Source organism: Monoglobus pectinilyticus (assembly GCF_002874775.1).
GTDB lineage: Bacteria > Bacillota > Clostridia > Monoglobales > Monoglobaceae > Monoglobus > Monoglobus pectinilyticus.
This window is the reverse complement of the sequence record NZ_CP020991.1, coordinates 519,044-634,386: the sequence shown is the minus strand read 5'-3', so window position 1 is coordinate 634,386 and position 115,343 is coordinate 519,044. Positions and strand designations below refer to the sequence as shown.

121 protein-coding genes and 6 pseudogenes (2 of these 127 running past the window's edge) are annotated in these 115,343 nt (G+C 39.8%); 104 read left to right on the top strand and 23 right to left on the bottom strand.

Features of this window, described 5'->3' with window-relative positions; all coding sequences use genetic code 11:
• The 3 genes in view from B9O19_RS02935 to B9O19_RS02925 are tightly spaced (at most 14 nt apart) and all read left to right on the top strand, a layout consistent with a single transcriptional unit that may run on beyond the window.
• A protein-coding gene (locus tag B9O19_RS02935) for a replication initiator protein A (protein WP_006356266.1) crosses the window boundary here: on the top strand, window positions 1-312 show its end. Its footprint begins 483 nt before the window's first position; 312 of the gene's 795 nt are visible here — the last part of the coding sequence; the start codon falls outside the window, past its left edge; the stop codon is at window positions 310-312.
• On the top strand, window positions 309-1,151 hold the full coding sequence (locus tag B9O19_RS02930) for an ATP-binding protein (RefSeq protein WP_002596233.1): 843 nt from the start codon (window positions 309-311) through the stop codon (window positions 1,149-1,151). The genes B9O19_RS02935 and B9O19_RS02930 overlap by 4 nt, the downstream gene beginning before the upstream one ends.
• 14 nt (window positions 1,152-1,165) lie before the next feature.
• Window positions 1,166-1,360, top strand: coding sequence for a transposon-encoded TnpW family protein (locus tag B9O19_RS02925; protein ID WP_002596234.1), 195 nt, complete (start codon window positions 1,166-1,168; stop codon window positions 1,358-1,360).
• A gap of 64 nt (window positions 1,361-1,424) precedes the next feature.
• On the opposite strand, the gene B9O19_RS02920 is transcribed toward B9O19_RS02925, so the two are convergent.
• Window positions 1,425-1,625 (bottom strand): hypothetical protein, encoded by a 201-nt coding sequence (locus tag B9O19_RS02920; protein ID WP_002596235.1) that lies wholly within the window; start codon window positions 1,623-1,625, stop codon window positions 1,425-1,427.
• 225 nt (window positions 1,626-1,850) lie between these two features.
• On the opposite strand from B9O19_RS02920, the gene B9O19_RS02915 reads away from it, so the two are divergent.
• The 5 genes and pseudogenes from B9O19_RS02915 to B9O19_RS02900 all read left to right on the top strand — a co-directional run bounded on the left by B9O19_RS02915 (window position 1,851) and on the right by B9O19_RS02900 (window position 5,350).
• Window positions 1,851-3,467 (top strand): recombinase family protein, encoded by a 1,617-nt coding sequence (locus B9O19_RS02915; RefSeq protein ID WP_002596236.1) that lies wholly within the window; start codon window positions 1,851-1,853, stop codon window positions 3,465-3,467.
• A 21-nt stretch (window positions 3,468-3,488) separates the two neighbouring features.
• Window positions 3,489-3,551, top strand: a pseudogene (locus B9O19_RS12340) (Maff2 family mobile element protein); the annotation flags it as partial.
• Window positions 3,552-3,658: 107 nt separating this feature from the next.
• Window positions 3,659-4,021, top strand: coding sequence for a helix-turn-helix domain-containing protein (locus B9O19_RS02910; protein ID WP_005335920.1), 363 nt, complete (start codon window positions 3,659-3,661; stop codon window positions 4,019-4,021).
• Entirely contained in the window at window positions 3,981-4,358 is a 378-nt protein-coding gene (locus B9O19_RS02905; protein ID WP_005335912.1) for a TnpV protein, read from the top strand. Before B9O19_RS02910 ends, B9O19_RS02905 begins: the two co-directional genes overlap by 41 nt.
• A gap of 29 nt (window positions 4,359-4,387) precedes the next feature.
• The gene (locus tag B9O19_RS02900; RefSeq protein ID WP_005335911.1) at window positions 4,388-5,350 is read left to right on the top strand and encodes a DUF3658 domain-containing protein; all 963 of its coding nucleotides are present in this window, start codon (window positions 4,388-4,390) and stop codon (window positions 5,348-5,350) included.
• A gap of 61 nt (window positions 5,351-5,411) precedes the next feature.
• On the opposite strand, the gene B9O19_RS02895 is transcribed toward B9O19_RS02900, so the two are convergent.
• Entirely contained in the window at window positions 5,412-6,218 is an 807-nt protein-coding gene (locus B9O19_RS02895) for a helix-turn-helix domain-containing protein (RefSeq protein ID WP_008372835.1), read from the bottom strand.
• Between the two features lie 482 nt (window positions 6,219-6,700).
• Here B9O19_RS02895 and B9O19_RS02885 point away from each other — a divergent pair, with 482 nt between their 5' ends.
• The 4 genes from B9O19_RS02885 to B9O19_RS02870 all read left to right on the top strand — a co-directional run bounded on the left by B9O19_RS02885 (window position 6,701) and on the right by B9O19_RS02870 (window position 8,380).
• Window positions 6,701-6,889: a hypothetical protein gene (locus B9O19_RS02885; RefSeq protein ID WP_002304353.1), complete on the top strand. Its 189-nt coding sequence runs from the start codon at window positions 6,701-6,703 to the stop codon at window positions 6,887-6,889.
• Window positions 6,886-7,227: a DeoR family transcriptional regulator gene (locus tag B9O19_RS02880; protein WP_102365024.1), complete on the top strand. Its 342-nt coding sequence runs from the start codon at window positions 6,886-6,888 to the stop codon at window positions 7,225-7,227. Before B9O19_RS02885 ends, B9O19_RS02880 begins: the two co-directional genes overlap by 4 nt.
• On the top strand, window positions 7,220-7,516 hold the full coding sequence (locus B9O19_RS02875) for a DUF3847 domain-containing protein (protein ID WP_102365023.1): 297 nt from the start codon (window positions 7,220-7,222) through the stop codon (window positions 7,514-7,516). The genes B9O19_RS02880 and B9O19_RS02875 overlap by 8 nt, the downstream gene beginning before the upstream one ends.
• Before the next feature lie 525 nt (window positions 7,517-8,041).
• The gene (locus tag B9O19_RS02870; RefSeq protein WP_003509323.1) at window positions 8,042-8,380 is read left to right on the top strand and encodes a helix-turn-helix domain-containing protein; all 339 of its coding nucleotides are present in this window, start codon (window positions 8,042-8,044) and stop codon (window positions 8,378-8,380) included.
• A 16-nt stretch (window positions 8,381-8,396) separates the two neighbouring features.
• Here the strand turns inward: B9O19_RS02870 and B9O19_RS11805 are convergent, their stop codons facing one another.
• Window positions 8,397-8,537, bottom strand: coding sequence for a hypothetical protein (locus tag B9O19_RS11805; RefSeq protein WP_169925263.1), 141 nt, complete (start codon window positions 8,535-8,537; stop codon window positions 8,397-8,399).
• Between the two features lie 29 nt (window positions 8,538-8,566).
• On the opposite strand from B9O19_RS11805, the gene mobQ reads away from it, so the two are divergent.
• The 18 genes and pseudogenes from mobQ to B9O19_RS02775 all read left to right on the top strand — a co-directional run bounded on the left by mobQ (window position 8,567) and on the right by B9O19_RS02775 (window position 28,774).
• Entirely contained in the window at window positions 8,567-10,147 is a 1,581-nt protein-coding gene (gene mobQ, locus B9O19_RS02865; RefSeq protein WP_102365022.1) for a MobQ family relaxase, read from the top strand.
• Between the two features lie 65 nt (window positions 10,148-10,212).
• Entirely contained in the window at window positions 10,213-10,857 is a 645-nt protein-coding gene (locus tag B9O19_RS02860; protein ID WP_102365021.1) for a CHC2 zinc finger domain-containing protein, read from the top strand.
• Window positions 10,826-12,163 carry a virulence-associated E family protein gene (locus tag B9O19_RS02855; RefSeq protein ID WP_102365020.1) on the top strand — a complete coding sequence of 446 codons (1,338 nt, stop codon included), beginning with the start codon at window positions 10,826-10,828 and terminating at the stop codon, window positions 12,161-12,163. Before B9O19_RS02860 ends, B9O19_RS02855 begins: the two co-directional genes overlap by 32 nt.
• A 241-nt stretch (window positions 12,164-12,404) precedes the next feature.
• On the top strand, window positions 12,405-12,602 hold the full coding sequence (locus B9O19_RS02845) for a hypothetical protein (RefSeq protein ID WP_002595102.1): 198 nt from the start codon (window positions 12,405-12,407) through the stop codon (window positions 12,600-12,602).
• A complete protein-coding gene (locus B9O19_RS02840; RefSeq protein WP_005335872.1) occupies window positions 12,603-14,273 on the top strand; it encodes a recombinase family protein in 1,671 nt (556 codons plus the stop codon). It begins immediately after the preceding gene.
• 89 nt (window positions 14,274-14,362) lie between these two features.
• A pseudogene (locus tag B9O19_RS02835) lies at window positions 14,363-14,446 on the top strand (Maff2 family mobile element protein); the annotation flags it as partial.
• Between the two features lie 70 nt (window positions 14,447-14,516).
• Window positions 14,517-15,380 (top strand): VirB6/TrbL-like conjugal transfer protein, CD1112 family, encoded by an 864-nt coding sequence (locus tag B9O19_RS02830; protein WP_243101708.1) that lies wholly within the window; start codon window positions 14,517-14,519, stop codon window positions 15,378-15,380.
• A gap of 16 nt (window positions 15,381-15,396) precedes the next feature.
• The gene (locus B9O19_RS02825; RefSeq protein ID WP_172620950.1) at window positions 15,397-16,293 is read left to right on the top strand and encodes a radical SAM protein; all 897 of its coding nucleotides are present in this window, start codon (window positions 15,397-15,399) and stop codon (window positions 16,291-16,293) included.
• A gap of 1 nt (window position 16,294) precedes the next feature.
• Window positions 16,295-16,687: a PrgI family protein gene (locus tag B9O19_RS02820; protein WP_102365019.1), complete on the top strand. Its 393-nt coding sequence runs from the start codon at window positions 16,295-16,297 to the stop codon at window positions 16,685-16,687.
• The gene (locus B9O19_RS02815) at window positions 16,647-19,043 is read left to right on the top strand and encodes a VirB4-like conjugal transfer ATPase, CD1110 family (protein WP_102365018.1); all 2,397 of its coding nucleotides are present in this window, start codon (window positions 16,647-16,649) and stop codon (window positions 19,041-19,043) included. Before B9O19_RS02820 ends, B9O19_RS02815 begins: the two co-directional genes overlap by 41 nt.
• Complete coding sequence (locus B9O19_RS02810; protein WP_102365017.1) at window positions 19,040-19,996, top strand: DNA-methyltransferase; 957 nt, start codon at window positions 19,040-19,042, stop codon at window positions 19,994-19,996. The genes B9O19_RS02815 and B9O19_RS02810 overlap by 4 nt, the downstream gene beginning before the upstream one ends.
• Window positions 19,993-21,960 (top strand): C40 family peptidase, encoded by a 1,968-nt coding sequence (locus B9O19_RS02805; protein ID WP_102365016.1) that lies wholly within the window; start codon window positions 19,993-19,995, stop codon window positions 21,958-21,960. Before B9O19_RS02810 ends, B9O19_RS02805 begins: the two co-directional genes overlap by 4 nt.
• Window positions 21,961-21,981: 21 nt before the next feature.
• Window positions 21,982-22,248, top strand: a complete 267-nt coding sequence (locus B9O19_RS02800; protein ID WP_003508256.1) for a DUF4315 family protein — start codon at window positions 21,982-21,984, stop codon at window positions 22,246-22,248.
• Window positions 22,238-22,963 carry a DUF4366 domain-containing protein gene (locus B9O19_RS02795; protein WP_102365015.1) on the top strand — a complete coding sequence of 242 codons (726 nt, stop codon included), beginning with the start codon at window positions 22,238-22,240 and terminating at the stop codon, window positions 22,961-22,963. Before B9O19_RS02800 ends, B9O19_RS02795 begins: the two co-directional genes overlap by 11 nt.
• A complete protein-coding gene (locus tag B9O19_RS02790) occupies window positions 22,960-25,035 on the top strand; it encodes a type IA DNA topoisomerase (RefSeq protein ID WP_102365014.1) in 2,076 nt (691 codons plus the stop codon). The genes B9O19_RS02795 and B9O19_RS02790 overlap by 4 nt, the downstream gene beginning before the upstream one ends.
• The gene (locus tag B9O19_RS02785) at window positions 25,032-25,400 is read left to right on the top strand and encodes a cysteine-rich VLP domain-containing protein (RefSeq protein WP_007860200.1); all 369 of its coding nucleotides are present in this window, start codon (window positions 25,032-25,034) and stop codon (window positions 25,398-25,400) included. Before B9O19_RS02790 ends, B9O19_RS02785 begins: the two co-directional genes overlap by 4 nt.
• Window positions 25,401-25,524: 124 nt before the next feature.
• A complete protein-coding gene (locus B9O19_RS02780; RefSeq protein ID WP_102365013.1) occupies window positions 25,525-28,560 on the top strand; it encodes an antirestriction protein ArdA in 3,036 nt (1,011 codons plus the stop codon).
• Window positions 28,561-28,564: 4 nt separating this feature from the next.
• Window positions 28,565-28,774, top strand: a complete 210-nt coding sequence (locus B9O19_RS02775) for a transposon-transfer assisting family protein (protein ID WP_102365012.1) — start codon at window positions 28,565-28,567, stop codon at window positions 28,772-28,774.
• Window positions 28,775-28,829: 55 nt separating this feature from the next.
• On the opposite strand, the gene B9O19_RS02770 is transcribed toward B9O19_RS02775, so the two are convergent.
• Window positions 28,830-29,282, bottom strand: coding sequence for an SLOG family protein (locus B9O19_RS02770; protein ID WP_102365011.1), 453 nt, complete (start codon window positions 29,280-29,282; stop codon window positions 28,830-28,832).
• A 161-nt stretch (window positions 29,283-29,443) separates the two neighbouring features.
• Here B9O19_RS02770 and B9O19_RS02765 point away from each other — a divergent pair, with 161 nt between their 5' ends.
• On the top strand, window positions 29,444-29,794 hold the full coding sequence (locus B9O19_RS02765) for a helix-turn-helix domain-containing protein (protein ID WP_007709550.1): 351 nt from the start codon (window positions 29,444-29,446) through the stop codon (window positions 29,792-29,794).
• Between the two features lie 191 nt (window positions 29,795-29,985).
• Here B9O19_RS02765 and B9O19_RS02760 read toward each other — a convergent pair whose 3' ends face one another.
• The 4 genes from B9O19_RS02760 to B9O19_RS02745 form a co-directional block, all read right to left on the bottom strand.
• Window positions 29,986-30,381: a hypothetical protein gene (locus tag B9O19_RS02760; protein WP_077734539.1), complete on the bottom strand. Its 396-nt coding sequence runs from the start codon at window positions 30,379-30,381 to the stop codon at window positions 29,986-29,988.
• A gap of 63 nt (window positions 30,382-30,444) precedes the next feature.
• On the bottom strand, window positions 30,445-31,782 hold the full coding sequence (locus B9O19_RS02755) for a relaxase/mobilization nuclease domain-containing protein (RefSeq protein ID WP_102365010.1): 1,338 nt from the start codon (window positions 31,780-31,782) through the stop codon (window positions 30,445-30,447).
• Window positions 31,743-32,072, bottom strand: coding sequence for a plasmid mobilization protein (locus tag B9O19_RS02750; protein WP_102365009.1), 330 nt, complete (start codon window positions 32,070-32,072; stop codon window positions 31,743-31,745). The genes B9O19_RS02755 and B9O19_RS02750 overlap by 40 nt, the downstream gene beginning before the upstream one ends.
• Before the next feature lie 201 nt (window positions 32,073-32,273).
• The gene (locus B9O19_RS02745; protein WP_102365008.1) at window positions 32,274-32,630 is read right to left on the bottom strand and encodes a helix-turn-helix transcriptional regulator; all 357 of its coding nucleotides are present in this window, start codon (window positions 32,628-32,630) and stop codon (window positions 32,274-32,276) included.
• Between the two features lie 397 nt (window positions 32,631-33,027).
• Between B9O19_RS02745 and B9O19_RS02740 the strand changes: the two genes are divergently transcribed.
• The 7 genes from B9O19_RS02740 to B9O19_RS02705 all read left to right on the top strand — a co-directional run bounded on the left by B9O19_RS02740 (window position 33,028) and on the right by B9O19_RS02705 (window position 38,254).
• Window positions 33,028-33,213, top strand: a complete 186-nt coding sequence (locus B9O19_RS02740; RefSeq protein WP_003431289.1) for a cysteine-rich KTR domain-containing protein — start codon at window positions 33,028-33,030, stop codon at window positions 33,211-33,213.
• A 16-nt stretch (window positions 33,214-33,229) separates the two neighbouring features.
• Window positions 33,230-34,216 (top strand): 23S rRNA (adenine(2503)-C(2))-methyltransferase RlmN, encoded by a 987-nt coding sequence (gene rlmN / locus B9O19_RS02735; RefSeq protein WP_102365007.1) that lies wholly within the window; start codon window positions 33,230-33,232, stop codon window positions 34,214-34,216.
• Between the two features lie 469 nt (window positions 34,217-34,685).
• Window positions 34,686-35,123, top strand: coding sequence for a sigma-70 family RNA polymerase sigma factor (locus B9O19_RS02730; RefSeq protein ID WP_055219620.1), 438 nt, complete (start codon window positions 34,686-34,688; stop codon window positions 35,121-35,123).
• Window positions 35,107-35,349, top strand: a complete 243-nt coding sequence (locus B9O19_RS02725) for a helix-turn-helix domain-containing protein (RefSeq protein WP_102365006.1) — start codon at window positions 35,107-35,109, stop codon at window positions 35,347-35,349. Before B9O19_RS02730 ends, B9O19_RS02725 begins: the two co-directional genes overlap by 17 nt.
• Window positions 35,350-35,826: 477 nt before the next feature.
• Complete coding sequence (locus tag B9O19_RS02715) at window positions 35,827-35,997, top strand: transposon-encoded TnpW family protein (RefSeq protein WP_102365005.1); 171 nt, start codon at window positions 35,827-35,829, stop codon at window positions 35,995-35,997.
• 92 nt (window positions 35,998-36,089) lie between these two features.
• Window positions 36,090-36,488 (top strand): recombinase family protein, encoded by a 399-nt coding sequence (locus B9O19_RS02710; protein WP_102365004.1) that lies wholly within the window; start codon window positions 36,090-36,092, stop codon window positions 36,486-36,488.
• Entirely contained in the window at window positions 36,485-38,254 is a 1,770-nt protein-coding gene (locus tag B9O19_RS02705; protein WP_102365003.1) for a recombinase family protein, read from the top strand. The genes B9O19_RS02710 and B9O19_RS02705 overlap by 4 nt, the downstream gene beginning before the upstream one ends.
• 102 nt (window positions 38,255-38,356) lie before the next feature.
• Here B9O19_RS02705 and B9O19_RS02700 read toward each other — a convergent pair whose 3' ends face one another.
• Entirely contained in the window at window positions 38,357-40,471 is a 2,115-nt protein-coding gene (locus tag B9O19_RS02700; RefSeq protein ID WP_102365002.1) for a YfbK domain-containing protein, read from the bottom strand.
• Between the two features lie 355 nt (window positions 40,472-40,826).
• Between B9O19_RS02700 and purC the strand changes: the two genes are divergently transcribed.
• From purC to guaA, 3 genes are read left to right on the top strand one after another with little or no spacing between them, the layout of a single operon-like run.
• On the top strand, window positions 40,827-41,543 hold the full coding sequence (gene purC, locus B9O19_RS02695) for a phosphoribosylaminoimidazolesuccinocarboxamide synthase (protein ID WP_102365001.1): 717 nt from the start codon (window positions 40,827-40,829) through the stop codon (window positions 41,541-41,543).
• Window positions 41,544-41,590: 47 nt separating this feature from the next.
• Complete coding sequence (gene purF, locus B9O19_RS02690) at window positions 41,591-43,021, top strand: amidophosphoribosyltransferase (RefSeq protein WP_281254333.1); 1,431 nt, start codon at window positions 41,591-41,593, stop codon at window positions 43,019-43,021.
• A 34-nt stretch (window positions 43,022-43,055) separates the two neighbouring features.
• Window positions 43,056-44,591: a glutamine-hydrolyzing GMP synthase gene (gene guaA, locus B9O19_RS02685; RefSeq protein WP_102366587.1), complete on the top strand. Its 1,536-nt coding sequence runs from the start codon at window positions 43,056-43,058 to the stop codon at window positions 44,589-44,591.
• Window positions 44,592-44,744: 153 nt separating this feature from the next.
• On the opposite strand, the gene B9O19_RS02680 is transcribed toward guaA, so the two are convergent.
• Window positions 44,745-45,326, bottom strand: coding sequence for a hypothetical protein (locus B9O19_RS02680; RefSeq protein WP_102365000.1), 582 nt, complete (start codon window positions 45,324-45,326; stop codon window positions 44,745-44,747).
• Between the two features lie 17 nt (window positions 45,327-45,343).
• Window positions 45,344-45,790, bottom strand: a complete 447-nt coding sequence (locus B9O19_RS02675) for a helix-turn-helix domain-containing protein (protein ID WP_102364999.1) — start codon at window positions 45,788-45,790, stop codon at window positions 45,344-45,346.
• Between the two features lie 186 nt (window positions 45,791-45,976).
• Here B9O19_RS02675 and B9O19_RS02670 point away from each other — a divergent pair, with 186 nt between their 5' ends.
• The 15 genes and pseudogenes from B9O19_RS02670 to B9O19_RS02600 all read left to right on the top strand — a co-directional run bounded on the left by B9O19_RS02670 (window position 45,977) and on the right by B9O19_RS02600 (window position 58,618).
• Window positions 45,977-46,168 carry a hypothetical protein gene (locus B9O19_RS02670; protein ID WP_102364998.1) on the top strand — a complete coding sequence of 64 codons (192 nt, stop codon included), beginning with the start codon at window positions 45,977-45,979 and terminating at the stop codon, window positions 46,166-46,168.
• A gap of 1 nt (window position 46,169) precedes the next feature.
• Window positions 46,170-47,248, top strand: a pseudogene (locus B9O19_RS02665) (site-specific integrase).
• Window positions 47,238-47,567: a plasmid mobilization protein gene (locus tag B9O19_RS02660; protein WP_102364997.1), complete on the top strand. Its 330-nt coding sequence runs from the start codon at window positions 47,238-47,240 to the stop codon at window positions 47,565-47,567. The pseudogene B9O19_RS02665 and the gene B9O19_RS02660 overlap by 11 nt, the downstream one beginning before the upstream one ends.
• Before the next feature lie 126 nt (window positions 47,568-47,693).
• Window positions 47,694-48,617 carry an AAA family ATPase gene (locus tag B9O19_RS02655; RefSeq protein WP_102366586.1) on the top strand — a complete coding sequence of 308 codons (924 nt, stop codon included), beginning with the start codon at window positions 47,694-47,696 and terminating at the stop codon, window positions 48,615-48,617.
• A gap of 77 nt (window positions 48,618-48,694) precedes the next feature.
• Window positions 48,695-48,928: a complexin-2 gene (locus B9O19_RS02650; protein ID WP_102364996.1), complete on the top strand. Its 234-nt coding sequence runs from the start codon at window positions 48,695-48,697 to the stop codon at window positions 48,926-48,928.
• A gap of 74 nt (window positions 48,929-49,002) precedes the next feature.
• Window positions 49,003-49,359, top strand: a complete 357-nt coding sequence (locus B9O19_RS02645) for a TnpV protein (RefSeq protein WP_158648899.1) — start codon at window positions 49,003-49,005, stop codon at window positions 49,357-49,359.
• Window positions 49,360-49,466: 107 nt separating this feature from the next.
• Entirely contained in the window at window positions 49,467-49,826 is a 360-nt protein-coding gene (locus B9O19_RS02640; RefSeq protein WP_158648898.1) for a plasmid mobilization protein, read from the top strand.
• Window positions 49,799-51,130, top strand: a complete 1,332-nt coding sequence (locus B9O19_RS02635; protein WP_102364993.1) for a relaxase/mobilization nuclease domain-containing protein — start codon at window positions 49,799-49,801, stop codon at window positions 51,128-51,130. Before B9O19_RS02640 ends, B9O19_RS02635 begins: the two co-directional genes overlap by 28 nt.
• Window positions 51,131-51,144: 14 nt before the next feature.
• A complete protein-coding gene (locus B9O19_RS02630) occupies window positions 51,145-51,705 on the top strand; it encodes a hypothetical protein (protein WP_102364992.1) in 561 nt (186 codons plus the stop codon).
• Between the two features lie 155 nt (window positions 51,706-51,860).
• The gene (locus B9O19_RS02625) at window positions 51,861-52,454 is read left to right on the top strand and encodes a type IV toxin-antitoxin system AbiEi family antitoxin domain-containing protein (RefSeq protein WP_102364991.1); all 594 of its coding nucleotides are present in this window, start codon (window positions 51,861-51,863) and stop codon (window positions 52,452-52,454) included.
• Entirely contained in the window at window positions 52,451-53,281 is an 831-nt protein-coding gene (locus B9O19_RS02620) for a nucleotidyl transferase AbiEii/AbiGii toxin family protein (protein ID WP_245862987.1), read from the top strand. Before B9O19_RS02625 ends, B9O19_RS02620 begins: the two co-directional genes overlap by 4 nt.
• A gap of 24 nt (window positions 53,282-53,305) precedes the next feature.
• Window positions 53,306-55,324, top strand: coding sequence for an N-6 DNA methylase (locus B9O19_RS02615; RefSeq protein WP_102364990.1), 2,019 nt, complete (start codon window positions 53,306-53,308; stop codon window positions 55,322-55,324).
• Entirely contained in the window at window positions 55,318-56,754 is a 1,437-nt protein-coding gene (locus B9O19_RS02610) for a restriction endonuclease subunit S (RefSeq protein ID WP_102364989.1), read from the top strand. The genes B9O19_RS02615 and B9O19_RS02610 overlap by 7 nt, the downstream gene beginning before the upstream one ends.
• An 11-nt stretch (window positions 56,755-56,765) precedes the next feature.
• On the top strand, window positions 56,766-57,533 hold the full coding sequence (locus tag B9O19_RS02605; protein WP_102364988.1) for a hypothetical protein: 768 nt from the start codon (window positions 56,766-56,768) through the stop codon (window positions 57,531-57,533).
• Window positions 57,534-57,565: 32 nt separating this feature from the next.
• A complete protein-coding gene (locus B9O19_RS02600; RefSeq protein WP_207655134.1) occupies window positions 57,566-58,618 on the top strand; it encodes a Shedu immune nuclease family protein in 1,053 nt (350 codons plus the stop codon).
• 397 nt (window positions 58,619-59,015) lie between these two features.
• Here the strand turns inward: B9O19_RS02600 and B9O19_RS12335 are convergent.
• The 5 genes and pseudogenes from B9O19_RS12335 to B9O19_RS02580 all read right to left on the bottom strand — a co-directional run.
• Window positions 59,016-59,147 (bottom strand): annotated as a pseudogene (locus B9O19_RS12335) (tyrosine-type recombinase/integrase); the annotation flags it as partial.
• 892 nt (window positions 59,148-60,039) lie between these two features.
• Window positions 60,040-61,137, bottom strand: a pseudogene (locus B9O19_RS02595) (IS3 family transposase).
• A 392-nt stretch (window positions 61,138-61,529) separates the two neighbouring features.
• Window positions 61,530-61,844, bottom strand: a complete 315-nt coding sequence (locus tag B9O19_RS02590; RefSeq protein WP_102364987.1) for a hypothetical protein — start codon at window positions 61,842-61,844, stop codon at window positions 61,530-61,532.
• A gap of 249 nt (window positions 61,845-62,093) precedes the next feature.
• Window positions 62,094-63,131, bottom strand: a complete 1,038-nt coding sequence (locus B9O19_RS02585; protein WP_281254345.1) for a GLUG motif-containing protein — start codon at window positions 63,129-63,131, stop codon at window positions 62,094-62,096.
• Window positions 63,132-63,371: 240 nt separating this feature from the next.
• Window positions 63,372-63,608, bottom strand: a complete 237-nt coding sequence (locus tag B9O19_RS02580) for a hypothetical protein (protein WP_154058599.1) — start codon at window positions 63,606-63,608, stop codon at window positions 63,372-63,374.
• A gap of 1,276 nt (window positions 63,609-64,884) precedes the next feature.
• Here B9O19_RS02580 and rpsU point away from each other — a divergent pair.
• The 8 genes from rpsU to B9O19_RS02535 all read left to right on the top strand — a co-directional run bounded on the left by rpsU (window position 64,885) and on the right by B9O19_RS02535 (window position 71,203).
• Window positions 64,885-65,058, top strand: coding sequence for a 30S ribosomal protein S21 (rpsU, locus tag B9O19_RS02570; RefSeq protein WP_102364983.1), 174 nt, complete (start codon window positions 64,885-64,887; stop codon window positions 65,056-65,058).
• 285 nt (window positions 65,059-65,343) lie between these two features.
• Complete coding sequence (locus B9O19_RS02565) at window positions 65,344-65,841, top strand: YqeG family HAD IIIA-type phosphatase (RefSeq protein WP_102364982.1); 498 nt, start codon at window positions 65,344-65,346, stop codon at window positions 65,839-65,841.
• A complete protein-coding gene (locus tag B9O19_RS02560) occupies window positions 65,841-66,725 on the top strand; it encodes a TIM barrel protein (RefSeq protein WP_102364981.1) in 885 nt (294 codons plus the stop codon). The genes B9O19_RS02565 and B9O19_RS02560 overlap by 1 nt, the downstream gene beginning before the upstream one ends.
• Window positions 66,726-66,749: 24 nt before the next feature.
• Window positions 66,750-67,814, top strand: a complete 1,065-nt coding sequence (locus tag B9O19_RS02555; protein WP_102364980.1) for a M24 family metallopeptidase — start codon at window positions 66,750-66,752, stop codon at window positions 67,812-67,814.
• A gap of 84 nt (window positions 67,815-67,898) precedes the next feature.
• On the top strand, window positions 67,899-68,942 hold the full coding sequence (locus tag B9O19_RS02550) for a hypothetical protein (RefSeq protein WP_102364979.1): 1,044 nt from the start codon (window positions 67,899-67,901) through the stop codon (window positions 68,940-68,942).
• Window positions 68,943-68,959: 17 nt separating this feature from the next.
• Window positions 68,960-70,366 carry a peptidoglycan-binding domain-containing protein gene (locus B9O19_RS02545; RefSeq protein ID WP_102364978.1) on the top strand — a complete coding sequence of 469 codons (1,407 nt, stop codon included), beginning with the start codon at window positions 68,960-68,962 and terminating at the stop codon, window positions 70,364-70,366.
• 10 nt (window positions 70,367-70,376) lie between these two features.
• Entirely contained in the window at window positions 70,377-70,601 is a 225-nt protein-coding gene (locus B9O19_RS02540; protein WP_158648897.1) for a peptidoglycan-binding domain-containing protein, read from the top strand.
• A 92-nt stretch (window positions 70,602-70,693) separates the two neighbouring features.
• Window positions 70,694-71,203 carry an ECF transporter S component gene (locus B9O19_RS02535; RefSeq protein WP_102364976.1) on the top strand — a complete coding sequence of 170 codons (510 nt, stop codon included), beginning with the start codon at window positions 70,694-70,696 and terminating at the stop codon, window positions 71,201-71,203.
• A gap of 345 nt (window positions 71,204-71,548) precedes the next feature.
• On the opposite strand, the gene xth is transcribed toward B9O19_RS02535, so the two are convergent.
• Both xth and B9O19_RS02525 read right to left on the bottom strand, forming a co-directional pair.
• Entirely contained in the window at window positions 71,549-72,304 is a 756-nt protein-coding gene (xth, locus tag B9O19_RS02530; protein ID WP_102364975.1) for an exodeoxyribonuclease III, read from the bottom strand.
• On the bottom strand, window positions 72,301-73,089 hold the full coding sequence (locus tag B9O19_RS02525) for a TatD family hydrolase (protein WP_102364974.1): 789 nt from the start codon (window positions 73,087-73,089) through the stop codon (window positions 72,301-72,303). The genes xth and B9O19_RS02525 overlap by 4 nt, the downstream gene beginning before the upstream one ends.
• Before the next feature lie 150 nt (window positions 73,090-73,239).
• Between B9O19_RS02525 and B9O19_RS02520 the strand changes: the two genes are divergently transcribed.
• From B9O19_RS02520 to B9O19_RS02510, 3 genes are all read left to right on the top strand, one after another.
• A complete protein-coding gene (locus B9O19_RS02520) occupies window positions 73,240-74,484 on the top strand; it encodes a glutamate-5-semialdehyde dehydrogenase (RefSeq protein ID WP_102364973.1) in 1,245 nt (414 codons plus the stop codon).
• A gap of 22 nt (window positions 74,485-74,506) precedes the next feature.
• Window positions 74,507-75,778 carry an O-acetylhomoserine aminocarboxypropyltransferase/cysteine synthase family protein gene (locus tag B9O19_RS02515; RefSeq protein ID WP_102364972.1) on the top strand — a complete coding sequence of 424 codons (1,272 nt, stop codon included), beginning with the start codon at window positions 74,507-74,509 and terminating at the stop codon, window positions 75,776-75,778.
• 723 nt (window positions 75,779-76,501) lie between these two features.
• Complete coding sequence (locus B9O19_RS02510; RefSeq protein ID WP_158648896.1) at window positions 76,502-80,005, top strand: pectinesterase family protein; 3,504 nt, start codon at window positions 76,502-76,504, stop codon at window positions 80,003-80,005.
• A 58-nt stretch (window positions 80,006-80,063) separates the two neighbouring features.
• On the opposite strand, the gene B9O19_RS02505 is transcribed toward B9O19_RS02510, so the two are convergent.
• On the bottom strand, window positions 80,064-80,876 hold the full coding sequence (locus B9O19_RS02505; RefSeq protein ID WP_102364970.1) for a helix-turn-helix transcriptional regulator: 813 nt from the start codon (window positions 80,874-80,876) through the stop codon (window positions 80,064-80,066).
• Window positions 80,877-82,413: 1,537 nt separating this feature from the next.
• On the opposite strand from B9O19_RS02505, the gene B9O19_RS02500 reads away from it, so the two are divergent.
• The 3 genes from B9O19_RS02500 to B9O19_RS02490 all read left to right on the top strand — a co-directional run bounded on the left by B9O19_RS02500 (window position 82,414) and on the right by B9O19_RS02490 (window position 87,037).
• Window positions 82,414-82,659: a DUF2700 domain-containing protein gene (locus tag B9O19_RS02500; protein WP_102364969.1), complete on the top strand. Its 246-nt coding sequence runs from the start codon at window positions 82,414-82,416 to the stop codon at window positions 82,657-82,659.
• Window positions 82,660-83,056: 397 nt separating this feature from the next.
• Window positions 83,057-83,980, top strand: coding sequence for a DUF4268 domain-containing protein (locus B9O19_RS02495; RefSeq protein WP_172620949.1), 924 nt, complete (start codon window positions 83,057-83,059; stop codon window positions 83,978-83,980).
• Window positions 83,981-84,184: 204 nt separating this feature from the next.
• Window positions 84,185-87,037 carry a CotH kinase family protein gene (locus B9O19_RS02490; RefSeq protein WP_102364967.1) on the top strand — a complete coding sequence of 951 codons (2,853 nt, stop codon included), beginning with the start codon at window positions 84,185-84,187 and terminating at the stop codon, window positions 87,035-87,037.
• A 1,012-nt stretch (window positions 87,038-88,049) separates the two neighbouring features.
• Here B9O19_RS02490 and B9O19_RS02485 read toward each other — a convergent pair.
• From B9O19_RS02485 to B9O19_RS02470, 4 genes are all read right to left on the bottom strand, one after another.
• Window positions 88,050-89,057 (bottom strand): tyrosine-type recombinase/integrase, encoded by a 1,008-nt coding sequence (locus tag B9O19_RS02485; protein WP_102364966.1) that lies wholly within the window; start codon window positions 89,055-89,057, stop codon window positions 88,050-88,052.
• A 153-nt stretch (window positions 89,058-89,210) separates the two neighbouring features.
• Entirely contained in the window at window positions 89,211-90,089 is an 879-nt protein-coding gene (locus B9O19_RS02480; RefSeq protein WP_158648895.1) for an ImmA/IrrE family metallo-endopeptidase, read from the bottom strand.
• 81 nt (window positions 90,090-90,170) lie between these two features.
• Window positions 90,171-91,241: a hypothetical protein gene (locus B9O19_RS02475; RefSeq protein ID WP_102364964.1), complete on the bottom strand. Its 1,071-nt coding sequence runs from the start codon at window positions 91,239-91,241 to the stop codon at window positions 90,171-90,173.
• Window positions 91,242-91,245: 4 nt separating this feature from the next.
• Window positions 91,246-91,557, bottom strand: a complete 312-nt coding sequence (locus tag B9O19_RS02470; RefSeq protein WP_102364963.1) for a helix-turn-helix domain-containing protein — start codon at window positions 91,555-91,557, stop codon at window positions 91,246-91,248.
• 241 nt (window positions 91,558-91,798) lie between these two features.
• Here B9O19_RS02470 and B9O19_RS11610 point away from each other — a divergent pair, with 241 nt between their 5' ends.
• The 34 genes and pseudogenes from B9O19_RS11610 to B9O19_RS02315 form a co-directional block, all read left to right on the top strand.
• Window positions 91,799-91,972: a hypothetical protein gene (locus tag B9O19_RS11610; RefSeq protein ID WP_158648894.1), complete on the top strand. Its 174-nt coding sequence runs from the start codon at window positions 91,799-91,801 to the stop codon at window positions 91,970-91,972.
• Window positions 91,973-91,974: 2 nt separating this feature from the next.
• The gene (locus B9O19_RS02465; RefSeq protein WP_102364962.1) at window positions 91,975-92,184 is read left to right on the top strand and encodes a hypothetical protein; all 210 of its coding nucleotides are present in this window, start codon (window positions 91,975-91,977) and stop codon (window positions 92,182-92,184) included.
• A 12-nt stretch (window positions 92,185-92,196) separates the two neighbouring features.
• A complete protein-coding gene (locus B9O19_RS12095) occupies window positions 92,197-92,331 on the top strand; it encodes a hypothetical protein (RefSeq protein ID WP_281254332.1) in 135 nt (44 codons plus the stop codon).
• A gap of 146 nt (window positions 92,332-92,477) precedes the next feature.
• Complete coding sequence (locus tag B9O19_RS02460; protein WP_102364961.1) at window positions 92,478-92,684, top strand: hypothetical protein; 207 nt, start codon at window positions 92,478-92,480, stop codon at window positions 92,682-92,684.
• 87 nt (window positions 92,685-92,771) lie between these two features.
• Window positions 92,772-92,930: a hypothetical protein gene (locus tag B9O19_RS11605; protein ID WP_158648893.1), complete on the top strand. Its 159-nt coding sequence runs from the start codon at window positions 92,772-92,774 to the stop codon at window positions 92,928-92,930.
• Window positions 92,923-93,225: a hypothetical protein gene (locus B9O19_RS02455; protein WP_102364960.1), complete on the top strand. Its 303-nt coding sequence runs from the start codon at window positions 92,923-92,925 to the stop codon at window positions 93,223-93,225. The genes B9O19_RS11605 and B9O19_RS02455 overlap by 8 nt, the downstream gene beginning before the upstream one ends.
• Window positions 93,226-93,470: 245 nt before the next feature.
• A pseudogene (locus tag B9O19_RS02450) lies at window positions 93,471-93,605 on the top strand (RusA family crossover junction endodeoxyribonuclease); the annotation flags it as partial.
• 1 nt (window position 93,606) lies between these two features.
• On the top strand, window positions 93,607-93,807 hold the full coding sequence (locus B9O19_RS02445; protein ID WP_102364958.1) for a hypothetical protein: 201 nt from the start codon (window positions 93,607-93,609) through the stop codon (window positions 93,805-93,807).
• A 23-nt stretch (window positions 93,808-93,830) separates the two neighbouring features.
• Window positions 93,831-94,100, top strand: coding sequence for a dATP/dGTP diphosphohydrolase domain-containing protein (locus B9O19_RS02440; protein WP_102364957.1), 270 nt, complete (start codon window positions 93,831-93,833; stop codon window positions 94,098-94,100).
• A 67-nt stretch (window positions 94,101-94,167) separates the two neighbouring features.
• Window positions 94,168-94,581, top strand: coding sequence for a hypothetical protein (locus tag B9O19_RS02435; RefSeq protein WP_102364956.1), 414 nt, complete (start codon window positions 94,168-94,170; stop codon window positions 94,579-94,581).
• Between the two features lie 174 nt (window positions 94,582-94,755).
• On the top strand, window positions 94,756-95,133 hold the full coding sequence (locus B9O19_RS02430) for a hypothetical protein (protein ID WP_102364955.1): 378 nt from the start codon (window positions 94,756-94,758) through the stop codon (window positions 95,131-95,133).
• The gene (gene terL, locus B9O19_RS02425; RefSeq protein WP_102366584.1) at window positions 95,126-96,535 is read left to right on the top strand and encodes a phage terminase large subunit; all 1,410 of its coding nucleotides are present in this window, start codon (window positions 95,126-95,128) and stop codon (window positions 96,533-96,535) included. The genes B9O19_RS02430 and terL overlap by 8 nt, the downstream gene beginning before the upstream one ends.
• Window positions 96,536-96,540: 5 nt before the next feature.
• Entirely contained in the window at window positions 96,541-97,929 is a 1,389-nt protein-coding gene (locus tag B9O19_RS02420; protein ID WP_102364954.1) for a phage portal protein, read from the top strand.
• Entirely contained in the window at window positions 97,916-99,808 is a 1,893-nt protein-coding gene (locus tag B9O19_RS02415; protein ID WP_102364953.1) for a minor capsid protein, read from the top strand. Before B9O19_RS02420 ends, B9O19_RS02415 begins: the two co-directional genes overlap by 14 nt.
• Window positions 99,809-99,991 (top strand): hypothetical protein, encoded by a 183-nt coding sequence (locus B9O19_RS02410; RefSeq protein WP_102364952.1) that lies wholly within the window; start codon window positions 99,809-99,811, stop codon window positions 99,989-99,991.
• Window positions 99,992-100,051: 60 nt separating this feature from the next.
• Window positions 100,052-100,240 carry a hypothetical protein gene (locus B9O19_RS02405; protein ID WP_102364951.1) on the top strand — a complete coding sequence of 63 codons (189 nt, stop codon included), beginning with the start codon at window positions 100,052-100,054 and terminating at the stop codon, window positions 100,238-100,240.
• Window positions 100,241-100,363: 123 nt separating this feature from the next.
• Window positions 100,364-100,954, top strand: coding sequence for a phage scaffolding protein (locus tag B9O19_RS02400; RefSeq protein WP_102364950.1), 591 nt, complete (start codon window positions 100,364-100,366; stop codon window positions 100,952-100,954).
• A 20-nt stretch (window positions 100,955-100,974) separates the two neighbouring features.
• The gene (locus B9O19_RS02395; RefSeq protein ID WP_102364949.1) at window positions 100,975-101,991 is read left to right on the top strand and encodes a major capsid protein; all 1,017 of its coding nucleotides are present in this window, start codon (window positions 100,975-100,977) and stop codon (window positions 101,989-101,991) included.
• Window positions 101,992-102,002: 11 nt separating this feature from the next.
• Entirely contained in the window at window positions 102,003-102,386 is a 384-nt protein-coding gene (locus tag B9O19_RS02390) for a hypothetical protein (RefSeq protein WP_102364948.1), read from the top strand.
• Window positions 102,380-102,745: a hypothetical protein gene (locus B9O19_RS02385; RefSeq protein WP_102364947.1), complete on the top strand. Its 366-nt coding sequence runs from the start codon at window positions 102,380-102,382 to the stop codon at window positions 102,743-102,745. The genes B9O19_RS02390 and B9O19_RS02385 overlap by 7 nt, the downstream gene beginning before the upstream one ends.
• Window positions 102,745-103,140 carry an HK97 gp10 family phage protein gene (locus B9O19_RS02380; protein WP_102364946.1) on the top strand — a complete coding sequence of 132 codons (396 nt, stop codon included), beginning with the start codon at window positions 102,745-102,747 and terminating at the stop codon, window positions 103,138-103,140. The genes B9O19_RS02385 and B9O19_RS02380 overlap by 1 nt, the downstream gene beginning before the upstream one ends.
• Window positions 103,133-103,567 (top strand): phage tail terminator family protein, encoded by a 435-nt coding sequence (locus B9O19_RS02375; RefSeq protein ID WP_102364945.1) that lies wholly within the window; start codon window positions 103,133-103,135, stop codon window positions 103,565-103,567. The genes B9O19_RS02380 and B9O19_RS02375 overlap by 8 nt, the downstream gene beginning before the upstream one ends.
• Window positions 103,557-103,742, top strand: coding sequence for a hypothetical protein (locus B9O19_RS02370; protein ID WP_172620948.1), 186 nt, complete (start codon window positions 103,557-103,559; stop codon window positions 103,740-103,742). The genes B9O19_RS02375 and B9O19_RS02370 overlap by 11 nt, the downstream gene beginning before the upstream one ends.
• Complete coding sequence (locus B9O19_RS02365) at window positions 103,742-105,076, top strand: phage tail sheath C-terminal domain-containing protein (RefSeq protein WP_245862985.1); 1,335 nt, start codon at window positions 103,742-103,744, stop codon at window positions 105,074-105,076. Before B9O19_RS02370 ends, B9O19_RS02365 begins: the two co-directional genes overlap by 1 nt.
• Before the next feature lie 13 nt (window positions 105,077-105,089).
• Entirely contained in the window at window positions 105,090-105,599 is a 510-nt protein-coding gene (locus tag B9O19_RS02360; protein WP_102364942.1) for a phage tail tube protein, read from the top strand.
• A gap of 19 nt (window positions 105,600-105,618) precedes the next feature.
• On the top strand, window positions 105,619-106,038 hold the full coding sequence (locus B9O19_RS02355; RefSeq protein ID WP_102364941.1) for a phage tail assembly chaperone: 420 nt from the start codon (window positions 105,619-105,621) through the stop codon (window positions 106,036-106,038).
• Window positions 106,039-106,217: 179 nt separating this feature from the next.
• Entirely contained in the window at window positions 106,218-108,785 is a 2,568-nt protein-coding gene (locus B9O19_RS02350) for a tape measure protein (protein ID WP_102364940.1), read from the top strand.
• Window positions 108,785-109,846 carry a hypothetical protein gene (locus B9O19_RS02345; RefSeq protein ID WP_102364939.1) on the top strand — a complete coding sequence of 354 codons (1,062 nt, stop codon included), beginning with the start codon at window positions 108,785-108,787 and terminating at the stop codon, window positions 109,844-109,846. The genes B9O19_RS02350 and B9O19_RS02345 overlap by 1 nt, the downstream gene beginning before the upstream one ends.
• A gap of 1 nt (window position 109,847) precedes the next feature.
• The gene (locus B9O19_RS02340; RefSeq protein ID WP_158648892.1) at window positions 109,848-110,852 is read left to right on the top strand and encodes an N-acetylmuramoyl-L-alanine amidase; all 1,005 of its coding nucleotides are present in this window, start codon (window positions 109,848-109,850) and stop codon (window positions 110,850-110,852) included.
• A gap of 68 nt (window positions 110,853-110,920) precedes the next feature.
• Window positions 110,921-111,592: a hypothetical protein gene (locus B9O19_RS02335; RefSeq protein WP_102364937.1), complete on the top strand. Its 672-nt coding sequence runs from the start codon at window positions 110,921-110,923 to the stop codon at window positions 111,590-111,592.
• A 337-nt stretch (window positions 111,593-111,929) separates the two neighbouring features.
• Window positions 111,930-114,008, top strand: coding sequence for an XkdQ/YqbQ family protein (locus B9O19_RS02330; RefSeq protein WP_102364936.1), 2,079 nt, complete (start codon window positions 111,930-111,932; stop codon window positions 114,006-114,008).
• Complete coding sequence (locus B9O19_RS02325) at window positions 114,005-114,328, top strand: DUF2577 domain-containing protein (RefSeq protein ID WP_102364935.1); 324 nt, start codon at window positions 114,005-114,007, stop codon at window positions 114,326-114,328. Before B9O19_RS02330 ends, B9O19_RS02325 begins: the two co-directional genes overlap by 4 nt.
• Window positions 114,328-114,741, top strand: a complete 414-nt coding sequence (locus B9O19_RS02320; RefSeq protein WP_102364934.1) for a DUF2634 domain-containing protein — start codon at window positions 114,328-114,330, stop codon at window positions 114,739-114,741. The genes B9O19_RS02325 and B9O19_RS02320 overlap by 1 nt, the downstream gene beginning before the upstream one ends.
• On the top strand, window positions 114,738-115,343 hold the start of the coding sequence (locus B9O19_RS02315) for a baseplate J/gp47 family protein (RefSeq protein ID WP_102364933.1). It continues 1,119 nt past the right edge of the window; the window shows 606 of its 1,725 coding nt (coding positions 1-606); the start codon lies at window positions 114,738-114,740; its stop codon lies off the right edge, out of view. Before B9O19_RS02320 ends, B9O19_RS02315 begins: the two co-directional genes overlap by 4 nt.

Here is a 115,343-nt window from a genome sequence, read left to right as displayed (position 1 = left end):
CCGTCCCCTAACCAAACTACTATAAACAACCTTACAGAGAGCCAAACAAAGGGAGTGAGTGGGGGGCCGTCCGCGCCCTATGGCCGATATGGAAATATTTTTCTGTCACAGACCGAATACGACGAGTTGCAGGCAGAGTACCCTGACAGGCTGGAACGGTTCATCGAGGAAATGAGCCGCTACCTTGCCGCCAACGGGAAAAGCTACCAGAACTATGCCGCCGCCCTGCGGATATGGGCGGGGAACGACAAAAAGGAAGCCCCTAAAAAGGGCATACCAGACTACTCATGCAAGGAGGGCGAGAGTTTATGAAGAATGAAATCAACGCGGTTTTGGAGAATATGACGACCACCATCCCGGAGCCGGAGGACTACACCGGCGAGGACGGTTTACTGTACTGCGGCAAGTGCCGCAAGCCGAAAGAAGCCTATTTTGCGCCGGATAAGGCCGCTATCTTCGGGCGCGACCGCCACCCGGCAGAGTGCGACTGCCAGAGAACCGCCCGCGAGGAACGGGAAGCCGCCGAAAAGCGGCGCAGACACCTTGACACCGTGGAAGAACTGAAACGCCGGGGCTTTACCGACCCCACCATGCGGGACTGGACTTTCGAGAACGACAACGGCAGGAACCCGCAGACCGGGCTTGCCCGCCGGTATGTGGAGCATTGGGAAGATATGCGGACAGACAATATCGGCTGCCTGTTCTGGGGCGGCGTAGGCACCGGCAAAAGCTACCTTGCAGGCTGTATCGCAAACGCCCTCATGGAGAAAGAAATCCCCGTCCGCATGACGAACTTTGCTCTTATCCTCAATGACCTTGCCGCCAGCTTTGAGGGGCGCAACGAGTACATTTCCCGCCTTTGTCGTTATCCGCTGCTGATCCTTGACGACTTCGGCATGGAACGCGGGACGGAATACGGGCTGGAACAGGTGTTCAATGTGATTGACAGCCGTTACCGCAGCGGCAAGCCGCTGATCGTCACGACCAACCTTACGCTGGACGACCTGCACAACCCGGAGGACACCGCCCATTCCCGGATTTATGACCGCCTGCTTTCCATGTGCGTCCCGGTACGCTTTACCGGCGACAACTTCCGGCAGGAAACCGCCAAGCGGAAAATGGAGAGCATGAAGAAACTGATTACCGACTGAAAGGAGTATTGCCTATGGCAGATAACAAGCAGCACGACACCCGCACCACCCGCCGCCCTGACTGTGTGACGGAAATCCGCATGGGCAATTCCGTCCTTGTCGTGTCCGGCTATTTCAAGAAAGACACCACAACCACAGCCGCCGACAAAATGGCGCGGGTACTGGAAGCGGAAGCCGCTGCTACACAGGAGCCGACTTATCCGGCGTGAACCGGGGCATGGAAAAGCGGCCATGCCAGGGAGCATGACCGCTGGAACGAAAATCGGAAGTGCTTTAGCAATTCTTAATCTCATTCTCTATAAAATAATTTGCAATTTCAAAGGCTTTTATTCTTCTCTTTGCCAATGTGATTTGTGATTTATAACGCTCGGAATTATCCTTTGATTCAAATGTTTTTACTGTTTCTCTTAGCTTGTGCAGAGTTGAATCAATTTGCCTTTTGGCCGCGGTTAATTCATCTATTGTATACTTCATGTTTTCTCCTTTAACTTCTGATTTTTTTGTTAAATCAGAGTATACCACGGAGTTATGAACTTTTCTACTGCAAATATGGGACGACAACCCATACCATAAAAATCGGAAAATTGAAAAGCTGTAAAGAAGCAAATTTAACGCTTTTGCCGCTGTACAGCCCCCGCCGTTCCGTGGTACAATGAAACCACGGAATAGTGGGGCTGGCTGTCGGAAACGGAGGATTTTATGTTAAGACAAGCCACCCAAAACCTCATTACCGCCCTTTATCCGAGATTGTCCCACGAGGATGAATTGCAAGGCGAGAGTAATTCCATATCGAACCAAAAAAGGATACTCGAAACCTACGCAAAACAGAACGGCTTTACCAATCTGCGCTGGTACACCGACGACGGTTTTTCCGGCGCGAACTTCCAGCGGCCCGGATTTCAAGCCATGCTTGCGGACATTGAAGCCGGGAAAGTGGGTACGGTCATCGTCAAGGACATGAGCCGGTTAGGGCGAAACTACTTGCAGGTAGGGTTTTACACGGAAATGCTGTTCCCTCAAAAGGGTGTGCGTTTTATCGCTGTCAACGATAATGTGGACAGTGCCAGCGAGGGCATGGACAACGATTTTACCCCGCTGCGAAATCTGTTCAATGAATGGCTGGTGAGAGATACGAGCAAGAAAATCAAGGCAGTGAAAAAGTCAAAAGGCATGAGCGGCAAGCCTGTTACCAGCAAGCCGGTTTACGGCTATGTGATGGACGAGGACGAGAATTTTATTATAGACGAGGAAGCCGCCCCGGTGGTGCAGCAGATTTACCAGCTTTGCCTTGCCGGGAACGGCCCGACCAAGATTGCCCGTATGCTGACGGAGCAGCAAATCCCCACGCCGGGGACGCTGGAATATCAGCGGACAGGCAGCACCCGCCGTTATCACCCAGGCTATGAGTGCAAATGGGCGACCAACACCGTCGTTCATATCCTCGAAAACCGAGAGTACACCGGATGTCTGGTGAACTTCAAAACGGAAAAGCCTTCTTATAAGGTCAAGCACAGCATAGAGAACCCCGTCGAGAAGCAGGCCATTTTCGAGAACCACCATGAGCCGATCATCGACAAGGAAACATGGGAACGGGTGCAGGAGTTACGCAAACAGCGCAAACGCCCGAACCGCTACGATGAAGTGGGGCTGTTCTCCGGGATTTTGTTCTGCGCCGACTGCGGCCATGTGCTGTATCAGCAGCGGTATCAGAACAAAGACCGCAAACAGGACTGCTACATCTGCGGCAGCTACAAGAAGCGCACCCGCAACTGTACGGCGCACTTTATCCGCACCGATCTGTTGACCGCTGGTGTCCTGGCAAATCTCCGGCAAGTGACCGAATACGCAGCCAAGCATGAGAGCCGGTTTGTGAAACTACTTGTCCAGCAGAACGAGATCGGCGGCAAGCGAAAGACCGCCGCAGCCATCAAGCAGCTTGAACAGGCGCAGGAACGCATTTCTGAAATCAGCCGCATTATCAAGCGGCTGTATGAGGACAATGTAAACGGCAAAATCAGCGATGAGCGTTTCATGGAACTGTCGGCTGACTACGAAGCCGAGCAAGCGGAGCTGAAAAAGAGAGCCGCCGCCCTGCAAGCCGAACTGGACAAGTCACAGGCAGCTACCGTCAACGCCGAGAAATTTATGGGCATTGTCCGCAAGCACCTTGCCTTTGAAGAACTGACCCCCACTCTCTTGCGGGAAATGATCGAGAAAATTGTGGTGCATGAGTGCAGCTATGATGAGAACGGCACCCGCAGGCAGGACATTGAGATTTATTACAGCTTTGTCGGCAAGATTGACTTGCCCGAATAACCGCCCGACCTATCCGACACAATGGCCAAGTGTCGGATAGGAACGGCAAAATTTTTTGCACTTCTATTGCTTCTTTATCACACATAAGCAAAGAGCCAGGGCATGAAGCAGTTCATGGCTAATTAAAGGGAACAAAAAGAAAGGGAATGCACAATCCAGACGGTATCAGCGGCAGGCTACAAGAATAAATTGTGATTTCACAAGATTGGTGTTATAATAAGAGAAAAGTTCCTGCCGGGGCAACCGCCCCGGTGGTATGGATAGAAAGGCAGGAAAACAATATGCACATCAGCTATAAACCACTCTGGCACACACTGTTAGAGCGTGATATGAGAAAAGAGGATTTAAGGCTTGCTGCTGGTATGACAACAAATATGATTGCCAACATGAGCAAAGAGGGAAAGCACATCAGCATGGATACATTAGCCCGTATCTGTGAAACTCTGAATTGTGAGATTACTGATGTGATTGAGTTAGTACCAGACGAGCCTGCTTCCACAGGAGGTAAGGAACATGAGCGAATTGAAACCAAGAATAACGGAAAACGGAATTGATTATATCCTTGTCGGAGATTACTACATTCCAGGCTTGAAACTGCCGGAGGAACACCGCCCTATCGGAAAGTACGGACGAATGCACCGGGAATATTTAAGAGAAGTCCACCCAGCCAGATTGAATACATTGATACTGACCGGAGAATTGTTGACATATCTTGCAGACCTGAATGAACAGGCACAAAAACGGTTAGACACTATCATGGAGCAGATGAAAGCTACCGAGGGCGTGACAGAGGAATTGAAGTGTACCCGACAAATGGAATGGGTGCAGCGTTGCAATAACATTCACAACAGGGCAGAAGAAATTGTTTTGTATGAGATGATTTATTCATAACGGGAGCAATTAAATCGGAGGTATATAAGATGATTGAAATTGTATTTGGTGAAAGTGCCTGTGGAAGTTTGAAAATTGCCCAAACTTACGGCAAGGGAAAGTATAGAGGAAGTGCTGTTTCAATATTTATGAGGCACGAAGACGGGAGTGTTCCATCTTCAGATGAAATGAAAAAGGCACAGCTTCAAGCACAGGAACAAGAACGCATTGCTTGGGAGAATGCTATTCCATTGGGAGGCAAGAGCAGTGATGTTTATTGTTTTGATATGGCTCTTAGTGTGGGAGATATTTCTGATAATGGAATTGGCGAACAGCGGAAAAATATTTTCAAGAAAATGCTGTCTGTCTGCTTTGTAGAGGATTTAGATTATCAGGTTGAAGAAAAAATACAGAAAATTAAAACTACATTGACCTCAGTGATTGAACGATATGTAGCTGGGGAAGAAATTCGCATTTGGTATAGCTATAATCCAGATGAGCTTTGTGGTATGTATTGGCTTATGAAACAACTTCAACCATTAAACTGCCAGACAACAATTTATTTGGTTAAGTTACCTACATGGGAATATGGAAAAGAAAATACTATGACATCCAAAATAGCATGGGGCGAGGTCTCTCCTGGCGAATGGGGAAACTATATAACTCTACAAGAGAAAGCTAATCCTGTATTTCTTTCAGCTTGTACTATGAAATGGAATCAACTTCAAAATGAAAATGCACCTTTGCGTGCAATGTTAAATGGTAAATTGCAAAGCGTTTCAGAAGATATATATGATAGTTTCATTCTTCGTGAAATTGCGGAACAGCCAGAGCAATTCAAAATGGCTATTGTCATAGGTAATGTTTTAGGAAAATATCAACTTGGAATTAGTGATGTATGGATTTCCAATCGCATTGATAAAATGCTTGAAGATGGTGTGTTGGAAATTATACAGGACGCACCAAAGGGAGAAACAAATTATCGCCGAATATTAAGAAAACGAATGAAATAATAACCACAGCACAAACCGCTGCTACATGGAATCCAACAAACCATGCAACAGCGGTTTTCCTTTACCGTTTTTTCCTCTGGCTGATAGGCGTTCCCATTTTCTTTGATTTTTTGAGAATACGAATGAACCAGCGAAATTCTTCTTCTGACAGGTTTTTATAGTTGATACCAAGCTGCTTGCAGTAAAGGATAACCAGTTTTTCATCTCGACTGCCCTTGAAATTTTCGACCGCTTCCAGATTTTCTTTCAGTTCATCGGCAACGGTAGTTTGGGGCGCACTCTCGCTGTCCTTTTTGTGGAATTCCCGAATATCCCGGATAATCAGGTTGAGGTCATCCAGAACCATGTGACTGAAATACTCATCATCACTGATATGTGCGGCTTGCAGCACCTTCAAATGCGGGTCATCTTCGCCGGGGCGATACCGTTCAATAATTTCATGCCGGACGGTATCAACAAGGGAGTTGAGATTTTGGATTTGCATGGTGGCAATCCCGTCCACATAAATCTCAATGTCCGCAAGAAACTTGATAAAGTCCTTATGGGTGGCAAGTTCGCAGAGCAGACGGTTGTTAATCCGACCGCTTTTCAGCAGTGCCACCATCTCATCGTTCAAATGCAGCTCCGTCAGTGGCGTGTTGATCTGCTCCCTGTTCTCTGTCCGGCACAGCAGATAATCGACGGAAACCCCATAGAAGTCTGCCAGCGTGATAAGGTTGCCATGATTGATTTCCTTATAATCCTCTTTTTCATAACTGCCAAGGGCTGATTTAGAAATGCCCGTCAGCTTTGATAGTTCTTCCAGATTTAAGCCTTTGTCTTTGCGGAGTTCCCAAAGGCGTTCCTGTATGCTTGTTGCAACTTTCATGGGCGCACGCTCCTTTCCGGTGGTTTTATTTCTGCCGTTTAACTGGATTATATCACACTTTCCGCAATCGTGGAAATTTCTGATTTTCCCCCTGATTCCTACTTTGTGGATATACGGCACAGGGCACAAAAATGTTCTATGATACAGGTAGTTCATCGATGGATTATTCCAATCGAATGACCAGCCTGTGTGGGATATGCTTCCCCGGCGATGTAGTGCCATGACTTTTGGCAGGGATGTGGAGGAACCCTGACCGAAACGAGCATACCAAAGGGAGCGATACGCCGCTGTGAGATTCAGGGGAGGAACGACACCGGGGAGAACTGGCGAACTGACACCGAAATGATACCGAAACACGACAATCTGATAGGGGGATAGTCTACCCTATCGCTGATACTTCGGGAGATTTTAGGCGGCTCTATGACCGTAATTTTGCCGAAAATCGCCCCGAAACCATACACTAAAACGGGAGGAAACACAATATGCCGAGAATGAGCAAAAAGAGGAAGCATGAGCTTTCCTTTTACCTCAATGACCGGGGGCGTGTCACTTACAACGAATTGTGCCGGAAATGCCAGCATGGGTGCAAGCAGAGCTTCCGGGCGGTTGTGATTGACTGCCCCCGTTATTTATCCAAACGAGCAAAGAAAAAGGAGGAACACACCGAATGAATTTTGAATTTATGACGATAGACACACCATTGCCGCCCTGTATGCCATTTCCCAGAGCGTTGACAGGCTTTCCGGTCAGCAGCACCGCAAAGGTCATGTACTGCCGGATGTTGGACGCTATGCTCTCCAATGGGCAGGAGGACGAGAACGGAATCCTGTTTGTCTGCTTCCCTGTCACAGCCATTGCCGCAGTCCTGTCCCGCAGCTCTATGACGGTCAAGCGTTCTCTGAATGAACTGGAAAACGCCGGACTTATCATGCGGGTGCGTCAGGGCGTTGGAGAACCAAACAGGATTTATGTGCTGATACCGGGAAAGGAGGACGCTGCCCTTGCCTGATACCTCAAAGCTGGAAAAACTCAATCGGGAGTTGGAGAAAAGCGAAAAGAAACTGCGGAAAGCCATCAATGATGAAAAGGCATTGCAGCACCAGTTAAAGCAGCTTACCCGAAAGGAACGGACGCACCGGCTCTGTACTCGTGGCGGTATGCTGGAAAGTTTTCTGCAAGAGCCGGAACGCCTGACAGATGATGATGTCATGGTGTTGTTGAAACTCATTTTTCACAGACAGGACACGCAGGAACTATTGAAAAAACTGCTGGAACGGAAGAAGCCAGAAACCCCTTAGTTTACTAAGGGCGCAATTATACACCACCCAAAGGTTGGTGCATTGCGTTCTCCGAAGGCTCCTCGCCGGAGGGCTGTGATTTTCCGCAGTCATGGTCTGCTCCAAATCATACAGGGGACGCTACGCTTCCCCTGCGCTGGCTGTCGCCAGCTACCCTTTTGTGGACTTGCCGCCCGGAAACACCTTGCGCTGCAAGCTGTTCCCGTCCAGCAAGTTTTATCAGTCGAGCTATCCTTATCTACGGTAATTTAGTATAATAAGGTCAAAAAACAGAACGCTATCATTGTGCAACCGATATGCAACTGATAATTGCTTGATAGTTGGTGGTAGCAACACGGTAATTCAGATAGAATAAAGCCAACAAAGAAAGGAGGTCATCCAAATGTTAGTAAACATCATTATGATTGTAGTCGGAATAGTTTTCTCATGTATCTTTGTCGGCTTGCTTATCCTTGTTATTCGTGCATTGCTTAAATATATCCGTACAGAGAAATGAAGCCAACAGCAACATTAGGAGGTGGTCAAATGAAAGTAACCGTATTTATGATAATCGTTGGAATAATTTTCTTATGTATCTTTGTTGGTTTGCTTACCCTTATTGTTCGTGCATTACTCAAATATATCCATTCAAAAGATGTACGGCAGGAAAAATCCGTAGTGAGGAAATCGTTGGGTGAAGCACTCAAAGTACACAGAACACAGTGCAAAATGACGCAGGAATTTGTTGCTGAAACGATTGGTGTTAGCAGGCAGGCTGTTTCAAAATGGGAAAATGGAACATCCGACCCTTCCACATCAAATCTTTTTGCACTTGCAAAACTTTACGGTATTTCTGTTGAAGAATTACTAAAAGAAGTTGAATAATCTTCATGCAGATATTTTATTTCATCATCGGGCCACCCTGACCCGAACTTTCAAAACTGAATACCAGCCGCCCACCGGCGGCACCACCGAGCAGGAAATCTGAAAAGGTCTCCTGCTTTTTTTCTGCCCAAAATGAGGTGGTAAAACACCACCCCATCCACCAATTACCGAAAGGAGGGACACGAAATGCCCTGTCCACACAACGAAATCTCGATTGTGCAGCGAAGCCAACAGCAGTCTGCGGTTGCCGCCGCTGCCTACCAGAGCGGCGAAAAGCTGTTCTGTGGATACGATCAGGAAGTGAAGCACTACCCGGAAAAGCGTGGTATCGTCCACAATGAAATCTTGCTTCCGGCAAATGCCCCACGGTCGTATGCAGACCGCAATACTTTATGGAACGCCGCCGAAGCGGTGGAGAAGCAATGGAATTCCCAGCTTGCAAGGCGGTGGGTGCTTACCATCCCCAGAGAGATACCGCCCGACCAGTACGCTGTCCTTGTCCGGGAGTTTTGTGAACAGCAGTTTGTTTCCAAAGGCATGATTGTTGACTTTGCCATCCACGACCCCTATCCGCCGGGACACAATCCCCACGCCCATGTCCTGTTGACTATGAGAGCAATGGACGAACATGGGAAATGGCTTCCCAAGAGCAGCAAGGTTTATGACCTTGATGAAAAAGGGGAACGGATAAAGCTGCCATCCGGCAGGTGGAAAAGCCACAAGGAGGATACGGTGGATTGGAACGACCAGAAGTATTGTGAAATCTGGCGGCATGAATGGGAGGTCATCCAGAACCGCTATCTGGAAGCCAATGACCGCCCGGAGCGTGTGGACTTGCGTTCCTATGCCAGACAGGGGCTTGATATTGTCCCCACTGTCCATGAGGGGGCTGCTGTCCGGCAGATGGAAAAGCGTGGTATCCAGACGAATATCGGCAACCTGAACCGGGAAATCAGAGCCGCCAACCGCCTGATGAAGTCCATCCGGCAGCTTATCCAAAACCTCAAAGGCTGGATTACCGAGCTGGGAGAAAAACGGAAAGAGCTGCTTGCACAAAAAGCGGCGGAGGAAGCGACACTTCTTCCCAATCTGCTGATGAAGTACATGGAGATACGAAAGGAAGAACGGAAGGACTGGACGAGGGCTGGACAGAACCGGGGGACTTCACAGGACTTAAAGGCAGTCAGCGAAGCCCTGTCCTATCTCCGGCAAAAGGGGCTTTCCACTGTGGAGGACTTAGAAGCGTTTCTGGAATCTTCCGGGAAATCAGCCGCAGATTACCGCAATCAGATGAAGCCAAAGGAAGCCCGCAGTAAAGTGATTGACAGGCTTCTTGCCAGCCGGACAGACTGCAAGGAATGTAAGCCCGTCTATGAAAAGTACCAGAAGATATTTTTCAAGAAAACAAAGGAAGCGTTCAAACAGGAACACCCGGAGGTTGCCCGGTATGAGAAAGCCGCCGCCTACCTTGCCAAGCACCCGGACGATAAGGATAAAACGAAAAAGGAACTGCAACAGGAGCAGGAAACGCTTCTTAGCGAAATCGCAGAGCTGAAAGTACCGCTGACCGAGGTACAGGCTGATTTGAAGAAGCTGCGGGACATCCGCTACTGGGTACGGAAAGCCACCCCCGGCACAGAGGAAAGCAAAGAGCTGCCCAAGAAACAGCCTATCAAAGAAGTCTTGCAGGATAAGGCTGACGAGAAAAAAGCACAAAGAACTGTCCCGGCACAGACAAAACACAAACAACAGGATATGGAACTTTAACAGGCACTTGCCATTTTCAATCAGAGAATGTCAGGTGCTTTTCTTTTTTTCAAGGAGGGATAGATTTGAATGTATTTGAAGCTGTGAAGCAGTCCGTTACAACAAGACAGGCTGCGGAGCATTATGGAATCCATGTAGGTCGAAACGGGATGGCTTGCTGCCCGTTCCATAACGATAAGACCCCAAGCATGAAGCTGGATCAGCGTTACCACTGCTTCGGCTGCGGTGCAGATGGGGATGTGATTGATTTTATCGCCGCCCTGTATGGGCTGGGAAAGAAAGAAGCCGCCGTACAACTGGCACAGGACTTTGGGCTTTCCTATGAGGACTGGAAGCCGCCGGGAAAGGTAAAAAAGCCCAAGCCCCGGCAGAAATCCCCGGAGGAACAGTTTCAGGAGGCAAAGAACCGATGTTTCCGTATTCTTGCCGATTATCTCCACTTACTCCGAGCATGGAGAAAGGAATATGCCCCGCACTCCCCGGAGGAAGCCTTTCATCCCCAGTTTGTGGAAGCCTTACAGAAGCAAGCCCAAGTGGAATATCTGCTGGATGTGCTACTGTTCGGGGAAACAGAGGAAAAAGCGGCTTTGATTACGGACTACGGAAAGGATGTGATACAGCTTGAACAGCGAATGGCAGAGCTTGCAGCCGCAGACGCAGCAAGAACTAAAAAACACCATGAACGCCATGCAACCGCCCCAGAGCATTGAGGAAATCAAGGCGGGGCTGGAAACCACCGAGAAAGGCGGTGTCCGTCAGAGCATACGGAACTGCCTGACCGTATTCCAGCGTGACCCGCTGCTTTCCGGGGCTATCGCATACAACATCCTGACCGACCGCAAGGACATCATAAAGCCCATCGGCTTCCACAGGGACAGCACCGCCTTAAACGATACGGACATGAAATATCTGCTTCTCTATCTGGAAGAAACCTACGGGCTTACCAATGAGAAAAAGATTGATAACGCCATCGGGATTGTGGCGAATGAAAACAAGTACCACCCCATCAGGGACTACCTCAATACACTTGTGTGGGACGGTACAGAGCGAATCCGCTTCTGCCTGCGGCACTTTCTGGGGGCTGACGCAGACGATTACACCTATGAAGCGTTGAAGCTGTTCCTGCTGGGTGCAGTCTCACGAGCCTTTCAGCCGGGGTGCAAGTTTGAAATCATGCTCTGTCTGGTTGGAGGTCAGGGGGCTGGCAAGTCCACCTTCTTCCGTCTGCTGGCAGTCCGGGACGAGTGGTTCTCCGATGATTTGCGGAAGCTGGACGATGACAATGTGTACCGTAAGCTGCAAGGTCACTGGATTATCGAAATGTCGGAAATGATGGCAACCGCCAACGCCAAGAGCATTGAGGAAATCAAGTCATTTTTAAGCCGGCAGAAAGAAGTTTACAAGATACCCTATGAAACCCACCCGGCAGACCGCCCCCGTCAGTGCGTGTTTGGCGGCACTTCCAATGCCCTTGACTTCCTGCCCCTTGACCGTTCCGGCAACCGCCGCTTTATCCCCGTCATGGTGTACCCGGAGCAAGCCGAGGTTCACATTTTGGAGGACGAAGCTGCTTCCAGAGCCTATATCGAGCAGATGTGGGCAGAAGCGATGGAGATTTACCGAAGCGGCAGGTTCAAGCTGGCTTTCAGCCCCACCATGCAGCGGTATCTCAAAGAACACCAGCGGGATTTTATGCCGGAGGACACCAAAGCCGGGATGATACAGGCTTACCTTGATAAGTACACCGGGGAAACGGTCTGTTCCAAGCAGCTCTACAAGGAAGCCTTAAATCACACCTTTGACGAGCCGAAGCAATGGGAAATCCGGGAAATCAACGAGATAATGAACCAGTGCATTACCGGGTGGAACTACTTTTCCAATCCAAGAATGTTTGCGGAATATGGCAGACAAAAGGGCTGGGAGCGTGAAATCCCGGCAACGGACACCGACAACCCGCCCGAAAAATCTATGGACGGTTTTGTGGAGGTCACGGAGCAGATGGAGCTTCCATTCTGAAAATGACAGCCCGTTGCCGACTTCGTTGCTATCCCGTTGCCGAGCCGGTTGCCGGGGAAAAACCCATAACTGCGGGCTTTTCTCCCCTATGACAACCAAAACAACAGAAAAATAAAAGAAAAGTATAAATAGTAACCACCGCCAGATTGAGATTGTTTGCAAGGTCTTTTGAAGCCCGTTGCCGGACTTCGTTGCCGACACCCTCTGTCTGGCTATTTTCATGTATGGAGGATAACTGCCTATGGCAAAAAACAAAACAGAGATTCATGTGACCACTGTATTTGACGGGGAGCTGGACGCCACCGATGTGTTCGTCAGCCTGATTTCCCAGAAATACGGCAAGACAAATACAAAAGAATATCTTGCTAAAAAGAAAGAATTGAAGTATAATGAAGATGAGGTTCAAAAGAGCCGGATACCGTCTGGATTGTGTGGGTAAATGGCTATGATGAACGAAATGGAATACAGAACAATCGGTTCGGCACTTGCCGGGGGCTATCGTGCAGCGGTCTATTGCAGACTGTCAAAGGACGATGACCTGCAAGGCGAAAGTGCCAGTATCGCAAACCAGCGTGATATGCTGGAAAAATACTGCGAAAAGCAGGGATGGGAGGTTGTGGCAGTCTATCAGGACGATGGCTTCACAGGTCTTAATATGGAGCGTCCTGATTTACAGAGAATGTTGAGATCCATTGAGCGCAGGCAAATCAACCTTGTTATCACGAAAGACCTCAGCCGACTGGGGCGTAACTATCTGCAAACCGGGCATTTGATTGAGGACTTTTTCCCAAGAAACGGGGTGCGCTATATCGCCATGAATGACGGTATCGACACCTTACGGGATAACAACGACATTGCCCCGTTCAAGAATATCCTGAACGAGATGTACAGCAAGGATATTTCCAAGAAAGTCCATTCCTCTTATCTTCTGAAAGCGCAGAAAGGACAGTTTACCGGGTGTCTTGCCCCGTTTGGGTATCGGAAAGACCCGGAGGACAAAAACCATCTGCTCATTGACGAGGAAACCGCCCCGATTGTGCGGCTGATTTTCGGATATGCCCTAAACGGTCATGGTCCGAACTATATCCGCAGACGGCTGGAGGAAGAAAAAATCCCCTGCCCCACATGGTGGAACCGGGAACGGGGGCTTCGCAATACCCGCACCAAATGGGAAAAGAAAGACCCGGAAAACGGGCGGTATATGTGGGACTTCTCCGTTATCAAAGACCTTTTGATGAATCCCGTCTACACCGGGGCGATTGCTTCCCAGAAAAAAGACTACCGCTTCAAAATCGGCACGATTGGGGAAAAGAAACCGGAGGACTGGGTTGTGGTTGAGGGACAGCACGAACCGCTGATTGACCGCATGAGCTTTGATATTGTGCAGAACAAGCTGAAATCCCGCCAGCGTCCGGGGCAGACCAATGAAATCAGCCTGTTTGCCGGACTGATAAAATGCGGCGAGTGTGGGAAGTCGCTGACGATACGCTACACAAACGCAAAACATCCCCAGCGGATTTACTCCTGCAAGACCTACAATGCCTTTGGAAAGAACCACTGCACCCAGCACCGGATTGATTATGACACCCTTTACAGTCATGTGCTGCGGAAAATCCGGGAATGTGCCAGAGCTGCCCTGATGGACGGAGAAGCGGTTGCCGACCGCCTGACCAATACCTGTGAAGCCGAGCAGCGGGAACAGCGGGAAGCAATGGAACGCTCCCTTACAAGGGACGAGGAACGGATTGAGGTTCTGGACAAAATGGTAATGCGGCTTTATGAGGATATGATTGCAGGGCGTATCAGTGAGCAGAACTTCAACACCATGCTGGAAAAGACGCAGACCGAGCAGACGGAGCTTAAAACAAAAGTGTCCGAGGGCAGAAAGCGGCTGTCCGATGAAGTCCAGCTTGCCAATGATGCAAAACAATGGGTGGAAGCCATTCAGGAATACGCCAACATCACAGAGCTGGATGCAGCCACCCTTAACCGCTTAATCAAAGAAATCGTCGTGCATGAGCGCATTGACGAAGATAAAACAAGACACATTTCTATCGAAATTCATTTTAATCTCAAACCCATCCCGGAGGTGGAACAGGTCACTGCCTGACCTGTCCCGCCTGGATGGTTCTCTTAAAAACACCATATAGATTTTTGTACGCCGCCGCCCGCCATCGAGCAGAATTTTACACCTAATTGGGGATAAAACAGCTCATGGCGGGCGGCGGCGTCGCTTTGATCGGCGGCACCCTTGTTCCCCTGCTTTCTCAACTTTTTGGATAATGCCTAAAACAAATACCACCCGCCGCGCCCTCTCGGAAACGGGAGGGCGCGGGAAAGGAGGGATTAACTTTTGATATGGCAGATGATTGAAGATTGGTTTCGCGGCATTTTGACAGACGGGATTTTATCAAACCTTTCCGGCTTGTTTGACAGCGTAAATACAGAGGTTGGAGAAATCGCAACACAAGTCGGCACGACCCCCGCCGGGTGGAACGCGGGCATATTCAACATGATACGCAGCCTTTCGGAAAACGTCATTGTGCCGATTGCGGGCGTTATCATTACCTTTGTCATGTGTTATGAACTAATCCAGCTTGTAATTGAAAAAAACAATCTGCACGATCTCGACACTTGGATATTTTTCAAATGGATTTTCAAAACCTTTGTTGCGGTGCTGCTGGTAACAAATACTTGGAACATCGTCATGGGTGTTTTCGACGTTACGCAGAGCGTCGTCAACGACAGCGCGGGCGTTATCCTATCCGACACAAGCATAGATATTGCAACCGTTATCACCGACATAGAAGCAAAGCTGGACGCTATGAGCGTGGGCGGTCTTTTGGGGTTATGGTTTCAATCCCTCTTTGTAGGGCTTACCATGAAAGCCCTGTCAATCTGCATTATGCTTGTGGTGTATGGGCGCATGATTGAAATATATCTTGTAACGAGCGTTGCCCCTATCCCTATGGCAACAATGGTAAATCACGAATGGGGCAGCATGGGACAGAATTACTTAAAATCTTTGCTTGCGCTTGGTTTTCAGGCGTTTCTGATCTTGGTGTGTGTCGGCATTTATGCGGTGTTGATACAAACAATCGCAGCGACCGACGACATTTCCGGCGCGATCTGGGCTTGCATGGGCTATACCGTCCTCTTGTGCTTTACGCTTTTCAAAACGGGAAGCCTTGCAAAGAGCGTCTTTTCGGCACATTAAGGGGGTGAGTTATGATTTGAAAATCGGTTTAATCGACGTTGACAGCCATAATTTCCCCAACCTCTGCTTGATGAAGCTATCCGCGTATCATAAAGCAAAGGGGCATACGGTGGAATGGTGGAACGCAAAGGGGCGGTACGACCTTGTATATAAAAGCCGCGTCTTTACGGACACCTATTCCAAAGACACGATAACCGTTACCAACGCGGAACAAGTTATTTTCGGCGGTACGGGCTACGACACGAAAAACCGCTTGCCGCCGGAAGTGGAACACAGTTACCCGGATTATTCTATCTACCCGCAGTTTTTCGGGATTGCCTACGGCTTTTTAAGCCGGGGTTGTCCGAGAAATTGCGGGTTTTGCATTGTCAGCGGTAAAGAGGGGCGCAAAAGCGTCAAGGTTGCGGATTTGTCCGAGTTTTGGAAATGGCAGCCGGAAATAAAAATCATGGACGCTAATCTGCTTGCCTGTCCCGACCATGAAAATCTCATTGAGCAGCTTATGCAGAGCCGCGCATGGGTGGATTTTTCGCAAGGGCTGGATATTCGCCTTGTGAGCAGGGATAATGTCAGCCTGTTAAATCGGGTGCGGATAAAAGCGGTACATTTTGCATGGGATAATCCCGACGAGGACTTGACCGGGTATTTCCAACGTTTTTTGGATTTGACCGCCATTAAGAGCAGCCGCCAGCGGCGCGTGTATGTTCTTACCAACTACGGCAGCACTCACGAACAGGATTTATACCGCGTGAACACCTTGCGGGCTATGGGCTTTGACCCGTATGTGATGATTTACGAGCGTCCAACCGCCCCGCCTGTTACCCGCCATTTGCAACGGTGGGTAAACAACAAGCGGCTTTTCTATGCTGTTCCCCGCTTTGAAGATTACATTCCGGGCAGAAAGGAGGTATGAAATGGCGTATGTAACCGTCCCAAAGGACTTAACAAAAATCAAAAGCAAGGTAATGTTCAACCTTACGAAAAGACAGTTAGTTTGTTTCAGCGCGGCGGTAGCAATCGGACTGCCGCTGTTCTTTTTGGTAAAAGGCAGCGTTGGAACGAGCGCAGCGGCATTGTGTATGGTGCTTGCCATGCTGCCTATGTTTTTGCTTGCCATGTACGAGAAAAACGGGCAACCGCTGGAAGTGATTATTCGGCAATTTGTGGAAGTGAAGTTTCTTCGCCCCAAAGAGCGACCTTATCAGACCAACAATTTTTATGCCGCCCTTGCGCGGCAAGAGCAATTAGATAAGGAGGTACGGGCGATTGTCAAAGGAAAAGAAAAACACCCAAAACGAAAAGCGTAAACTTACGCGGCAGGAAAAGAAACAGATCAACGCGCTTATCCGGCAGGCAAAGGGCGACGGGAAGCCCCATACGGCGCAGGACAGCATACCGTTTGAGCGAATGTATAAGGACGGGATTTGCCGCCTTGCAAACGGGCGGTATTCCAAGTGCATTGAGTTTGAGGACATCAACTATCAGCTTGCGCAGCCGGACGACAAAACCGCCATTTTTGAAGCCCTTTGCGATATGTATAACTCGTTCGACGCTTCTATCAACGTGCAGCTTTCCTTAATCAGCCGCCATGCGAACAAGGACGATTTCAAGAACAGTATCACGATTGCGCCGCAGAATGACGACTTTGATAGTATCAGAGCCGAGTACACCGAAATGCTGCAAACGCAGCTTGAACGCGGAAACAACGGGCTTATCAAGACCAAGTTTCTTACCTTTACCGTTGAAGCAAAGGACATTAGATCGGCGCGGGCGCGTCTTGCCCGCATTGAAACGGACACCCTCAACCATTTTAAGGTGATCGGCGCAGCGGCGCGGGTATTGGACGGGAAACAGCGTCTTGAAGTGCTGCATGGGATTTTCCACCCGGACGGGGAACGCTTTAACTTTGCGTGGGAATGGCTACCCACAAGCGGTCTTTCCGTCAAAGACTTTATCGCCCCGTCCTCTTTCCGATTTGGCGACGGGCGAATGTTTCAAATGGGCGGCAAGTTTGGTGCGGTTTCCTTTTTGCAGATCGTCGCGCCGGAACTCTCCGACCGTATGCTTGCCGACTTCATGGACGCGGAAAACGGGATTATCGTCAATCTGCACATTCAGAGTATCGACCACAACGAAGCAATCAAGACGATTAAGCGCAAGATCACCGACCTTGACCGCATGAAGATTGAGGAACAAAAGAAAGCAATCCGCAGCGGGTACGACATGGATATTATTCCGTCCGACCTTGCCACCTACGGAGGGGAAGCAAAAAACCTACTCCGCGATTTGCAGAGCCGCAACGAAAGAATGTTTCTGCTCACGCTGCTTGTCTTAAACTTTGCGGATACCAAGCAGAAATTGGATAACGAAGTGTTCGGGGCGGCAGCAATCGCACAGAAATACAACTGCATTTTGACCCGCCTTGACTATCGGCAGGAACAGGGGCTTATGTCCTCTATCCCGTTAGGGGAAAATCTTGTCAATATCCAGCGCGGCTTGACGACCAGCAGCACCGCCGTTTTCGTCCCCTTTACGGTGCAAGAGCTGTTCCAAAGCGGCGAAGCATTGTATTACGGCTTAAATGCCCTTTCCAACAACATGATTTTGTGCGACCGAAAGAAGCTGAAAAATCCCAACGGCTTGATACTCGGCACACCGGGCAGCGGCAAAAGTTTTTCTGCAAAACGCGAAATCACAAACGCTTTTCTCATTACGGCAGATGATATTATCATTTGCGACCCCGAAGCAGAATATTACCCCCTTGTCGGACGTTTGAAAGGACAGGTTATCAAGGTTTCGCAGAACAGCACGCAGTACATTAACCCTATGGATATTAACCTCAATTACAGCGAGGGCGACACGCCCATAGCCTTAAAGAGCGATTTTATCCTTTCCTTTTGTGAGTTGATTATGGGGGGTAAAAACGGGCTGGAAGCTGTCGAAAAGACCTTAATTGACCGCGCCGTTATCAGCGTGTACCGCAACTACCTTGCCGACCCGAAGCCCGAAAATATGCCGATTTTGGGCGACCTCTACGACGAGATCAAGAAGCAGCCGGAAAAGGAAGCGCAGCGTATCGCGGCGGCGTTGGAACTCTATGTAAACGGCAGCTTGAACATTTTTAACCACAGGACAAACGTTGACATTCATAATCGCCTTGTCTGCTTTGATATTAAGGAACTCGGTACACAGCTTAAAAAAGTCGGTATGCTTATCGTCCAAGACCAAGTATGGAACAGAGTAACGGTAAACCGCAGCGAGGGCAAGGCGACGCGGTATTACATCGACGAGTTTCATTTGCTCTTGAAAGAGGAACAGACCGCCGCCTATTCCGTCGAGATTTGGAAGCGTTTTAGGAAGTGGGGCGGTATTCCGACAGGTATCACCCAAAACGTGAAAGATTTGTTGTCGTCCCGCGAGGTGGAGAACATCTTTGAAAACAGCGATTTTGTCTATATGCTCAACCAAGCCCAGGGCGACCTGGAAATCCTTGCCAAGCAGCTTAACATTTCGCAGCAGCAAATGACCTATGTAACCCATTCCGAAGCGGGCGAGGGACTTATCTTCTATGGCAACGTGATTTTGCCCTTTATTGACCGTTTCCCAAAAGATACGGAACTCTACCGCGTGATGACGACCAAGCCCGGCGAGGTGTCGGCATGAGGATAGAAACGGATAAAATCTATTGCGGCGACAGCTTGCAAGTGCTTCAAACCTTGCCGGATAACTGTTTGGATTGTTGCGTAACGTCCCCGCCCTACTATGCTTTGCGCGATTACGGCACAGACGGGCAGATCGGGCGGGAAGCAACGCCGGAGGAATATGTTTCCCGCATTACAGCGGTTTTCCATGAGGTAAAGCGGGTGCTTACGCCGGAGGGTACTTGTTGGCTGAATATCGCGGACACTTATTGCGGTACAGGCAGCAAAGCCGACCACCAAGACCCGAAATATCCCAAAGGCAGGAACGGGCAGCAAGTGGCGGTAAACCACCGCGCCCCCGGCTGCAAGCCAAAAGACCTAATCGGTATTCCGTGGCTTGTAGCCCTTGCCTTGCGGGGCGACGGTTGGTATTTGCGCAGTTCTATCATTTGGCATAAGGGAAACGCCATGCCGGAAAGCGCGCGGGACAGACCGACGCGCTGCTATGAATATGTGTTTCTGCTTACCAAGTCGAAGAAATATTACTACGATTGGCAAGCAGTAGCCGAGCCGATAGCCCCCACAACGGCGGTACGGCTGAAAAGCGGAGTTGGGAAAGGCAACAAATATGCTGCTACCGTTCCGGGGCAAAACCAGCCGCAGAAAATCAACCGCCCCCGCAGGAAAGGCGCATACACCGACGAAATGATTTCCCCCGTCCGCAGCCGCCGCAACGTTTGGCAGATCAACACAGCTTCCTATCGCGGCGGGCATTTTGCAGCGTTCCCGCCGAAACTTGCGGAAACGTGCATTTTGGCGGGCTGTCCTGTCGGCGGGATTGTGCTTGACCCGTTTTTAGGCAGCGGCACGACCGCAGCGGCGGCAAAAAGCCTTTCCCGCCGCTATATCGGTATAGAGATCAATCCCGAATACTGCACCCTTGCAAAACAGCGTATTGGAGGTGATGAACATTGAGCAAGGAATTAAAAGCCCCCGACAAGGTAACACAGAAAATGACCCGCGACGGGGCGGTTGCGGAAAACCTTACAACGGGCGAAACGACGAGTATCAGCGAAAGACCGCCGGAGGAAAACTATTCAGCCCCCGCAGCGGGAGCAGCGGAAAAAGCGACCCAACGTATCGGCACAGAGGTTAGCCGCCATTTAGAAAAGGGCGCGGAGAAAAAGGCCCTTGACGCAGCGCAGCTTAAAACCCATACGTCCCGCTTGCAGTTTTCCGAAGCGGAACGGGCAACGCCGGAACTGCAAAAGGCAATCAAAAAATCCGATACGGCGGCTGACCGTTTAGACAAAGCGCGGGCAGCTATCCCCAAACAGACCAAAATCACAAAAGAGCGCGTTTTTGACGAGGCCAAAGGCAAAGCAAAGACGCGCCTTGCTTTTGAAAAGACGGATAAGCCCCCAAACGGTAAATTGCGTCATAACCCGTTATCCCGTCCGGCGCAGGAATTGGACGCCGCCGTACATGGAAAAATCTATGAGGTAGAGAAAGAAAATGTCGGTGTGGAAAGCGGACACAGGATAGAACTTGTGGGCGAGAAAGCGGGCGGCATGACGACGCGGGCGGTAAAACGCGGCATACGCAGCCATAAGCTGAAACCCTACCGGGCAGCGGCAGCAGCCGAGAAAAAGGCAGCAAAGGCAAACGCCGATTTTCTCTATCAAAAGGCGCTGCATGATAACCCCGCCCTTGCGCACTCTAACCCGATTTCCCGGTTTTGGCAAAAGCAGCGCATTAAAAAGCAGTATGCAAAGGCGTTGAAAACAGGCGGCAAGGTGAAAAAGACCGCCGAAGCCACCGCAAAGGCGGCGAAGAAAACGGCGCAGGAAACAAAGCGGGCGACGTTCTTTGTCGTCCGGCATTGGAAAGGCTGTTTGATCGTGGGCGGGATTGCCTTTATCGTGCTTCTGTTTTTCGGCGGCTTGTCCTCTTGTTCCCTGTTCGGCGGCAACAGCGGCAGCGGTTTGATTGCGTCGTCCTATCTTTCCGAGGACGCGGATATTACGGGCGCGGAAGCAGCTTACACCGATATGGAAGCAGAGTTACAAGATATGCTGGATAATATCGAACGCGAATACCCCGGCTACGACGAATACCGGGTAAACGCGGACGAGATCGAGCATGACCCTTATGTGCTAATCTCTATCCTTTCCGCGCTGCATGAGGGCGTATTTACGCTCGATGAAGCGCAAAGCACCCTTGAAATGCTCTTTGAGAAACAGTATATCTTGACGGTTACGGAGGAAGTCGAGGTACGCTACCGCACCGAAACGCGGACGGACAGCGAGGGCAACGAATACGACGTTGAAGTACCCTATAACTATTACATTCTCCATGTGGATTTGGAAAACTTCAACCTCTCCCATGTTCCCGTTTACATTATGGGCGAGGAACAGCTATCCATGTACGCTATGTATATGTCGTCGCTTGGAAACAGACCCGACCTTTTCCCACAATCCGGCTATATCTCAAAATACTATGAAAACCCGCCAGCGGATTATGAAATCCCGCCCGCCTATCTGGAAGATGAACAGTTTGCGCGATTGATTGAAGAAGCGGAAAAGTATGTCGGTTTTCCCTATGTGTGGGGCGGCAGCAGCCCGGAAACCTCTTTTGATTGCAGCGGTTTTGTTAGCTATGTGCTGACGAACAGCGGCTTATACAATACGGGCAGACTTGGGGCGCAGGGGCTTTACAACATTTCAACCCGCGTTTCCAACCCGCAGCCGGGGGATTTGGTTTTCTTTACGGGTACATACGACACGCCGGGGGTATCTCATGTGGGTATCTACGTTGGCGAGGACGGGGACGGAAGCCCCGTCATGCTGCATTGTGGCGACCCGATACAATACACAAAACTTGATACAAGCTATTGGCAATCCCATTTTTACGCCTATGGGCGGCTACATTACAACTGACTTTGAAAGGAGTTAATTTCTATGGCAAACACGAAACTTGACCGTATCGAACGGGATATTGAGAAAACGAGGGCGAAAATCCTTGAATACCAAAAAAGGCTGAAAGACCTTGAAGCGCAGAAAATCGAGGAAGAAAATGCGCAGATCGTTCAAATGGTGAAAGCGGTACACCTTGACGGGGCGCAGCTTGCCGCGTTCCTCTCCGCTTACGCCAGCGGCGAAATTGCCTTGCCGCAGCCGGACGCAGACTATACCGACGAACAGGAGGAAACCGAAGATGAAGCATAAAAAACTGTTCCGCAGCGTTACCGCTTTGCTTGCCGCCCTTGTACTCATGGGCGGCTTTTCTGTTACCGCTTTTGCGGGCGGCGGTGATGTGAGCGACGAGCCGCCTACCCCCGTAACCGAAACCGAGCCGGAAGAAACGACGGGCGGCTATGAGCCGCAGCCCTTAACGCCGGAGGGCAACATGAGCCTTGTGGACGATATAACGGGCGAAGCGTCCGGCGATAAACAGTTTATTACCGTCGTTACGAAAAACGGAAACTATTTTTACATCATCATTGACCGCGCCGAGGACGGAGAAAACACCGTCCATTTCCTCAATCAAGTTGATGAAAAAGACCTTTTGCAGCTTATGGAGGACGAACAGACCGAAATCCCCGCTTGTAGCTGTACTGAAAAATGCGCCCCCGGAAGCGTCAACACCGATTGCCCCGTTTGCAGCGTCAACATGAGCGAGTGCGCGGGCAAGGAAGCCGAGCCGGAGCCGGAAGAAACCGAGCAGCCGGAGCCGGAGGAAGATAAAGGCGGCGGCATGGGCGGCGCTATTCTGCTTGTGGTGCTGCTTCTTGCCGCAGCGGGCGGCGGCGCGTTCTATTACTTTAAGATTATGAAACCCAAAAAGGACGCGGCAAAAGGCAGCAGCAACCTTGACGATCTCGACTTTGACGAGGACGACGAGGAAGAATTAGAAACCGAGCAGGAGGACGAGGAAGTATGAAACTTGTAATTGCAGAGAAACCGAGCGTCGGGGCGGCGATTGCCGCCGTACTTGGCGCGAATGAAAAGCGCAGCGGATATTTTGAGGGCAGCGGCTACCTTGTGTCCTGGTGTATCGGGCATTTGATTAGCCTTGCGGACGCGGCGACCTACAACGAGCAGTACCGAAAATGGAAGTATGACGATCTCCCCATTGTCCCGCAGGATTGGCAGTTTACCGTTGCCAGCGGCAAGGAGCAGCAGTTTTCCGTACTCAAAGACCTTATGCACCGCAGCGACGTTTCCGAGATTGTCAATGCGTGCGACAGCGGGCGCGAGGGAGAACTCATTTTTCGCTTTGTCTATGAACAGGCAAATTGCAAAAAGCCCTTTTCCCGCCTTTGGATTAGCAGTATGGAAGAAAGCGCAATCCGCGAGGGCTTTTCAAACCTTAAAGACGGGCGCAGCTATGACGACCTCTATCAATCCGCGCTTTGCAGAGCAAAGGCAGATTGGCTTGTCGGGATTAACGCGACCCGCCTTTTCTCTATCCTCTATCACAAAACGCTGAATGTCGGCAGAGTGCAGACGCCCACCCTTACCATGCTGGTAAACCGCGACTATGCGATCAGCAGCTTTAAGAAAGAAAAATATCATGTTGTCCGTCTGGACGCGGGTGGTGTTTCGGCTTTGTCCGAAAGGCTGAACGACGAAGCGGCAGCGCAGCAGATGAAAGCGGCTTGCGAGAAATCGCAAGCCGTTTGTACTTCCCTCAAAAAAGAGAAAAAGACCGTTGCACCGCCGAAGCTGTTTGACCTTACCGCGTTGCAGCGCGAAGCCAACCGCCTGTACGGGTTTACGGCGAAACAGACCCTTGATTATGCGCAAGCCCTCTATGAAAAGCGGTTTTTGACCTATCCCCGCACCGACAGCAAATATATCACTTCCGATATGCAGGACAGCACAAAGGAACTCATTACCGGGCTTTGTTCGCTGCTTCCCTTTATGCGGGACGTGAAGCTGCAAGCAGACCTTACAAGGGTTTGCGACAACAGCAAAGTAACCGACCACCACGCTATTTTGCCGACAGCCGAGTTTTTGAAAGCGGGATTTTCTTCCCTTGCCGACAGCGAAACAAAACTTATGACCCTTGTGTGCGCGAAGCTGCTTTGCGCCGCAGCCGCGCCCTATGAATACGAAGCGGTTACGGCGGTTATCTCTTGCGGCGGCTATACCTTTACCGTAAAGGGCAAGACGACGCTTTGCGAGGGGTGGCGTGAGATTGAAAAGCTGTCCCGCGCCGCGTCCGAGGAACAGGACGAGGACGCAGATCCGGAAACCGTTTTGCCGCCGCTTGCCGAGGGGCAGACCTTTGACAATCCGGCAGCGGAGATCTCCGAGCGTTACACGCAGCCCCCGAAAGCATATACCGAAGATACGCTTCTGTCCGCTATGGAGAACGCGGGCAAGGAAGAAACGCCGGAGGACGCAGAGCGCAAAGGGTTAGGCACTACCGCAACGCGGGCGGGTATCATTGAAAAACTCATTAGCGCGGGCTTTGCCGAGCGCAAGGGCAAAAAGCTAATCCCCACAAAGGACGGGTATAACCTTGCCGCTATTCTGCCCGAAGTCCTTACGTCCCCGCAGCTTACGGCAGAATGGGAAACCCGCCTTACCGGGATTGCCAAAGGCAGCGACAGCCCGGACGACTTCATGCGCAGCATTGAGGAAATGACAGCGGGGCTTATCAAAACCTATTCCGCGATTTCCGAAGATAAAGCGAAGCTGTTTACCCCGCAGCGGGAAGCAATCGGCACTTGTCCCCGTTGCGGCGCGGCGGTTTACGAGGGCAAGAAAAACTATTACTGTTCCGACAGGGCTTGCAGCTTTGTCATGTGGAAAAATGACTTGTTCTTTCAGCAGCGCAAAAAGACTTTCACAAAGGCGATTGCCGCCGCCCTTTTGAAAGACGGAAAGGTAAAAATCAAGGGTATGTACTCCACCAAAACCGGAAAGACCTTTGACGGGGTTGTGCTGCTTGCCGACACAGGCGGCAAGTATGTAAACTTCCGCGTCGAGCAGAACCGAAAATGATTAGGCTTGATGAAAAGCAGTATCGAGCCGTTAAGAAAATGACCCGCGCCGCGTGCGCCAACAACGATTGCGGGAACTGTCTGCTATTGGACGACGGGGAAACTTGCGTTTGTGTGCAGAGTATCAGCTATTCGCTGTTATGCCGTTATTTCCGCGAAGCGGTTTTACCCGCAGACAGGCAGCTATGCGAACAGATCACCCGCAGCGGGGAAACCGATTTGAAGCGTTGCGCGGTATGCGGCAGCACGTTTGCGGCGGGCAGCAATCGGGCAAAATACTGTCCCGATTGTGCGGCAAAGATACGCCGCAGACAGAAAGCGGAAAGTGAGAGAAACAGGCGTTTACGGATAAAAACAACTACATAGCAAGCACAGCAAACGAGTACCCGTTTGCGAGAAATGCCCGCGCTTCCCATAGAGAGCGCGGGCATTTTGCTTGTTGGGATAGTCCCAAACCCTTAAAAATCGAGAAAGGACGTGATGAAACAATATGCCGTATTCTTCATACGACCATGACAAATTGGAAACCGCCGAAACCATGCGGATAGAACGCCGGATATATTTTGAAGCAAAGGACGGGGAGATTGCCCCCTATGTTTCTTTGCCGCCGGAGCAGCTACACGCCATGCGCGAGGAAAGCGCGGCAGCGGAACAGGCGATTTTTAACGACCTTGCAAGACGCGCCGCCGCTTGGGAGGAACAGGCGGGAAAAACGCTTTTGCTTGACAAAGCGATTGAATACACAAGGACAACCGTTGTGCAGCACACTTCTAACGAGTGGCAGAAAGGCGAATATGACCGATACACCCGCAGCAACCGGGTATATCAGATGAACTACCACATTTACGAGAATACCCGCTACGACAAAGAAGCGCAGCAATCTATCCCGTATTCATGGACGCTTACATGGAGCGTGCGCACCAACAGCCCAAGCAGAACCCAAGCGAAGATCGCCGGACAGGACAGAAAGGTTTTCACCGATAAGGCGGCTATGGAAAAGTATCTGAATGGGCGTATCAAAGCGTATGACCGCTTGTTTACGGAAATCTCCCCGCCTATCCCGCAGGAGTACGCCGACTATTTCAAAGTAAACGGTATGCTCATGCCGGACTACACCATAGAGGGCGAGGAACCGCCGCAACAGCAACAGGCGACAGCTATCCCCGAAAATACCGGGCAGGAAAAGGAGCGTGAACACATGGACGGACAGTTTTCAATTATGATAGGCAACCGCAGCCGCTTTGAAGCGGGCGACCCAAGCGGTTATTGGCTGGATATGCCCGCCACAAAGGAGCAGCTTCACGAAGCTATGCAGAGCGTCGGCATTACCGCAGACAACCCGCAGGATTTTTCCATTCGCGGTTATTCCGACGACCCGGAGAAACATATTGCCTTGCCTTATGACATGGTATGCGCCGCCAGCGTGGACGAACTCAATTTTCTTGCGGCGCGGATTGAGCAGCTGGACCCCGCCGAGATCGGCAAGCTGAACGCAGCCTTGCAGCAGAAAAACGGCTTTGAGAACATCGGACAGGTAATCGACTTCACCTACAACGTGGATTTCTACGTCCATATTCCCGAAGTACATACCTACCGCGATTTGGGCGACTACTACTTAAATCAATCCGGCATGGTACAAATGCCCGAAGAATGGAAAGGCGGGATTGACCTTGCCGCTTTTGGCAGAAACGCCGCCGAGCAGGAAAAAGGCGCGTTTACCGAATACGGCTATCTCGTCGAAAGCGGCGACGAGTGGGAGCGTCAATTTGAGGGGCGCGAAGTGCCGGAGGAATACCGCATTATGAGTTACCCGCAGCAAGAGCGCGGCGAACAGGATAAAGTCTTTATGGACGTAGCCGAAGCGCAGCAGACAGAAACGCCGCCCGCCGAGCCGCCGCAGCCCCGCCCCGTCGTGCCGATTATCCTTTCTTCTGAAAAACCCGGCGACAAGGTAAAGGAGATCACCGCCCGTCTGGAACAGGGCATACAAGCAATTTTTGACAGCGACCGCTACAAAGAGTTTTTAACGGCTATGTCAAAGTTTCACGATTACAGCTTGAATAACACTATCCTAATTGCCATGCAGGGCGGCAATTTGGTAAAGGGCTATTCACAATGGCAGAAAGAGTTTGACCGCCATGTGAAAAGCGGCGAGAAAGGTATTAAAATCTTTGCCCCCGCGCCCTACAAGGTAAAAAAGCTGGTGGATAAAATCGACCCCGACACAAGAAAGCCCATACTTGACAGCGAGGGAAAGACGGTTAAGGAAGAAAAGGAAGTTACCGTTCCCGCCTTTAAGGTTGTAACCGTCTTTGACATTTCGCAGACCGAGGGCAAGGAGTTTCCCGACCTCTCCGTTAAACCGCTGCTTGCCGATGTAGAACAGTACGAGGACTTTTTCGCTGCCCTTGAAAAAGCGTCCCCCGTTCCGATTGCTTTTGAGCAGATCACAAACGGCGCAAACGGATATTTCAGCTTGACCGATAAGCGAATTGCTATCAAAGAGGGTGTGAGTGAGCTGCAAGCGGTTAAGACCGCCATTCACGAAATCGCCCATGCGAAGCTGCATGACGTGGACTTAAACGCCCCGCTGGAGGAACAAAACCGCATTGACCGCCGCAGCCGCGAGGTACAGGCTGAAAGCGTTGCCTATACGGTGTGTCAGCATTTCGGGCTTGATACGTCCGATTACTCTTTCGGGTATGTTGCCGGGTGGAGCAGCGGCAAGGAAATGACCGAATTAAAAGCGTCCCTTGAAACGATACAGGAAACCGCAAAGGAACTCATTACCGAGATTGAGGGACATTTTACCGAATTGCAGCAGCAGCGGCAAGCCGAGCAGGAGCAAGCGCAGCAGACCCCCGTATTTGATAAGCTATCTCCCGAACAGCAGCAAGCCCTATCCGATACCGTAAAAGATACGCTGCAACTGCTTGTAGACGCAGACAAGCGGATTTATGGCGACGTTACGGGCAAGACCCTTGAAGCAATCGCAGCGCAAGGGTATTCCTACAAAGACGGGCAGCTTGAAAAGCAGCAGCCGGAAGCGACCCCCGAAAGCCTTATGACGGGCGAAACCGTCAGAACGCCGCGAGGAAACTTTTGCATTACCGACATGAGCCGCGAACAGATCGAAGCGGCGGGCTTTGGGTTTCATCATGCGTCGGAGGACGGGAAGTATCTCATTATGGGAAATGGTACACAGGCTTATGCCATAGCTGCCGAGCAGCCGCAGCGGGATAATCCCTTAAAGCACGTTGAGGACATTGTAGAGCAGAACGACAACAACTTTGACGGGATTATCAATAATACGCCGCAAACGCCCACCATCGCGGATTTGGAGCAGCGGGCAAAGGCGGGTGAAGCGATCTCCGTTACCGACCTTGCGAAAGCGGTAAAAGCCGAGAAACGGGAGCAACCGCAGAAGAAACCGTCCATTTTGAAGAAGCTGGATGAGTACAAGAAACAGGCGGCGCCGCAGCCGAAAGACAAGCAGAAAGAGCAGAAAAAGGATTTGGAGGTTTGATAGTATGAATATCCGCTTTACCATTGAGGAAGAAAACATAATTGCGATTTACGCCGAGGACAGCCGGGAAAGGACGATTGATAATATCAACTCTGCCATGCCCTACATGGACGAGGATATGCGCCAGCTTGCCGCCACAGCGGTAAACAAGCTGCAATCCATGACGGACAGCGCATTTTCCGAAACTGTCTTTACTCTCACCGACGACGAATAAGCCTTAACGAAACGGGGGGCGCGGTTGCCGATTGCCGGCACCGCACCCCCGTTTTTTATCGTTCCAGCAAGATTATCTTTTTTCCCTGTTTTTGTGCGTACCGCAGCGTCGTATATGCCCCGCCGAAGTCGCGCCAAACCATAACAATCAAATAGTCGCTATTATCCACAAGCCACCTGTTGCGGGCGGGTATTGCCCGCTTATAGTGTATCTCCGCTAACTCTGCCGGGATAAGAATATCATCAAAACTCGTTTCGTAATACTCCTTATACTCGTTTAATTTTTGTTGCATATAGGGAAGAACAAGCGTCAGCCGGATTTCTTTGTTTGGGTATTTTCTTTTCAGATTGCGGACAGCAGCAGCGGAAAATCCGTCGAACTCTCCCATACCGCCGACGTAACAATATAACGTATCTTCATTTTCGATCAGCGTTTCAAGCGCGTTTTCTATTTTTTGAGTGCAGGAGCCGAAAACTTCTCTATGCCCTGCAAAGGTGCAAGTAATCATTGTATTCCCTCACATATATTAGAAATACAGCTTGTGAGGTGGAATATAAAATATTTTCATCAAAATACAAACTGTATAAAGCAATCCTTTATACAGATTATTATAATGATACAGCGGAAAAAATACAATATAAGAAAGTGAGTGATTGCGAGGGATTTTTAATGGAATTAGATTATAGAGCGATTGGCAAGCGCATAAAGATTGCCCGTATTAAAGCGGATTTGACACAGGAAGCATTAGCAGAAAAAGCGTCGCTTTCCACAACACACATGAGCAACATCGAAACAGGCAACTCCAAATTGAGTTTGCCGACGATTGTATCTTTGGCAAATGCCCTTTCCGTTTCTGTTGACGAGTTTTTATGTGATAGCGTGATACACTCCAAAGATATTTTTTCGCAGGAGATACAAGACCTTGTTTCCGATTGCGACGAATACGAAATCCGCATGATTGCAGACTTTGTAAGGGCGGCAAAGGAAACCATACGCAAAAATGCCAAACTGAAAGAGTGATTAGAATAAAGCAGGGGCGCGGCTGCCGATTGTCGGCACCGCGCCCCGTTCTTTTTTGCTTTTTCGTGGAACATTAGAAAGGCATTTTTTGAGGTTTGAGTATAAAGTATCGTCCATACCGCTTTCGCGCTCTGGAAGCCGCAGAAACACAGGCGTTTTCAGCCCTTAATGTTCCACTTGCTACCCTTGTTTTATGCCTTATCTCTTGCCTTGATATGGAGAAGTAACATGACGATAAAAGCAAGCCCGCAGACCACATAAAACCAAAGTTGATCTGCATTGGAGATAATAAACGCCAGCAGCCCGAAAATGACCGCCCAGGCAGCAGACAGCAGCACCCCGATTACCCAAAATCCAAAACGTGTTTTTTGGAGAAACAACAGCAGCGCGAATACAGCCGCGCCGATCAGCACGCACAAGGCGGGGTGCAGCGTGAAAAAGTGATTGCAGCACACGCCGGATATAATACCGAGGGCGATACTGTCAAAAACAATGATATGCCCGATAAAAAGCCCCACTACCATAAGGATAAAGCTAACTACAAGACCGATTATTAAATAGGCTCCCGCCGCCGCTAAATAGCCCATATATACACTTCCTTTGTTCTTTGAATACAGTTTGATTGTAACAGGTTTTTGTGAAAAAATCTATTAGCCCCGTTCCTGTTCTTTTGCCTTGCTTTGGGACGGATATAGAATACTGTCAACGTTCTTTTTGACAACGCCGTATTCCTGCATTTGCTTCTTGGCTTGACGATAATCCTCATACAATTTGCTTTTCCTGTCGTTTAAGCTGCTATACTCTTTACGCAGCGCGGCGAGATCGGGCAGCTTCTTTATCTGCATTTCCTTTAATGCCCTTGCCGCAGCTTCAAACAGAATTATTTCGCTTTCATGCCCCCGCAGATACTTTTCCTTGTCCGGTGATTTTCGGTATTCGTCGTAAATCGGTTTTAACTGTCGGTACGTGGTGGTGTGCTTGATAAGCAGCGACAAATCAGACATACGCTGCTCTACGTCCTTAACCGCCCTTGCCGCCGCGTCATGGGCGGTCATAATATCCGCGATTTTGCTTTCAAGGTCGCTGTAATATTCAATCTTGTTTTCAGTCAAGAAGTTCATGCTTTTTGCAGCCTGTTTCAGATTATGGATTTTCACCCACCGTTCATAGCCCGCCGATTGTTGGGCTTTAATGCTGTTTTCAATATCGACGACAAGACGGATTTTCTTATCTTCCCGCAGCGGTTTTGACTTGGCGATATATACGCCCTTGATACGTTCCTTTATCGCTTCTTCCGTATAGGCCGCGCCGAGCGTCTTTGCGCGGGTAAACCGTTCCTGTCCGGCAGCGCGGAAAGAAATATATTTGCCCTGTTTGATTTCATACCCCATTTCCTGCAAACGGCGCAGCAGTTCGTCAAAATCTTTGACTTGGGGAATGAGGGTATCTATCGCCGTTTTCAGCTTTGCTTTGTAGCTTGTCCCTTGCTTTTCGGCGGTGTATTCCGCATAGCTTTTCCCTTTGTCCTGTCCCGGCACGACAACGGATAGCCCATGCTCTTTACATATCCTGTCGCTGGTGCGCCGGATAGCGTGATAGCTTTGCTTGTTGGAATGGTACTTTTTGTAGTCAACGAAGCTAACCGCATTGAAAATCAAGTGATTATGCAGATGGTCTTTATCGACGTGAGTTGTCAAAACAAACTCATACTTGCCGCCTAAAATCTCTTTGGCAAGTTCCATGCCGATTTTGTGCGCTTCTTCCGGCGTGGTTTCGCCCACCGCAAAGGATTGTATCAAGTGCCGCCCTAAATGTGTGCCGCGATCTCCGGCAGTTTCTCGCGTCCATGCAAACTCTATATCGGCGGTTTCCAGCCCGCAGCCGAAAGAGGACGCAAGCAGTTTCCCGTCCGTCTTTTCGGGATTTAAGATATAGTCTATCGCGGCCTTTAAGGTTGATTTAATAGGGTGCGTCTTTGTAACCGCCATATCTCGTCCACCGCCTTTTTTATATCCTCAATATCCTGCTGGTAAACCGTCCCCGTCGCGTTGGCGCGTTTGGCAATCTGGTTGATATTCCGGCTCACCGCTTGCAGTTCCCGGATATATGTTTTTGTGTCGCTCCGGTCAACGACAAGGATATACCCGTCAATCGCCATTTTGCGCAGATACGCTCCGTACTGCTTTATGGGAAGCTGCTTCATTTTCTCGTCGATCAGCCGCTTTTCTTCTTCCGTAACGTAAAACTTCATTTGGATATTTCTCTTTCGGTTTTCCATTTCCGCGCCGCCTTTCGGTATAAGGGTTTGGGATTATCCCAACAAGCATTTTTCGCAAACGGGTACTCGTTTGCTGTGCTTGCTATCTACTCCATACCCCTACCGAAAGGCGGTATTTGTTGCGCGTCCCCTCAATTTTGGGCGCAAAAAAAGATTGCAGCCGCCATGCGCTGCAATCCTGCATTTCCCGTATGAAAGAGGTTAGCCCTCTGTCTTTTCGACTTCCGTAATTTCCCTTGCCGTTGCGGTTACAATCCGTATGCCCTTATCGCTCATACCGTCCAGCAGCGCGTCAAGCTGCCGCCGATTGGTAGATTTCTCCACGTTTTTGTTCGGAAAGAAAAATTGATCGACGGAAATATGATACCGTGTTACAAGGTCATAGAACACCTGTAAACTCGGTTGCTGCCCCTTGTTCTCAATATTTGTAAGGTAGCGCGGGGAAATATATAACTCGTCGCTTACCTTTTTCCGGCTCTCGCCGCGCTCATTTCTCGCGGCTTTTATAGCTGCCCCGAAAGCCTTAAAGTCGTACAATGGTACGGGTCTTTTTGCCATTTTCATTCACCCTATTACATTTTACAGTTCACCTTTCTTTTTGGATATGTCCACACAATTCATATCATTAGGTTAAATACTTCCTGTTGTGTATTGACAGTAGACTGATTTTCTGATAAAATAAAATGTATGTAAAAGGAGGCGGCGTTTATGTTGCATAGCATGCGTATTAGATAAGCATTGAAAAAAGGATTTTCCCATTTTCAACATGGGCTTTTTTGTCATGCTTATTTTGCGGATGCTATACAAAAAACTAACGACGTATAGATATAGTATAGACATAGTGCAAGCTATGCCTTAGTTTTGTTGTACTGCTCTGTGCATTATAAATGCAGGTCAATCCTCAACATGAGCATTGACCTGCATTTTTTTGTGTAAAAAGGACGAGTGAAATATAATGCTTAAAAAATATTGGATAAAATGTCCGATTTGTAACGGAAAGACGAGAGTTCAAGTATTTCATAATACTGTATTAAAAGATTTTCCTCTTTTCTGCCCTAAATGCAAATTGACGCATATCATTGATGTAGAAAAATTAGAGATTGTAATCAAAAATACAGAAAAACAAACTTTTATTATTTAGAAGAAAGGATATAAAAATGAAACGTTTACCTAAATATACGCCTGCGGAAGTACGGAATGATCCATACGGATTTACTTACAAAGAAATGTCGGAAGTTATTGGCGAGAATGAAGCAAAAGCCTTATATAAAGAATTATATAAGCAATTACCACGCAAAAAAAATCTATCAATGTTGGTAAAAAATATTTACAAAAGCAGTGATACTGAAAAGTATGTTTACGAACTGAAAGACAACAAATACATTGAAACGGTTTTTATCAAGCGGCGAGATGGTGGAACTGTTTGCGTGAGCACACAAGTCGGTTGTCCTGTTGGTTGTATTTTTTGTGAGTCCGGGCGAAATGGCTTTGTTCGTAATCTAACATCGTCAGAAATCGTACAACAGATTATATTGTTGCGTCGAAAAGTAAACCGTATCGTTTTTATGGGTATGGGAGAGCCTTTATTCAATTATGACAACTTGATAAAAGCAATCCATATTCTCCGAGATAGATATGGGCTCAACTTTCCAACCGACGGCATTACCATATCAACAGTTGGTCCGGTCGATCAATTAAAAAAATTGCGCGAGGAACATCTTAAAATTCAGTTGACAATATCTTTACACGCAGCAACACAATCTGCAAGAAATCGTATTATTCCTCACATGCGCATATATGCTATTGAAGATGTTGTTAAGCAAGCCTTATCCTATTCTGAAAGGCATAATCGCAAAATTGTCTTTGCGTATTTGCTTTTACCGGGTATAAATGACCGGCCCTCAGATGTAAGACAACTTGCAAAATGGTTTCGGGGCAAAAAAGTTATGATTAACGTGTTACAATACAACCCAACAAGCAATTCAAGAATTAAAGCACCACAGAAACGGGAAATAGTTGCATTCAAACATCAATTAGAGCAAGCAGGACTTGAAGTTACTATGAGAGTTTCTCATGGCAGAGAGATTAACGCGGCTTGTGGACAGTTAGCTAACACATATAATAAATTCAAAAAAAATGATTAAAAGTGCCAGACGCATAGACGCAGAGCCGATAACGCATTAGGTCAAAAAACCTATGTGTTATCGGCTTTTTTATTTAATATTGAGCAAAAGCCGCTGTTCCCTATTATAGAATGGATTGCGGGTAGTGTATTAAAGTCGCCCTTTTTTAAGGATACGGCGGTATCTGGGAGGTATCGTCGTGTCTATTTTTATTTACTGTAACCCGCCTAATGCTTTGCGGTCAAAAAAAGCCATTACCCGCCAGCGGGATATTCCGGCTATGAATACGAACTGTCAGTACATCTAAATATTGCTCACAATTCCTTTGCGCTCGTCCGCGTCTTGCGGGCGGGCGCATTTTGTTTATTTCAATATATTTTTGAAAGGAGCAACAAAGAGCCATCTCCCGAACGGGTACAGAGCGAAAGGGGCAGAGAGGACAAGCCTTTAACTCCCGTCCTCTACTCCACGCGGGAAGGAGGTGAACTCTATGGAGCTATCTTCTTCCGACAAAGAAAGAATACAACATCAGTATGACGCATTGGCAAAGAAAACGTTGGTAGGCGAAGCGAAAAGCTACCGCCGCACCCTTGCGAAACGCGCAGCCCGCGAAGTAACTTTTTCGGATTTGAGCGAAAGCGAACTCGCACAGCTTTTCACGACGGACGAATACGAAAGCGATTATTACCGTTTTCAAGTGTCCGGCTTTGATGTACTCGTCAAAAATGAACTGCTTGCCGAAGCCCTTAACGCTCTGCCCGAAAGGAAACGCGATATTGTTCTCTTGTCCTACTTCTTGGATATGAGCGACGCGGAAATTGGCGAACTGCTGAATGTTGTACGCACGACGGTTTTCCGGCATAGGAAATCCGCGCTTGCGAAGATCAAACAGTATTTGGAGGGAAAAGCAGATGATGAACACCGTTAGGAAATCTGAAAATCTGTTGCCGTTCCCTGTCATTTCCGCAGCGGCAAACGGCGACACAAACGCCATGTGCGCGATCTTGAAGCATTACGGGGGTTACATAGCGAAACTTTGTACCCGAACGCTGAAAGACGACGCGGGCAATACTTACTCCTATGTGGACGAAGAAATGCGTAACAGGCTGCAAGTGCGCCTTATTACCCGCACTCTTGCGTTTCATGTAGGCTAACTCTTTAAGCCCATGCGGGGAGCGTGTACCCCTTTCCACGCTTCCCGTTATGGGCTGTTTGTCGTTCCGTAAAAGCATATCCGCTGTTGATGTGCTTTTGCAGGCCGACAAAGCCTTATTGTTCCTTGATAAAGAAAGCCCGCAAGATAACGGCGGTGCAGTATAACAGGCAAACGAATACATACCGCTTATATCGAGCCGAACAGCGGGTACGCCAGGACAGCTTTTCACACAGGGAAAGTCGAGCGAGAAATACCGCGCTGCAAAACAGGTTTAGCAGCTTGTGGGCAACGACATATAGGCGGGACAAAACGCCTTTATAGCCATAGTCCGAGCGTTAAGAGCGTCGCAGGCATTGGGTAAAGCTGCCTTAAATGAGCAGGGGTGAAACTCCCGCGGTGCTGCCGCTGACAGCCGTTCGTTTCTGCCTTTCATTTTTAATCTTTTTGTTATCCCACGAAAGGGGGATTTTACATTATGGAACAAACAAAGCAAACAACAAAATCACCGGTTGTGCGCGAATACAAAATCGGGGATATTACCTATATTGTCAAAGCCGTTGTTAAGGACGGTGTAAAAGAGGACGCCGCGACAAAGGTACGCCGCTTAATCCATAATGACTTAAACCGGGGAAAAAGCCCGGTATAATGCCGAAAATGTAATCCTATTGCAGACGGACGACGGGTTTTGTGGTATAATACATATAACCTGTTTGTCCGGCTGTCGGAATAGGAGGTAACATGAAACAGTCGGATAAATTGACCGCATACTATTTTCGTGCGGCGCAACAAATAGATACTTTGTACCTTGACAATCAAATGCAAAAACTTCTTTACCACGCAAGCCAAAACGGGATTGCCGCCTTTGCGCTGTATGTGGATAACGGTTATAACGGTTTGAACTTTAACCGTCCCGCATTTTCCCTCATGCAGCAGGATATGAGCGACGGGCGCATTAGTAAAATCGTTGCTACGAGCCTTGACCGTATTTCCCGTAACAGTTTAGATGTGCTTGCTTTTGCAGATTACGCCGTTTCTACGGGCATTTCTCTGGAAACAATCAACGGCGACCATGCAACGCTGGATTGGAACAGACAGCTATATGCTGCACTTGCCGCGAAAGGTGGTGAGTGCAAATGACAAAGACCTTTTCTTTTCAGCAGATTGCTGTCCCCAAAGTGTTAAGCGAAGAAGTCCGCGAAGCCATTTCAAATAATGTTTTGCAATTCTATGTGCGCGATCAGCAGCAGGAAGCGCAGGACGAGGGCATAACGGCTTTATATGAACGCCTTTCACAAGAGGACAAATTAGAGGGTGAGAGCAACAGTATTGCCAACCAAAAGAAGATATTGGAACGGTACTGCCGGGAGCATGGAATTACCGCTTATCGACATTATGACGAGGACGACGGGTATTCCGGTACAAACTTCAACCGCCCCGGATTTCAACGTATGCTTGCCGATATAAAAGCTGGAAAAATCAAGCGCGTTATCGTCAAAGATATGTCCCGTTTCGGGCGTGATTATCTGCAAGTCGGTTTCTACACCGATATGCTGTTCCCCGATTTTGGCGTGCATTTTGTCGCGGTTAATGACGGAGTTGACAGTACGCGGGGCGAAAACGAGTTTACCGCAATCCGCAACGTGTTCAACGAAATGTATGCCCGCGATACTTCAAAGAAGATACGCGCTACTTGGCAATCAAAGGGAAAATCCGGCGAACACCTTACTACAATCCCGCCTTATGGCTATATGAAAGACCCCGACAACAAAAAGAAGTGGATTATTGACGAGGAAGCCGCAGCCGTTGTGCAGCAGATTTTCGCATTGTGCGTTTCCGGCATGGGACCGACACAAATTGCAAAATGGTTAGAGAAAAGCGAAATCCTCAATCCTACTTTCTATTGGTTGTCAAAGGGTATGAAAGTCGGCAACAAGCCGAAGCCGGGGGCAAACCCGTACAAGTGGACGAATGAAACGGTTTCCCGTATGCTTGAAAAGATAGAGTATTTAGGGCATACCGTAAACTTCAAGACCCGAAAGCAATCCTACAAGAGCAAAAAGAAGTTGTGGAACGACCCGTCCGAATGGGTGATCTTTGAGAACACGCAGCCGCCGATTGTAGAGGAAAGTGTATTTCTCATTGTGCAGAACATACGCAAATCCCGCCGCCGCCCCACCAAAATGGGCGATATGGGTATTTTCTCCGGGCTGCTTTATTGTGCAGAGTGCGGCGGTAAAATGTATCAATGCCGAGCAACGAACTTCACCGAAGAACAGAAGTATTTTATCTGTTCAACCTATCGGAAAGGCAAAGACTTGTGTACGACCCATTCAATCAAAAATGTTGTTCTGTATGAAATCGTTTTGAAAAACCTACGGGAAGCAATCGACTATGTAACAGAGCATGAAGCCGAGTTTGTGCAGGAAGCAGCAGACAGCCGTTTGCGAGAGCGCGACGCAGAGTTTTCCCGCAAGCGCGAAACACTTTCCAAAGCTGAAACCCGTATTGCCGAGTTGGATAATCTGTTTAAGCATTTATATGAGGACAATGTAACCGGGAAATTGTCTGACGAACGGTTTATCAAAATGTCCCATGATTACGAATTGGAGCAGAGCAATCTAAAAGCTATGGCAGAAGTGCTACGGGAAGAAATCAAGCAGCAGGAAAAACAAAAGACCAACGTTAAAGCGTTTATCAGCGCGGTAAAGAAGTACACCGATATGCAGCAGCTTGACGCTGCTATGCTACGGGAGTTTATAGACCGTATCGAAGTTTCCCATACCGACAAAAAATCCAAGACAAGGGAAATCACGATTGTATACAACTTCATCGGTGCATTTGATTTTGAACGGGCGAAAGAAAAAGCCCAAAATACAACGGAAAAACAGCAAAGAACGGCATAGCCGTTTGGCTACACCGTTCCTTGCTAAAATGTTTTCTTAATTCACCGCCCCATTAGAAGGCGGGTTTTAAATACCGTAGTAAAGTATAGCATAAACAATATCTTAATTTATATATTTTATAAGGTCAACAAGCTGAATAAACTCATGCTTAAATCCAAATTCATCTTCACCAACCCCTGATTGCGCTTGTTTAATTACATTTTCAAGAGTAGCCGATCCTTTATATTCTGAATCATTTAAAATCATTCCAAGCTGGGCTGCTGCGGAAGCGAACTTGAAATTCTCAGACGGATTGGAATTTATATTTGAACCGATAGGCTCTTCTATAAGTTTGCTTTCAGTGCCGTCAGGGTCCTTATACCTGATTTTAAGATACATAAGCTCGTCAGACGGTTTTGCATTTGTATCCCGGTATCTAAAGTCCTGCGTTTCAGTCCCGTCTGCCGGAACAATTTCATAAAAAGCGGTTACAACAGCCCCGGCGCCAAGTTCACCGGCGTCCTTTTCGTCGTTTTCAAAATCTTCATTGTTCAGTATTCTATTTTCGTATCCTACAAGTCTGTATTCTTTAACTTTAGATGGATTAAATTCAACTTGAAGCTTAACGTCTTTGGCTATTGGATACAAAGTTTTTATCATTTCATCAGCTAATACTTTTTTGGCCTCTTTGATGTTGTCTATATATGCGTAGTTTCCATCGCCTTTGTCAGCCAAAATTTCCATTCTGTTGTCTTTGTAATTCCCAGTTCCAAAACCAAGCACGCTGACAAATATTCCTTTGCTGCGTTTTTCGGTCACCAGTTGCTCAAGTTCTGTAGTTGAAGAAGGTCCAATATTGAAATCACCGTCGGTACATAATATAATTCGGTTGTTACCGTCTTTTAAATTTTTCTCTGCCAATTCATAGGCTTTGTTTATACCGTCATATCCGTTTGTTCCGCCGCATGCCTGCAATGAAAATACAGCATTTTTAATAGTTTCTTTATCTGATGCGTTAACGCTGTCTAAAACTATATTGGTGCCGTTTGCGTATGTGACAAGCGATATTGTGTCTCGTTCATCAAGTCTGCTCAGGAGCAAATTCAAAGATTTTTTTACGAGCGGAAGTTTGTTTTCTGAAAACATTGAACCTGAAACGTCAATCAAAAATACTAAATTGCTGGGTTTGCGTTCTTCGATTGGAATTTCGTCTCCCTTAATAGAAATCATAGTCAGTTTATTATCAGAATTCCATGGGCACACAGCAGTTTCAGAGGATACTGAGAAAGGTGTTCCATCTTCCGGGAGAGGATAGTCGTAATCAAAGTAATTTATGAGCTCCTCAGTTCTTATAGAGCCGTACTTCGGCATGTGTCCATTTAGAATAAACCTTCTCATGTTGCTGTAAGACGCAGTATCAACATCAATTGAGAAAGTGGAAAACGGTGATGTAAGAGGATTTTTAAAAATATTTTCGTCTTCTTTTGTATATTCCTCTGTGTCAAAGCTCGGATACCACGGAACAGAAGAAGTGCTGTTAGATGAGTTTATCGCTGAACCTCCGCCTCCGCTTCCGTTTCCGCTTCCGCCGGATGTACTGCCGGTTACACTTTGTTGTGGAGTGTAATTATAATTGTTATTATTAGTCTCATCCTGTTTAGCTTTTTCTGCATTGCTGATTTCAGTTTTTAGATTTAAAAAGTTTTTTATATTATATGCAATATTGATTGCGTCACTGCGTGATATAGCTTGTTCGCTAAGCGCTTGAACCCCGTCCATAAGTCCGTTATCTATTGCGGCTGCGATATAATCTAAAGGATAATTTTTATTGGTTGAAATAATTCCTGCGGAGACAGCCGCAATCTTTGCGGCTTCTTTAAATAAAATGTTTTCATTTGGCATAAAGGCTTGATTTTCATAGCCGTTAATAATATTTGCGTTCTTTAGCGGCATTATATAGTTATAAGCCCAAAAATCTGAATTAATATCTGAAAATTCTAAAGAGGTATCATCAAAGTTTAGTATTGATGAATTTTCTGATTCAAGAACTTCATAGATTAATTTAGAAAACTCAGCACGGGTAACCGGGCTGTCCAATTGTAAATCTCCGTTTTCATCCCCTATAACTATTCCTGCATTCTGCATAGATTTTATTGCTTCATCGCTTTGCGCCGCCATAGCCGCAGAAGATGAGAGCAGCATAGCAGAAGCAACCAATAATGAAATTTGTTTTTTCATGACATAAAACCTCCCATGTGATTTATGTTATATTAGACGAATCAATCAAATATTAGTTCCCAAAATATGTAAATAATATATATTTTATTATTCGAAAAATTTGATTATTAACTCATAAAAACTATTGATTATGTTTTAAACGGAACTATTATGAACAAATCACATACTGCAAGTGATATAAATTTATTATATAAATATGTCAAGTTTACACATTTTTATTTTTTTCGGCAAAAAAACTTTAGACAAAATTTTATTTTTTTCTTATATTTAACTCTTGCATTTTATTATTGAATGTATTACAATTATACTGTATTTTTGTTGTTAATTTATATTTATATATATTGGAGGAATTGTAATGGAAAAACTTGAACAGCTCTACGAAGGCAAGGCGAAAAAAGTATTTAAGACTGACGACCCTGAAGTTTTAATGGTTGACTACAAAGATGACGCGACAGCGTTTAACGGTGAAAAAAAGGGAACAATCCAGTCTAAGGGTATTATTAATAACCGTGTTACCAACCATCTTATGAAGATGCTTGAAGATCAGGGGATTCCAACTCATCTGATTAAAGAGATTTCCGATAGGGAAACATTAGTTAAGAAAGTTACAATAGTACCTCTTGAAGTTATAATCAGAAACGTAGCGGCTGGTTCATTTTCAAAGAGATATGGCGTTGAAGAGGGCAAGGAGTTATTGGCTCCAACGCTTGAGTTCAGTCTTAAGAACGACGATTTGGGCGACCCGCTTATCAACTCTTATCATGTTTTAGCTTTAGGTCTTGCAACTCAGGAAGAAATTGACACTATAGCTAAGTATGCGTTTAAAGTTAATGAAATCTTAAAGAAGTATTTGCTTGATTTGGGAATCAAACTTATCGACTTTAAGCTTGAGTTTGGTAAAACAAGTGACGGCACTATTGTTCTTGCCGATGAGATTTCTCCGGATACCTGCCGTTTCTGGGATAAGGACACAAATGAAAAACTCGACAAAGACAGATTTAGACGTGATATGGGCGGTGTTGAGAACGCTTATGAAGAAATTATGAAACGTTTAATGGGTGAAACTGTTTAAATTATAAAAATATACAGCGTCAGCTGAAATCGTTTAGGAGGTTTCTTGTGAGTAAACATAATGAGATTTTTGGTTCCGATTCACTTCATGAAGAATGTGGAGTTTTCGGTATTTATGATATGGGTGATAATCTTGATGTTGCCCGGCTTACGTATTATGGGCTCTACGCACTCCAGCACAGGGGTCAGGAGAGCTGCGGAATTGCTGTAAACAATATTGACGAGGACGGAAAAATCCAAATTCTGCAATATAAGGATATGGGACTGGTTCAGGAAGTATTCAATAGTTTTGTGTTAAATGAGCTTCAGGGCTGTGCTTCTGTCGGACATGTCCGTTATACAACGGCAGGTTCAAGCAGCCGTGAAAATGCTCAGCCTCTTGTTTCCAAATATCAAAAAGGTACGTTTGCTTTGGTTCATAACGGTAACCTTGTGGATATAGATAAAATCAGAAAAGAGCTGGAAGATAAGGGCGCGATTTTCCAAACCAATAATGACAGTGAGATAATTGCTCATCTCATGGCTAAAGAACGTATTAAGACTAATTCCACTGCCGAAGCTATGATGAAGCTTATGGGTGAAATCAGCGGAGCATACTCTCTGATTATAATGACGCCTAAGCGTATGGTTGTGGCGCGCGACCCTCAAGGATTCAGACCGCTGTGTATCGGTAAGATAAAGAATTCTTATGTATTTGCGTCAGAAACCTGTGCCCTTGATTCAATCGGGGCGGAGTATATAAGAGATGTTGAACCGGGCGAGGTCGTTGTTGTAGACGAGAACGGACTCAGTTCTTACAGGGATAGATGCGGACAGCCGACAGCTACCTGTATATTTGAGTATATCTATTTTGCTCGTCCTGACAGCATGATTGACGGCGGAAGCGTTCACGCTGCAAGACTGAATGCAGGTAAGTATTTAGCTCAGGAAAGCCCTGTGGACGCGGATGTTGTAATCGGCGTACCGGATTCGGGAATAGACGCGGCTTTAGGTTATGCAAGAGAGTCAAAAATACCGTATGGCGTTGGATTTATCAAGAACAGATATATCGGAAGAACATTTATAAAGCCTACTCAGGAAGAACGTGAGTCTGCATTGAGGATAAAATTAAACGCAATGCGTGAAGCGGTTGACGGAAAAAGAGTTATAATGATTGACGACTCTATTGTAAGAGGTACAACCTCAGGACGTATAGTTCAGCTTCTGCGCGATGCGGGAGCCAAAGAGGTTCATGTCAGAATTTCATCGCCGCCGTTTAAAAATCCTTGTTATTTTGGCACAGACATAGCCGACAGGAAATATTTGATTGCCTGTAAGATGTCTGTCGAGGAGACTTGTAAGCATATAGGCGCTGACTCTTTGGCATACTTGTCTATTTCGGCTTTATCAAAGATTGCCGAGGGAACAAAATGCGGCATGTGCGACGCTTGCTTTACCGGAAAATATCCGGTGTATGTTCCTCAGGAAAATAATAGATAATTGCCCTTTTGCGGCTTACAGAAAGGTAAAACATATGCAGAATGAAACAATAGTAATTATCGACTTTGGCGGACAGTATAACCAGCTTATAGCAAGACGTGTGCGTGAAGCAAATGTGTATTGCGAAGTTGTTCCGTACTCAAAAACTGTTGATGAAATAAAGGCTTTAAATCCTAAGGGAATAATTTTCACCGGCGGACCTAACAGTGTTTTTGATGATGACGCGCCGAAGGTGGATTCTCAAGTTTTTGAACTGGGTATTCCTATCCTGGGTATATGCTATGGCGCGCAGCTGATGAGCATGTCGCTCGGCGGTGTTGTTCACCATGCCGATACTCGTGAATACGGAGTGACGGATATAACACTCGACACAACAGGAGTTCTTTTTGACGGGATTGCAGATAAAAACCAATGTCTAATGAGCCACACTGACAAGGTGTATTCGCTTCCTGACGGTTTCAGAGTTGTGGCAAAGACAGAGGACTGTCCAATGGCGGCGTTTGAAAACGCAGAAAAAGGTTTTTATGGCGTTCAATTCCATCCGGAAGTTAATCACACTCCGTTTGGCAAAGATATGATAAAAAACTTTTTGTATAATGTATGCAAGCTTAGCGGAGACTGGACTATGTCTGATTACGCAAAGAATTATATAGAGTTTGCCAAAAATAAAATTGGGGATAAAAAAGTTCTGTGCGCTTTGTCCGGCGGAGTGGACAGCAGCGTTGCGGCTGTTCTGCTCTATAAAGCAATAGGCAAACAGCTTACTTGTATATTCGTGGACCATGGTCTGTTGAGAAAAGATGAGGGTGACCAGGTTGAGGATATATTCACTAATCAGTTTGACATGAACCTTGTTCGCGTTAACTGTGAAGACAGATTTTTGGACAAGCTGGCAGGAGTGTCAGACCCGGAGACTAAAAGAAAAATAATCGGCGAGGAATTTATCCGAGTCTTTGAGCAGGAAGCAAAGAAGATTGGTACAGTAGATTATCTTGTTCAGGGAACAATATATCCCGATGTTATAGAGAGCGGAGCAGGCGACGCGTCTGTTATAAAGAGCCATCATAACGTAGGCGGCTTGCCTGATTATGTTGACTTTAAAGAAATAATAGAGCCGCTCAGAAGTCTTTTTAAGGACGAGGTAAGACAGCTGGGAATGGAACTGGGAATTCCGGAGTATTTGGTATGGAGACAGCCTTTCCCGGGACCCGGACTTGCAATAAGATGTATCGGAGAGATAACCAAGGACAGGCTTGAGATATTAAAAGACGCCGATGCTATATTCAGAGAAGAGATTAGCAGAGCAGGACTGGACAGAGAAATAAACCAATATTTTGCAGTGCTGACAAATATGAGAAGTGTAGGAGTGATGGGCGATGAGCGTACATATGACTACACCATAGCATTGAGAGGGGTAACAACCACAGACTTCATGACAGGGGAGTGGGCAAGAATCCCATATGATATATTGGATATAGTAAGCAGAAGAATAGTAAACGAAGTCAGTCACGTAAACAGAATAGTTTACGACATAACTTCAAAACCCCCCGCAACCATCGAGTGGGAATGACCCATCATCACCCATAAATGGCTCAACCATGCGGTTTGCGAGCATTTGACACTGAAATTGGCAACGATTTGGCAACATTAAATTATCTATAAAAATAGGAGCTAACTGATTTTGATGTCGGTTAGCTCTTTTGTTGTTTATATGAATATTATATTACCAATTTAAAAAATCGTAAGCAAGGTTACCAAGTGTTATTAATTCAAAATCAAGATTTTTAGATGACTTTAAAATATTTGATATTTTTTTCTGGCATTGCATATATTGATTTGCTGTCAATTTACTCCAAACACAATCTTTAATATCAGCCTTACCAAGAATGATACTATCTAATGGGCAATCACAATTCGAAAAGTCAGGCGTTATGTAGTTTACAAAAATGTAGTCACTAAAAATATAAAGATATTTGAATGTCATATTAATAAGTTTTTGTGCAAGACCATATCTTGTAACATATTTATTTCCCGTTCCTATTATTTCATTGTTGCTAAATAACAGTGAAATTTCATAAATTAGGTTGCGAGAAAAAGTAAAATTGTTTTCGGTAATCAGCTTTTTTACATTTTGGCAAATTTCATCCTTTGTATATTGGAACATTGAAGCGTAATAGCGTCCAGCAGTCAACATATCCTTATATGCTAAATTAACGCATTTTGAAAAAACAATATCTGGATTATTTGTATTTGTGGTAACTCCCAATAAAGCACTTTCCAAAAATTTAACTTTCCAACTTTTCATTATGGTGCTCCTAAAAATTATATTTTGCTCTCTGGATAGTTATAACGCCAATTATCATATTCCTCTTTTGTTATTACACCATTCCTGTATTTGCGGGCAACTTTATTCCACGCACGAAGCATATCGTACACAGGAAAATAAGACGAGTTTTCTCTGTCTAATGTAAGACAAAGCTCGTCATCTAACATATTAACGGTCAAGCCGTATATGTCCTCTATTGCAAATAAGGTGTGCAGCAGAGCGTTATAATTATCAATATCCGGGAGTTTAATAGCCTGCGGAGATACGCCGAAAATATTTGCAATATCTTTTATCATTTCATCTTTAGGCGTTCTGACACCTATTTCATATTGTCCCACACGAGTTTCGGCGGTCTTTTCACTAAAACCCAGCTTCAATCCAAGCCATTTCTGCGTTGCTCCATGCAGGTTTCTTATAAATTTTATTCGTTCACCAATAGCCATTTTAAAAGCTCCAATCTCTGTATTATACTACACATTATAACATATTCGTTTGAGTTGGTCAACTATATAGAATAAAAAAGCTAATAAAATTTCAGAAAAACTATTGACATTATCGAATGAGTTGGTTATAATATATTTACATTATCTAATTTGTTAATGCAAATATATTTGCGAGGAGGCATTAAGATGGAAAAATACTTTTTAAGAGTTGATGAAGTCATGCAAATTCTTGGCGTTTCAAAGTCGTATGCTTATAAAGTCATTAGGAAACTGAATTCCGAATTGCAGCAGCAAGGCTATCATACGATTGCAGGCAGAGTCAGCAAACAATATTTTTTAGAAAAAGTACAATATCAAAGCAACGAAAGGAGAATGTGAGATGGCAATTTACAAAGATGGCGATAAATGGAGAGCCGTATATCGTTTTACCGACTGGACAGGCGAACGGAAACAAACACAGAAACGAGGCTTTAAAACCAAGCGTGAAGCACAGGCTTGGGAACGGGAACAGCTAAATAAAGCAAAAGCCGACATTGATATGACATTTGAAAGCTTTATTGAACTGTATAGAACGGATTTAGGGGCAAGAATCAAAGAAAATACATGGGAAACCAAGGATTCTATCATTGACAAAAAGTTAATTCCCTATTTTGGAAAAAAGCGAATGTCAGAGATACAACCCAAAGATGTGATATGTTGGCAGAATGAAATGATAAATCACAGGGATGAAAACGGGGAACCATTTTCTCCGGTTTATCTCAAAACTTTGCACAACCAGCTTAGTGCTATATTCAATCACGCAGTAAAATTTTATGAATTATCTCAAAATCCTGCGGCAAAGGTTGGCAATATGGGAAAAGCCAAAAACAAGGAAAAGGAGTTTTGGACAAAGGAGGAGTACTTGAAATTTGCTGATGAAATGATGGACAAGCCAATATCGTTCTACGCTTTTGAAATGCTGTATTGGACAGGCATCAGGCTTGGAGAATTATTGGCACTCACACCGGGAGATTTTGACTTTGACAAAAAGACCGTTTCCATAACAAAATCATATCAAAGGTTAAAAGGACGAGATGTTATAACAACGCCTAAAACTGAAAAAAGCAACAGGGTAATAGACCTTCCCGATTTCCTATGTGAAGAAATTCAAGAATTTATCAACAGTTTATACGGTATTCGTGCAAATGACAGGCTTTTTATGATAACGAAAAGTTATCTACATCATGAAATGGACAGAGGTTCACAGGCGCCGGGATAAAACGCATTTCCATCCATTCCATGCGGCACAGCCACATATCGCTTTTGATAGATTTGGGATTTTCGGTGGTAGCCATAGCAAACAGAGTCGGGCATGAAAGCATTGATATTACATACAATTATGCTCATATGTTTCCATCGGTACAAAAAGAAATGGCGGACAAATTGAACATTGAAAGGGGTGAGCAAGTTGTCAGCTAAAAATGTAGACAGGCACAACCGTTTTCGCAGTATCACCGTAGGATTCCGTGTATCGCCTGAAGAAAATGAGGAAATCAAGCGGGCGGTAGCATTATCGGGACTTTCAAAGCAGGAATACTGTTACCGGCGGTGTATGGAGCGGAATGTGGTTGTGCAAGGCAATCCGAGGGTGTTCAAGGCGCTTAGGAATCAAATGACGGAGATTTTGGAGGAACTGAAACGGATAGAGCGTGTTTCAGAACTGTCGGATGAATTTCTTGCAACGCTCAAGCTGGTTGCGGAAACTTATAACGGTCTTGAAGAAAAGAAAGAGCCTTAATGTATCGGCAAATACATCAAGGCAAGGAATGTGGTAAAACCACCATCCCAACAACGGTATTTTACCACATTCCTATTGATTTTTCAATGGGAGGTGAAAAAATTGAGCAATTTAAAACTAATCAATATGCAGGATGTTGCGGTGGAAGAAGTACAATGGCTACTGTATCCGTTTATCCCGTATGGAAAAATAACAATTATTCAGGGCGACCCCGGTGAAGGGAAAACAACGCTGGTACTGCAAATTATTGCACGGCTTACCAAAGGCGAACCCATCGTAAACGAAGCCGCAAAAGTGCCTGTCAATATAATTTATCAAACCGCAGAGGATGGGTTGTCGGATACCATCAAACCTCGGCTGTTATCCGCTGATGCGGATTGCTCGAAAGTGCTTGTGATTGATGATAGAGATGTACCGCTTACCATGCGTGATATTCGGCTGGAGCAGGCTATCATTGAAACAAATGCCAAACTCGTGGTGTTAGACCCCATACAAGGTTTCTTAGGTGCAGATGTGGATATGCACCGGGCAAACGAAATCCGGCCTGTTATGAAGCATATTGCAGAACTGGCTGAAAAGTACCAATGTGCCATTATTTTAATCGGGCACATGAATAAATCCGGTATCGGCAAGTCGGCATACAGAGGACTCGGCTCCATAGATTTTCAAGCCGCCGCAAGAAGCGTCTTGATTGTCGGCAGAATTAAGGAGGAGCCGGAAATACGGGTAGTCTGTCAAGTGAAAAGCTCGCTTGCACCCGAAGAAAAATCCATTGCTTTCAAATTGAGCGAAGAAAACGGTTTTGAATGGATAGGTGAATATGATGTTACGGCAGACGATTTGCTTTCCGGTGCAGCAAAAGGCACGAAAAAACAGGTGGCAATGGATTTTCTTGAAAATACCCTGTCAAACGGTCCGATGGCACAATCTGAGATTATGCGGATTGCCGCTGAAAAAGGCATATCCGAAAAAACCTTGAGAAATGCGAAAGAGGCGTTAAAGGTACAGTCGAAACGCTTCAATAATCAGTGGCATTGGAGCTTGGAATAAATACAAGATGGCAAGATGCCCTATTGTATAGAAAAGGTCACCTTGCCGCCTTACCATCTTGAAAGGATAGATATGAAATGAAAAATGTTCAAATCAGTTATGAACTGTTTGTCAAATTATTACTGTATCATCTGGCAGAAGATTATGATGATACAGAAGAAATTGCAAAAGGTCTGCAAGATAAGCTGGACTCCATGATACGGCATCAGCATTATACTGAGTATAAAACAGCCGAAACCGAAGAAGAAAAACAAGCGGCAAGGCAGAAATATTTGGATACGGTTGGTATGCACAAGGATTTTAGGTGGTAAATTTTACGCTAACCACTATGACAGGAATGTGGCACATTCCTGTAAACATAATTACGAAAAGGAGCGGCGATACGATGAAATCAATTTATGAACAAATGGGCGGTACTTACAAACAATGCGGTGATTACTTGATTCCGGATTTAACAATTTTAGAGGAAAAATTCACCATCGGGAAATATGGCAGGGCAAGGGAGCGATACCTTAAAGAGTATAGAAGATGTCATTACAGCTATCTTCTATCAACAGGAAATCTGTCCGAACATCTGCATGAAGTCGATGTTCAGGCACGGAAAATTTTAAAACAATTTATTAGTGCGGCAGAGAAATCTGCGCCTGATAAGGCGACACATCAAATGGAGTGGGTAGGACATTTTAATAACGTAAAAGCCTCTGCAGAAGAGGTCATAAATCACGAGCTGATTTATGTGTGAGTAGGAACGTAATGTTCTAATGTTCTAACAAGCATAGCATTTGGATGTCCAAATTCTCCTATTTAGTGCGCCGCCCTAATACCCGAAAAGACGAAAGGAGAATTTTTATGAGGGAAAGAAACCACAAAATGACGCTCCGTCTCAACGATAAAGAGGCGGAGCTGTTGAATAAAAAATCACAAATGGTCGGTGTTTCTAAAGAGCAATATTTGCGGATGCTGCTTTTGGGAGTGAAGCCAAAGGAAAAACCAACAGCAGATTTTTATAATATGACACGGGAGTTGAATGCGATTGGAAACAGCATCAATCAGATTGCAAAGGTGGCAAATGCAAAAGGCTTTATTCAGGTTCAGGCTTATGAGGAAAATGTGAAAAAGCTCAACGAGGTGCTGCTGGAGCTTTCCAGATACCAGATACTTCCCGAAAGGGGTGATGAAGCATGGCTACTACAAGAATATGGTCTATAAAAGGCAGGCTGGACAGCGTAATCAATTATGTCAAAAATCCGGAGAAGACAGACAGCGCCAAATATACGGATTCAGAATTACAGGCGCTGGAAGATGTTATCCGCTATGCTGAAAATGCTGATAAAACGCACCAGCGGTTATATGTTACAGGAATCAACTGTTCTTCGGATATTGCCCGTGACCAAATGATTATGACGAAAAAGCAGTTTGATAAAACGGACAAAGTTTTAGCTTATCACGGCTATCAAAGTTTTCCGCCCGGTGAAGTCACGCCGGATTTGGCACATGAGGTCGGCGTGGAATTGGCAAAAAGATTGTGGGGTGAGCGATTTCAGATTTTAGTTACAACGCATCTTGATAAAGATCATTTGCATAATCATTTCTGCCTAAATTCTGTTTCGTTTACCGATGGGGCAAAGTTCAGGGGCGGCATTAAAGCGTATAACATCATGCGTGATGCTTCGGACAAATTGTGCCGGGAGTATGGGCTGTCTGTCATAGAAAATCCGGAATACGGAAAATCCAAGCATTATGCGGAGTGGAAAGCTGAAAAGGCAGGCTTGCCAACGATGCGAGGTCAGATTCGGGAGGAGATCGACGAGATTATAAAATGCTCTTATACTTACAAAGATTTTTGGCGTATATTACAGCAGCGAGGGTATGAGGTTAAGTACGGCGAGAATGTGAAACATATTGCACTACAACCGTCGTATTCACAAAGGTTTGTCAGGTTAAAATCCTTGGGTGCAGATTACACCGAAGAAAAAATTCAAGAGCGTATCAGAATGGCAAGAATCGGCATCAAATCACTTTCGAGTCCATCTGTGGATTATAACGCATGGGCGAAAAAATACGAGCCGCAAAAATTACACGGCTTCAAGGCTTTGTATTATCATTATTTATATCTGTTCGGTCGAATACGCAAAAAGGAAACGCCGCAGAGAGTATCGTTCTATCTGCGGGAGGAACTTACAAAATTGGAACGGTATCAAAAGCAATTTAAATTCCTGTGTGAAAATGATATTGAAACGGTTGAACAACTTGCAGTTTTTCGAAAATCAGCAGAAGATGACATCCTGAAGCTGACCGCCGAACGGCAAATGCTTTATGATAAGCCGGACGGTGAAAAAGACATTAGGGACATTAATCTACAGCTATCCGAGCTACGGAAAAAGGTGAAGTTGTGCAAAGATATAGTTGAGGATTCCAAACGCATACAGGAAAAGCACAAACAAGCCGTACAGCTTGAGCAACAGGTTCAGGGGAAAAGTCAAGTGGTATACAAAAATTATTTTACAAGATAGGTTTGGAGGTCATTATGAAAACTATAAAAGCTATTATTTTAATCATTGCGGCAATGGTATTGCCGGTCAGCGCAATCGCAGCAGAGGTGCAGAGAGAATCGGCACCATGCTACACGAGCGAAGAAGCTATTATTGTGGCTGAGAATTTGATAGGCAGCATCTTTATTGAGGTGCAAAATAGATTGGGATATGCCGATGCAAGAGCAAAATCCAATGCCATACTTTTTGAAGCGTGGTTGAATGGACAGACGGGCGGCTATAGCTATGGTGAACTTGCGGATGTGGCGAACAATGCTATTCGGCAGTATCGGGATATGTATTTAAAACCGGAGTTTTATACGGAAAATATTGAACGAGTAAAAGCGATTATTTCGTCTGTGATTGATGAATATGTTGCGGAACGGATTGATTATCAAACAGCGGCTAAAAATGTCCATATCCGAATTTATCAATCAGTCAATCCATCGTTTAACCCAGAGGTGGAATTTTCAAAGGATACTTGCTATAGAGATATTCCGGCGGTGGACAGCGGTTTGTTTGCGATTGCAAGAAAATTGATATTGGAATCAAAATAAAATTTGCTTTAATGCCTATTCTGTTTTGTGGAATAGGCATTTTTGACAAATGACAAGAACGTGATTAGCAATTCGTATTAAATATCAAACAAAGATTGACAAATGGCAAGAAATGTGATATGATTTCTGTATCATAATAAGAATGAGGTATTCGGATGAATTCGATTGATATATTAAAAGAAATATCAAATTCAAATAATGGACTAATACAGACAAAAACTGCGCTTGAACAAGGTGTGAGTCGCGCGAGCTTGTCTAAACTTTGCAAGGATGGGAAAATTTCTCGAATTTCAATGGGGCAGTATGTTTTGTCAGAGGAGTTGCATGATGAAATGCTGTCGCTGCAGCTTCGCTCAAATCTGATTATCTTTTCGCACGAAAGCGCATTGTTTTTAAATAAAATATCAGAAAGAACACCGTTCGAGCATGCTGTCACAATTCCATCATCTAAAACGCTCTCTCGTTCAATTAGCAGCGAATGCAAAATTTATTATATCAAAGACGATCTGCACGAATTAGGAAAAACGCAATTACCTACAACAATGGGGAGTTTAGTTTGGACATATGACATGGAGAGAACTATTTGCGATATTATCAGAAGCAGAAATCGAATTGCAGATGAAACTTTTCTTTCTTCGATAAAACAGTATGCGTCAAGCTCTCATAAAAATCTTGCCAATCTTAGTTTGTATGCAAGTAAAATGGGAGTTTTATCACAGGTGAGAAGTTATATGGAGGTGCTGTTATGAGTAATGCTAAGGCGATGAGCCTAAAGGCAAAAATCAGAAATATTGCAAAATCAAAAAATATTCCGGCGCAGGTTATTTTACAAAACTATATGTTTGAACGGTTTTTAAACAGACTGTCTGTTTCTGAATACAAAGAGAAATTTGTATTAAAGGGCGGAATGCTTGTAGCTGCTCTTGTTGGATTGGACAATAGAGCAACTATGGATTTGGATACTACTCTTAAAAATTTGCCACTTACACCGGATGCTATTGAAAAAGCGTTAAAAGATATATTTGCCATAGACTTACATGATGATGTGATTTTTTCTTTAAAAGGAATATCACCAATTAGAGAAGACGACATTTATGGAGGATACCGGGTGGCGTTGGATGCTATATATGAAACTATTGTTACTCCAGTGACAATAGATGTTTCAACCGGTGATGTTATTACTCCGAGTGCTGTCAAATTTGATTTTACGGGCATATTTGATGAAGCATTGACTTTTGAAGTATGGGCATATAACATAGAAACTGTTTTGGCTGAAAAGATTGAAACAATTTTACGCAGAAGTATTTTTAATACTCGACCGAGAGATTTTTATGATGCGTACATATTGATTACAACGCAGAAATTTGACAAAGAGGTATTTCAAGAAGCATTAAAGAAAACTATTGAACATAGAGGGACAAGAAATCAGATAATGGCTTTTGATGATGCGATTACCGTGATTTTAGAAAGCTCGGATTTAAAGAAAATGTGGAGTAATTATCAAAAACAGTTTGATTACGCTAAAAATATTGAGTATGATAGTATAATTTCATCGTTAAAAGAAGCATTGAGATAACAGGAAATATTGGAGGAAAAAATAATGGCTGATACAAAAGTAATTGTAATCCCCGAAGGCAAAATTTGTGACTACGTAGATGGTAAGTTTCGTAATGATACCCCCGAAGAGTATGTTAGGCAAACCATTGAAAAGCGTCTTGTAAATGAGCATAAATATTCACCAAAGCAAATTAGTATTGAATATACTCTCCAGCTTGGTTCAAGAAAACCACGAGCGGACATTGTTATTTTCAATAAGGATTGTTCTGAAAAAACACAAGAAAATGTAAAATTGATTATCGAATGTAAAAAAGAAGCTGTAGAGGCTCGAAACGCTAAAGAGGGCGTAGAGCAACTAAAATCTTACATGTCTGCTTGCCCTAACTGCGAATGGGGCATGTGGACAAATGGCAAGCAAAAGGAAGTTTATAGAAAATTCAAAAATGATAAAGGGCAAATTGATTTTATGGACTATAACGATATTCCTTCTGCTGATGGTAGCTTGGATGACATAAATCGCCCAAAGAGAACATCTCTTAAAAATGCTTATGATGATAATCTTCTATTTGTGTTCAAGACATGTCATAATCACATTCATGTAAATGATGGTTTACAGAAACAACCGGCTTTCTTTGAACTGCTTAAAGTTATTTTCTGTAAAATTGAAGATGAAAGAAATATTCCCAATCCTCTTGAATTTTATACTACATCAGAGGAACGTTCTAATCCTGATGGGCAATTAACTGTAAAGAAACGTATATCAAAAATATTTGAGCGTGTTAAGAAAAAACATGGCAAAATATTTGATTCTAATGATGAAATCAAACTTGCTCCTCGTAGTCTTGCATATATTGTTAGCGAACTTCAAAAATACAGCTTGCTTAACACCAACATCGATATTAAGGGTAAAGCCTATGAAGAAATAGTTGGTGCCAACCTTCGCGGTGACAGAGGCGAATTTTTTACGCCTAGAAATGTAATGAAAATGGTTGTCGAGATGATTAATCCTAAAATGGAAGAGCGCATTCTCGACAGTTCGTGTGGAACAGGTGGGTTCTTGGTTACCGCTATGACACATGTAATTGGTGACCTTGAAATTGCATTTGCTGAACAAATATGTTCTCCACGTAAAGATTGGGACAATGATTCTATAAGGACTTTTAATGATAGAATTTCAGAAATGGCATCAAATTATTATTTTGGGTTTGATATAAATCCTGATCTTGTTAAAGCAACTAAAATGAATATGGTTATGAATAACGATGGAAGCGGTAATATTTTACAGACCAATTCGTTGCTTCCACCTCATGAATGGACAGATGAGTTCCGTACAAAGCTTGCAGAAGCGCTTGGAATTGATAAATCGGAAATGAGAAATTATAAAACGATAGGTTACTTTGATGTAATTGTTACCAATCCTCCGTTCGGAAGTAAAATTCCGGTTAAGGATAAAAATATTTTGGAACAGTTTGAACTTGCTCACATTTGGGAAAATAATAAGAAAACAAGAGTATGGACTATGACTGACCGTTTACAGTCCTCCGTTCCTCCTGAAATTCTATTTATTGAGCGATGCACACAGTTTTTGACTGAAGGTGGCAGAATGGGGATTGTGCTGCCTGACTCTATTCTTGGTTCTCCAGGACTGGGATATATTCGTGAATGGTTAATAAAGAACCATAGAATTATTGGTAGTGTTGATTTGCATGTAGATACATTTCAGCCGAGAAATGGTACTCAAACATCTGTATTGTTCTTGCAGAAGAAAACTCAAGAACAAAAAGATGCAGAAGAAAAAAGCGGAACAATGGCTGATTATAATATTTTTATGGCTATGGTTGAAAAAGTTGGACACGATAAGCGAGGTAATCCGACCTTTAAGCGAGATAAAGAGGGAAATGAAATACTTGTTCCGGATACAAATAGTATTTTGCTGGATGGTGAAACCGAGGAAAGTGCAGTAGTATCTCATGAACAGAAAAAGAAAGTTGAGGATGACCAAACTCCAGATGTTCCGGCAATCTTTGCTGATTGGAAGAAGCAGGAGGGATTGTCATGGTAAATAATATTACTGAGAGTAAAGATTCTCTTAAATGGTGTTCTGTTTCTTTGGCAGATGTAATATCACGAGGAAAACGCCTCGAAGCAAGTGTTTTTGATGTAGAAGCAAAACGGGCTCGGCAGATAATAGCAAACGGCAAATATCCGCTTACAACTATTGGCGGAGAAAAAGGATTGACAACATCATATACGGGTGCTAGATTTAAACGAATTTGGGTTGAGAATTCGGATATGCCAATATATCAACCATCAACAATAGTTGATATTAAGCCCACACCTGATGGTTATATTTCTCATTTAACACAAACTAATATTGACGCTTTAAGAGTACATAAAGGTCAGATTTTAATGACTTGTTCAGGGACAATTGGAAAAGTTTCGTATGTTTCTGAAACGCTAAATGATTTAATTTTCAGCCATGATTTACTTAGAATAGACTGTAAGCACAATGTAGATCAAGGATACATTTACGCTTATTTAAAAAGTAAAATTGGCAATAAAATTCTACTTACAAATAGTTATGGTGCTGTTATTACACATATAGAACCTGAACACCTTTCATCAGTTCCGATTCCTAATGCTCCTGATGAAGTTAAAGGAAAAATTAATGATTTAGTAGTAGAATCATATAAATTGCGTGACGAATCAAATGATTTGATTGATGAAGCGACAGAATTGCTGATACAAGAGTTAAAACTACCACCAATAAAGGATTTCAATGTAGATTATTACAAAATGGATGCTTCTGTAGGCACGTTTAGTATTAAATTAAGCCACATGTGTGGAAGAGCTGATGCTTCATATCATGTTCCGATTGTTGCTGCAATCGTTGAACATCTTAATAAATATGCCGCGGAAGTGACCAATATAGGTGATAAACGAATAAGTAAGGATATAATTCTTGCAGGTGTTTTCAAACGTACATATGTTGAAGAAGGTTATGGCTATCCTTTTTTAGGAGGCAAAGAAATAACACAGTTAAATCCCAAGACTGAAAAGTATCTATCTAAACCGATTCATAAAAAACGTTATGAAAAGGAACTAAAAGTTACGGAGAATACAATTTTGGTAACCGATAGAGGTACAATCGGAATAACTACTCTTGTACCAAAGCAGTGGAATGGATATGCAGTGAGTCAAAATGTGTTAAAATTAATACCCGCTAACGAAAAAATTGCTGGATACATCTATATTTTTCTAAATAGTGAATGGGGTAATGAGTTGGTGCGCAGACAAACTTATGGCTCTGTTGTAGATATGATTGATAATAATAGCTTAGCTTCTGTTGAAATCCCATTGCTTAAAAATGAAGACATTCAAAAAAAAATTAATGGCTTGGCGTTAGAGGCAAACAAAAAGCGATATGAAGCATATCTTTTAGAGCAAGAAGCTTTAAGGATTATGGATGAAGAAGTTATATACGCTAGGTAGGTGAAGAAAAAGTGGCTGGATATAAAGACTGGATTGAGGCAATAAATATTAATATAGATTATTTTTCTGCTTTTATGAAAGCATGGGTTGCTTTTAATGCTTGGTACAAATTTAGTGGAGAAATTCCTCCGGGAACAGATCAAAAATGTATTGAGTACATTTCCGAACAAAGCAATCGTTTTAAAACATATATGACAAATTTATTAAATGCGACGGATTCTGAAGGTCTTACATATCAAGATAATCTTGTAAAACTGCATGAAGCTCTGTTGAATGCAGCAATTACAACGCAAGAGTTCATTGGGGTTAGACAACAAATATCATTTTCTGAGGTAGCAGTAAAAAACAAGAATAACTTAGAAAAATTTGATTACTCAAATATACATTATAAGTGTTTACGCTCACAAGGCAAATTAACAACCACAGTGAAAAATAATCGTACAGGATTAGAAATTCTACATATTGAACAAGACGAATACGATGAGGAAACTTTAAAGCAACAATCGATATTTATTCAATTGTCAGATACTCAAAAAACTAAATGTTTACAATGTTACAAAAAACTTAATCCATATATAATTACTAGTGTTTTAGATACATCAGAAGAAGCTAGAAAGATAGGAGTATATAGCTTCATAAATGATTCTAACAAAAGAAGTCAAGCAATTATCACAATTCTTTATATGCTACGATGCTGTCTAGCTCATGGTGATATTTCACCCGACGAGGCAGCAAACAGAGTTTATAAGTATGCATATGAAGTTATTGACCACCTTTAAAGAAATTGCTTTAAAATAAAATTCAAGGAGGAATGTTTGGTACAATGAACCAAGATAGCTATATGGATCCAATCGAGGGGAAGACATATATTAGCCCGTCGATAAAAAATAAATATGGAATAGAAGATAGTATTCGTATTGTGACAAGAGCGATCGATTCAAAAGAAACATATGAAATGGTTAAAATCAAGGATGAAATTGTATTAAGGGAAACAGTGGGTGGCAAGAACATCATTACAGCAAAAGTCTTTGAGGGCAGCAGAAATATTCTTGTTTTAAATATACAAGAATATACTGCTAAAACAGGAAATCCCCATAAACTTGGCTTTGCGTTTATCGGAGACGAAATAACAAAGCTTTATTCATTTATTAGAGATGTTCAAACTATGCATTTTGGCAGCAAACGATACCAGCGTTTATCAGATGATGATATTGAGTATATCGAAATAACAGATCAGCAAGCAAAGCGAATGGTCGAAGAAAATCAAGAACTGTTTTCGAATATACTACGTTCTCAAATAACAAACGAAGATGTTGTAACTATTGGTTATAGAAAAAAGCAAATAGAAATATTTAAAAAGTTTCTTGTAGATAAAAATTATTTTTCTGATGTAAAAAATAAGTATAACTATTCTTCTGAGAAGGTATGGCAGACTTTTTTTGAGAAGAATCCGTGGATTTTTGGATATGGGTTAGGATATGTATTTTTAAGTAGTCTCGATGACAAAAAATTAGAACAAATTGTACAAGGATTTAATATCAATGGTTATGGAAAAAGGGTAGATGGGTTAATGAAAACAAAGGGGGTTATTTCTAACCTTTGTTTTGTTGAAATTAAGACCGATAGTACGAATTTGCTTGAAATAACATCATATCGTTCGGGATGCTATGCTGCTTCGAGAGAATTGGTTGGAGCTATCGCCCAAGTCCAAGGAACCGTAGCAGCTGCAGTAAAAAGTTTGTCTGAAAAACTTTCAATAACAGATAAAAGCGGTAATCCTACTGGAGAGGAAATTTATAGTTATCAACCCAAAGCATTTTTAGTGATTGGAAACTTAATGAATTTAAAACTGAAAATGGTATAAACAAAGATAAATTACAATCATTTGAGCTTTTTCGGCGAAATATTCAAAATGTTGAAATACTAACTTTTGATGAACTTTTTGAACGTGCAAGATTTATTACAGAATACGATCACAAATTGCCTAAAGAAGATCAATGAAATTGATAAAAACAATTACTGACTATTTCTGAAAAAAATGATGGTTATCAGTTGCCGTGGCAACAATATGGCAACAAAATAGTGAATAGTCAAAAAAATCAGTATAATATAAATAATAGAAATCTCCTGTGTAACGGATTATTAACTGATTTGTTTGAGATAATAAAACCCTTAGCGAGTGGGAATAACAAATATTGTGCTTTCTAATCCCGAAAAGTGCCGCCTCTGCGGCATTTTTCGGGATTTTCTCTTTTTAGTGGCTACAAATTGGCTACATCAGCCGTATTTTTTGTAGCCATTAGCCTGTCAAGCTGATTGGCGACTTCGATTTGCTTGTTCGGGTACAGATGACTGTAGGTTTCCATTGTAGTCTGTACTCTTTCGTGTCCTATCAAAAATATAATATTAGGTCAACTATGAATACAGCCAATATGGACACATATGCCCAAATACTGGATAGTTACACAAATCAGGAGGGATTACAAACAACATTTAAATATCAGGAAGGAAATAATGAAGATGAAATATATAGCGTAACAAATTTTATAAATAGAAATTTTTATATTTTGACCGATGTTATCCATCCAACAGGTGCGTCAACACATTATGAATATTCAAAAACTATGTATAGTTATAATAGCTTAAGACAGGAATCAGCAAGGCTCATTAAACGTTATGATGTTCTCAATGGAAGTCAAGAAAATGTTATTACATATGATTATTCAGGATCTTTTATGTATAACTACGCTTACTCCACAACTGAAACAACAGCAGACGGAGTGATTACTAAACATAATTATGCTCCGTGCTATGAAAACAGGTCCTCATTTTATCCTAATGATATGTATTATAGTTATAGAGTATCAAAAAATGGAAAGTTTACGTTAAAAGAATCAGACGAAGTATATTATATGAACGGAGAGAATCCGGTGTATTTGTCCAAAACAATTTATGGCGGAGAAACAGTAAGATACTACAAAAGAACATACTCGGAAACAGTAACAAACATAATATATGATAATGAACAAAATAGTATTGAAAGTACAACGATTTCGGAGTATAATGAATACAGAGACCTAGTTAAAAGCTGGGACGCATATGCAAATGGAGATAAAACCAATACAGAGCATATGACCTCGTATACATACGATGATGTGTATCACACTCAGCTGACAAAGGAATACAAAAGAGACGGAAGTACGACGGTTAAAGAGGAAACAGTTCTGTCGTCGGATTCAAATTTGGTATGTAAAAACTTTTCTGAACAATTATTTGTTTTTCATCCTAACAAAATTCCGCCGGTGTTTTATATCCCAAACTACCAAGTACACGAACATTATTATACCAATTTATATAATCAAACCATTCTATCTCCAGTTCCTCTATATTCGCAAATTCACGTTTGAATGCGAACTTGGTCTTAATAACGCTGTACATCGACTCGGCAACGGCGTTATCTATAGGCGATTCTTTAGACGACAAACTTCTATCAATATTAAATGCCTTTAAAATATTGTCAATAACCTCATTTTTGAACGCAGCTCCCCTGTCCGTATGAAACAATTGTATTCTCCGAAGATCACTCTGCATCGAAAAGAACGCTTTCCGTACAATTTCAGCGCTTTTGTTTTTGGCTACGGCTGAACCTATGATTTTTCTGTTGCTTAAATCCAAAAGTATACAAAGATAATTCCATTTATCGTCAACTTTAAGATGTAAGATCACTGACTACAACCTGCAAAGGTTTCCTACTGCTGAATTCCCTGTTGACAATATTGTGAATATTATCATTATTTACAAGGATTTTTATTCTATTAGGCGTAAGTTTTTTTATAATTGGACACTAAATTATACTTATGCATAACTTTGGAGATCCTTTTGCGCGAGGCAACAACATTACGTTTACGCAAGACCTTTTTTAACTTCCGTGTACCGTAATTTTTACGGCTTTTATTAAATTCATCAATTACGGCATTTTCAAAGTCTGTATCCACGGTTTTAATAGTAGGCTTGTAATAGAATGTGCTTTTTGGTATATTTAAACATTTACACATTGCGCTGATACTGTATTTATGTGAATTTTGTTGTATTACTCGTATTTTAGCCCCAGTATCAGCGCAGCTTGTTTTAAAATATCTACCTCCATTTTCAGCTACTTATTTTCTTTACGCAATAATCGAAGCTCTTTTTCACTTTCCGATAAGTTATCTTTAACGGTAAATTTTCCGCTGTTATCATATTGTTTTTCCCTTGTTTGTATGGATGTTCTTGATACTCCATGCTCGTTCATAATGTTTGCTGAGCTTTTACCAGCTTTACGCAGTTCTACTTTTTTTGCTTGAATTCATCTGTATAATATCTTGACATCATCCTTACCTCCATTATCTTTTTATTTATTATATCATGAAAAGCTAAAATTTGTCCAATTTATTATAACCTATCTATCAAAGCTATTCCAGCTTTTAGCTTTTTCTGTTTTTTTTATCTTGCTTTAAAGCTTTTCATTTGCTTGTATGTGAAACCAAAAACATTTCAGATTTCTCTTAATGTTTTTCTTTGATTCCACAATTTTATAATTTTGATTTCATATTATTGGATATGTCCATATTCTAATGCATAAAAATTCCCCCTACAGTAGTTTGTTTTATTCTACCATATGGGGAATGTTTTTTCTATTGCCTATTTTACTGTGGCTGTTTAAAATTCTGCTCGTTTTATTAATAATGTTATTTATATTGTATCCTAATGTTATCTATTAAGTTCAATCATCTTGTTTATTTGAAACTAATGGACTTTGTTTCCGCAAGAGGATTTAAAGAATTGAATTTATCCCAAATAAACGTTTTTATTTCCCCTATTTCGCCTAGTGAAGCTGGGATGTTAAAGCCAAATGAACAGTCATAATTTGGTGCAAAATTTGCTTTTACATAATCAAGATTCAGCAGTATTCCATTCTTGGCATATATGGCAACGAATATATAATCCTTTGTATTATTGTCCTTTTTCTTGTTAACACTAGTTTCAACAATAAAACTAGCATTTTCCGGAGGGGTTTCAAGTTTATCTCCTGAAATTGAAAGAATGGACAAGTCTTTTATATCATAAAGATAGTTAGGAGAAGCTGTGGGTTGCTCTGTATTTATTGGCGTTGAATTTATATTATTAATATTTATATATATAAATGTTTTATTGTTATTTATATCTTCTGAATATATAATATATTCACCGTTATGATTTACTTTAAAAGAATTGTTTTTAATAGTTATTGTATTCCCGTTATCATTCGGATATCCGGCATTTATATAATAGTCATAAATAATAGCAGCATTTTCGCTTTCTTATGTTAATTCACTATATTGGTCAAAATCTGAAAGTAAAAGATTAATATCCGTATTGTAGTCTGCCGGTGTAATATGTCCATTTGATATTATGTTAGAAGGATTTATTTTTTGAACAACTTTAACATAGCTGAATTTTTTAATTTCATTATTTGACATAATTTCTAACTGTACAACGACGGGTTGATCTGTATTTTCTGTTTCAGATAATGTAATATTTACATTTGGCGCTTGAACTAGTTTTGGTTCTGTTATTATACCGCCGTTAATCTTATCCGGAGTACTGTTTTTATCATCTTCTAAAATTTTATTTCCATTTATAGTAAAATCATTATAACGATAACATTTTGAAATACTGCTTTCTTCATCTAAGTAACCTGAAATGGCTCCAAAGTGTTCGCCTTTTGTTTCAATACTTCCTCCAGCATAGCAATTACTTATACTATTGAAATTCTGAAAATATGGCGGGCTTATTTGTGCGCCAACCAAACCTCCAACATAATCACTAGCTGCTGTTACGTTACTTGATGAATAACAATTGCTGATGCCGCTTAGTCCTCCTTGCTTTCCCACTAATCCGCCTACGTAGATATCTCCCTGAACTTTGCCGGTACTGCATGAATTGGCTAGGCTTCCATCATATAAATATTCGATTAGACCTCCGGCTAGATCATCAGAACTTATGACATCACCTGTAGCATAGCAGTTATTAGCAGTTGCCATACCCTCAAGGCTCCCTAACAATCCACCGCAGCAGCGTTTTCCTTTAACATTGCCTGAGGCATAACAATATATAACCGAGCCGCTCGCAATTCCAATCAGACCACCGATATTTCCGTTTAAGATACTATCTTTTTCAGATATAACGTTAGTTTTTGTGTAACAGTTAACTGTAGTGCCAAGTACATTTTGGTTTCCAATCAAACCTCCAACATTGCTTGCACCACTTACGCTGCTTCCTGTCACATAGCAATTTCTGACTTTATCTCTTGTAGCATAAACACCAATTAAACCGCCGACATTACTGTTGCCGGATATACCATTTTCAGCAATTTTTATGCCAAGATTTTGTATGCATGTATCATTATTATAGGAATTTACACCACCGAAGAGACCTATATTATCAGAATCAGTTCGGTTTATCCATAAACCTGATATAATATGATATGCTCCTTCAAAGCTTCCGGTAAAATATCCGTTTCTAGAACCGTCTGGGTTTCCTATAGGCTCCCAGCCTTCTTTGTTCCATTTAGCATAACCTTCACCGACGTCGCTAAGTTATTCAGTTAAATCAATATCGTTTCCTAGTTTGTAATGAGCTGATAAATTGTTGCGTATTTCATCAAGTTCACGAGCTGAAGTAATAATATACGGATTTTCTAAGGTGCCGTTACCGGTTAGCCTTATGCTTTTATCATTTTGGTTTATATTCAAAAAATCTGCATAAACATAGGAAAAGGTTGCTGGTAATGCTATTAAAAATATTAAAAATAAACAAATAAATTTCTTCATCATTTTCAACCTTTCTTTTAGAATTAATTTTTTATAATTATGTTATTTTGATATTATAAGATAATTATTGTATTTTAAAATTTATTCAGAAAACTATTCAACCCAGAAGTCAATTAGTTGTTCTTGCTCAAGTGTATTACCGCCTAATGATTGAATGTTGTTACTAACAACCAATGCATAATACATTTGCGGAGTATATCCATCATTGGGCTGTTCTAACTGTTTAGTAAGTTTGAGATTTCTATTCAGTTTGACACCTTCGTCTATTTTATCGAAAATATTTTCGTTTGCATATACAATTGAGTTACACATTTTATTTGAGATTATAATCAATAAATATAGAAAAATACTTAAAAATTTTTTATAAATAATTATCCACTTGTAAATTATAAAAAATACTAAATTTATTTCGAATCAAATGTTTTGTGTGACAACTTTTCAAATAAATTATATTTTATATTATTATTTAGTGTATAATCACCACCTATGTATTATAAATTTTATATATTATAATACATTATATATTATATATTGTAATATTCAAGCAAATTATCATAATATTACTATGTTTTTTGCGGTTTTAAATATAATTATTATTTCAAAAAAGTATAATTGATAAATAAAGCTGTTCTATATTTTTTATATTTATTTTTATTTTAAGAAAACTGCAAAATACAATTCTAGTAAAAAGCAAAAGAATAAGTTTATTAAAATTTTAAATATTTTTTATTAAAGGATTATTTAAAATAGATTCTGTTGGGAAGTTACTTAATCTAAGCAGTGACAGAAAGTGTAATATTTTATCAAAGTATATTTTTAATATATTTATCAGTTCATCCTCACTTTGATGTTTATATATAGAATTAATAATTTTATGAAAGAAATACAAAATGAAGAGCACACAGACCCTATGGATTAAGGTATATACGTAACATAATTTACAGATTCAAGAATACCATTAAATGTTATATCAAGCAGGGTAGCGCATAAAAATGTTGAAATCACACAAGACTATAATCACATTTTAAAGACTCAAATAGATAAGGGCGTAACATTATTGGAAAATTGGTAATTAGAAGCAGAATGGTGTCAAAATGGTGAAAATAATAAAATGATGATTTATAATTAACGTTATTACGGAAACATATGTATAATATAAAATTTATTACAAAATTCCTCAAAATCCCTTGACAGAATAGAAATTAACTAGTATAATTGTTCGAGTAGAATTTTTTTGACTTCTAGGTGTTGTATAATACTCGGAGGGAGGGAAGAAATTATGGCAGAAATAAGAGTAAAAGAAAATGAGTCGCTTGATAGTGCGCTTCGTCGTTTTAAGCGTTCTTGCGCTAAGGCAGGTGTTTTATCTGAGGTTAGAAAGAGAGAACACTATGAAAAGCCAAGCGTTAAACGCAAGAAGAAATCCGAGGCTGCTAGAAAACGCAAGTATTAATCTGTTTTTCTGTTAATGACATTCCTTGTCTTTTCATAGCGGTAGCTTTGAGACGATGTTATATAATTAATTGTTAGTTAATTTAGAATGTTAATTAAATTGATTTATTTAGGGCTGTAGTAAGATAGTTGCAAAATATTATGTGATTTTTTATATTGCAGGATATTTTAATTTGTATTTATTACTTAAGTTTGCTTGGGTTATATTAGTACAGGAGCTGCAACTTCAGGATTTTATCCTATCTTAGCTGCAGTCCTTTTTATTTACCTTTTTGGAGGATTGTATATGGGTAGGTTTAAAGATAAATTTAAGCCGGATATTTTTTGTGATGATGTATATACTTTAGATATTGAATGTTTAAAGAAAATAGGTATCAAAGCTATTATATTTGATATTGATAATACATTGGTTACATATGACGATTTAAAGGCGCCTGAACATACAAAAAAATGGTTTGAAATGCTGCATCAAAATAATATTTTAACTTGCCTTGTTTCAAATAATAATAAAGAGAGGGTTGAAAATTTTGCAAAGTCGCTAAATGAACCATATTTTTATGCTGCGCTTAAACCAAAGAAAAAATATATAATAAAAGCTTGTGATGTGATCGGTGTTTCTCCAAACGAAGCAGCTTTGGTTGGTGACCAACTGTTTACGGATATTTATGGAGGCAATAGATTAGGTATGTATACTATTATGGTTAAAGCTATCTCAGATAAAGAAAACTGGTTTGTACATTTTAAACGCAGTTTGGAAAAATATTTTTTAAAGGAATGGTTTTGATGCTGGAATTTAAGAGTGAAAGTTTTGCTCAATTTGGTCCTGCCGGAAATTCAGATGATTTTTTTGAAGAAGGAAATAAATCCGTTTATGATGTTCCGAAATGGCTGGAAAAAAATGGACTGGGTGCGTATGAATATCAATGCGGTCACGGGGTTAGAATTTCTGATGACTCTGCAAAAGATCTCGGCGATATTGCAGAAGGGAAACACATAAGATTATCTATACATGCACCTTATTATATAAGTCTATCATCTGTTGAGGAAGCAAAGAGAGATAAAAGTATAGAATATATTTTGCAAACGTTAAGAGCTGCTAAATATATGCGTGCTGATAGGATTGTAGTTCATTCAGGTTCTTGCGGAAAAATAACTAGAATTGAAGCTCTTAAACTTGCTTCGGATACTCTGCGCAGGGCAGTTAAAGCCGCTGATGAGAACGGATATGGCAACATACGCATATGTCCGGAAACAATGGGAAAAGTTAATCAATTAGGGAATGTTGAAGAGGTTATAAAATTATGTCAAATTGATGAGAGATTTTTACCTACTCTTGATTTTGGTCATATAAACGCTCAGTCTTTAGGTAAATATAATACAAAAGAAAGTATAAAAAGTATTTTTGATTTAATCGAAAATAAATTGGGGTATGAGCGTGCTAAGAATTTTCATGCGCATTATTCAAGAATAGAGTATACAAGAGCCGGCGAGAAGAAACATCATACAATGGCAGAAACCGAATATGAACCGGACTTTGAACCGATTGCTGAACTTATTGCAGAGAGGAACTATACTCCAAGAATTATTTGTGAATCTGCAGGAACACAGACAAAAGATGCGTGTTCAATGCAAAAAATATATAAAGAATTAATTAATAAAATTGATTAATATATTAGAAATCAGGTGTTTATTATGAAAAATATTTTTGAAGAGCTTAAGTTGAGTAACGAGACTGCAGTTTTGATATGTTCACCATATAATATGAAATATTTTAGCGGATTTTCGGGAGGAGAAGGATATGTTATAATAACAAAAGAAAATAAATATCTATTAGTTGATTCTAGATATACTGGAATAGCAAAAGAGGAAGCGTATAAAGACTTTTTGATTTTTGAATTTGGGCTTAATTATCCATTAGCTGATATGTTAAAAAACATACTTTTAGAAAATCAAATTAAAAATTTGGTTTTTGAAGATGATTTTATTTCTGTTAAAGTTTTCAATATGTTTATAAATATAGCGGATAATATTGAATTTTGTCCTATGTCTTATGATATTAACAAAATAAGGATGATAAAATCAGATGAAGAACTTGAATTAATTGCAAAAGCTGAACAGATAGGTGTTGATGCTTTTAAACATATTTTATCTTATATCAAACCAGGTGTTTCTGAAAAAGATATTGCTGCAGAGCTTGAGTATTTTATGAAAAAGAATGGAGCTGAAAAAACTTCTTTTGATACGATTGTTTTATCCGGAGAAAGAACTGCTTTACCCCATGGCGTGCCGGGGGATAGGATTATAAAAAATGGTGATTTCCTTCTTATGGATTACGGATGTGTATATAACGGCTATTGTTCTGATATGACAAGAACAATTATGATTGGAAAGGCAGATAAAAAACAAAAAGAAATATATAATACTGTACTAAATGCCCAAATGACAGGTTTGAATGTTTTAAAAGCAGGAATTGGAGGTTTTTCTGCTGATAAAGCCGCAAGAGATGTTATAGACGAAGCAGGATATGGAGACTATTTTGGACATTCTCTCGGACACGGGGTGGGACTTCAAATCCATGAACTTCCAAATTTATCACCAAAGTCTGATATTATATTAGAAGAAAATATGATAGTATCCTGTGAACCGGGTATATACATTTACGGATATGGCGGTGTAAGGATTGAAGATTTAGTATGCGTGAAAAATGATGGAATTCGAAATTTAACAAATTTATCTAAAGAACTAATTGAGATATAATTTTTGGCTCCGCAATTTAGCGGAGCTTTTTTATACACAAAATTCATTATCTTGAGTATAATATTTCAGGAGAGTGATGATTTCATGAATGGATATTACAGAGAGTTTATGCCAAATGAAAAAGAGGATAATACGCAGAAACAAAAAACTGCTGGTTTACCTAATGAAAGTTTAGAAAATAATAATATCAGAAATAATGCAATTAATTCACAAACCAATCCACGGAATGTTCCACAGACGAATCTGCAAAACAATTCACAAACCAATCCACAAACCAATCTACGGAATGTTCCACAGACCAATCCACAAGCAAATCCAGAAACCAATTCACAGACGAATCTACAAACCAATCCGCAAACCAATCTGAGAACCAATCCACAAATTAATTCGTCAATTAATCCACAAACTGTTACACAAACAAGTCCGCAAAATGATTCACAAAGTATTCCACAGACTATATCTGAAAATAATGCTAGAACTATTCCGGAAAGTATTCGACAAAACAATAACCAGCAAACAGCACAAAATAATCAAAACTCAAATCAGGTTCCGACCGCAAACAATAATAATGTTCAAAACAATAGTAACTTGCAGAGGAATGCAGATTCAGAGGGGAATTATAACGAACATTTATCACGTTTTAATGAACAGCTTGGAGCGAGTATAAACGTTAATAATCAATCAAATCAAACGTCAAATAGACAAAATTACGAAAACATAGCCGAATCTGAAGTGGAATCACTGGAAGGCGGTGAAAACAGTGAGACTATTAGAGTTCCATATACTGGTAATGGGAAACTGATAGTACAGGTTACTTTAGCAAGACAGGCGATACCTTTGGAGAATGCAAAAGTTACAGTTAATTCGACAAACGGAAGCCCAATAGAAATAAATGAAGTAAGATATACCGGTCAAAACGGAAGAACCGAACCGATTGATCTTCCTGCACCTCCGGTTTATTATTCTAAACAACCGCAAGAAAAAGTTCAGCCATATGCAGTATATGACGTTAAGTCTGAACTTGACGGTTATTACACAATAGAAAATGCAAAACACGCTTTAGTGTTTGATAATATTGCCTCAATACAAAATATAGAAATGATACCCAACGAAGAAAACAGAGACTAATTTTTGGAGGTGATTTTGTGGATTTGGAGTTAAAAATTCCCTCAACTGTCGTCGTTCATCTTGGAGCGCCTACTGATAGTTCAGCGCAAAATGTTACCATACCATTTGTTGATTACATAAAAAATGTCGCATCCAGCGAGATATTCCCTACTTGGCCTGAAAATGCATTAATTGCTAATATTTATGCTCAGATTACTTTTACTCTTAATAGGATATTTACAGAGCATTATAGGTCGCAGGGATATCCGTTTGACATAACAAATTTAGAAGCTTATGATCAAGCATATGTTTATGGTAGGGATTTTTTTGAAAATATAAGTCAAATAGTTGACGAAATATTTAATAACTACATAACAAGAGAAGGAAATTATAATCCAATTTACGCTAGATATTGCAATGGTACTACATCACTTTGCCCAGGAGGATTATCACAATGGGGTTCGGTAGATCTCGCTAATCAAGGATATGCTCCTATAGATATATTAAAATATTATTATGGCGAAGATATTACTTTAGTAGAGGACGCTGAGGTAGCGGACGCAAGGGAATCTTATCCTGGTCAGCCGTTAAGGCTTGGAGACAATAGTCTTGAAGTAAAAGGCATGCAGGTTAGATTAAATAGAATTTCAAAAAATTACCCGTCAATTCCCAAAATCGCATTTCCTGACGGATATTTTGATGTTATAACCGAAGATGCTGTTAAGGAATTTCAAAGAATATTTAATCTGACAGCAGATGGAATAATAGGAAAAGCAACATGGTATAAAATTATAAGGATTTATAATGCTGTAAAAAAATTGTCTGAACTAGATGCTGAAGGAATTTCATTGGCGTTTATAAAGGAACAATATACAGGAACACTTCGTAATGGCGACACAGGTCCTGGCGTTGAAATGATACAGTATTATCTTAGGTTTATAGGAACTTTTAATGATTTCATACCCGCTGTCACAATAGATGGTGTGTTCGGTGACGCTACCGAAAATTCTGTAAGGTCATTTCAGCAGGCATATGGCTTGGAGCAGACTGGTGTTGTAAATGAGGAGACATGGAATAGATTATATTCAACTTATTTTTCGATTTTAGACGGCCTGCCGCCGGATTTTAAAGGTGAAAATTTTGTTCCTTTCGGAGGAACGGTTTTATACCGTGGTGCCAGCGGAGATGCAGTAAGAACTTTACAGAACAATTTGGCAGAAATAGCAACTGTATATACTGATATACCAAAAGTTAGTGTAACTGGATATTTTGGCCCTGAGACGGAGCAGGCAGTTATTGCGTATCAAAAATTATTTGGTTTGGCTCCTAGGGGAACTGTAGGTCCAATTACTTGGGATAGTATTGCCAGTCTTTATTCTGATATCGTAAATGGTAATCTAAAATCACCCGGTCAGTTTCCCGGTTACGTTTTATCAGAAGAATAGGAGGATGACAATGTGGTCGATTAATGATGATATGAGAAATATATTTGAACTGCAGGTCATGCTGAGGGAATTAAATAGAACATTAGGTATACGATTAATTAATCCTGATGGTATATTTGATCATGAAACAACTGAGGCGGTAACACAAGTGCAAAAAATAGCCGGTATAGAACCGCCAAACGGTGAAGTCGATCTTTTAACATGGAACGAAATAGTTTCTTTATTTCGAGGGTAAAGTAAAATTTTAATTTTTATCTTGACATAATTATAGATAAACCTTATAATATTAAGTTAAATAAGGGGAATTATTAGGAGGGAGAGATACTTATGAAAAACTATAAAGAGAGATTCGATTTCAAAACTTTTGTTCGATGCGGAATGCTTACTGCACTTGCCTGTGTTTTGACAATGGTACCACAGATTCCTACGGGTACCGGAGGTTATGTCCATTTCGGAGATAGTATAATATATGTTGCCTCAGCATTTTTAGGGCCGATTTGCGGAGCAGTTGTTGGAGCGGTTGGGCATTCTTTGGCAGATATATTAACCGGACATATAATTTTTGCTCTGCCTACTTTTATTATTAAGGGCCTTATGGGGTTTGCTATAGGAAAACTTTTATATAAAAACTTTTCAAAAACTCGTTTTATTATGAGTGCGGTTGCTTCTTTGGTAATTGTAACTCTAGGTTATTTTGCAGCTGAAATTCCAATGTATGGAGTGTCAGTAGCAGCCATATCATTAATTTCGTCACCAATTCAATGGCTGATGAGTGTGGTAGCTTCGGCTGTTATTGTTCCTATAATCAATAAATATAGAACTAAAATTGGTTTATAACTAATAGAGACAGTGCAGTTTATGAATTGCACTGTTTTTTCTTTAATTAAAAAGCAGAAGTTTTTGGATATAAAATCAAGCATATAATGAATTTTAAGAAAAAGAGGATATATTATACTGGTAAAAAAGTAATAGCTGTATAAATAACTTTGTCAAGTTATATCAGATGTTAAAATCATTATAGAACTTATAATAATATTGAAAGAAAGCTCATAATGTAAATTTTGGTTCTTTAAATTGTTTATTAAAAAGATACTTACAGAAATATTTTAACAGCCCCAAAAAGTTATATTTTTAGCATAACTTTTTGGGGCAATATTATTTTTAGAAATATTTTCTTAATATTTATTTGATGATTAGTTCTACAGGGCAATGGTCTGAACCGAAAATTTCTTGATGGATTAAAGCTGAATCTATTCTGTCCTTTAATTTTTCAGATACTATAAAATAATCTATACGCCATCCGGCATTTTTCTCACGCGCTTTAAATCTATATGACCACCATGAGTATTCGCCGGTTACATCAGGATGAAGGTATCTAAAGGTATCAATATATCCTTGATTTAATAATTTTGTCATCTCTTCGCGTTCTTCGTCAGTAAAGCCTGCGTTTTTTCTATTTGTTTTTGGATTTTTTAAGTCTATTTCCTGATGGGCGACATTTAAATCACCACAGAGAATTACAGGTTTCATTTTTTCAAGTTCCGCAATATATTTGCGTAACTCATTTTCCCATTTAACTCTAAAATCCAATCTTTTTAGTTCCTGCTGCGAATTTGGAGTATAGCATGTTATTATATAAAAATCAGCAAATTCCGCTGTAATCAGTCTTCCTTCAGTGTCATATTCGTCAATCCCCATTCCGTATGAAACTGATATGGGTTGTGTTTTCGTAAACATTGCAACGCCGGAATACCCCTTTTTTTCAGCATAGTTCCAGTATTGACTGTAACCCTCAAGGTCATCAAGCTGTATTTGTCCCTCCTGAAGCTTTGTCTCTTGTATACAGAATATATCAGCGTTAGCAGATTTGAAATAATCTAAAAATCCTTTTTGCACACATGCACGTAATCCGTTTACATTCCAAGAAATCAATTTCATTGTATGTTTTCCTCCTTTGTAATGTTAAAAAATTTTAAACCGTTTTGATATGTTATTTCACACAGCTGCTCCAACTCTATACCTTTAACTTCAGCCATTTTTTCAGCGACGTATTTTACATATCTGCTGTCATTTCGTCTTCCTCTAAATGGTTCAGGCGCCATATACGGACTATCTGTTTCAATCATTAATCTTTCAATTGGTATGACTTTTAAAGCTTCAATAGCGCGTTTTGCATTTTTGAAAGTGATTACTCCAGTAAAAGAAATCATAAAACCCATATTAATTAAAATCTTTGCAGTTTCCGCGCTGCCTGAAAAGCAGTGAATGACACCTTTTGTAACATTCATATCTTTCAATACTTTCAATGTGTCGCCTTTTGACTGTCTGTCGTGAACTATTATGGGTAAATCAAGCTCTTTTGCAATCAAAATCTGGTTTTGAAAACAATTAAGCTGTGATTCACGCGGGGCGGAGTCATCATAATAATAATCAATGCCGATCTCTCCGATTGCCTTAACTTTTGGCTCAGTTTCAGCAATAGTTTTAATTTTTTGAAAATCTTCGTCATCAGCGTTTTCTGCAAACTCAGGATGTATACCGACCGAAGCATAAATAAAGTCATGGGAATTAGCTATATTAACAGCTTTTAATGAAGTTTCAAGGCTGGACCCAACCTCCATAACAGTTTTTACATCATTTTCCCATATCTTTTTAATTATTTCTTCCCGGTCATTATCAAATTGTTCATCATCGAGATGTGAATGTGTGTCAAATAATCTCATAAAATTTCTCCTAAAAAAATAATTTACTTGATTATAGCATATCGTTATGTTATAATCAAATGAAATTTAATATCTTTATTTATTTTATCAATACACAGTTTGTTGTATATAATATAAATAAGATATTTGGCAGAAAATGGAGTGATTTTTGTGGAAGAATTGATAGAAAAAGGCAAGCTCGCCAAATCTGCGTCAAGAGTTCTTGGCAGTCTGTCCGCTTCAGTAAAAAATAACGCTTTACTCGCTATTGCAGACGCTTTGGAAAAAAATTCTGAATTTATTATATCCGAAAATAAAAAGGATATCGATGCAGGCAGAAGAAATGGCATGAAAGAAAGTCTAATTGATAGATTAAGTCTTAATCAAGCCAGAATAATAGATATGGCTGAAGGTATACGCCAAATTGCTGGTTTGCCGGATCCTATCGGTGAAGCTATCTCAAGTATAAAACGTCCAAACGGTCTTAAAATATCCAAAGTTAGAGTTCCTCTTGGAGTAATCGGTATAATATATGAAGCGAGACCAAACGTTACTGCCGATGCAGCCGGGCTTTGTATTAAATCTGGAAACTCTGTTATACTCCGCGGAGGCAAAGAAGCGTTTAAATCCAACATGGCAATTGTAAAAGTAATGCAGGATTCTGGTTATAATACTGGTTTGCCGGTAGGTTCAATTAATTTGGTAGAAAACACAACTAGAGAAAGTGCAACTGAGTTAATGAAACTGAATGATTATTTAGATGTAATTATTCCCCGCGGAGGTGCTGGGCTGATAAAAGCAGTTGTTGAGAATGCAACAGTTCCGTCTATAGAGACCGGGACGGGTAATTGTCATGTATATGTCGATTCATATGCTGACCTTAATATGGCTCATGATATTGTCATAAACGCTAAAACGCAGCGTCCATCTGTTTGCAATGCTGAAGAAAAATTACTTGTACATAAAGATATAGCAGAAAAGTTTTTGCCCAAAATGCTGAAGTCTTTAAGTGATAAAGGTGTAGAAATAGTTGGTGATGAAAAAGTTTGTGAGATATATCCAGGTGCCACAGAGGCAACGGAAGAAGATTGGGGAACAGAGTATCTTGACCTAAAAATAGGTGTTAAGGTAGTTGACAGTATTGATGAAGCTATCAAGCATATCAATAATTATAACAGCGGTCACTCAGAGGCTATTGTTACAGACAGCTATAAAAATTCTCAAAAATTTCTTGATAAAATTGATGCGGCTGCAGTTTATGTTAATGCTTCAACAAGATTTACTGATGGATTCGAATTTGGATTTGGAGCTGAAATTGGCATTAGTACTCAAAAGACTCATGCCCGCGGTCCTATGGGACTTAAAGAATTGACCTCAACCAAATATATAATAGAAGGCAGCGGTCAGATAAGATAATTAATTACAGGAGGTAAGATATATGAGGATAGAAACAAAATGTATACAGTCAGGATATAAGCCGGAAAATGGCGAGCCGAGAGTTCTGCCGATTTATCAAAGCACAACGTTTAAATATAACTCAACTGAGCAAATGGGAAGATTGTTTGACTTGGAGGAAAGCGGATACTTTTATACCAGATTGGCTAATCCAACCAATGATGCTGTCGCTGCTAAAATAGCTGACTTGGAAGGCGGAGTTGCTGCAATGCTGACCTCATCCGGACAAGCAGCATGTTTTTATTCAATATTTAATATTTGTGAAGCCGGGGATCACTTTGTTTGTTCTTCAACTGTGTATGGCGGAACTTTTAATCTTTTCGGTGTAACTATGAAAAAACTTGGCATTGATGTCACTTTTGTTGACCCGGATGCAAGCGAGGAAGAATTAAATAAAGCATTTAAGTCAAATACAAAAGCTATGTTTGGTGAAACTATTGCAAATCCTGCTTTAGTTGTTTTAGATATTGAAAAATTTGCAAAAGTAGCTCACGAACATGGAGTTCCGCTTATTGTTGATAACACTTTTGCAACTCCAATTAATTGCCGTCCTTTTGAGTGGGGAGCCGACATAGTAGTGCACTCAACAACAAAATATATGGACGGGCACGCTACCTCTGTAGGCGGAGCCATAGTTGACAGCGGGAATTTTGACTGGGAAGCGAACAGTGAAAGATATCCTGGATTGACAACACCTGACGAATCATATCATGGAGTTGTTTATACAGAGCGATTCGGAAAATCAGCTTATATCATGAAAGCAATTGCTACTTTAATGCGTGATTTGGGGTCTATTCCTGCGCCGCAAAATTCCTTTTTGCTTAATATAGGCCTTGAAACTTTGGCTTTAAGAGTAGCAAAACACTGTGAAAACGCAAAAAAAGTTGCAGAGTATCTAAGTAAAAACGATAAAATTTCATGGGTTAGTTTTTCAGGATTGGAGAACGATAAGTATCACAAACTCGCACAAAAGTATCTGCCTAACGGTTCATGCGGAGTTATATCTTTCGGAATAAAAGGCGGTCGTGAAAACGCAGTAAAGTTTATGGATGGTTTAAAGTTAGCTGCAATAGTTACACATGTGGCAGATGCAAGAACTTCAGTTTTGCATCCGGCAAGTCATACTCATAGACAGATGAATGATGAAGAACTGAAGGCGGCCGGTGTAAGTCCTGATTTAATTAGATTTTCAGTAGGTATAGAGAATGCAGATGATATAATTGAGGATATCCAGCAATCGTTAGATAATATTTAAAATTTTAGATGTTTTTCAGTGATTCAGGTTGGTGTTTGACAAATATATAAGTTTTGCAAGCCATAATAAACCGATGATTTTGATATGTTAAAACTAAGCTATAAATAACTTATATACAGTTATTTATAACTTAAAATTTACAAATATAAATATAGACTATAATAAAAAAGTAATTATTTAACCACATTACTTTTCAAACAGCCGCTTAAATGCGGCTGTTTTTTTGTTTACTTGTTATTGCTATTCTTTTATGTGTAATATGTACTCTTTCATGCTCGTCTGAGCCAATATGTTATCTTATATAATTGATTTTTAATATTTATACATAGTGTCATTTTATGACTGTTGAGTGAAATTATATTGAAATCGAATAGGTAATTTTTGTAACTTCAGTTGCGGCAATAGCAGCGTACTGACAATATTTTAATTATTTTGATATAATGTTAAGAGCCAATCAATTTTAAGTAATCGGTTGGTTTTTTTATTAAACCTAAATATTTGTGTGTTATACCACGCAGATTGTGTATGAAGCGTCGTCATAATTAGATTTTTATTTATTTTATTAAAAAATATACATATGTGCATGGTGTCATTAAGGTAATATAAATAAATAATCAAGTTTGTTGGTCAATTTTTGACATGTTTTAGTCAGGTTTTGGCAATTGATTGCATATTGAATTTGTGATATAATTGTGACAACATATTATGAAAGGGAGTATCGATGTGAAAAATTTTAAAAAGCTTTTGTCGTTGTGCATAGCTGCAATTATGATTTGCGGCAGTATTTATATTCCTGCACTGGCAGATTCAAGTACAGTAGCGGAGTTTGCAAATTTTAAGTCTGTTTGGAAAGGCACTGGAGAAAACAAGTATTTATCAATTAAATCTGATTATTTGGATGGAACTTCAAATGGTGCTGTCGCTTATGCAGGTACGGCAAATTTAATAGATAAAATAAGTGTTTCGATAGACTGGGCGCTTACAAGTGCTTATGTTGGCGGAATATCTATATATGCACTTCCCCTTAAGGACACAAATAATGATGGAGACGCCACAGCAGAGGAAACAGACGCATTTTACACACGGAGCCTTGATAGTAATAAAATAAGTTCGGCAGAAACTCCTGATTTGGCTTCTGACGGAGTTTTGATAGCGCAGCTGGATAATTATACAGGCGCAGACGGAGGCTGGAACTTTTCTACGGTTTCTCTGACATCTCAATATCCTGCACAGGGTGAAAAAGCAATATTTTTGCAGACTTCCTGGACGTCCGGCAGCAACGGGCTGACGGGTAACTTTAAAAATTTGGTTATAAAAGAAAGCACAGAGGGAAATCAAATTGTAAGCATAACCAAAAATGATTTTACAAAAAGTGTTGTCTTTACCAATACAGAAAACGGTAAAACATATGAGTCAACCGGTGCAACAGCCGCACTTGGAGCTGGAACATATACCGTTGAAGCAAAGTCGTATGCGCCGGCTACATATAAAGTAGAGGCGGTACCATCGGAAATCACGGTAACCGATACCAACGGTGCAAATGTAACGGTGATATCGGAGCTGATAACTCAAAATTTACCAGAAACAAATTATGAAACTATAAAAAATAACGTAATCGAATGGAACGCTTCAAACGGCTATAAACCTGAATCGCTTCATTATATAAATAGTGTTCAGCATCAGCCTGATATAGCTGTAGCCGGAGCTAAGCAGGGTGAAAAAACTGACGCTGATGTATATATGCTTGTCAACACACAAACCGGTAAATTTCATACATACGGAAGAAATGGAGCAATGCAGATTAACGGCGGCTCCGGAGATGGCGCTGTGGGTACGGTACTAAAAGTTCCTGTAGTTAAGGATACTAAGGTGACGCTTGATGCTTCTTCATTTACTTATACTGTGAACGGACAGAGTTTCAGCGGTACTAAGGATTATTATTATCTCGGCAATGATAATGGCTATGCGGTAATAAATGTTATAAGCGGCGGTTATGCATCCTCCGTTACAACAACACCGCTTACTAGAACAGCAGTTACCGGAACTGTAACGGGAACGGACGCCGGATGTATAATGTTTAATGATATTTCATCAGGCGATGTACAGTATGCTGAGATTTTAGGTGGTTCATATTCTGCGGAGTTACTAAGCGGACAATCTTATGTGATAAAATTTGGAACATATGAAAATGGTGTTTTCAAAGTATCTGAAACAAACTCTACAGATATTGGAGGAATAATCCCGTCGGGAACCAGTCAGGTTCAAAATATAGCCATAACAGAATTAAAGGATTATATTATCGGCGGTGATGTTGTTGATTTAAAAGACGGCGACATATTAAAGCTTAACGATGGAACAAAAGATTATGAAATTACTGTTTCGAATGGTAAATGGAGTGCGTCCGTTCCAAACGGAGTGTATACTTTCACAATTAAATCAGATAAAAACGGAACGCTGTCGACGCTTTCAAAAAACAGTTTTACAGTACTTGGTGATAATAATAAAATAAAAAATGTTTTAGTTGTATATCCTGTTCAGCCGGAAACAAAAAAATATATAACTGTTGGAACGAATTGTGATTACGCAACGCTTAATGACGCTCTTGACGCTGTAAAGGCAAATGGCAACCCAGCTTCTGAAGCTGAACGTGTTACTATTTATTTAAAGGGCGGAGAAACTTTCAGGGAACAGGTTATACTTACTACGCCGTACATTACATTGACAAGCGACAAGGATAATCCGGCAACAGTCACATGGTACTATGCTTCATATCATAGATATTACAGTGTTGGTCCTACAGGCGAGTATGATAAGGACTATGCGGTTGCAAAATCTGTTAAAAATGATATTCAAAACGATTGGGGTGCGGCTTTTAAAATAAAAGAAACTGCGACAGATTTTAAAGCAGAAAATATCAAATTTATAAATTCATTTAATGTGGAATATACTGACGAAGAGCGGGCAGACGGTGTTGAAGATACAGGAGGCGGTTATGACAGAATGCTGACGCCAAATGACGCCGGTTATAAACCTGCCGATTCAAGAAGTGTGCAGACTACAGCCGTTGCTGTTTTTGCGGCAGCTGATAAGAGTGAGTTCAATAATTGTATAATTATATCAAATCAGGACACATTGTTTACAGGCGGCCCTGTTAGACTATATTTTAACAAGTGCGCAATAAGCGGAAACGTCGACTATATTTTTGGCGGCGGTTGGTGTGTGTTTGAAAAGTGTGATTTGGTCTCAGCCGGTTACAGCGACCAAAACGGAGGCGGATATATAACCGCTAACGGTGCAAAAGGAAATAACGGCTATTATTTGTTTAGAGACTGTACAGTCAAAAATTCGGATGTTAAAGGAAGAAAATTTGGTTCAATCGCGTGGGGACGTAATTGGGGCGGAGACACAAGTGAAGTCTATCTTATAAACACTAAAGTTGACAAAGGAGTAACAAGGCCGTCAGGCTGGGGCGGCTGGGGAACAGTATCAAACGCGCCATTGTATGTCTTTGATTTAAACGACCCGTCAGTCGGTGAAAATACAACCGATAATATGCATGGTTTGCTGACCCAGGAACAAGCTGAACAAAAATATTACAGCGTACTTAGTATGATGAATGGTTGGGATCCTATATATTTAAGCCGTGCAAAAGGTATTACGATCAGTGATGCTTCGGTTGAATTGAACGTAAGTGCAGAAAAACAGCTTGCAGCCTCCGTAAATCCATCAGATGCTATAGATACAAGAATAATATGGAGCAGTTCAAAGAGTGACATTGCTTCTGTGGATAATTCCGGAAAGGTTATTGCTCTTTCACCTGGTGATACAATTATTACCGCAAAAACTGTTGACGGTGGATTCTCAGCAACATGTAATGTAAAGGTTTTGGCTTCAACAGACCCGTCTGCAAGTCCAACGATAGAGCCTACGTCTGAACCGTCTGCAAGTCCGACGCCTGAGCCTTTGAAATTCAGTATAGAATATACAAAAGATGGTCAGGCGCATGTAATATCACCGGAAGCCGGTACTTTCTCTGTCATTTTCGCAGCATATAATAATGATATTTTGACAAGTACAGAGTTTATACCAGTGACATTTACAGAGCCCGGAGAACATGTTGTGACACCATTAAATTTCAGTACAGTCGGTGCAGACAGTGTAAAGGTTATGCTGTGGAGTTCAACAGATACTATGAGACCGTTATGTGCGGCGGATATCAGTAAATAAAGACAGTAGAAAATAAAAAATAAGCGGCAGATGATAATCATCTGCCGCCGGCTATTATTTAATATATTGAATATCTGCGTATCATCTTACGGTATTGGGATGGAGAAACACCATATATATCTTTAAAGATTCTGTAGAATGAGCGTGTAGATTCAAAGCCTGAGTCTGTGGCTATATCTTCAAGATTGTCATCCGATATTTTTATAAGCGAGGCGGCATGGTTTGTGCGGAGAACATTTAGATAGGTTCTGAAACTGACCTTTATTTGATTTGAAAAAACTCTTGATATATAATATTTGTTTATTCCCAACTCGTCGGAAATCATATCAAGCGTCAAACTCTTTCTGAAATTCAATGAAATATATGAGAGCAGACGAGTAATAGTGTCTGAATTTTGTAATGAAAGAAGTGTGTTTTTCATAAGGAGAGGAATTGTATGACTGAAGATAATATACGCCCAACCTATTTGTGCGTTTATACTCGCTTCCTCAAAAATTTTATGAAAAGCGAGTACCGCATTTTCATTTAATGTATCAGCATTGATAATACATTCATCGGGATATGAGCCGCGCGTGTCGGGAAACATTGCATACAGTGCGTCAGCAGGCATAAATATTATTGCGCTGTCGGCAGCATTATTGACTTTTTTTATGGAATCCGGACGTGTGTATGAGTGAGGAACATTTGGAAAAATTACAGCACAGTCGCCCTCGTGAAGAACATATTCGGAGCCGTTTACAATGAGTCCCTGTTCTCCTTCGAACAGAAATATTGTTTCAAATTCGTTATGCAGATGGCTTTTATATTTGAGTGCCCGGTGATGATGAACAACGTCGAGTTCATATTGATGTACCTCATAAAAATTAAACATAAATTATCTTCCCTTTATTTTATTATCTTCTAATATATTTATTATAACATGCGGATATATTTTCCGTCAATCTATAAGTCAATTATTGGCAGTTAATACAGCAATACTGTCAACTGACCGATACATTGCTTTGGTATATAATGCTAGCATAATCGCAGTTTATTGAAAAAACAGATTTATATATATCAACTGAAAGTGTATATAGGTTTGAATAACAATATCGATTTATAGGGTAAGCAGGTATGGATTGTAGTAATGATTTAATATACTTATTTATGGATTTATGTATGAGATGTCAGCTATTGACAAATTGTTAATATGTGTTTTGATTTGAGGTTTTAGATATAAATACATAAGTTGTTAAAATGAAATAGAAAATAATGCTTCTCATTTTAATAACTAATATATTAATATGCTTATACTCATTGTTAGAAGTCTGCAGTTTACAGAGAATGACTGCCATTTATGAATATACTTTGAGGCGATGTCAATATTTCATATAATTGTAGAAAAATTTACATTGAGATAAATAAAAGTTTGAGAAATAATAAATAATTATAGATTTCTTCCCAAAAAAGCTGCCTGAGAAATTATTTCTCAGGCGCTCTGTTTTATTGTAAAATTAATTATTATATTAGTAGTTTGTACAAACAATGAAGTAATTAAAACAAATAAGTCAATATATAATTTCTATTTTTATGTATTTATATTTTAATGTTCAGTTATTAGAACTTTGTTATTTTTAATATATTTTAATTGGTGGATAATAATTGGTAATAAATCTATTATTGACTCAATAGATATGAGAGTGTTGAATTTTAATAATCGAATTATTATCCATATCTGTTTTAATTCTATAAAAATTAACATTGATAAATAGAGGATTTAAAAAGTATAAACAGAATTATAATAATGATAAGTTAGTGGATTATATGAAATATTTTAAAGTTTTAATGGTCGTATAGATATATGTTAATAGAATTGAATTTTATATATAATTAATATTTCAATATAAAACTTATATTGAAAAATTTAGGCAAATAAAAATAAGTTTTATTTGTTAAAAATAAAATACTTTAATAATTATAAAGACTATTTAAAGAATTATTTACAAATTTAGAAGTTGCGGGATAAGAAAATAGAAAAATAGAAGATAATTAATATAGTATCCTTGTAGATTCCCGAGTGAAGCTATGATATTTCCTGATTTTCTGTGCCATTACTATATATATTATCGGAAACAGCGTTCTTTATGCTGATTTTTGGGTATCAGTATAAATTTATTTGTTTAACATAACAGTGATAATTTCTAGAAAAATGCTACTTTAACTCAAAATACTAATTGTTTTATAAAATAGAGTAATTATTTGGAGGCGGTAATATTTAGAAATTATTATAGCAGTGATATAACTATATATAAATTAGATATAATATCATTTCAAAAACAGTGTATATTCAAAAATAATTATAGTCTTGCAGAGCAGCAAAAAACAAAATTTAATTCAAAATTATTGCTTTTTAGAGAGGACGTGTGGGGATGGAATATTTTAAAGTTCTACTGCCTGTAATTGTTGCAGCTATATCTTCTGTAATTGTAATTTTAGTTATTATTAAAGAGCATAAGAAGAATGGCAAAATTGAAAATTATATGAATGAGGGATTAACAATAGGCTTATGTTTGGGCGCCGGAATTGGAGCAAGCTTCTTAACTAATATTACATATTTTATCAGTATAGGTATGCTGGTGGGATTTTTGGTTGGTGTAAATATAAAAAAACATTAGAAATGTTTAGTAACATTAAAAAAGAATGAATTATTTATTACCGTCAGTATTAAAATGCTGACGGTATTTTGTATTTAAAATTTTTGGTTATACAGACTTAAAATATTTAAAAAGTTTTAGTTAATTAAATATATTTAAATTAGACAAAAGTGATATTGAATATTAATAATAGTTTAATAAATATATAAAGTATCTTGATTTTTTTTGATATATTATTTATAATAGTGATGTAAAACTAATCATAAAAGTTAATTTGTGTTTTATTATTTTAACAGCAAAAATTATGTAGTAGAATCTATGGATAGTATGAATTAAACATATGCAAGAGCTGAAATTTATGTGAAGATGGTTATTAATATGATGTTACTTATATTAAAAATAAGAAGGGATTTTAATTATGAAATTAGGCAGATTAAAAGAAGTCAATGTCAGGGATTTATGGCATCACGAACAATATGATTTTTCTAATTGGTTATCTGAAGAAGAAAATATAGAACTTTTAAATGATATTCTAGGATTGACTTTAATAGATATTAATAAAGAAGTATATGTTGGGGCATATAGATGTGATTTAGTTGCCAGAGATGAAGCAACAGGTATAAATATAATAATAGAAAATCAACTTGAATGTTCAAACCATGATCATTTAGGTAAGATAATAACATATGCGTCAGGTCTTGATGCTCAAGTGATTGTATGGATAGTTGAAGAAGCGCGTGAGGAACATAGAAGTGCAATAGAGTGGTTGAATAATAATACCAATAAAAAATTAAATTTCTTTTTAATTGAACTTCATGCATATAAAATTGGCGATTCGATACCAGCTCCAAAATTCGAAATTATTGAAAAGCCAAATGATTTTATTAAGAATTCAAAAGGAAACAGTGATTCAAATGATATGAGTAAAACTCAGTCCGAGAGAGTAATATTTTGGACAATGTTTAATGAGCTTGTAGTTAACAGGGGCAAACCTTTTAATATCAGAAAAGTGTCGACAGATAATTGGTATAATGTTGCAATTGGAACAAGTGAAGCACATATATGTATTAATCTTGTCAATAAAGAATCCAGCATTGTCATAGAATTATATATTAATAACAATAAAGAACTATTTGATAAATTGTATGGTAATAAAACTGAGATTGAAAGTGAGCTTGGATTATCTTTAGATTGGCAAAGGTTGAATAATAGAAAAGCTTCAAGAATTAAATACTTAATATATGGATTAAATTTTGATAACCACGAAAATTATTCTGAATTAATGAATGAGATAATTGATAAGGTTATTTTAATGAGGAAAGTCTTTATTAAATATATTTAGTTTTTATATATTATTTTTATTTGATATTTGAGAAATGAATTAGATTATTAAAATAAAAAACAGTAATCTTTAAAGAGTCAACATGAGCAATTTGACGTCAATATATAGTTGTCGGAGTTTTTAACAGATTTTATTGTATATCCATTGCATTTCATATTTATTCATGGTATAATTTTAGTAAATATATACTATTGGGGTGAGAGTATGAATAAAAAAATATGCAAACTAACAATGCTTTTATTCGTGACGGTGATTTTGGTATGTTCGGCTTCTGTTGTATTTGCTGAGGGTATTATTAATCAAAATTGTTCAGTGTTTTTTTCTGTAAACGGCGGTTTGTATCAGAAACCTTTTTCTTTAACACTTTCTACTGACCTTGAAAATGCACAAATTTATTATACGACCGACGGAAGCGACCCAACCGAAAATTCAGTTCTTTACAATGGAAGCATCACTATAGAGAACCGTACTTCACAGCCCAATGATTTATCTGAAATTTCCGGTGTTTCAACCAGCTTTAAAGCGCCAAACGGTCTAGTTTTTAAAGGAACCGTTATAAAGGCCAGAGCTGTAAATGCCGAATCTAAAACTCCTATATTCGTAAACTCTTATTTTGTTAGTGACGATATTTTGACTAGATATGGAGTAAAAGTTATTTCTATTACTACTGAACGTGATAATTTGTTTTCAAAGCAAAATGGAATATATATGTCGCCCAATTATTTAGAATCAGGAGAACTTTATGAGCGGAGCGCTTTTGTTGAAGTGTTTGATTCTGACGGAAGTTGTCAAATAGCCCAGCCGGCGGGTATCCGTATTCATGGCGGCGCGTCAAGAAATTATCAGCAAAAATCGTTTCGTGTTTATGCCCGTGAGAATCCTGAATATCAGAGCGGTGGTCTGAAAACTTTTGAAAGCGATTTATTTGATGGAACTGTTACTGATTTTAAGGGTGGTATAATAACAAAGTATAAGCGTCTTATGCTAAGAAACGGCGGAAATGATTGGGATAAGAAATTTATCCAGGATGCGTTTATCCAGGATATATGTGCTCCTCTTGATTTTGATACACAGGGTTATCGTCCGTCTGTTGCATTTATTAACGGTGAATTTTGGGGTATGTATGATTTGCGTGAGCGGTATGATGACCAATATTTTAGATATCACTATAAGCTGAATGACAATAAAGATGTTGCTATGCTAAAAATGTCATCTGAAGATGGTGTTCGTGATATTCTCACACTAGAAGAGGGAGAAGAACAATATCTTAATGAGTATCTTGAGCATTATAATTGGATTTTGGAAAACAATCTTAAGGTTCCGGATAATTATGAGACTGCTTGTAAATACTTTGATCCGTCCAATATGATTGACTATGTGATTGCAAATGTGTATTTTAAAAATTGGGATTGGCCTCAGAACAATGTGGTAATTTGGAAAAATACCAATCCACAAAATGATTTTGACGACCGCTGGCGGTTTGCTATGCTTGATAACGACTACACTCTTGAGGCAAACGGAAAGCTAAATACTGATAATATCCTTGAAAACCGAATATATGGCAAAGACCAGCCGTCGACTTCAGCTAAGGGGTGGAAGCTTAGTCAGCTGTTTGCGGCATTTTTGGAAAACGATGATTTTAGAAACGAGACAATTAGGCGTTATAATGACTATATGAACACTATTTTTGATAAGGATATATTATCGTTAAGATTGGATGAAATGTATAATAATATTTCACATTTGGTTGCCGAGCAAAAAAGCAGATACCCGCTTAGCATGAAAAATGACAACCGCAGCAGTATAAAATCTCAAATCAATTCAAGGGAAACCACCGCAAGAAATGAGATGAAAGAAACATGGGGCGTACATGAAATGGTGAACGCATTATTTATCTCAGATTTATCAAAAGGATATATAAAGGTAAATAATATTGAACTTTGTTCCAATAACAAATGGCAGATTAAAAATCCGGGAAACTATTCCGCACAATATTATAAGAATATCCCGATAGAAATCAATGCAGTGGCAGAGAATGGATATAAATTTAGTTATTTTTTAATAAATGGACAAAAGGTATATGACAGCTGCGTTAACTTAGATATGTCGGTTGATGAGACTGTTGAGACCATTTTTGAAAAGACTGAAACGGCAAAATTGATTTCAGATTCGATAGTGATTTATCAAGTTTTCGGAGACGGCGGTAAAACTGACGCAATTATGGATAGGAGCTGCGTACAGCTGTATAATCCTCTAGATGTTCCGGTAGATATTTCAGGGTATGCTTTGCAGTATTCATCGACAGTTGGAGATGGATGGCAAAAATTTGTTATGCCTGAAAACTCTGTTATAAAACCGAAGCATTTTTATTTGATTGGAGGTAAGTTAAACTCCATAAATGCCAGGATAAAGATTGACGCTGATATTTATTTTGATGATATGGTTATAGATAACAAGATGTTCAAATTGGCGCTTACAAAAAATTCTGAGGATATTAACGCCAAAGCAACAACAGCTGCGGTTATAGATTTGCTTGGTGTGGTGGAGAAGAATGGAGATTCGTCAATTGACGCTTATGAGACTGTGCCTTCATATGGTTTATCAAAGCAGAAGTCTTTAATCAGGGTAGGTTTTGATACCGGAAATAATCAGGAAGATTTTGCAGTTTTTTCATTTAAAGACGCGTCAGACGAGGAGATCAAAGAAAAACAGCCGCATAAGCATGATTATATTGAATCCCCAAGCCCATCACCAATACATACCGACAAACCGACACCGCTGCCGAATGTTTCTTATACTGATACAGAAATTAAGCTGGAAAATGGAGAATATTGGCTTAGTACCAAGCTCACAAATATTGAACCCGGTTCCTCAGTGGTTGTAGCGGCTTATGATAATAAAGGTGTGTTAATTTCAATACAGATAGTAAAAAGTACAGATTCAAATATTAATACTCAATTTACATCAAATACTAATATAGATTTTTTTAAAGTATTTGTATTTGAAGAGATGGATGATATTGTTCCTGTAACAGATTCTGAGTTAGTAGAAATATAATATCTATAATTAACCAAGTACAAGAGCCTGGTTTTATATTTGGTGTAGATGTGTATAAAGTTTAGGTTTGCAATATATTACTATAAGTATAGAGTCGGTTAGATTGATTTTACAGATACAGAAAATAGTTATATTTATTTCTGATAATATTTGACGGATTAAATTATGTTATAATTAAGAACCACATAAAGTGATATAAAAACTTTGTGTGGTTTTTGAAATTTTTATTTCGGGTATAAATTTAACTATTTAAAAATAAATGGAGTTAGTGGTAAAAATTTAGATTATTATTATCAATGTTAAAAATATTAACTTAGAGGATTTATTTTATCTGTATATGGCTTTGTGCCATAGTATGATGTAATTTTAATATAGACAAAAGACTTTTGTATGAAAAGAGAGAACAAAAAATTTCTAAATATAATATAATTTCTATATAAATAAATATTTGTTAATTGATTATTTAAATTTTTAGAATAAATAAACTGGTACTATAAAAATTGTTATAACTGGCTCTGTTAAATTTACAAAATGTGATTTAAAATATAGTAGTATACAGAGATATAATTATAAATTTATATTCAAAAAGTGTTATAAGATATAACAAGTTATTTCTTTAATACATAATAGGAAACAATAAATTTTTTATTTGTAATATTTAATCTTATAGAAAACATCTTTAAACTATATATTTGGGACGGCGCAGATGTAATTATCCCTCTAAGTCGAGCCAAAGGTGAAATTAATGCAATTTCTGTTCCTTTGGCTCCGACATCTGAGCCGGAAATAGAATTTTTAAAATTAGGATTTATTTTCAAAGATATTAAACTATATGAATTATTGTGTGAATAACACAAAATGCAGTAATTTTAAAAGGTTATTACTTTGTAAAGAATAAAAAGCTGTCGATTTTAATCGACAGCTTTTAATAAATGGTCGAGGTGACAGGATTTGAACCTGGAACAAACAACGTTATATCCGTATATATTAGAATGCCGACTGATAATTGACTTTAAAAATTGAATGAATTTAACTTTTTTGCTGTTTCGGATTTACGTTCTTTTCTGATGTGCGTGTAAATATCTTGAGTTAATTTTATGTCTTTGTGCCCCATTAATTCTTGAGCGTCTTTTGCTTCTATTCCAGCTTCGAATAGCATTGTCGCATAAGCATGCCGCAACTGATGAGCGGTTAATGTTAAATTGTTTTCTTTGCGCATTTTGTCCCAGCGACAAGCAAGCTGTTTTTTGGTTAAATAATCTCCATGCTCATTGCAAAAAATTATGCCATGTTTTTTGTTCGGCAAATATTTTGCAACTCTGTCCAAAAGTATAACTGTTCTTGTTCCGGATTCTGTTTTTGTTTCATTTATTAATATTGGATTATTTCCGTCATGTATAATTTTTTTGTTTACATTTATAATTTTATTTTCTCTGTCAATATCTTCGTAATTCAAAGCAAGCGTTTCACTAATTCTAAGTCCGGTATATAACAGAAAGTAGGCCAAAAATCCAAATCCATCATGTAAGGTGTTAACGATTTCTATTTCTTTGGTGTCGGGCATTTTACGTATTGATTTTTTTAAATTCTTTGGCAATGAAACTGATGTAACTGGATTTATATTAGTATATCCATTAACTATAGCAAATCTAAATATTTGATTAAAAATACTTTTATATGTTGCCACTGTCTTCTGTGCGTAATCTTTTGCGGCAAGCCGCTTCAAAAATATATCAACGTCATGGGATGTAATATTTTTTATACGTTCATTCCCAAACTCTTGTAATAGCGATAAATATGCGCTTTTCCCGCATTTTTTAAAAGTAGTATAAGGTGTGTTTAATAAATATTCGTCAAGCCATTCCTCGGCAACAGTTTTAAAAATTTCTCCTTTTTCTTTGGTGTCTTGATAGGCTAAAATCTTTCTATTAATTTCTCGCTCAGATTTGCCGTAAAAGGATTTAATTTTTCCGTTAATCCGTATTTGTTTACAATATCTTCCATCGGCTCGTTTTTTCATTGTATTCACCTTTTATCTATATATATTTATTTCAATCAATGCGCCCCGTGTAGGGTGCGACAGCAAAAATATATAAGAGTTATATATTTTTGTAAAAAAGTGGTGTGAACCTCCCGGGGAATTATGTGAGCTTTATATTCGCAACACTATATTCTAATAGCTATCAGGTTTGCAATCTTCGCAAGGCTCATAGCCAGCTTGTATGGCTTCATTGATTGTCATATGTATTAGGTTAGGTTTGTCTTTTATATGTTTACACTCTAAGGTATGGTATTTTTGGCCTGATTTTGTAACTACTACGTCAATGTCCATTATTTGAGGTTCAGATGTCGGCGTCGCTTCTTGTATTACTTGTGTTTGTTCTATATTTTCTTGACTTTTATAGTTAACTGTTATTGTAGCAGTTACTAGTATTAACGCTGTTATTATTGCCACAACAATATATCTGATTTTTATATTTTTTTCTTTTATTTCGTTAAATTGATTACATAATTTTTCTTCATACTCTGTATATTTTTTGTGATGCTGCACTTCATCAGCTACCAGGCGGCTGCGTTTATCGTCCAATAAAGTTGTCGCTGATACAAGCTGAGGCGTATTTATATGTTTTTTAGTTAAAACGCATATTGGGGCAAGAAATTCAAGTGCAAATTCATTGGCTTCATCTTCCTGACCTTCGTCAATTAATCCACCTGGCTTATATCCCAACACATTATTGTCAGCCATATGCCCTAACACTATATGACCCAGTTCATGCGCTAGCAACATGCGTTTTTCATTAGCGGACAAACCGGAGCGTATAAATATAATTTTTTCTGTTTTACGCTTATAAGTGAACGCTTTTGTCCGTTTTGCAATTGCAAAAATGTTGTATTGTTTGAGCAATTCAATTTGTTTGCCGTTGTTTACATCATATTTTAAGATGCTCCAGCCTTTTGCTTTTAATAAGTCTTCTATAAGATTTATAGTAATTGGCAATTTGTTTATTTTATTTTCTAACAAAGTAATTACTGCACTGTATCTTGCAAACACTATGATACCTCCTGAAATCAATTTCATATAAAGATATCATAATGCTATATGTTTTTTATTTCAAGTGGCAATAAATGTAAATTACTGTTCATCATCGACAAATGATGATTCTTCACCATATGCCGCTGTTTGTGAAGAATCAATGTTTTGAAATTGTTCAGTAACAGTTTCTTCACTATATTCATTTGTTTGTGAAAAATCAATATTTTGGAGTTGTTCGTTGATAGTTTCTTCAACGGGAGATTCTATTTGAATTCTATTACATATATCTTGAGGGGGTTGAAGGCCAATGTAATCAACGGTATTACCGCTAAAAAATACGCTCAATATTATAGGAATTATCTCAATATAAAGTGATATTTTGTTATATTTTTCATTTTCTTTTTCTGTTTCTTCTTTTAAAGAATTACTTTTTTTTAATTCATTAATTTCTTGTTCTTTTAATGAATTACTTTTTACTAATTCATCTTTTACTTCTTTAAAAAGTGAAACAATTTCATCAGAAGTGTCATTACTATTGCTCAGTTTTCTTATAGCATTTATGGTGTATTCAGTATTTGATTCCGCAGATTCTTCACATTTTATATAATCTTCATTTGTTTCTGCTTCAACAAAAGTATCAATAAAATTATTTTCCATTGAAATAATATCGTCAAAAAAAGATTCTATTGTTTGTTCTGGCAAATTTGAAAATACAGAACTCATGGAATTTTCAAATTTAGAATAGAGAGTATTTGATATATCTAAACTTGGTAATGATGAATACATATCTGTAATGTTTTGAATATTCATTTTTGTAATACTGTCATTAAAATTTATAGTATTTAACTTGTTGCTTAGCTTATAGTTCATGTTTTGAAATTTCTTTGCAATAGAAGAAAGAGTCGTTTCTGATATAATTGAAACAACGTTATTAGATTTTATTTTATTAATCATTTCTATCCTAGGAATACAAGATTTCTCTAACTCAGTTTTAAATGACATATCCGTTGTAAAAGGACTTTCGCTAAATGGTGTTAGTTTAGTTTTAACTCCAGTAATATAGCTCAATGCATTATCAATATTGCGTATTTTCGATTTTAATAAATTTTCTTGAATTGATACAATTTTTTGGCATTTTATTAATGTATCAAAAGAGTCATTAACTGACATCTCACTAATTCTCCTTATCATTTATAAATTCATTTTCGCCATAAGCGGCCACCTGTGATGTATCTAATTCTCTAAATTGTTCTGCAATAGATAAAGGTTTTTCTTTTGTATTAACTTCGATAACATCGGTACGTCCGAGGAGGTAGTCAACAGAACAGTCAAGCGCATCCGCAAGTTTTATCAAAATGTCTCCAGTAGGGATAGTTCCATTGCGCCATTTAGAAATGTTTCCTTTGCTTATTCCGATACTCAAGACCAAAGGTGTTAATTTTATTTGACATTGTTTACAGCGTTTTTCTAATTGGTTAAAAAACACAAAACCACCTCCACATTTTTATGCAATATGCCAAAAGTGCTCTTTAGTGCACAAAAGTTATTGACAAGTGCTCTTTAGTGCACTATAATAATATCAACTTAATAAATAAATTAAGCAAATAAAAACATGCCTGCTATGAAAGCGGCTAAATTTATATATTTTAATCGACAATTTAATTATACAATATTTGGTTCGCTTTTGCAATAGGTTTGTAATTTTTTTTGAAAGGAGTGAAAAAAGAATGATTAATGTGATTGTAGCAATAATGTTATGTTCAAGTTTGTTGGTATCAACCTGTTTCTGGGTAATACCCGAAGGGATAACTACATGGCTTACTTTAGTTTTATTTTTTAGAAAAAAACGTGCAGAAAGAAAAAATCAGTTAAGAGAAAAAAACACAGAAAAGGAGAAATAAAGATGGAAAATTCAGTAAAACTTAGACTATTAAACCTTGGAAAAAAGCAAGTGGACTTGTTAAAGGTAATAAGAAAAAAAGGTTATACAAATCTTCAACCACCGCAATTGAGCTCTTACATCAATGGCGCCAATACTACGCCACAGGCGAAGGCGGTAATGCAAATAGTATATGAAACTTTGGAGCAGTGGGAAGCTGAAATATCAGGGTAGGAGGTGAGGAAAATGACGCTCAAATTAAAGTTTAGAGTTTTAACCGATTGGAACGACGAGTTGAAAACAATTCTTGATTTAGTTGAAAAAATAAAAGAACGTCACCCCAACGACCAACTATTTATTGAAGTGACGTTCGAAAATTAAGCTTTTACTATTTCAATACATCTAAGACCTTTTGAAGAAATAGTGATACATGATGTGTCAGAATATAATACATAATCAAATTTTGGTAATATTCAATACGTATTTAACAAAGTTGCAAAATAAAGTATAGAAAGAAGGTGAGCAAAATGCCGAGGGAGAAGGCAGCATATAGGGAGAACTTAGAAAGCGTTTTACAGTTTCTTGGCGATAAATACGGAGATAGACGACATCTTTTGTGTATTAAGGATGTTCAGGACTATACAGGGACTTGTTATGATTTTGCAAAACGCACATTTTTGGGTGGTAAAAAATATATTTCGGCTGAGACGTTTGCAAAAAACTTGAGTGAATAAAAAAACTAACTATTAAATGTTAAATGGTAGTTAAAAAAATTAAATTTGACCTGATATAGAAAGAGGTGATTGAGGATGTATAATTTTTTGATTAAATATAGGCTAAAGACCGGGGCGCCTGCAACTAAATATATAACTGTAAAATCTGTATCGGCAAAGCTGGCAAAACAGCAATTTAATGAAATGTATGGTTCTGCCAGTTTTGAGATACTGGGAGTATATAAGGAGGTGAAGTCAAATGTATAACTGGATTATACGTATATCAGCCGCGGTGGTCGGCGCTGTATTGTTAGTTATGGTTAGGTCGCTTGAGTGGTATCCCATATTTTACGCAGTGCCGCTTACGATGATACTTTTGGCATTTTTTAATTGCGCAGAGGACACAGCTGAAGAACAACCCATAGCTGACGATGTACGTAAGGTCGTAATAAGGTCGGATAATCGGCGATGGGATTTTGCTGACGAAGAGTGTAGCAGAACATCTAAAACGATAGAAGAAAAAAATCAAAGAAATATTAAAATTGGTATAGGAGTGAGATAAAATGAGAATGAGAAAAATAAAGAGACCTGTACGCAAAACAGTGTAACTTTTAATGTGGAGGTGAAATAAGATTATAACAATTCATTCATGGAGCGGTGGAAAGGATAGCACAGCAAGCATCATACTTGAGCGTATTCATAATTTACCGGCTTCAAAAATAATTTTCAGCGAAGTCATGTTTGACAACAAAAATAACATAAGCGGTGAGTTACCCGAACACATTGATTTTATACATAATAAAGCGNAATTTACAGAAGTTACTCAAGGATGTAATGACAAAGCTGGGGTATTGGGTAGATGATAATTTGGTGGCAAGTGAGATTGTTGAAAAATTTTGGGCTGAAAAGCCCGGAATATATATCAGGATAGAGGATTTGTAAGATGGAGTTAAAACAAGTTAAACAAGCAATTATGCAGCAAAGTATAGTTCGTTATAAAAATAAAAACTATGTCTTTTATGCCAGTAGGTGTTTTAAAAATATTCATGCAGATAGAATCGAATATGACGGAGAACTATATGACGAGAATGCAAATTGTGTTATTCATGTGCAACTAAGTGATGTAGAACTTATTGGGAAATAAATCTATAACGAAGGAGAAGTCAAGTGAAATATGACGAAGGAAAGCCGAAACTTACCTTGTGCCCGACAGAAATAATCACAGCGGTTGCCAGGGTAAGAGAATACGGAGTAAAAAAGTATGGAGATAGTGACAGCTGGAAAGATGTTGAGCCGCAAAGATATAGAGACGCGGCTTTCAGGCACTTTGTGTCATACATAAATGACCCTTTGGGCGTAGATGAAGAAAGCGAATTGCCGCATTTGTGGCATTTGGCTTGCAATATTGCGTTTTTGTGCGCTATGGAAAAGGACTGAAACTATATGGATAAAAAAGTAATTTAACAGACAAAGAATTATTATCAAACTGGATGTGATAAATCTTATGACAGCTGAAAGATTAAGGCAGTACAAAAGTATAAAAGCAGAAATTGAAGAATTGGCCGAACAGATACAAATGCTTGAAAGTTCTGACATTGTGCAGGGGTCAGACAGGGAATTCCCGTACATAAAACATAACATGAAAGTGGAAACAGCTGAGTGCGACCGTACACGTGAATTGTTAAGAAAAGAATTACAGCTATTAAAAACTGAATATCGCAAGTTGAATGAATTTATTAACAACATTGCTGACAGCGAAATCAGGCGAATTTTTAGATATCGATATATTGAAGGGTGGACATTCCAAAAGATTGCTTTTAGAATGAATGAGACAGACGAAAGTTATCCGAGGCGGAAGCATAATAAATATTTAAAAAATATAAAAGTTGCCGAAAATGCCGAAAATCACATGTTATAATTGTATTATGAAAGGTATGCAAAGTAATTTCTCCTTTTATATATTTTTTGTTTAAGAGCCGTTTTCCTTCTTAGGACGGCTCTTTTAGTTTTGGCCATTGTGGGAATTGTACATCATAAAATTTGCTGAGGGGCGGGCGGCTGTGATGTGAACGAAAATTAGGGGGTGATGATTATGGCAAGACCGAAAAAAATGAATGATATTGTTGTCGGAAAACTTGAGTGGGCTTTTATGAAAGGCTTTAATGTCTGCGAAGCTTGTGATTATGCAGAAATACATAGAGATACCTATTATGAATATCTAAATAAAAATAAGGATTTTTCCGACAAAATGAAGCGCGCACAAACAGCACTCCAAAGAAGAGCAAAAATAAATTTAGCTGAAAAAATTGAACATGGCGATTTGAGTGAATCGAAATATTATCTTGAACGAAAATGCAAGGACGAGTTTTACCAAAAACAGGGAGTTGAATTAAGTGGTAAAATGGAGTTTAAAAATCCATACGCTGAACTTACAATAGATGAATTAAAGAAGTTGGTTGATGATGGATAAAGAACATATTAAACTTGGTGCTAAGATAGAGCTTGCTCGGCGTGAATTCTTTTATTTTTGCCATTTATTAGCTCCTGAATTTTACAAAATTAACAGAAATTATCTAATAAATCTTTGTAATGAATTTCAAAGATTTTGTGAGAGTGATGAACAGATAATGATTGTTAATTTACCTCCGCGGCACGGCAAGTCAAGGACTGCCGGCTTGTTTGTTGAGTGGCTTTTGGGACGCAATCATAACGAGAAAATTATGACCGGTTCATACAACGAAACATTGTCTACTACATTTTCAAAAAATGTTAGAAACGCGATACAAGAGGAAAAAGCGGATAATGACAAAATAATTTATTCTGATATATTTCCGGGAGTTCAAATAAAGCGCGGTGACGGTTCAATGAATTTATGGAGCCTGACAGATGGCTATAATAATTATCTTGCCACTTCTCCAAGTGGAACTGCAACGGGTTTTGGATGTACGTGGATGATTATTGACGATTTAATTAAATCAGCAGAAGAAGCGTACAACGAAACTATTCTTGAAAAACATTGGGATTGGTTTGTAAATACAATGCTATCCCGTCTTGAAGAGGGCGGAAAAATCCTTATAATCATGACGAGATGGGCAACCGGAGATTTAGCAGGCAGAGCGATAAAATATTTCAAGTCTGAAAATATAAAATGCAAAGTTATAACTATGAAAGCGCTACAGGATGACGGTTCTATGATTTGCGAAGAAATATTATCGCGCAAAAGCTATGATATGAAAGTCAAGGCTATGGGAGCCGATATTGCGTCAGCAAATTATCAGCAAATACCCATTGACCAAAAAGGACGTTTGTACACACATTTCAAAACTTATGAGTACATACCGTCTGACGGAAGTGGCAATTCGTTGTTTACAGAGATTAGGTCGTATTGTGATACAGCTGACGAAGGAAGCGATTATCTGTGTAATATAATATACGGAGTTTATAACAGCGAAGCGTATATACTTGATGTATACTACACCAAAGACAGCATGGAAATAACGGAAAAAGAAACAGCTAAACGGCTTGTTGAGTTTGACGTGAATAAAGCTACTATTGAGAGCAATAACGGCGGTCGCGGCTTTGCTAGAAGTGTAAAACGTATTATGGAAAGCGAGTTATTCACGAATCATACGATAGTAAAATGGTATCATCAGAGTAAAAACAAAAAGGCGCGTATATTATCAAATAGTACATGGGTAATGGAACATATATATTATCCCGTAAATTGGCGTGATAGGTGGCCCGAATATTATGAGGCTATGATGAGTTATCAAAAAGAAGGTAAAAATAAGCATGATGATGCACCGGATGCGACAACAGGAGTTGCAGAGCGTACAAGACAAAGAAAATCTGGAATATCAGTATTGAGGTGATATAATTGGATATTGATGTAGTTAAGAAATTAATTAAAAAGTACGAGCCGGGTCATAAGGATTTCATAATGATGGCCGAGCAAAGCGAAAGATATTATAACAGGGAAAACGATATAAAATTTAAGGATAGAGAAAGAAAAAATGAGTGTCAGGATAGGCCACTGCGAAATGCGGATAATAGGATAGCAAGCAATTTTCATCGTCTGCTGATTGACCAAAAATCCTCGTACATGTTTACAGCACAACCCCTATTTGACGTTTCGGACGATTACGCAAATACAGTTATTTATAATACACTTGGGAATAAATTTGAAAAGGTGTGTATTAAACTGTGTAATATGGCCTCAAATAGTGGAGTTGCGTGGATATATTATTGGAGCGATACCGAGGGCTTTAAATATACAATTGTGGATTCAAAACAGGTTATACCTATATGGGACACAACGGTTGAAGATAAATTGAAAGCTGTGCTTAGAGTATATAAAGAACTTGAAGATGATGGTAAAACATATGAGGTGTATGAATATTATACGGATGATATGATATATTCATATAGAGCTGAACATGGAGACATAGACACATTAAAAGAATATGAGTGCTATAATTGTTATAATGTTGATATTCAGCAATCGGCTTTTGTGGCGAGTGTGCCTAATCCATTTGGGCGAATTCCGTTTATTCCATTTTTTAATAACAGTGAGCATACTAGAGATTTAGATTTAAATAAGGACCAAATAGATACATATGATAAAGTTTATAGTGGATTTTTGAACGACCTTGAGGATATACAAGAGGTCATTTTTGTTTTGTCGGGGTATGAAGGGGAATCTTTAGAAAAATTTCTCTCGGAACTTAAAATGTTTAAGACTATAAAAGTGGACGCAGCTGAAGAAGACGGACAAGCCAAAGGCGATTTACAGACGCTTACAATAGATATACCTGTCGAAGCCCGTAAGATAATGCTTGAGATGACTAGAAAATCAATTTTTGAGCAGGGCATGGGGATTGACCCCGACCCACAGAATTTTGGTAATAGTTCAGGTATTGCCCTTGGATATTTGTATTCATTGCTTGAGCTTAAAGCAGGAGCAACCGAGGCAGAGTTCAAAATGGGATTTTCGGAATTAATTAATGCAATATGTAATTATTATGGGCTGGCGGTAGATAAAATTATCCAAACGTGGACGAGAACTAAAGTAAGGACAGACAGCGAACTTTGTGAAATTGCTAAAAATTCGGTTGGGTTAATCTCGAAACGAACAATTGCTGAAAATCATCCATGGGTTAAAAATATAGAACGTGAACTGCAGCGCATTAAGGAAGAGGAACTTGAAGAGGTAAACAAAGATGAAGCTGATATGTTTACAAGGGTGAAAACCGATGAAACAGAATAGTGAATATTGGAGAAAACGTCTTGAACTTTTGGAGCAGGCAGAACACAAAAAGGCAACTCAGTATTTTTATGATTTAGAAAAAATATATAAACAGGCCTCCTACAATTGTGAGACTGAAATATCAAAATGGTATCAGCGAATAGCGGTAAATAACCAAATATCATATCAAGAAGCTAAAAAATTGCTAAACAGGGATGAACTGGATGAGTTTAAGTGGAGTATTGAAGATTACATAAAGCACGGTGAAGAAAACAAAATATCAAACCAATGGAGCAAACAACTTGAAAATGCAAGCGCCAAAGTACATATAAGCCGGCTCGAAGCCATGAAAGTGCAGATGCAGCATCAGGTAGAATGCGTTTCCGGTAGGGAAGTTGACGGATTGTCAAGACTGATAGAGAGTACGTATACAGACAGCTATTATCGTTCAATGTATGAATTTCAAAAATTTGGTGTTGTTGGAAGTTCATTTTCCATTTTGGACGAAAAAACAATAGCAAAGATTATAAGCAAACCGTGGACTGCTGATAATAAGACATTTTCAGAGCGGATATGGGGAAAGCACAGACCGGAATTGATTTCAAAACTTCAAAATGACTTGGCCTACGCTTTTATTCGCGGGGACAATCCTAATGAGTTAGTTGCTAAAATAAGAAAAGAATTTGATGTCACAAAGAGACAGGCTGAGAATTTAGCCTTAACGGAGAGTGCATTTTTTCGAGAAGCGGGGACAAAGCAAGCATATAATGAATTAGGGGTGAACAGATATGAGATAAATGGAACTCTTGACAATGTAACGTGCGGTGTGTGTCAAGACATGGATGGGAGAGTGTTTGAAACATCTGACATGGTGGTCGGGATGAATTCACCGCCATTTCATTGCCGTTGCCGGTGTACATCTGTGCCTTATTTTGATGACGAATTTACACAAGATGAGACACGAGCAGCGAGAGATGAAAACGGTAAATATTATACTGTTCCGGCCGACATGAAGTATCCCGAGTGGAAATCTAAATATGTTGACGAAAGGTTTACAAAAGGTATTAAAGATGATATAATAAAAGCTAACAAAGAGGTCATTTATAATTTAGAAAAACTCAAGAAGTCGGGGATGGCAAAAGAAGATTATAATGAGTATCTAGATATTATAAATAATCACGAAAATCAAGATATTACAAAGCTATACTCAAAATACGGCGATGGTGTAGATGGAATAAAGTTGCAACCAAGCCGTGTGTCGCAATATGACCCAACCGCTAATTCTATAAGCTTTAAGTATTCTGAAAACAATGGCAACAAATACAGCACTCTTGCTCACGAATATGGGCATTATTTTGACAAGAGCCTGGTTGTTGACAAATTGAGTTTTAATGAAATGGAAAACTTGCGTGAAATCACTGGGTTTAAAAATTATTTCACTAATATTGCAAGTCAAAGCGACGAGTTTTTAACGGCTGTTAGAAAAGACAAGGAACATATTCGTTCGATTATTAATAGCGATGTTCGAAATGATTTGAAATATCACGATTCAAGTCACGGCGTCCAGGATGCGATAGATGGACTTTTCCCAAGGTCTAGAATAAACTGGGGTCATGGCGAGACATATTACAACAGACGATATGCAGCTATCGAAAGCTATGACAAAATGGTTAGGGGCACCAAGAGGAAACAACTTAAACAGTTATACGCAAACATGGGATTTGACGTGAGTAATCAAAATAAAGTCAAAGCGATATGCAGACAGTATGAGGCAGCATCAGAGATGTGGGCTAACATTATGAGCGCCGAGGTTTGTGGTGGAGAGACCTTAGAATATATAAAGATGTACCTGCCAAATAGTTATAAGGCTATGTTAGAAATTTTGAAAGAGGTGGAATAGATGGGCGTACAAGAAGAGTTTGGAGTTTTGCTAGACAAATACTATGATGCTTTCGGTGATATATACCCGCTGGCGGTGTTGTCAACGGATAATATAGAGAAAATCATCAAACACTGTCTTAAAGAAAATAAAGACGTTTATGAACTGGGCTATTTGACCCTTGATGACGATGTAATGTATTAGAAAATTAACACGAGCGTCCTTTATAGGGCGCTTTTATTATGCCTGAAAGGAGTGATTAAAATGAAATGTCCGCACAAGTGCAATAGAAAAGAATATACAGAGCAACGCTATGAATATAACGAAGATGGACAGCTTGAAAGAGATGTTTTTACAACAGTGTCTACAGAGACATTATGCGAATGTGAAACAGACTGCGCCGCATATAAAGATGGTGTTTGTCAATTTACAATCATGAATTTGCAAAAATAATTAATTAACGTCTGTAATATCGCAGGCGTTATTTTTATATACAAAATTTGTCCGCAATGACGTAAAACTACGAGCGCAGGTCAAAGCAACTGACGTAAATCAGCGTAGCGAGAAAGGAATCATATGAAAAGGGAATATCTAAAAAGCTTGGAGTTGTCTGAAGAAATAATTGACAAAATTATGGATGAAAACGGCAAGGATGTTGAAGCTATAAAAAACAAGTATGCCGATTATGACAATATTAAGGTTCAGCTTAAAGAAGCCAACAAACAGATTGAAAACTTTAAAAGTATGGATATTGATAAAATCAAACAAGCTGCTGATGATTGGAAAAGTAAGTTTGATGAATCTGAACAGGAACACAAAAAACAGATAGAAAAGTTTATAAAAGAAACTGCAATTAAAACTGCAATAGCCGATAAAGCCCAGGACATTGATATTGTTGCAAAGTTGTTTGATATGGATAAGATAACAGTTGATGAAGACGGCAAGGTGTCAGGAGTGGATGAACAGCTGACAGCTATGCAGGAAAGTAAAAAGTTTCTCTTTAAAACTAATGAAGTTCAGGTTGATTATACCCCTAGAAGCGGAAAAACAAAGTCAATTAATCCATTTGCAAAAGACACATTCAATTTGACAGAACAGGGCCAATTGCTTAAAGATGACCCGGAAAAAGCCAAGGCTTTAGCGGCTGAGGCGGGAACAAAAATTTAAAATTGAAAGGATGATTTATTATGCCAGGAACAACATTAACAGATATAATAGTGCCGGAGCTGTTTAATCCATATGTTATTGAAAAAACAATGGAGCTTTCGGAACTGGTGCAAAGCGGAATAATAAAGAACAATACGGAGTATAACACACTTGCGTCACAGGCGGCACCAATGGTGCAAATGCCTTTTTACGAGGACTTAAACGGAGAATCAGAACAAATTATTGAAGGCGAAGATTTAACAGATGAAAAAATTACATCAAATAAAGATATATCGGTGATACTGAGACGAGCGAAGATGTGGAGCGCAACCGACCTGTCAGCTGCGATGTCGGGGTCAGACCCGATGGCGGCAATAGGAGCACTCGTTGCAGGATTTTGGTCACGAGATATGCAAAAAGAGCTTATTGCAGTATTAAAGGGCATATTCGGTACCACAACGGCAACGACAGGAGAGAATGCTACAGCCGCAGAGACAAGACTGTCAAGTAATATTTTGGATATTTCAGGAGGGTCAGGAGCGGCTGCAAAGTGGTCGGGCGCAGCGTTTATTGACGCCCAGCAGTTGTTAGGAGATGCTAAGTCTCAGCTCACAGCGATAGCAATGCACAGCGCTGTTGAATCAGCTCTCAGAAAACAAGATTTAATCGAAACACAAAGACCGTCTGACGCGTCACCATTTAATACATATATGGGTAAGAGAATTATTATAGATGATGGCTGTCCGTATACAGGCAGCGGCGCAAATATGGTATTCTCGACATATTTGTTTGGCGATGGCGCTATAGCGCTGGGCAATGGAAGTCCGGTGGGTTTTGTTTCAACGGAGACGGATAGAGCAAAGCGTAAAGGTTCAGGTGTTGATTATCTTATTAACCGTAAGACATATATATTACATCCTCGTGGAATCTCGTGGACTAATGCCGATGTTGCCAAAACTGAGGGACCGTCAAGAGCAGAAGTAGCAAAAGCTGAGAACTGGAAACCGGTTTTCGAAGCTAAGAAAATTAGAATAGTGGAGTTTAAACATAAGATTTAGGAGAGGTTGATATGGATATTTATACGAGCGCGGCAGAAATGCTAAACTGTTTTGGTGTTTCGGAAATTAATACGGGACTACTGGAACAAGCTGTTGAATTGGTAACATCTAAGATACTTAATATATGTCACACAAAGCGTATACCGGAGGATGCAGAAAGTGTAGCTGTAAATATAATTTGCGGTGAATATTTGAAGAACGCGAAAGCGTTCAATTTGTTAGGTGATAACTTTAGTTTTGAATCGGCTGTAAAAAGTATAAATGTAGGCGACACGGCTGTAACATTTGCATTAAATGAGAGTAGCACGCCGGAACAAAAGTTTGATGAAACAGTAAAGCAGATGTGTAAAATTGACAAAGCTTATTTTAGAAAGTATAGGTGTTTAGTATGGTAGCGGATATGGTTAGAGCGGCAATAGAAAAGACTTACACAGGCCGCATGACATTGTATGAGAGTGTTAATAAACAAAATGAAGATACTAAAATCACTGAACAAATAAAAGAAGCCGTTGCTGAAAACCTGCCGTGCCGTATATCATATAAAACTATATCAACTGTATCGGAACAAGACGGCGCATATAAGGCGGTACAAGAGATAAAACTATTTTGTTCGCCGGACGTTAATGTGACGGAAGGAACAACACTTGTTATAACTCAGAACGGCGCAACAAATACATATGAAAAAAGCGGAAAACCAGCAGTATACGGCAGCCATCAGGAAATTATTTTATCTCTGGTGGAGGATTGGTCTTAATGATACGCTGTAATTTTAATGATTTAAAAGTTTTTAGGAATAATCTAGGTAAATTAACAAATACAGAATATGACAGATTAGCAGAAGAATGTTGTAATGAAATTGCCGCACGATTGTTACGTATGACAAAACAAAACACGCCTGTGGATACAGGACATTTAAAACGCTCGTGGAAAATGGAAGCTGCTAGAAAGAACGGTAATGTTTGGTGTTCGGTTGTGTACAATACAGCTGATTATGCTATGTATGTCGAATATGGACACAGGACAACCAATCATAAAGGCTGGGTAACCGGGCGGTTCATGTTGACAAATGCTGAAAAAGAAATAGAAAGGATTGTCCCACAATTATTAGAAAAGCGGTTATTGCAGAAATTGGGTGAATTATTTGACTAATGAGACAATTGCAGGAATATCAAATAAGCTTTATAGCTTGTTTGGAGAAAATTATAAAATATATACTGAGGAAATAAAACAGGACTTGAAAAAGCCCTGTTTTTATATTGTCAATTTATCTGTCAGAAACAGGGTTTCACTAGGTTTGAGATATAATCACGAACAGTCATTTGATATACATTTCTTTCCCGGAAAATCAGGCAGTCGGTCTGAGATGTTAGAGATTGCAGACAAGTTGATGATAAACCTTACATTTATTCAAGTACAGGATAAGAGTTATTTGTATGGGTCTAATATCAACTCTCAGATTGTTGAGGACGTGCTGCATGTTTTTGTCGATTATGACGTGCCGATGAAAATTGTTAAGACCGATAATGAATATATGAATAATTTAGAAATTAATGGAGGTATGGAATATGGCGATTAAAAAGCCGGAGGAAACGGAAGTAAAAGACAGATATAATAAATCCACTATTTTGCAGTCTGCAAAATACAAAAATAGGCGTGATTTGCTTAATGTCTTATTAGATGAGAAGAAATACTATACAATTTCGGAGGTTGAAAATGAAATAAAAAAATATATGAACGGAGGTAAAAAATAATGCTAGGTGGAGGCACTTTCACAACAATGAACAAAGTCTTGCCGGGGTCGTATATCAACGTAATATCAACTGGCAATGCGACAGCTGCTTTGTCTGATAGGGGTTATGTAGCTGTACCAATGGAGCTTGATTATTCTCCTGATGGAGTTTTTGAGGTAACAGCTGCGGACTTTCAAAAAAATTCTGTAAAATTTTTTGGCTATGAGTACACCTCAGAGAATATGAAAAATATACGAGAGATATTTTGCAGGGCGAACACTGTGTATTTTTATAATATTTGCGAAGGCGGTAAGAAAGCAACAAACACATATGCAACCGCTAAATATCCGGGTGAAGCTGGGAACCAATATAAAATAAAAATTGAAGAATCGGTAGATGATGAAAACCGTTTTATTGTTTCAACAATTTTTAACAGTACGGTTGTTGATGTTCAAGAAATAGAAAAAATTACATCAGCAAGCACAGAAAACAACGGACTTGTTGATAATGATTATGTTAATTTTAAAAAGAATGTTGTTCCAACTGTAACAGCCGGGAGTTCTTTATCCGGCGGCACTAAAGGGACCTCATCAGGAACTACAATACAAAATGCTTTGGATTCGTTAGAATCTTATTCGTTTAATATTCTTATTTGCACATTGACACAGACAACAGATAAAAAATTGTTTGTCAACTATGTGAAGCGGTTAAGAGATGAAAACGGTATTAAATTCCAGGTTGTTATACATGACCCCGAAAACGAAATTCCAGCAGATTATGAGGGCTGTATCAGAGTGCCTAACAAGGTCACTGATGGCTCGGAAGCTGCATATGAATTAGTTTATTGGACAGGTGGAGCAGAAGCAGCATGCCGTGTAAATGGGTCTCTAACAAATGTTGAATATGATGGGGAATATACCGTTGGCACAAATTATACACAGACAGAGCTATCCAACTTTATTCAGTCGGGATTTTTGGCGTTTCATAGAGTTGGAAGCGAGATACGTGTGCTTGATGATATTAACAGTCTTGTAACTGTAACCGATGGTAAATCGGAAGATTTCAAACGTAATCAAACTATACGGGTAACAGACCAAATATCTAATGACATAGCTGTTCTTTTCAACACAAGATATTTAGGAATATCGCCAAATGACAATATGGGCAGAGCCTCACTAAAAAATGACATTGTAAAAATACACGAGGGTTTGAGGGATTTAAGAGCAATAGAAAACTTTACATCTTCTGATATTACAGTTGAGGCAGGAGATAAAAAAGGGTCTGTAATTGTTACTGATACAATTACAACAATTGAAGCCATGAGACAGCTATATATGACTGTTTACGTTTCGTAAGGAGGGAAAATAAATGGATTATGAAAAAGACTACAATATAGCAAACAATGTAGTGATGAAAGCTAAGGACAGTCTGCAAGCTAATTTAGGAAAGTGTACAATAACTAATGGCACTAAGCGTTATAACTTTATGCAGGCGATTAATCTTGAAGCCAATTTTGAAAAAACAAAAGAAGAAATTCCAATACTCGGTAAAACAGGTAAGGGGAATAAATCTACAGGTTGGAAGGGAACAGGGTCAGCAACATTTCATTATAACGCGTCAATTTTTAGGGAAATGATGGCTGAGTATAAGGATACTGGAAAAGATATTTATTTTGACATAGCAATTGAAAATTGTGACCCAACATCAGACGCTGGGTATCAAATAGTAATACTTAAAGACTGTAATATAGACGGCGGTATTTTAGCAAAATTTGACGCTGACGGTGGGTATCTTGATGAAGATATGGACTTCACATTTGAGGACTTTGAAATTGTCCATAATTTCACTCACTTACCGGGATTTATAATAAACGATTAATATATAGGAGGTATAAAATATGGGAACATTAAAAGGGTTTTTGAATCCTAAGAAAATTGAAAATATAAAATTTGTGGTAAGCAACAGATTCGTTGATGATGACGGCAATCCTTTAGAATGGGAACTTAGAGCACTTTCGGCAAAAGAAAGCGAATTGCTGCAAACCGAGTGTATGATAAAAAAAGCTTCCGGCAGAAGAGGGGTGTCAAGTCTTGATTTAGATGCTGCATTATACACGAAGAAGATGATGGCAAAATGTGTTGTTAAGCCGGATTTGAACGAGATTGACATACAGGACGCTTATGGTGTTTCTTGTGCAGAAGATGTTTTAGGGAATATGTTAACAAGCGGAGAGTACACAGCCCTTTCTAACAAATTATTAGATGTAAACGATTTTAATGAAATATTTGAAGATGAGGTAAAAGAAGCAAAAAACTAATAAAAGGTGGAGACGCAGACAGTAACTATGCTTATTACTGTCTGCATGAACTCCACCTTTTACCTAGAGAATATTTAAATTTGTCCCGAAAAGAACAGGCTTTCATTGCGGCGTGTATTGAGATAAATCAGGAGGAGATAAAAAAGATTAATAAAAAGAACAGTAAAAAGAAATAGGGGGTGGTTATTATAGGGGAATCACTGAAAACAGCAATAGAAATACAGGATAAAGTTACCGCACCTATTAAATCAATGTATAATGCAATGAATATCTTAATTTCCAGTTTCGAGAGAATGCAGAATATACCTGGAAATCTTGTAGATACAAAGTCAATTGCAGCTGCACGTTCTGAACTATCAAACGTAAAAACAGTATTGAGCGGAGCAGAAAAGGGCGCTAAAAAGTTGAATACAGCGTCAACATCTGCCGGAAATGCTGTTAAGACTATTGGTCAATCATCAGCTAATATATCCAGAGTTTCAAGCTCAATGAATTCAGCTGTAAACTCAACTAAAAGATTTTCTACAGCCACAACGCAATCTACTCAAGGATTAAGAGGTCTTGTGACAAGCCTAACAAACGTAAAAAGTAAAATTGTAAGCGCAACTACTACAGGTGTATCAAAATTTAAACAGCTTGCAACATCAATGAAAGAAAGTTCCTCTTCCGGTAATAGTTTGGTTGGTGTGCTAGGAAAAGTAGCGGCGGCTGTAGGCTCTGTTATGGGAGTAAAACAAATCATCGGATTATCTGATACCATGTCTCAAACAAAGGCTCGGCTTGATTTAATGAATGATGGACTTCAAAGCACTAAAGAATTACAAGATAGAATTTTTGATTCTGCCCAAAAGTCCAGAGGTTCATATCAAGATACGGCTGACCTGGTGTCTAAACTTGGCTTAAATGCAAAAGATGCGTTTGAAAACACTGCACAAATCGTTGATTTTGCTGAACAAGTGAATAAACAATTCGTTATATCCGGTGCGAGTGCGGAGGAAACAAAAAATGCAACATTGCAGTTAACACAGGCACTATCATCTGGAGTTCTTAGGGGCGATGAACTACGCAGTATATTTGAGCAAGCGCCCACATTGATTCAAAGTATAGCGAATTATATGGGTGTGCCAATAGGACGAATCAGAGATATGGCAGCAGAAGGACAAATAACAGCTGAAACGGTAAAAAATGCACTATTAGAGTGTGCTGATGAAACAAACGCTAAATTTGCTAGTATGCCATTAACATTTAGCCAGTTGTGGACAAATTTTAAAAATAGAGCTATGCAAGCATTTCAGCCAGTTCTTGAAAAAATAAACGAACTTGCAAATAATGGAAGGCTGGAAGAATACATAGGTAAAATAGCCGAAGCAATGGCGACAGTCAGTGATGTAATTATGAACGTCATAACGTGGGTATTAGACCATCAAGATATAGTTAAGGCGGCTTTTATTGGGCTTTCTGTTGCTATTGGTGCAATGACTGTAGCTATGTGGGCTTTTAATATTGCTTCATATGCCAATCCGGTCATTTGGATTGTTTTGGCTATTATAGCGGTTATAGCCTTATTAGTGGCTGGGATAGTTTTAGTCGTCGAACATTGGAACGAAATAAAAGATGCGGCGAGTGCTTGTTGGGAAGGTGTTAAAAGTGCTTGGGGCAATGTTACAGATTTCTTCAAAGGAATTTGGGATAAGATTGTTTCCGGTGCAACAGGTTTGTGGAATAGCATAGTTTCGATATTTACAACGATAAAAAATTTCTTTGTCAGTATTTGGAACAGTATGTATACTGTTGTTTCTACATTTTGGGGAGCAATATGGAACACTATTTCTCCGATAGTTATGGCTATATGGAATTTAATAAGCACGATATTCACTGTGATATGGACAATAATTTCAACCATAATGCAGGGTATATTCCACGTAATAAGTAATGTGTGGAACGTAATATATAACGCCGTTTCGGGTGTACTAATCTCTATATGGAACATTATAACAAGTATATGGAATATTATATATACTGCTGTTTCAGGTGTGTTGTCCTCAATATGGGGTGCAGTGTCGAGCATATGGAACAGTATATATAATGCAATTTCGGGCGTGTTAAGCAGTATATTCAACACTGTTTCTAATATCTGGAACAACATATTCTCAGTTGTAAGAAATAAGGTTGTTGAAATATACAACAATGTTAAAGACAAGTTTACGGAAATACTTAATTATCTTGGCGGCTTGAAGGATAAATTTTTACAAAAGGGACATGAAATGATAGACGGTCTTATAACAGGTATTGCGGATAAAATAAACGGTGTTACAAGTAAGATTAAGGAGTTGGGAGAAAAAGCGGTTGGGGCTATAAAACAATTCTTTAATATAAATTCGCCGTCAAAGGTAATGCGTGAACTTGGTAACTTTACATTTGAGGGCTTTAATCTTGGACTTGCAGACCAGATAAACGCTATCAAAAACACATCACTTAATATGGGTGCAGTGGTTACGGCTAACTCAATACCTGACCTCAAGACTAATTTATCAAGCAATTATTCAGGAAAAAAAGATTTTAGCGCAATGCGTGAGACAATAGCGAGTAAAACTACTAATAATACAATTATCAAAGTTCCGGTTAACATTAAACAGGATAATGATATTGTTATGCAGAATGGAGAAAATACAGACACGTTGATTAAGAAATTGTCAAGGGGTATGGAAGAAAATGCGCAAGTCGTTTGGAAGGGAGTGTTAGCGTAATGGCTTACTCTTTTTTTATTGCGGGGACTAAATTACCAGTCCCCCCATCAACCTATACAACAAAGATTATTAACAAAAATGAAACATATGAATTAGCAGATGACGGAGAAATAAACATAATTAAAAAAGAGGGATTGAAAGAGTTCTCGTTTGAAATTGAATTGCCTTGCACAGACCGTCCATATGCAAGCTATGAGGACGGTTTTTTGCCACCTTTACACTATTTAGAATTGTTCTCTTATCTAAAAAGTGAACTTCTGCCGTTCCAGCTTGATATATACAGAGAAATGCCTAGCGGTGAAGATACATATTACACAAATGAAACTGTAACTCTCGAAGATTATACAGTAACAGAAGAGGCGGAAAACGGGCAGGACATAAAAGTAGAGTTAAATTTTAAAAAGTATCGGCAGTATTCAACGGCGACCGTTGTACAAGATGATGACGGATTACATTATACGGTAGTCCGGGGTACAGATAAGCGAATAAACAGGGTTGTAGATGTAAAAGACGGTGACACTTTAGCTACTATAGCCATGAGAGAATTTGGGCGGGCAGACCAAAATCTGATTGATTATTTATACGCAATAAATAAAGAAAACATAGATGCTGAATGTGCAAAGAGGGAAGTATTGCCACCTCAAATATTTCCCGGTATGTCTATACGGCTTACTGATGATAGTTTCGGAAATATAGATGAATATAACGCTAACAATAATATTGAAAGCAATAAGTTGCAAGCAGAAGATGTAAATAAGATAACTGAGGAGGGATTGACAGTGACGCAGTATGAAAGCATTATGCAGACTGTTATGGGACATCAGAACAGGTTAAACGCCATGAGTAGTTATATGATATATAACTATGTTGATAAAAATATGCCGCAGGAGTTTAGACCTATAGTTCGCTTTTTGATGTTTAAAGGGTGGCTTAAAGGTGACGATAGCGGAGAACTTGGATTAACCTATGATATGCTAAGAATTTTAGCGGCTCTTGCCCGTTCAGGCGCTTTCGGTAACGATTGCCCTACCCCGGAAGATGAAAAGGGTTGGGGGGATTAAAATGAGTGTTTGCAGAGTGTATATTGACCCTCGGAGAGATTACAGCGGTAATAATGCAGGAGCTTCATTTTATGGAGTGCGTGAACAAGACATGAACTGGTTTGTGGCAAAAAGAGTTTCTGAAACACTTGATAATTACACATTTATGAACTCACATAAATATTCATCTTTTGAAACTCATTTAAGCCGAGAAACAAAAGAAACTACGAAAAGTGAAGATATGTGGGAGAGCTTGCGCATACGTCTGAATGAGAGCGAAAAATTATGGGACGATGGAGGAGAGCAGACACCTTACTACATTTATTTGGGGATAGGCTCTGAACCGTCCGGGAATAAAGAGACCAGTACAGAAAGAGGTATAAGCTGTCATTATGAAAATAGAAATGCACCGGGTATTGATAATGATACGTGGAACGCATGGAGCTATAGTTTGGCTGATACTATACTTAATACAGTTGTGAAAAATACTGATATGCCCGAATATAAAATACCTATAACGCTTACAAGATATTTGCCTATCAACGAAAATGAAAAAATAATGTGCGGTGTTACGGCTCACGTAGGGCGAATAAATAACGCAAATGACGCTAGATTATTATATAACGAAGAGACAAGGAATGTTATAGCTGACAGTATAGCGGAGGCTATAGCGTATTGGGTAGACCAGGATTATACAAGCGGAAACGTGCCTGATAAATATAAAACACCATATACAGCTATAAGCAACGCTAAAGACAGAGCGAAGGCTGTTCTTGCCGAAATGCAGAAAAATGAGGAATTATTGTCTGAAATAGAAAGCCGAATGGTATATAATTATTTAGATAAAAATTTCCCATCTCATGCTTTAGGGACTGTCGAATATCTTATTGACAATGGTATTTTGAAAGGCGGCAACAGCGGAGAGCTAGGCTTAACTTATGACATGATACGTCAAATTTGTATTTTTGCCCGTGCTGGTGTTTTTGGAAAAGATTGTCCTACACCTGAAAACTATATCCCGTTATAATAAATATAATTGACAATATTTTCCCCGTATGATATATTAATTATAATATTTATATGGGAGGTATTTTTATGAAAAAATTTATTTGCGGATTATTGATTGGTGTAATTATAAGTAGTCTAGTAGGTGCATATGCCGTAAATCATATATATGATAATCCTTATCCTATATATGTTAACGGCGAACCAAAGCAGATACAGGGTTACAACATTGACGGCTACAGTTATTTCAAGTTAAGGGATATAGCACAGGCTACGAATAAATTTGACGTTAATTTCCGAAATAACAATGTTATAATAAATACCTCAAGTCAATATTCAGGTGAAGAGCCAAATAATATTGTTTATTATGATTTTTATAAATGTTCGTGGTTACCTGATTATGGTGCGTATATAGGAATAGACTATAAAGATTTTATAGAAAATAATGGAGTAAGTGATAATTATATATATTTCTATCCGTATGATGAAAATCACATAAATGGTTATATTAATTTATTGGTTAATTGTGGATTTACACTTGATTATCTAAATGAAGATTTATCAATTTATAGGAAAAATGAAAATTCTTATTCTGTAGTATATAAAGAAGGAACTCCTGTATTAAAAAAAGATGGAAATTATGTAACAATCGAAAAGAAAGAACCTGGTGGAGAATTAGAAATTGAAGCGATGATAAATAAAAGCCCATATGATACAATTCAGATACTGCAACAATTCAATGATAAGTGGTTGTGGTTCTAAGAAGTGTCTTTATTTCGTATGGTATAAATTTACAGAATAAAATATATTTGATATAATAAAAAAAGTTAATGAGTGATTGGCGGTTATTCTGACTTCCCAAAGAGGGGAGTTGATATTATGGCGGAAGTGATTGTAGTATTTTACATAATGCTTTTGACTGTAATTATCCTTAAAAAAAATAACCGTCCTAGCGGTAGGACGGCACTTCTACAAGTATTAACTTAGCGGAGTGACCGATTCAACCCAATCACTCATTAGCTTTATTATAACACAAAATGAATATTTGTCAAGACACCTTATTGGGTGTCTTTTTTGTGCAAAAAAGAGGTGAACGCAATTGGCTACAGCAAAACAGTTAGTGGAAATTGCAGAAAAGGAAATAGGATATACCGAAAATAGCGGTATATATAAAGAATATGACAGTACCGGTGACCCTTGGTGTGCGTATTTTGTGTCTTGGTGTTTAAAAGAAGCTGGAATTAATGATTATGGAACACAAGGTGCGGCAGCAGCTTTCGCATATATGGCAGAAAAAGAGGGAAAAGGAACATTTCATGCTAAAGGAAATGGTTATTCACCAAAGACTGGAGATTTATTTATTAGAAATTATGTTGGTCAAAAAGGAGTCAATGGTAATGGACCTGTTGAACATGTAGGAATAGTAAGAACAGACGCTATAAACGGGAGTTTCCAAAGTGTAGAGGGGAATTCTAGCAATAGTGTTGCTTCCAACACACGCAATGTTTCTGATTACTGTTACGTAACGCCGCCGTTTAACGGTTTAAACAGCAGCAAGCCGTCACTGAATTTAAAAACATGGTCTGATATTGTTACAGCGGATAAATTGAACGAAATATTTAAGGGCGGACTTGCAAATCAGGGGAAATTATTCTGCGAAATATGTATAGCATATCAAGTTAACCCTGCATTTGCGGCTTCCATAGCATGCTTTGAAAGTTCTTACGGTGATTACGGACCTGCTGAAAGGAACTATAATTTCTTTGGATATATGTCAGGAAGCGGCTCTATGATATTCACAAAATTTGACAGCTTGGAGCAAGGCTTGACTAAATGTATATCTAATATATCACGAAATTATCTACATCAAGGATTAAATTTTAAACAGATACAAGAAAAATATTGTCCTGTTGGAGCAGCTAACGACCCATACGGCACCAATAATCAATGGTATGGGGGCGTATCTGCTGTATATAAGAATTTGACAGGCGGAGATGTAGCGAGCGCAGATTTGGGAAGCGGTGTTGAAAGTGACAGCGAGGGACAAGATAATCTCGCTAAAATGCGAAGCGGTAACTATTCGATTGACGGTTCGGACAGCGGCGAATGTAACAATTCAACATCTGTTCCTATAACTTCCGCACAAACTATGTCATATATAGGCGCAAGTGTTGATTTTAGAGAAAACCCTCTTAACAGCAAAAAGATGCTGAATCAGAATAACATAGAGCTATATATAGTAGGTGCAGAAGGGGCGATATATAAGCCTGTTGTAGTTGATGAAATAATATGGGAAACGGAAGCATACGGAAGCCCGGCACAATTAGCATTTACGGTAATCAAAGATGAATACGTATCATTTGAGGAGGGAGACCAGGTTATATTTAAGTATCGGGGTGCACCTGTATTTTATGGATTCATATTCCAAAAACAACGGACTAAGCAACATCACATAAAAGTAACTGCTTATGACCAAACGAGATATTTTAAGAATAGTGACTGTTTTGTGTTTGAGGGCTGTACAGCTACAGAAATAATAAAATCTATTTGTAATGATTATAAAATAGCATATGGTCAGCTTGAGGACACAGGCGTTAAATTACCCCTTACAGTTTGTGATAATATTCAGGTTTTTCAAATAATTGAGGACGCATTAGATTATACGGTAGCCCATGGCGGCTATCGTTTTTTATTATGGGATAATTTTGGCTCGCTGGTTCTGGCTCCTAAATTCTGGTATAAGAAAAATTATGTTGTGTGTGACTTTACAGCACAAGATTTTGATTATACAACAACTATAGACGAGGGCACTTACACAAGGGTTAAATTATATTACGATAATGAGCAAACGGGAGTAAGAGAAGTATACATCAGAGATAAGTCTGCTGAATATCCAAAATATGGAGTGTTGCAATATTGTGATACTCTTGACGAGGGAGAGGACGGAGCCAAAAAAGCTGATGAGATTATAAAAATAACAACAAATAAAATAAGAAAACTTGATATAAAAGGCGCGTTAGGTGATGTAACAGTAAGGGGGGGAACACAGGTATATATTGAATTTAATTTAGGTGATGTAATTCAAAAAAAGTGGATGGAGTGTTTTAGCGTTAAACATACTTTTAAAAACGGTGAGCATTTTATGGATTTACATTTGGTTGGAGGACAGTTTATATGATTGATATGACAGAATTTACACGGGCGGTAAAGCGTGTTGCAGTACAAGCGGTTAAGGAAACCGTTCCGGCTAATGCTGTATTTGGAACGGTTGTATCCACTGAACCGTTGCAGATTGATGTAGGATACGAAAAACCAATTTATGGGGAACTATTGATATTACCATCAAGTTTTAGAAAAAATACTTATACTACGACCAGCGGGGGAAACCCGTCTCATACACACACGATTGAAATTGATAATAGCTTAAAAATGGGGGATAAGGTAGCGTTACTTAAAATGCAAGGCGGACAAAGACATATTGTATTGGGGGTGGTCTAATGCTACCCGTTATTTCTATCCCAAGAGAAAAGATAGTTGATACTAAAGTCGTTATATATCCCTCAATGACATATGGTATAGACTTAAAGAACAAGTGTATTATTGGGACAATTGACGGTGTGGAAGCATTGAAGCAGTCTATATATTTAATTCTTGCGACACAAAGGTACCGTTATCCAATATATAATTGGGATTATGGCACCGATATAGACCCTTTGTACGGTATGAGAAAAGACTTTGTTATACCTGAGCTTCAAAACCGTATACATGAAGCATTGTTGCAAGATGACAGAATAACTGATGTTAATACCTTCAAAATAAATCATATAGGCAGCGGTAAATATGAAGTAAGTTTTTTGGTGCAAAGCAAAATAACTGATACTCTCGAAATAAATGAGGTGATAGAAATATGATTACAAGCGAATATAATTTTGGAGAGATAACAAACCGAATGCTTCAAAGGGTGTCAAGCAATGTTGATAAAAGGCAAGGGTCAATAATTTATGACGCTGTTTCTCCTGTGGGGCTGGAACTTGCCAAAACATACCTTATGCTGCAAGCCATAGAAAAAGAAGCATTTCCAGATACCGCAAGCATTGAATACCTAAAAAGACACGCAATGTTAAAGAACTTAACACTTAATGCGGCTACGTATGCTATCGTTAGGGGAGAATTTAACAAGAAAATATCAGAGGGAACAAGATTTAGTCTGCAAAACAGCGAGTTAAATTATATTGTTATGTCAGAAAGTCCAAAGTGGGACGGTGATAATCCACGGCTATACTATTATTTGATGATGTGTGAAACAACCGGAAGCATTGGCAATAAAACAGGAGACTTAATACCTATAAACGATATTGAAGGTCTTGCTAATGCAAAGATTGTAGGAGTTGCAACATACGGTACTGACACAGAAGAAACCGAAAAATTTCGTTCACGGTATTTTGATACTGTTTTAAATCCGTCATTCGGCGGTAACCGTGCAGATTATAAAAGGTTTATAAAGTCAATTAAC

Excerpts from the sequence above, each read along its gene's own strand:
- B9O19_RS02335 (WP_102364937.1), top strand. The coding sequence starts at position 110,921 with ATGAAAAAATTTATTTGCGGATTATTGATTGGTGTAATTATAAGTAGT.
- B9O19_RS02610 (WP_102364989.1), top strand. The coding sequence starts at position 55,318 with ATGGTAAATAATATTACTGAGAGTAAAGATTCTCTTAAATGGTGTTCT.
- B9O19_RS02705 (WP_102365003.1), top strand. The coding sequence starts at position 36,485 with ATGACAAAGACCTTTTCTTTTCAGCAGATTGCTGTCCCCAAAGTGTTA.
- B9O19_RS02790 (WP_102365014.1), top strand. The coding sequence starts at position 22,960 with ATGAAACTTGTAATTGCAGAGAAACCGAGCGTCGGGGCGGCGATTGCC.
- B9O19_RS02750 (WP_102365009.1), bottom strand. The coding sequence starts at position 32,072 with ATGGAAAACCGAAAGAGAAATATCCAAATGAAGTTTTACGTTACGGAA.
- B9O19_RS02760 (WP_077734539.1), bottom strand. The coding sequence starts at position 30,381 with ATGGGCTATTTAGCGGCGGCGGGAGCCTATTTAATAATCGGTCTTGTA.
- B9O19_RS02370 (WP_172620948.1), top strand. The coding sequence starts at position 103,557 with ATGGCGATTAAAAAGCCGGAGGAAACGGAAGTAAAAGACAGATATAAT.
- mobQ (WP_102365022.1), top strand. The coding sequence starts at position 8,567 with ATGCCCTGTCCACACAACGAAATCTCGATTGTGCAGCGAAGCCAACAG.
- B9O19_RS02455 (WP_102364960.1), top strand. The coding sequence starts at position 92,923 with ATGTATAACTGGATTATACGTATATCAGCCGCGGTGGTCGGCGCTGTA.
- B9O19_RS02650 (WP_102364996.1), top strand. The coding sequence starts at position 48,695 with ATGAAAAATGTTCAAATCAGTTATGAACTGTTTGTCAAATTATTACTG.
- B9O19_RS02485 (WP_102364966.1), bottom strand. The coding sequence starts at position 89,057 with ATGAAAAAACGAGCCGATGGAAGATATTGTAAACAAATACGGATTAAC.
- xth (WP_102364975.1), bottom strand. The coding sequence starts at position 72,304 with ATGAAATTGATTTCTTGGAATGTAAACGGATTACGTGCATGTGTGCAA.
- terL (WP_102366584.1), top strand. The coding sequence starts at position 95,126 with ATGGATAAAGAACATATTAAACTTGGTGCTAAGATAGAGCTTGCTCGG.
- B9O19_RS02680 (WP_102365000.1), bottom strand. The coding sequence starts at position 45,326 with ATGAAAAGTTGGAAAGTTAAATTTTTGGAAAGTGCTTTATTGGGAGTT.
- B9O19_RS02820 (WP_102365019.1), top strand. The coding sequence starts at position 16,295 with ATGGCGTATGTAACCGTCCCAAAGGACTTAACAAAAATCAAAAGCAAG.
- B9O19_RS02700 (WP_102365002.1), bottom strand. The coding sequence starts at position 40,471 with ATGAAAAAACAAATTTCATTATTGGTTGCTTCTGCTATGCTGCTCTCA.
- B9O19_RS02810 (WP_102365017.1), top strand. The coding sequence starts at position 19,040 with ATGAGGATAGAAACGGATAAAATCTATTGCGGCGACAGCTTGCAAGTG.
- B9O19_RS02565 (WP_102364982.1), top strand. The coding sequence starts at position 65,344 with ATGGGTAGGTTTAAAGATAAATTTAAGCCGGATATTTTTTGTGATGAT.
- B9O19_RS12095 (WP_281254332.1), top strand. The coding sequence starts at position 92,197 with ATGACGCTCAAATTAAAGTTTAGAGTTTTAACCGATTGGAACGACGAG.
- B9O19_RS02675 (WP_102364999.1), bottom strand. The coding sequence starts at position 45,790 with ATGGCTATTGGTGAACGAATAAAATTTATAAGAAACCTGCATGGAGCA.
- B9O19_RS02460 (WP_102364961.1), top strand. The coding sequence starts at position 92,478 with ATGCCGAGGGAGAAGGCAGCATATAGGGAGAACTTAGAAAGCGTTTTA.
- B9O19_RS02600 (WP_207655134.1), top strand. The coding sequence starts at position 57,566 with ATGTTTGGTACAATGAACCAAGATAGCTATATGGATCCAATCGAGGGG.
- B9O19_RS02340 (WP_158648892.1), top strand. The coding sequence starts at position 109,848 with ATGAGTGTTTGCAGAGTGTATATTGACCCTCGGAGAGATTACAGCGGT.
- B9O19_RS02855 (WP_102365020.1), top strand. The coding sequence starts at position 10,826 with ATGAACGCCATGCAACCGCCCCAGAGCATTGAGGAAATCAAGGCGGGG.
- B9O19_RS02615 (WP_102364990.1), top strand. The coding sequence starts at position 53,306 with ATGGCTGATACAAAAGTAATTGTAATCCCCGAAGGCAAAATTTGTGAC.
- B9O19_RS11610 (WP_158648894.1), top strand. The coding sequence starts at position 91,799 with ATGATTAATGTGATTGTAGCAATAATGTTATGTTCAAGTTTGTTGGTA.
- B9O19_RS02870 (WP_003509323.1), top strand. The coding sequence starts at position 8,042 with ATGAAAGTAACCGTATTTATGATAATCGTTGGAATAATTTTCTTATGT.
- B9O19_RS02880 (WP_102365024.1), top strand. The coding sequence starts at position 6,886 with ATGAATTTTGAATTTATGACGATAGACACACCATTGCCGCCCTGTATG.
- B9O19_RS02625 (WP_102364991.1), top strand. The coding sequence starts at position 51,861 with ATGAATTCGATTGATATATTAAAAGAAATATCAAATTCAAATAATGGA.
- B9O19_RS02645 (WP_158648899.1), top strand. The coding sequence starts at position 49,003 with ATGAAATCAATTTATGAACAAATGGGCGGTACTTACAAACAATGCGGT.
- B9O19_RS02325 (WP_102364935.1), top strand. The coding sequence starts at position 114,005 with ATGATTGATATGACAGAATTTACACGGGCGGTAAAGCGTGTTGCAGTA.
- B9O19_RS02320 (WP_102364934.1), top strand. The coding sequence starts at position 114,328 with ATGCTACCCGTTATTTCTATCCCAAGAGAAAAGATAGTTGATACTAAA.
- B9O19_RS02710 (WP_102365004.1), top strand. The coding sequence starts at position 36,090 with ATGAAACAGTCGGATAAATTGACCGCATACTATTTTCGTGCGGCGCAA.
- B9O19_RS02800 (WP_003508256.1), top strand. The coding sequence starts at position 21,982 with ATGGCAAACACGAAACTTGACCGTATCGAACGGGATATTGAGAAAACG.
- B9O19_RS02400 (WP_102364950.1), top strand. The coding sequence starts at position 100,364 with ATGAAAAGGGAATATCTAAAAAGCTTGGAGTTGTCTGAAGAAATAATT.
- B9O19_RS02915 (WP_002596236.1), top strand. The coding sequence starts at position 1,851 with ATGTTAAGACAAGCCACCCAAAACCTCATTACCGCCCTTTATCCGAGA.
- B9O19_RS02740 (WP_003431289.1), top strand. The coding sequence starts at position 33,028 with ATGCTTAAAAAATATTGGATAAAATGTCCGATTTGTAACGGAAAGACG.
- B9O19_RS02345 (WP_102364939.1), top strand. The coding sequence starts at position 108,785 with ATGGCTTACTCTTTTTTTATTGCGGGGACTAAATTACCAGTCCCCCCA.
- B9O19_RS02640 (WP_158648898.1), top strand. The coding sequence starts at position 49,467 with ATGAGGGAAAGAAACCACAAAATGACGCTCCGTCTCAACGATAAAGAG.
- B9O19_RS02465 (WP_102364962.1), top strand. The coding sequence starts at position 91,975 with ATGGAAAATTCAGTAAAACTTAGACTATTAAACCTTGGAAAAAAGCAA.
- guaA (WP_102366587.1), top strand. The coding sequence starts at position 43,056 with ATGCAGAATGAAACAATAGTAATTATCGACTTTGGCGGACAGTATAAC.
- B9O19_RS02770 (WP_102365011.1), bottom strand. The coding sequence starts at position 29,282 with ATGATTACTTGCACCTTTGCAGGGCATAGAGAAGTTTTCGGCTCCTGC.
- purC (WP_102365001.1), top strand. The coding sequence starts at position 40,827 with ATGGAAAAACTTGAACAGCTCTACGAAGGCAAGGCGAAAAAAGTATTT.
- B9O19_RS02840 (WP_005335872.1), top strand. The coding sequence starts at position 12,603 with ATGGCTATGATGAACGAAATGGAATACAGAACAATCGGTTCGGCACTT.
- B9O19_RS02905 (WP_005335912.1), top strand. The coding sequence starts at position 3,981 with ATGAGCGAATTGAAACCAAGAATAACGGAAAACGGAATTGATTATATC.
- B9O19_RS02560 (WP_102364981.1), top strand. The coding sequence starts at position 65,841 with ATGCTGGAATTTAAGAGTGAAAGTTTTGCTCAATTTGGTCCTGCCGGA.
- B9O19_RS02795 (WP_102365015.1), top strand. The coding sequence starts at position 22,238 with ATGAAGCATAAAAAACTGTTCCGCAGCGTTACCGCTTTGCTTGCCGCC.
- B9O19_RS02435 (WP_102364956.1), top strand. The coding sequence starts at position 94,168 with ATGACAGCTGAAAGATTAAGGCAGTACAAAAGTATAAAAGCAGAAATT.
- B9O19_RS02715 (WP_102365005.1), top strand. The coding sequence starts at position 35,827 with ATGGAACAAACAAAGCAAACAACAAAATCACCGGTTGTGCGCGAATAC.
- B9O19_RS02550 (WP_102364979.1), top strand. The coding sequence starts at position 67,899 with ATGAATGGATATTACAGAGAGTTTATGCCAAATGAAAAAGAGGATAAT.
- B9O19_RS02755 (WP_102365010.1), bottom strand. The coding sequence starts at position 31,782 with ATGGCGGTTACAAAGACGCACCCTATTAAATCAACCTTAAAGGCCGCG.
- rlmN (WP_102365007.1), top strand. The coding sequence starts at position 33,230 with ATGAAACGTTTACCTAAATATACGCCTGCGGAAGTACGGAATGATCCA.
- B9O19_RS02925 (WP_002596234.1), top strand. The coding sequence starts at position 1,166 with ATGGCAGATAACAAGCAGCACGACACCCGCACCACCCGCCGCCCTGAC.
- B9O19_RS02395 (WP_102364949.1), top strand. The coding sequence starts at position 100,975 with ATGCCAGGAACAACATTAACAGATATAATAGTGCCGGAGCTGTTTAAT.
- B9O19_RS02405 (WP_102364951.1), top strand. The coding sequence starts at position 100,052 with ATGAAATGTCCGCACAAGTGCAATAGAAAAGAATATACAGAGCAACGC.
- B9O19_RS02895 (WP_008372835.1), bottom strand. The coding sequence starts at position 6,218 with ATGAAAGTTGCAACAAGCATACAGGAACGCCTTTGGGAACTCCGCAAA.
- B9O19_RS02765 (WP_007709550.1), top strand. The coding sequence starts at position 29,444 with ATGGAATTAGATTATAGAGCGATTGGCAAGCGCATAAAGATTGCCCGT.
- rpsU (WP_102364983.1), top strand. The coding sequence starts at position 64,885 with ATGGCAGAAATAAGAGTAAAAGAAAATGAGTCGCTTGATAGTGCGCTT.
- B9O19_RS02555 (WP_102364980.1), top strand. The coding sequence starts at position 66,750 with ATGAAAAATATTTTTGAAGAGCTTAAGTTGAGTAACGAGACTGCAGTT.
- B9O19_RS02445 (WP_102364958.1), top strand. The coding sequence starts at position 93,607 with ATGGAGTTAAAACAAGTTAAACAAGCAATTATGCAGCAAAGTATAGTT.
- B9O19_RS02495 (WP_172620949.1), top strand. The coding sequence starts at position 83,057 with ATGAAATTAGGCAGATTAAAAGAAGTCAATGTCAGGGATTTATGGCAT.
- B9O19_RS02670 (WP_102364998.1), top strand. The coding sequence starts at position 45,977 with ATGGAAAAATACTTTTTAAGAGTTGATGAAGTCATGCAAATTCTTGGC.
- B9O19_RS02785 (WP_007860200.1), top strand. The coding sequence starts at position 25,032 with ATGATTAGGCTTGATGAAAAGCAGTATCGAGCCGTTAAGAAAATGACC.
- B9O19_RS02930 (WP_002596233.1), top strand. The coding sequence starts at position 309 with ATGAAGAATGAAATCAACGCGGTTTTGGAGAATATGACGACCACCATC.
- B9O19_RS02380 (WP_102364946.1), top strand. The coding sequence starts at position 102,745 with ATGATACGCTGTAATTTTAATGATTTAAAAGTTTTTAGGAATAATCTA.
- B9O19_RS02900 (WP_005335911.1), top strand. The coding sequence starts at position 4,388 with ATGATTGAAATTGTATTTGGTGAAAGTGCCTGTGGAAGTTTGAAAATT.
- B9O19_RS02515 (WP_102364972.1), top strand. The coding sequence starts at position 74,507 with ATGAGGATAGAAACAAAATGTATACAGTCAGGATATAAGCCGGAAAAT.
- B9O19_RS02725 (WP_102365006.1), top strand. The coding sequence starts at position 35,107 with ATGATGAACACCGTTAGGAAATCTGAAAATCTGTTGCCGTTCCCTGTC.
- B9O19_RS02845 (WP_002595102.1), top strand. The coding sequence starts at position 12,405 with ATGGCAAAAAACAAAACAGAGATTCATGTGACCACTGTATTTGACGGG.
- B9O19_RS02580 (WP_154058599.1), bottom strand. The coding sequence starts at position 63,608 with ATGATGAAGAAATTTATTTGTTTATTTTTAATATTTTTAATAGCATTA.
- B9O19_RS02525 (WP_102364974.1), bottom strand. The coding sequence starts at position 73,089 with ATGAGATTATTTGACACACATTCACATCTCGATGATGAACAATTTGAT.
- B9O19_RS02535 (WP_102364976.1), top strand. The coding sequence starts at position 70,694 with ATGAAAAACTATAAAGAGAGATTCGATTTCAAAACTTTTGTTCGATGC.
- B9O19_RS02355 (WP_102364941.1), top strand. The coding sequence starts at position 105,619 with ATGGGAACATTAAAAGGGTTTTTGAATCCTAAGAAAATTGAAAATATA.
- B9O19_RS02745 (WP_102365008.1), bottom strand. The coding sequence starts at position 32,630 with ATGGCAAAAAGACCCGTACCATTGTACGACTTTAAGGCTTTCGGGGCA.
- B9O19_RS02775 (WP_102365012.1), top strand. The coding sequence starts at position 28,565 with ATGAATATCCGCTTTACCATTGAGGAAGAAAACATAATTGCGATTTAC.
- B9O19_RS02655 (WP_102366586.1), top strand. The coding sequence starts at position 47,694 with ATGCAGGATGTTGCGGTGGAAGAAGTACAATGGCTACTGTATCCGTTT.
- B9O19_RS02390 (WP_102364948.1), top strand. The coding sequence starts at position 102,003 with ATGGATATTTATACGAGCGCGGCAGAAATGCTAAACTGTTTTGGTGTT.
- B9O19_RS02920 (WP_002596235.1), bottom strand. The coding sequence starts at position 1,625 with ATGAAGTATACAATAGATGAATTAACCGCGGCCAAAAGGCAAATTGAT.
- B9O19_RS11805 (WP_169925263.1), bottom strand. The coding sequence starts at position 8,537 with ATGGGGTGGTGTTTTACCACCTCATTTTGGGCAGAAAAAAAGCAGGAG.
- B9O19_RS02415 (WP_102364953.1), top strand. The coding sequence starts at position 97,916 with ATGAAACAGAATAGTGAATATTGGAGAAAACGTCTTGAACTTTTGGAG.
- B9O19_RS02780 (WP_102365013.1), top strand. The coding sequence starts at position 25,525 with ATGCCGTATTCTTCATACGACCATGACAAATTGGAAACCGCCGAAACC.
- B9O19_RS02630 (WP_102364992.1), top strand. The coding sequence starts at position 51,145 with ATGAAAACTATAAAAGCTATTATTTTAATCATTGCGGCAATGGTATTG.
- B9O19_RS02620 (WP_245862987.1), top strand. The coding sequence starts at position 52,451 with ATGAGTAATGCTAAGGCGATGAGCCTAAAGGCAAAAATCAGAAATATT.
- B9O19_RS02730 (WP_055219620.1), top strand. The coding sequence starts at position 34,686 with ATGGAGCTATCTTCTTCCGACAAAGAAAGAATACAACATCAGTATGAC.
- B9O19_RS02360 (WP_102364942.1), top strand. The coding sequence starts at position 105,090 with ATGGATTATGAAAAAGACTACAATATAGCAAACAATGTAGTGATGAAA.
- B9O19_RS02635 (WP_102364993.1), top strand. The coding sequence starts at position 49,799 with ATGGCTACTACAAGAATATGGTCTATAAAAGGCAGGCTGGACAGCGTA.
- B9O19_RS02385 (WP_102364947.1), top strand. The coding sequence starts at position 102,380 with ATGGTAGCGGATATGGTTAGAGCGGCAATAGAAAAGACTTACACAGGC.
- B9O19_RS02505 (WP_102364970.1), bottom strand. The coding sequence starts at position 80,876 with ATGTTTAATTTTTATGAGGTACATCAATATGAACTCGACGTTGTTCAT.
- B9O19_RS02475 (WP_102364964.1), bottom strand. The coding sequence starts at position 91,241 with ATGTCAGTTAATGACTCTTTTGATACATTAATAAAATGCCAAAAAATT.
- B9O19_RS02540 (WP_158648897.1), top strand. The coding sequence starts at position 70,377 with ATGTGGTCGATTAATGATGATATGAGAAATATATTTGAACTGCAGGTC.
- B9O19_RS02365 (WP_245862985.1), top strand. The coding sequence starts at position 103,742 with ATGCTAGGTGGAGGCACTTTCACAACAATGAACAAAGTCTTGCCGGGG.
- B9O19_RS02490 (WP_102364967.1), top strand. The coding sequence starts at position 84,185 with ATGAATAAAAAAATATGCAAACTAACAATGCTTTTATTCGTGACGGTG.
- B9O19_RS02885 (WP_002304353.1), top strand. The coding sequence starts at position 6,701 with ATGCCGAGAATGAGCAAAAAGAGGAAGCATGAGCTTTCCTTTTACCTC.
- B9O19_RS02430 (WP_102364955.1), top strand. The coding sequence starts at position 94,756 with ATGGCAAGACCGAAAAAAATGAATGATATTGTTGTCGGAAAACTTGAG.
- B9O19_RS02500 (WP_102364969.1), top strand. The coding sequence starts at position 82,414 with ATGGAATATTTTAAAGTTCTACTGCCTGTAATTGTTGCAGCTATATCT.
- B9O19_RS02410 (WP_102364952.1), top strand. The coding sequence starts at position 99,809 with ATGGGCGTACAAGAAGAGTTTGGAGTTTTGCTAGACAAATACTATGAT.